Source organism: Rouxiella sp. S1S-2 (assembly GCF_009208105.1).
Lineage (GTDB): Bacteria > Pseudomonadota > Gammaproteobacteria > Enterobacterales > Enterobacteriaceae > Rouxiella.
Genome location: NZ_WFKL01000001.1, coordinates 3396934 through 3512276, shown reverse-complemented (window position 1 = coordinate 3512276; position 115343 = coordinate 3396934). Strand labels below are relative to the sequence as shown.

The 115343-nt window shown below is 50.4% G+C and carries 98 protein-coding genes, 3 tRNA genes and 3 pseudogenes (2 of these 104 only partly in view); 34 read left to right on the top strand and 70 right to left on the bottom strand.

The genetic code is table 11. From position 1 onward, the window contains the following. The 3 genes in view from GA565_RS16150 to xylB (GA565_RS16140) are tightly spaced (at most 41 nt apart) and all read right to left on the bottom strand, a layout consistent with a single transcriptional unit that may run on beyond the window. A protein-coding gene (locus tag GA565_RS16150; RefSeq protein WP_152199365.1) for a substrate-binding domain-containing protein crosses the window boundary here: on the bottom strand, window positions 1-513 show its 5' portion. Its footprint begins 468 nt before the window's first position; the window shows 513 of its 981 coding nt (coding positions 1-513); its start codon is at window positions 511-513; its stop codon lies beyond the left edge, outside the window. A 41-nt stretch (window positions 514-554) separates the two neighbouring features. Next, window positions 555-1580 (bottom strand): ABC transporter permease, encoded by a 1026-nt coding sequence (locus GA565_RS16145; RefSeq protein WP_032693575.1) that lies wholly within the window; start codon window positions 1578-1580, stop codon window positions 555-557. Continuing rightward, window positions 1577-3025 (bottom strand): xylulokinase, encoded by a 1449-nt coding sequence (xylB, locus tag GA565_RS16140; RefSeq protein ID WP_152199363.1) that lies wholly within the window; start codon window positions 3023-3025, stop codon window positions 1577-1579. The genes GA565_RS16145 and xylB (GA565_RS16140) overlap by 4 nt, the downstream gene beginning before the upstream one ends. Window positions 3026-3298: 273 nt before the next feature. Here xylB (GA565_RS16140) and GA565_RS16135 point away from each other — a divergent pair. The 3 genes and pseudogenes from GA565_RS16135 to GA565_RS16125 form a co-directional block, all read left to right on the top strand. Beyond that, window positions 3299-3627, top strand: a pseudogene (locus GA565_RS16135) (IS3 family transposase); the annotation flags it as partial. A 335-nt stretch (window positions 3628-3962) separates the two neighbouring features. Further along, window positions 3963-4520 carry a TetR/AcrR family transcriptional regulator gene (locus GA565_RS16130; protein ID WP_152199362.1) on the top strand — a complete coding sequence of 186 codons (558 nt, stop codon included), beginning with the start codon at window positions 3963-3965 and terminating at the stop codon, window positions 4518-4520. 47 nt (window positions 4521-4567) lie between these two features. Then, on the top strand, window positions 4568-5791 hold the full coding sequence (locus GA565_RS16125) for an MFS transporter (RefSeq protein WP_152199360.1): 1224 nt from the start codon (window positions 4568-4570) through the stop codon (window positions 5789-5791). A 522-nt stretch (window positions 5792-6313) separates the two neighbouring features. On the opposite strand, the gene GA565_RS16120 is transcribed toward GA565_RS16125, so the two are convergent. Together GA565_RS16120 and GA565_RS16115 are read right to left on the bottom strand one after the other, a co-directional pair. Beyond that, window positions 6314-7582: an integrase arm-type DNA-binding domain-containing protein gene (locus GA565_RS16120; RefSeq protein WP_152199359.1), complete on the bottom strand. Its 1269-nt coding sequence runs from the start codon at window positions 7580-7582 to the stop codon at window positions 6314-6316. A gap of 161 nt (window positions 7583-7743) precedes the next feature. Beyond that, window positions 7744-7819: transfer RNA gene (locus GA565_RS16115), tRNA-Asn, on the bottom strand. 493 nt (window positions 7820-8312) lie between these two features. Between GA565_RS16115 and GA565_RS16110 the strand changes: the two genes are divergently transcribed. Further along, window positions 8313-9014, top strand: coding sequence for a PAS domain-containing protein (locus GA565_RS16110; protein WP_152199357.1), 702 nt, complete (start codon window positions 8313-8315; stop codon window positions 9012-9014). Window positions 9015-9102: 88 nt separating this feature from the next. Here the strand turns inward: GA565_RS16110 and GA565_RS16105 are convergent, their stop codons facing one another. From GA565_RS16105 to GA565_RS16080, 6 genes are all read right to left on the bottom strand, one after another. Further along, window positions 9103-9456, bottom strand: a complete 354-nt coding sequence (locus tag GA565_RS16105) for a response regulator transcription factor (RefSeq protein WP_152199355.1) — start codon at window positions 9454-9456, stop codon at window positions 9103-9105. Between the two features lie 229 nt (window positions 9457-9685). Beyond that, window positions 9686-11611, bottom strand: a complete 1926-nt coding sequence (fhuB, locus tag GA565_RS16100; RefSeq protein ID WP_152199354.1) for a Fe(3+)-hydroxamate ABC transporter permease FhuB — start codon at window positions 11609-11611, stop codon at window positions 9686-9688. Continuing rightward, the gene (locus GA565_RS16095; protein WP_152199352.1) at window positions 11604-12503 is read right to left on the bottom strand and encodes an ABC transporter substrate-binding protein; all 900 of its coding nucleotides are present in this window, start codon (window positions 12501-12503) and stop codon (window positions 11604-11606) included. The genes fhuB and GA565_RS16095 overlap by 8 nt, the downstream gene beginning before the upstream one ends. Further along, window positions 12503-14857, bottom strand: a complete 2355-nt coding sequence (locus GA565_RS16090; RefSeq protein ID WP_152199350.1) for a TonB-dependent siderophore receptor — start codon at window positions 14855-14857, stop codon at window positions 12503-12505. Before GA565_RS16090 ends, GA565_RS16095 begins: the two co-directional genes overlap by 1 nt. A gap of 151 nt (window positions 14858-15008) precedes the next feature. After that, window positions 15009-16052 carry a FecR domain-containing protein gene (locus GA565_RS16085; RefSeq protein ID WP_226950982.1) on the bottom strand — a complete coding sequence of 348 codons (1044 nt, stop codon included), beginning with the start codon at window positions 16050-16052 and terminating at the stop codon, window positions 15009-15011. After that, window positions 16036-16626, bottom strand: a complete 591-nt coding sequence (locus GA565_RS16080) for an RNA polymerase sigma factor (RefSeq protein WP_226950981.1) — start codon at window positions 16624-16626, stop codon at window positions 16036-16038. The genes GA565_RS16085 and GA565_RS16080 overlap by 17 nt, the downstream gene beginning before the upstream one ends. A 162-nt stretch (window positions 16627-16788) precedes the next feature. Here GA565_RS16080 and GA565_RS16075 point away from each other — a divergent pair, with 162 nt between their 5' ends. Next, window positions 16789-17328 carry a DUF2058 domain-containing protein gene (locus GA565_RS16075; RefSeq protein ID WP_152199348.1) on the top strand — a complete coding sequence of 180 codons (540 nt, stop codon included), beginning with the start codon at window positions 16789-16791 and terminating at the stop codon, window positions 17326-17328. Window positions 17329-17343: 15 nt separating this feature from the next. On the opposite strand, the gene GA565_RS16070 is transcribed toward GA565_RS16075, so the two are convergent. The 5 genes from GA565_RS16070 to GA565_RS16050 all read right to left on the bottom strand — a co-directional run bounded on the left by GA565_RS16070 (window position 17344) and on the right by GA565_RS16050 (window position 21518). Beyond that, window positions 17344-18042 carry an RluA family pseudouridine synthase gene (locus GA565_RS16070; protein WP_152199346.1) on the bottom strand — a complete coding sequence of 233 codons (699 nt, stop codon included), beginning with the start codon at window positions 18040-18042 and terminating at the stop codon, window positions 17344-17346. A 64-nt stretch (window positions 18043-18106) separates the two neighbouring features. Beyond that, complete coding sequence (rraA, locus tag GA565_RS16065; RefSeq protein ID WP_226950980.1) at window positions 18107-18613, bottom strand: ribonuclease E activity regulator RraA; 507 nt, start codon at window positions 18611-18613, stop codon at window positions 18107-18109. A gap of 178 nt (window positions 18614-18791) precedes the next feature. After that, window positions 18792-20129 (bottom strand): MFS transporter, encoded by a 1338-nt coding sequence (locus GA565_RS16060; RefSeq protein WP_226950979.1) that lies wholly within the window; start codon window positions 20127-20129, stop codon window positions 18792-18794. 10 nt (window positions 20130-20139) lie between these two features. Next, on the bottom strand, window positions 20140-20793 hold the full coding sequence (locus GA565_RS16055; protein ID WP_152199342.1) for a 4-carboxy-4-hydroxy-2-oxoadipate aldolase/oxaloacetate decarboxylase: 654 nt from the start codon (window positions 20791-20793) through the stop codon (window positions 20140-20142). A gap of 53 nt (window positions 20794-20846) precedes the next feature. Then, window positions 20847-21518, bottom strand: coding sequence for an RraA family protein (locus tag GA565_RS16050; RefSeq protein WP_152199341.1), 672 nt, complete (start codon window positions 21516-21518; stop codon window positions 20847-20849). Window positions 21519-21604: 86 nt separating this feature from the next. Between GA565_RS16050 and GA565_RS16045 the strand changes: the two genes are divergently transcribed. Then, window positions 21605-22498, top strand: coding sequence for a LysR family transcriptional regulator (locus tag GA565_RS16045; protein ID WP_152199339.1), 894 nt, complete (start codon window positions 21605-21607; stop codon window positions 22496-22498). A 167-nt stretch (window positions 22499-22665) separates the two neighbouring features. Here GA565_RS16045 and shiA read toward each other — a convergent pair whose 3' ends face one another. Together shiA and GA565_RS16035 are read right to left on the bottom strand one after the other, a co-directional pair. Continuing rightward, on the bottom strand, window positions 22666-23982 hold the full coding sequence (shiA, locus tag GA565_RS16040) for a shikimate transporter (RefSeq protein ID WP_152199338.1): 1317 nt from the start codon (window positions 23980-23982) through the stop codon (window positions 22666-22668). A gap of 182 nt (window positions 23983-24164) precedes the next feature. Further along, window positions 24165-25322 (bottom strand): MFS transporter, encoded by a 1158-nt coding sequence (locus GA565_RS16035; RefSeq protein WP_152199336.1) that lies wholly within the window; start codon window positions 25320-25322, stop codon window positions 24165-24167. Between the two features lie 267 nt (window positions 25323-25589). Here GA565_RS16035 and GA565_RS16030 point away from each other — a divergent pair, with 267 nt between their 5' ends. Further along, the gene (locus tag GA565_RS16030) at window positions 25590-26471 is read left to right on the top strand and encodes a LysR family transcriptional regulator (protein WP_152199335.1); all 882 of its coding nucleotides are present in this window, start codon (window positions 25590-25592) and stop codon (window positions 26469-26471) included. 96 nt (window positions 26472-26567) lie between these two features. Here the strand turns inward: GA565_RS16030 and yajD are convergent, their stop codons facing one another. The 3 genes from yajD to GA565_RS16015 form a co-directional block, all read right to left on the bottom strand. Further along, window positions 26568-26915: an HNH nuclease YajD gene (gene yajD / locus GA565_RS16025; RefSeq protein WP_152199333.1), complete on the bottom strand. Its 348-nt coding sequence runs from the start codon at window positions 26913-26915 to the stop codon at window positions 26568-26570. A 243-nt stretch (window positions 26916-27158) separates the two neighbouring features. After that, a complete protein-coding gene (locus tag GA565_RS16020; RefSeq protein WP_152199331.1) occupies window positions 27159-28190 on the bottom strand; it encodes a methionine synthase in 1032 nt (343 codons plus the stop codon). A gap of 27 nt (window positions 28191-28217) precedes the next feature. Next, complete coding sequence (locus GA565_RS16015) at window positions 28218-29201, bottom strand: DUF1852 domain-containing protein (RefSeq protein WP_152199330.1); 984 nt, start codon at window positions 29199-29201, stop codon at window positions 28218-28220. A gap of 306 nt (window positions 29202-29507) precedes the next feature. On the opposite strand from GA565_RS16015, the gene GA565_RS24810 reads away from it, so the two are divergent. Beyond that, the gene (locus tag GA565_RS24810; protein ID WP_226950978.1) at window positions 29508-29798 is read left to right on the top strand and encodes a hypothetical protein; all 291 of its coding nucleotides are present in this window, start codon (window positions 29508-29510) and stop codon (window positions 29796-29798) included. Between the two features lie 167 nt (window positions 29799-29965). On the opposite strand, the gene GA565_RS16005 is transcribed toward GA565_RS24810, so the two are convergent. Together GA565_RS16005 and rihB are read right to left on the bottom strand one after the other, a co-directional pair. Further along, the gene (locus GA565_RS16005; protein WP_152201557.1) at window positions 29966-31216 is read right to left on the bottom strand and encodes a NupC/NupG family nucleoside CNT transporter; all 1251 of its coding nucleotides are present in this window, start codon (window positions 31214-31216) and stop codon (window positions 29966-29968) included. A 139-nt stretch (window positions 31217-31355) separates the two neighbouring features. Beyond that, window positions 31356-32288 carry a ribosylpyrimidine nucleosidase gene (rihB, locus tag GA565_RS16000; RefSeq protein ID WP_152199328.1) on the bottom strand — a complete coding sequence of 311 codons (933 nt, stop codon included), beginning with the start codon at window positions 32286-32288 and terminating at the stop codon, window positions 31356-31358. 135 nt (window positions 32289-32423) lie between these two features. On the opposite strand from rihB, the gene yeiL reads away from it, so the two are divergent. Then, window positions 32424-33113: a transcriptional regulator YeiL gene (gene yeiL, locus GA565_RS15995; protein WP_152199326.1), complete on the top strand. Its 690-nt coding sequence runs from the start codon at window positions 32424-32426 to the stop codon at window positions 33111-33113. A 408-nt stretch (window positions 33114-33521) separates the two neighbouring features. On the opposite strand, the gene GA565_RS15990 is transcribed toward yeiL, so the two are convergent. The 5 genes from GA565_RS15990 to GA565_RS15970 form a co-directional block, all read right to left on the bottom strand. Continuing rightward, window positions 33522-38501, bottom strand: coding sequence for a lipopolysaccharide kinase InaA family protein (locus GA565_RS15990; RefSeq protein WP_152199325.1), 4980 nt, complete (start codon window positions 38499-38501; stop codon window positions 33522-33524). A 45-nt stretch (window positions 38502-38546) separates the two neighbouring features. Then, window positions 38547-39014, bottom strand: coding sequence for a hypothetical protein (locus tag GA565_RS15985; RefSeq protein WP_152199323.1), 468 nt, complete (start codon window positions 39012-39014; stop codon window positions 38547-38549). Between the two features lie 918 nt (window positions 39015-39932). Next, window positions 39933-40008, bottom strand: a tRNA-Asn gene (locus GA565_RS15980). Between the two features lie 137 nt (window positions 40009-40145). Beyond that, complete coding sequence (locus tag GA565_RS15975; RefSeq protein ID WP_152199321.1) at window positions 40146-40706, bottom strand: thioredoxin domain-containing protein; 561 nt, start codon at window positions 40704-40706, stop codon at window positions 40146-40148. A 120-nt stretch (window positions 40707-40826) separates the two neighbouring features. Further along, the gene (locus tag GA565_RS15970) at window positions 40827-41960 is read right to left on the bottom strand and encodes an amidohydrolase (RefSeq protein ID WP_152199319.1); all 1134 of its coding nucleotides are present in this window, start codon (window positions 41958-41960) and stop codon (window positions 40827-40829) included. 254 nt (window positions 41961-42214) lie between these two features. On the opposite strand from GA565_RS15970, the gene GA565_RS15965 reads away from it, so the two are divergent. Next, window positions 42215-43372 carry an amidohydrolase gene (locus GA565_RS15965; RefSeq protein ID WP_152199318.1) on the top strand — a complete coding sequence of 386 codons (1158 nt, stop codon included), beginning with the start codon at window positions 42215-42217 and terminating at the stop codon, window positions 43370-43372. A 108-nt stretch (window positions 43373-43480) separates the two neighbouring features. Here GA565_RS15965 and GA565_RS15960 read toward each other — a convergent pair whose 3' ends face one another. The 3 genes from GA565_RS15960 to galB are packed head-to-tail and all read right to left on the bottom strand — an operon-like array spanning window position 43481 to window position 46098. After that, window positions 43481-44593: a 4-oxalomesaconate tautomerase gene (locus GA565_RS15960; protein ID WP_152199316.1), complete on the bottom strand. Its 1113-nt coding sequence runs from the start codon at window positions 44591-44593 to the stop codon at window positions 43481-43483. Window positions 44594-44602: 9 nt separating this feature from the next. Further along, entirely contained in the window at window positions 44603-45343 is a 741-nt protein-coding gene (locus GA565_RS15955; RefSeq protein ID WP_152199314.1) for a 4-carboxy-4-hydroxy-2-oxoadipate aldolase/oxaloacetate decarboxylase, read from the bottom strand. Next, entirely contained in the window at window positions 45340-46098 is a 759-nt protein-coding gene (gene galB, locus GA565_RS15950; RefSeq protein ID WP_152199312.1) for a 4-oxalmesaconate hydratase, read from the bottom strand. Before galB ends, GA565_RS15955 begins: the two co-directional genes overlap by 4 nt. 170 nt (window positions 46099-46268) lie before the next feature. Here galB and GA565_RS15945 point away from each other — a divergent pair, with 170 nt between their 5' ends. Continuing rightward, entirely contained in the window at window positions 46269-47489 is a 1221-nt protein-coding gene (locus GA565_RS15945) for a LysR family transcriptional regulator (RefSeq protein WP_152199310.1), read from the top strand. Here GA565_RS15945 and alsS read toward each other — a convergent pair. Further along, window positions 47486-49162 (bottom strand): acetolactate synthase AlsS, encoded by a 1677-nt coding sequence (alsS, locus tag GA565_RS15940; protein ID WP_152199309.1) that lies wholly within the window; start codon window positions 49160-49162, stop codon window positions 47486-47488. The genes GA565_RS15945 and alsS overlap by 4 nt on opposite strands. 25 nt (window positions 49163-49187) lie before the next feature. Next, window positions 49188-49916: an acetolactate decarboxylase gene (gene budA, locus GA565_RS15935; RefSeq protein WP_370518057.1), complete on the bottom strand. Its 729-nt coding sequence runs from the start codon at window positions 49914-49916 to the stop codon at window positions 49188-49190. A 101-nt stretch (window positions 49917-50017) separates the two neighbouring features. Between budA and GA565_RS15930 the strand changes: the two genes are divergently transcribed. Then, a complete protein-coding gene (locus tag GA565_RS15930) occupies window positions 50018-50920 on the top strand; it encodes a LysR family transcriptional regulator (RefSeq protein ID WP_152199305.1) in 903 nt (300 codons plus the stop codon). Window positions 50921-50980: 60 nt separating this feature from the next. Here the strand turns inward: GA565_RS15930 and GA565_RS15925 are convergent, their stop codons facing one another. The 8 genes from GA565_RS15925 to GA565_RS15890 form a co-directional block, all read right to left on the bottom strand. Beyond that, window positions 50981-51835, bottom strand: coding sequence for a glycosyltransferase (locus tag GA565_RS15925; protein ID WP_152199304.1), 855 nt, complete (start codon window positions 51833-51835; stop codon window positions 50981-50983). After that, entirely contained in the window at window positions 51836-53071 is a 1236-nt protein-coding gene (locus tag GA565_RS15920) for a flippase (protein WP_152199302.1), read from the bottom strand. It abuts the gene before it with no gap. A 401-nt stretch (window positions 53072-53472) separates the two neighbouring features. After that, entirely contained in the window at window positions 53473-54720 is a 1248-nt protein-coding gene (locus tag GA565_RS15915; protein ID WP_152199300.1) for an LVIVD repeat-containing protein, read from the bottom strand. A 214-nt stretch (window positions 54721-54934) separates the two neighbouring features. Beyond that, window positions 54935-55714: a (S)-acetoin forming diacetyl reductase gene (locus tag GA565_RS15910; RefSeq protein WP_152199299.1), complete on the bottom strand. Its 780-nt coding sequence runs from the start codon at window positions 55712-55714 to the stop codon at window positions 54935-54937. A gap of 167 nt (window positions 55715-55881) precedes the next feature. Next, complete coding sequence (aroQ, locus tag GA565_RS15905; protein WP_152199297.1) at window positions 55882-56316, bottom strand: type II 3-dehydroquinate dehydratase; 435 nt, start codon at window positions 56314-56316, stop codon at window positions 55882-55884. An 8-nt stretch (window positions 56317-56324) separates the two neighbouring features. Further along, on the bottom strand, window positions 56325-57155 hold the full coding sequence (locus GA565_RS15900; RefSeq protein WP_152199295.1) for an amidohydrolase: 831 nt from the start codon (window positions 57153-57155) through the stop codon (window positions 56325-56327). Continuing rightward, complete coding sequence (locus GA565_RS15895) at window positions 57152-58417, bottom strand: gallate dioxygenase (protein ID WP_152199294.1); 1266 nt, start codon at window positions 58415-58417, stop codon at window positions 57152-57154. The genes GA565_RS15900 and GA565_RS15895 overlap by 4 nt, the downstream gene beginning before the upstream one ends. Window positions 58418-58497: 80 nt before the next feature. Then, window positions 58498-59877 (bottom strand): aromatic acid/H+ symport family MFS transporter, encoded by a 1380-nt coding sequence (locus GA565_RS15890; protein ID WP_152199292.1) that lies wholly within the window; start codon window positions 59875-59877, stop codon window positions 58498-58500. Window positions 59878-60285: 408 nt separating this feature from the next. Here GA565_RS15890 and dapF point away from each other — a divergent pair, with 408 nt between their 5' ends. Then, window positions 60286-61131 (top strand): diaminopimelate epimerase, encoded by an 846-nt coding sequence (gene dapF / locus GA565_RS15885; protein ID WP_152199291.1) that lies wholly within the window; start codon window positions 60286-60288, stop codon window positions 61129-61131. Between the two features lie 48 nt (window positions 61132-61179). On the opposite strand, the gene GA565_RS15880 is transcribed toward dapF, so the two are convergent. After that, complete coding sequence (locus GA565_RS15880) at window positions 61180-61980, bottom strand: SDR family oxidoreductase (RefSeq protein ID WP_152199289.1); 801 nt, start codon at window positions 61978-61980, stop codon at window positions 61180-61182. A 110-nt stretch (window positions 61981-62090) separates the two neighbouring features. Here GA565_RS15880 and GA565_RS15875 point away from each other — a divergent pair, with 110 nt between their 5' ends. Further along, window positions 62091-62459: a MerR family transcriptional regulator gene (locus GA565_RS15875; protein ID WP_152199287.1), complete on the top strand. Its 369-nt coding sequence runs from the start codon at window positions 62091-62093 to the stop codon at window positions 62457-62459. A 29-nt stretch (window positions 62460-62488) separates the two neighbouring features. Here the strand turns inward: GA565_RS15875 and GA565_RS15870 are convergent, their stop codons facing one another. The 4 genes from GA565_RS15870 to GA565_RS15855 are packed head-to-tail and all read right to left on the bottom strand — an operon-like array spanning window position 62489 to window position 66783. Beyond that, window positions 62489-63427: an ROK family protein gene (locus tag GA565_RS15870; protein WP_152199285.1), complete on the bottom strand. Its 939-nt coding sequence runs from the start codon at window positions 63425-63427 to the stop codon at window positions 62489-62491. Then, window positions 63424-64290 (bottom strand): ABC transporter permease, encoded by an 867-nt coding sequence (locus tag GA565_RS15865; RefSeq protein WP_152199283.1) that lies wholly within the window; start codon window positions 64288-64290, stop codon window positions 63424-63426. The genes GA565_RS15870 and GA565_RS15865 overlap by 4 nt, the downstream gene beginning before the upstream one ends. Next, window positions 64290-65210: an ABC transporter permease gene (locus GA565_RS15860; protein WP_152199282.1), complete on the bottom strand. Its 921-nt coding sequence runs from the start codon at window positions 65208-65210 to the stop codon at window positions 64290-64292. The genes GA565_RS15865 and GA565_RS15860 overlap by 1 nt, the downstream gene beginning before the upstream one ends. Before the next feature lie 34 nt (window positions 65211-65244). After that, window positions 65245-66783: an ABC transporter substrate-binding protein gene (locus tag GA565_RS15855; RefSeq protein WP_152199280.1), complete on the bottom strand. Its 1539-nt coding sequence runs from the start codon at window positions 66781-66783 to the stop codon at window positions 65245-65247. Between the two features lie 198 nt (window positions 66784-66981). Between GA565_RS15855 and GA565_RS15850 the strand changes: the two genes are divergently transcribed. From GA565_RS15850 to hemB, 4 genes are all read left to right on the top strand, one after another. Further along, window positions 66982-68127, top strand: coding sequence for an ROK family transcriptional regulator (locus tag GA565_RS15850; RefSeq protein ID WP_152199279.1), 1146 nt, complete (start codon window positions 66982-66984; stop codon window positions 68125-68127). 3 nt (window positions 68128-68130) lie between these two features. Next, window positions 68131-69570 (top strand): M81 family metallopeptidase, encoded by a 1440-nt coding sequence (locus tag GA565_RS15845; protein ID WP_152199277.1) that lies wholly within the window; start codon window positions 68131-68133, stop codon window positions 69568-69570. Between the two features lie 17 nt (window positions 69571-69587). Then, the gene (locus tag GA565_RS15840) at window positions 69588-71399 is read left to right on the top strand and encodes an ABC transporter ATP-binding protein (RefSeq protein WP_152199275.1); all 1812 of its coding nucleotides are present in this window, start codon (window positions 69588-69590) and stop codon (window positions 71397-71399) included. A 126-nt stretch (window positions 71400-71525) separates the two neighbouring features. Further along, the gene (gene hemB / locus GA565_RS15835) at window positions 71526-72506 is read left to right on the top strand and encodes a porphobilinogen synthase (RefSeq protein WP_152199273.1); all 981 of its coding nucleotides are present in this window, start codon (window positions 71526-71528) and stop codon (window positions 72504-72506) included. A 53-nt stretch (window positions 72507-72559) separates the two neighbouring features. Here the strand turns inward: hemB and GA565_RS15830 are convergent, their stop codons facing one another. Next, on the bottom strand, window positions 72560-73114 hold the full coding sequence (locus GA565_RS15830; protein WP_152199272.1) for a shikimate kinase: 555 nt from the start codon (window positions 73112-73114) through the stop codon (window positions 72560-72562). Between the two features lie 125 nt (window positions 73115-73239). Here GA565_RS15830 and GA565_RS15825 point away from each other — a divergent pair, with 125 nt between their 5' ends. Next, entirely contained in the window at window positions 73240-73914 is a 675-nt protein-coding gene (locus GA565_RS15825; protein WP_152199270.1) for a hypothetical protein, read from the top strand. On the opposite strand, the gene GA565_RS15820 is transcribed toward GA565_RS15825, so the two are convergent. The 3 genes from GA565_RS15820 to dalD all read right to left on the bottom strand — a co-directional run bounded on the left by GA565_RS15820 (window position 73903) and on the right by dalD (window position 78154). Further along, window positions 73903-75183 (bottom strand): MFS transporter, encoded by a 1281-nt coding sequence (locus GA565_RS15820; RefSeq protein WP_152199269.1) that lies wholly within the window; start codon window positions 75181-75183, stop codon window positions 73903-73905. The two genes, GA565_RS15825 and GA565_RS15820, sit on opposite strands and share 12 nt — an antisense overlap. Window positions 75184-75283: 100 nt before the next feature. Then, window positions 75284-76744 (bottom strand): xylulokinase, encoded by a 1461-nt coding sequence (xylB, locus tag GA565_RS15815; protein ID WP_152199268.1) that lies wholly within the window; start codon window positions 76742-76744, stop codon window positions 75284-75286. 12 nt (window positions 76745-76756) lie between these two features. Beyond that, on the bottom strand, window positions 76757-78154 hold the full coding sequence (gene dalD / locus GA565_RS15810) for a D-arabinitol 4-dehydrogenase (RefSeq protein ID WP_152199267.1): 1398 nt from the start codon (window positions 78152-78154) through the stop codon (window positions 76757-76759). Window positions 78155-78368: 214 nt separating this feature from the next. On the opposite strand from dalD, the gene GA565_RS15805 reads away from it, so the two are divergent. Beyond that, window positions 78369-79313, top strand: coding sequence for a sugar-binding transcriptional regulator (locus tag GA565_RS15805; protein ID WP_152199266.1), 945 nt, complete (start codon window positions 78369-78371; stop codon window positions 79311-79313). A 93-nt stretch (window positions 79314-79406) separates the two neighbouring features. Here GA565_RS15805 and GA565_RS15800 read toward each other — a convergent pair whose 3' ends face one another. Next, window positions 79407-80618: a sugar transporter gene (locus GA565_RS15800; RefSeq protein WP_193311923.1), complete on the bottom strand. Its 1212-nt coding sequence runs from the start codon at window positions 80616-80618 to the stop codon at window positions 79407-79409. 377 nt (window positions 80619-80995) lie between these two features. Between GA565_RS15800 and GA565_RS15795 the strand changes: the two are divergent. Continuing rightward, window positions 80996-81261 (top strand): annotated as a pseudogene (locus GA565_RS15795) (transcriptional regulator). 36 nt (window positions 81262-81297) lie between these two features. On the opposite strand, the gene GA565_RS15790 reads toward GA565_RS15795, so the two are convergent. After that, on the bottom strand, window positions 81298-81903 hold the full coding sequence (locus tag GA565_RS15790) for a glutathione S-transferase family protein (protein WP_152199265.1): 606 nt from the start codon (window positions 81901-81903) through the stop codon (window positions 81298-81300). A gap of 111 nt (window positions 81904-82014) precedes the next feature. On the opposite strand from GA565_RS15790, the gene GA565_RS15785 reads away from it, so the two are divergent. Next, window positions 82015-82218, top strand: a complete 204-nt coding sequence (locus tag GA565_RS15785) for a DUF6434 domain-containing protein (protein ID WP_152199264.1) — start codon at window positions 82015-82017, stop codon at window positions 82216-82218. A gap of 107 nt (window positions 82219-82325) precedes the next feature. Here the strand turns inward: GA565_RS15785 and GA565_RS15780 are convergent, their stop codons facing one another. Then, entirely contained in the window at window positions 82326-83849 is a 1524-nt protein-coding gene (locus tag GA565_RS15780) for a PLP-dependent aminotransferase family protein (protein WP_193311922.1), read from the bottom strand. 109 nt (window positions 83850-83958) lie between these two features. On the opposite strand from GA565_RS15780, the gene gabT reads away from it, so the two are divergent. The 6 genes and pseudogenes from gabT to GA565_RS15745 all read left to right on the top strand — a co-directional run bounded on the left by gabT (window position 83959) and on the right by GA565_RS15745 (window position 91290). Beyond that, window positions 83959-85221, top strand: coding sequence for a 4-aminobutyrate--2-oxoglutarate transaminase (gene gabT / locus GA565_RS15775; protein WP_152199263.1), 1263 nt, complete (start codon window positions 83959-83961; stop codon window positions 85219-85221). A 95-nt stretch (window positions 85222-85316) separates the two neighbouring features. Further along, window positions 85317-86717, top strand: a complete 1401-nt coding sequence (gene gabP / locus GA565_RS15770; RefSeq protein ID WP_226951043.1) for a GABA permease — start codon at window positions 85317-85319, stop codon at window positions 86715-86717. A gap of 398 nt (window positions 86718-87115) precedes the next feature. Further along, window positions 87116-87420 (top strand): annotated as a pseudogene (locus tag GA565_RS15760) (transposase); the annotation flags it as partial. Between the two features lie 287 nt (window positions 87421-87707). Continuing rightward, a complete protein-coding gene (locus tag GA565_RS15755; protein ID WP_152199260.1) occupies window positions 87708-88877 on the top strand; it encodes an ABC-three component system protein in 1170 nt (389 codons plus the stop codon). 8 nt (window positions 88878-88885) lie between these two features. Beyond that, window positions 88886-89353, top strand: a complete 468-nt coding sequence (locus GA565_RS15750) for a hypothetical protein (protein WP_152199258.1) — start codon at window positions 88886-88888, stop codon at window positions 89351-89353. After that, complete coding sequence (locus GA565_RS15745; protein ID WP_152199256.1) at window positions 89350-91290, top strand: ATP-binding protein; 1941 nt, start codon at window positions 89350-89352, stop codon at window positions 91288-91290. Before GA565_RS15750 ends, GA565_RS15745 begins: the two co-directional genes overlap by 4 nt. Before the next feature lie 189 nt (window positions 91291-91479). Here GA565_RS15745 and GA565_RS15740 read toward each other — a convergent pair whose 3' ends face one another. The 4 genes from GA565_RS15740 to GA565_RS15725 all read right to left on the bottom strand — a co-directional run bounded on the left by GA565_RS15740 (window position 91480) and on the right by GA565_RS15725 (window position 95838). Continuing rightward, the gene (locus tag GA565_RS15740) at window positions 91480-92478 is read right to left on the bottom strand and encodes a hypothetical protein (RefSeq protein WP_152199255.1); all 999 of its coding nucleotides are present in this window, start codon (window positions 92476-92478) and stop codon (window positions 91480-91482) included. 448 nt (window positions 92479-92926) lie between these two features. Further along, the gene (locus tag GA565_RS15735; protein ID WP_152199254.1) at window positions 92927-94195 is read right to left on the bottom strand and encodes an integrase arm-type DNA-binding domain-containing protein; all 1269 of its coding nucleotides are present in this window, start codon (window positions 94193-94195) and stop codon (window positions 92927-92929) included. Between the two features lie 161 nt (window positions 94196-94356). Then, window positions 94357-94432: transfer RNA gene (locus GA565_RS15730), tRNA-Asn, on the bottom strand. A gap of 197 nt (window positions 94433-94629) precedes the next feature. Then, window positions 94630-95838, bottom strand: a complete 1209-nt coding sequence (locus GA565_RS15725) for an aminotransferase class I/II-fold pyridoxal phosphate-dependent enzyme (protein ID WP_152199253.1) — start codon at window positions 95836-95838, stop codon at window positions 94630-94632. Window positions 95839-96029: 191 nt separating this feature from the next. Here GA565_RS15725 and GA565_RS15720 point away from each other — a divergent pair, with 191 nt between their 5' ends. Further along, the gene (locus GA565_RS15720; protein WP_193311921.1) at window positions 96030-97223 is read left to right on the top strand and encodes a gamma-glutamyl-gamma-aminobutyrate hydrolase family protein; all 1194 of its coding nucleotides are present in this window, start codon (window positions 96030-96032) and stop codon (window positions 97221-97223) included. A 59-nt stretch (window positions 97224-97282) separates the two neighbouring features. Here the strand turns inward: GA565_RS15720 and GA565_RS15715 are convergent, their stop codons facing one another. From GA565_RS15715 to GA565_RS15685, 7 genes are all read right to left on the bottom strand, one after another. Further along, window positions 97283-98203 (bottom strand): dihydrodipicolinate synthase family protein, encoded by a 921-nt coding sequence (locus GA565_RS15715; RefSeq protein WP_152199252.1) that lies wholly within the window; start codon window positions 98201-98203, stop codon window positions 97283-97285. A 47-nt stretch (window positions 98204-98250) separates the two neighbouring features. Continuing rightward, the gene (locus GA565_RS15710; RefSeq protein ID WP_152199251.1) at window positions 98251-99438 is read right to left on the bottom strand and encodes a Xaa-Pro peptidase family protein; all 1188 of its coding nucleotides are present in this window, start codon (window positions 99436-99438) and stop codon (window positions 98251-98253) included. Window positions 99439-99472: 34 nt separating this feature from the next. After that, on the bottom strand, window positions 99473-100570 hold the full coding sequence (locus tag GA565_RS15705) for a mandelate racemase/muconate lactonizing enzyme family protein (protein WP_152199250.1): 1098 nt from the start codon (window positions 100568-100570) through the stop codon (window positions 99473-99475). A 4-nt stretch (window positions 100571-100574) separates the two neighbouring features. Next, window positions 100575-101741 (bottom strand): M20 family metallopeptidase, encoded by a 1167-nt coding sequence (locus GA565_RS15700; protein ID WP_152199249.1) that lies wholly within the window; start codon window positions 101739-101741, stop codon window positions 100575-100577. Window positions 101742-101788: 47 nt separating this feature from the next. Beyond that, window positions 101789-102532: an amino acid ABC transporter ATP-binding protein gene (locus tag GA565_RS15695; RefSeq protein ID WP_152199248.1), complete on the bottom strand. Its 744-nt coding sequence runs from the start codon at window positions 102530-102532 to the stop codon at window positions 101789-101791. Window positions 102533-102556: 24 nt separating this feature from the next. After that, entirely contained in the window at window positions 102557-103270 is a 714-nt protein-coding gene (locus GA565_RS15690) for an amino acid ABC transporter permease (protein WP_152199247.1), read from the bottom strand. A gap of 111 nt (window positions 103271-103381) precedes the next feature. Next, window positions 103382-104200: an ABC transporter substrate-binding protein gene (locus tag GA565_RS15685; RefSeq protein WP_152199246.1), complete on the bottom strand. Its 819-nt coding sequence runs from the start codon at window positions 104198-104200 to the stop codon at window positions 103382-103384. Window positions 104201-104388: 188 nt separating this feature from the next. Here GA565_RS15685 and GA565_RS15680 point away from each other — a divergent pair, with 188 nt between their 5' ends. The 3 genes from GA565_RS15680 to nac all read left to right on the top strand — a co-directional run bounded on the left by GA565_RS15680 (window position 104389) and on the right by nac (window position 107375). Beyond that, a complete protein-coding gene (locus GA565_RS15680) occupies window positions 104389-105300 on the top strand; it encodes a GntR family transcriptional regulator (RefSeq protein ID WP_152199245.1) in 912 nt (303 codons plus the stop codon). Continuing rightward, window positions 105300-106085 carry an SDR family oxidoreductase gene (locus tag GA565_RS15675; protein ID WP_152199244.1) on the top strand — a complete coding sequence of 262 codons (786 nt, stop codon included), beginning with the start codon at window positions 105300-105302 and terminating at the stop codon, window positions 106083-106085. The genes GA565_RS15680 and GA565_RS15675 overlap by 1 nt, the downstream gene beginning before the upstream one ends. Window positions 106086-106445: 360 nt before the next feature. Next, a complete protein-coding gene (nac, locus tag GA565_RS15670; RefSeq protein ID WP_152199243.1) occupies window positions 106446-107375 on the top strand; it encodes a nitrogen assimilation transcriptional regulator NAC in 930 nt (309 codons plus the stop codon). 1 nt (window position 107376) lies between these two features. On the opposite strand, the gene lsrK is transcribed toward nac, so the two are convergent. Further along, window positions 107377-108969: an autoinducer-2 kinase gene (lsrK, locus tag GA565_RS15665; RefSeq protein ID WP_152199242.1), complete on the bottom strand. Its 1593-nt coding sequence runs from the start codon at window positions 108967-108969 to the stop codon at window positions 107377-107379. A gap of 209 nt (window positions 108970-109178) precedes the next feature. Here lsrK and lsrG point away from each other — a divergent pair, with 209 nt between their 5' ends. Beyond that, the gene (lsrG, locus tag GA565_RS15660) at window positions 109179-109472 is read left to right on the top strand and encodes a (4S)-4-hydroxy-5-phosphonooxypentane-2,3-dione isomerase (protein WP_152199241.1); all 294 of its coding nucleotides are present in this window, start codon (window positions 109179-109181) and stop codon (window positions 109470-109472) included. A gap of 5 nt (window positions 109473-109477) precedes the next feature. On the opposite strand, the gene GA565_RS15655 is transcribed toward lsrG, so the two are convergent. The 5 genes from GA565_RS15655 to GA565_RS15635 all read right to left on the bottom strand — a co-directional run bounded on the left by GA565_RS15655 (window position 109478) and on the right by GA565_RS15635 (window position 114197). Next, on the bottom strand, window positions 109478-110710 hold the full coding sequence (locus GA565_RS15655) for an MFS transporter (protein WP_152199240.1): 1233 nt from the start codon (window positions 110708-110710) through the stop codon (window positions 109478-109480). A gap of 224 nt (window positions 110711-110934) precedes the next feature. Next, on the bottom strand, window positions 110935-111780 hold the full coding sequence (locus GA565_RS15650; RefSeq protein ID WP_226950977.1) for an amino acid ABC transporter ATP-binding protein: 846 nt from the start codon (window positions 111778-111780) through the stop codon (window positions 110935-110937). 15 nt (window positions 111781-111795) lie between these two features. After that, window positions 111796-112710: an amino acid ABC transporter permease gene (locus GA565_RS15645; protein ID WP_152199239.1), complete on the bottom strand. Its 915-nt coding sequence runs from the start codon at window positions 112708-112710 to the stop codon at window positions 111796-111798. Then, window positions 112703-113254, bottom strand: coding sequence for a GNAT family N-acetyltransferase (locus GA565_RS15640; protein ID WP_152199238.1), 552 nt, complete (start codon window positions 113252-113254; stop codon window positions 112703-112705). The genes GA565_RS15645 and GA565_RS15640 overlap by 8 nt, the downstream gene beginning before the upstream one ends. Window positions 113255-113270: 16 nt before the next feature. Beyond that, window positions 113271-114197 (bottom strand): transporter substrate-binding domain-containing protein, encoded by a 927-nt coding sequence (locus GA565_RS15635; RefSeq protein ID WP_152199237.1) that lies wholly within the window; start codon window positions 114195-114197, stop codon window positions 113271-113273. Window positions 114198-114445: 248 nt separating this feature from the next. Here GA565_RS15635 and GA565_RS15630 point away from each other — a divergent pair, with 248 nt between their 5' ends. Then, a protein-coding gene (locus tag GA565_RS15630) for an LLM class flavin-dependent oxidoreductase (protein WP_152199236.1) crosses the window boundary here: on the top strand, window positions 114446-115343 show its 5' portion. It continues 455 nt past the right edge of the window; only the first 898 of its 1353 coding nucleotides appear in the window; it begins with the start codon at window positions 114446-114448; the stop codon falls past the right edge of the window.

Sequence of the window (115343 nt, the reverse complement as noted above, 5' to 3'; positions counted from 1 at the left end):
ACCCACTGTCGCCGTGCCATTTTCACCAATGTCTTTCAACAGCTGCTGGCCAATGAGCTTGCCGCCTTCACGCTGATCGGTCTGAACACCTTGAACCAGCGTGACGTTTTGCTGCTTCATCCCCTCGGTATCCGGAAGGATGTTGATGGCCAACGCCGGAATTTTTGCCTGATTAAGCTGGTTTATGATCGACACGCACGGGCCTGAGGAGACGCAGTTCACTGCGACCGCATCCACCTTCTGTTCAATGAAGTTCTGCACCTGCGAAAGTTGCTTGGCGTCGTCATTATCAGCAATCGAAATTTTTACGTTCAAGCCCTGTGCCGCTGCATTGTCTTCAAAGCTTTTTTTCATGGCAACGTAATAAGGGTTGGTGAGGTTCGGCAGCGTAACGCCCAATGTTTTTTTGCCGGCACCCACGGTGCTTTCAGTATCCTCACGGTTACAGCCGGCGAGCATGCAGGACAGTGCGACTACCGCTGCACCTGCGGTGATTGTGGTACGGAGTTTCATGTTTATCTCCTGGATATATGTAGGTCAGGGTTTAAGAAGCATTATTGTTGTGTTTTGCGTGACTTCCTGACTTTGAGCCAGGGGATCACGATTTTTTTCGAGGTACGTAAGGTATCGAAGGTGACGCCGAACAGAATGATCAGGCCGATGACCAGCGGCTGCCAGTAAGCACTGACGTTCAGCACGTTCATCAGATTCGATATTGAGGCAATAAGCATGGCGCCAATCATCGCGCCGATAAGGCTGCCAGTGCCGCCAAACAGACTGACGCCACCGACCACCGCACCCGCGATTGAGAAGAACAGTTCGTCACCACGGCCCGCCGTCGGATAGCCTGTCATCAGACGCGATCCATAAATCAGGCCGCCGCATGCCGCACAAAGTCCGGAAATTGCATACACCAACAGGGTGATGCGTGGAATGCTGATCCCCGATAAGCGTGCAGCATCTGCGTTACCGCCTACCGCATAGATGTGAGTCCCGGTGATGGTGCGGCGCAGGAAGATGACACCAATAACAATGGCCAGCAGCAGCGCTATGACAGGGAACGGAATACCCAGCGGTTTTGACTGACCGATGAGGCTGTAACCAATTTGCGTCACGCGTATCGATTCGGCGCCGGTGATAATTTGTGGTATGGATGCCGCAACCCCCATCATCGCAAAAGTGACAATGAATGGCGGCACGCCGGTGCGTTCGATTATCAGACCATTTACCAGCCCACTCAGCGCACCCACCGCCAAAACGATGGGTACGGCAAGCTGCCACGGAATGCCAAATTTCTCCATCAGCAAAGCCGCAACCACGCAGGTCATCGCCACGATGGAGCCGCAGGAGAGGTCGATACCCCCGGTCAGCAGGACAAAGGATTGTCCCAGGCAAAGGAAGCCGATGACCGCGCCGTTCAGAAGCAACACCATCATGTTCGAAACAGTCAGGAAGTTAGGCGTGGCGATAAACCCGCCCAGCATGACCAGTAAGAAAACAACGGCGATACCCGCTTCTGCAGGGACTTTGAGCGGCTGCTTAGGCGGTTTGATTTTTGCAGGGGTAGTTATTGAACTCATTGCAGCTCTCCTGATAATGCATTGGCATAGGTAACGTAAGCGTCCAGGACATGGCGCGCATCTTGTTGTGGCTCGGCCACTTTCTCAAGCGGCACACTCCAGCGATCGGCCATTTCAATATTTGTGCATCCCAGCACGGCAGCGGCAGCCTGAATGGCTGCACCCGCGGCTGCCGTTTCACCCACCGGAGAAATCCAAACGGGCTTGCCCGTCAGGTCAGCCAGAATCTGACGATAGGCTCGTGACTTTGCGCCGCCGCCGGTGACAACAATGCGACCGTCGTCAGTGAAGCCATGTTGTTTCAGTACCAGACCGCCTGCCAGAAGGCCGCACAGTACGCCTTCCACGGTGGCGCGAGCCATATCCTGCATCGTTGTGGTGGTACGTAATCCGCGCATGTGTCCCGTGGCGTCAGGAAGGTTGGGGGTGCGCTCGCCGTCCAGCCACGGAACAAGCTGAAGACCGTTGGCGCCGGGTGGCGAACTCAGCGCGAGCTCGTCGAATTCGTCAGGGGTAACGCGCAGCATTTTGCGAAATGTATCGGTGACTTTGGCGGAGTTCAGTGTAGTAATCATGGGGATAAAGCGATCGGCCGCATCGGCATAACCGTTGATGGTGCCGGTGCTGTCGGTAATCCCCTTCTTGGTGATGCCATATAACGTACCGCTGGTCCCGATAGAGATACCGGTATCACCGGTTTTCAGGTTCATACCCAATGCTGCAGACATGTTATCGCCGGTCCCGACACCCACGATTGCACCCGCCAGTTCCTCCAGCTCAGGCATCAACTTCACCGCGCCTGCAGGTTGATGCGACGGGATGATAGTGGGCCAGCGGGAAATCCAGTCAATTTGACTGTTAACCACCGCTGCCAGCTGTGGTTCCCAGCTATTGGTGAAGGGGTTGAAGTAACCCGTACCGGATGCCCCGCCGCGCTCGCACACAAAGCTACCGCTCAGACGGTAAACCAGATAATCAAACGGCAGCATGATGCGGTGGGCTTTTTCCAGCAGCCCCGGATAATTTTGTTCTGTCCAGGCCAGTTTAGAAATGGTCATTGCTGGCCCCGGAACGGAACCCGTCAGGCGTGCCCATTCTTCCGGAGCAATCTTCTTGCACAATTCACGCGCCTGCGGTGCAGACTCCGTGTCATTCCACAGCTTCGCAGGACGCAGCGGGCGATCGTGATTATCAAGCATGACGAGGCCGTGCCCCTGGCCACCGACAGCCAGACCTGCAATACGTGGCCACCACTGTTTTAATTCAGTGAGCGCGGAGACTAATGCATCCCACCAGGCTTGCGGATCCTGCTCGCTACACGGCGGCGTGGTCGGTGGGTGCAACTTACGAGCCTGTGCGATCACCTTGCCATTTTCAAGACTACGCAGCATGACGGTACAAGACTGGGTGGAGGAATCTATACCCGCAACAAGGTCCTGTTTCATTGAACTACCTCTGAACTATCGTTAAGAAATGACAGAGCTGAAAGCGATAACTGAATGACAAGCAAACTGGGTTATGGTTTTAGATACTCAGTTTTCTGCTCATATGATCAGTTTTGTTTGCTCGTTTGTAAGATATAAACAATACCCACCGTAATAAATTCGTCAATTGTCGTGTTAAGGGAACGTTACGCAGCTCTCACTTTTAGTTTCAGAGAACAGCGTCATTAGCCTGCGACGAGCTATAAGATTTGTTAAATTCCTCATAAATCTAACTTCAATGTGGTTGATGACTTTAATTGGGAAATATTGGACATAGAGATCGATCTTAATCTGTCAGCGCAACGCATAGTCAGACTCTTGGAGAGGGTAGGAATAAGTCGTGGCTACCCAGCCATGATCCGCCTGGATAATGGGCCAGAGCTTATCTTTCAAACCTACCGCAATGAATTGCTGGATTTTTTTCTGTTCAGAACACTGAATGAAGCACGAGAAATAACGGAATGCGGGCTGAATGAATAGAAGAGTAGCAGTCTCATGAATCCCTGAATAACCAGACTCCGGCAGAATTTATCCGAAGCCTGCAAACAGGCCCGGATCTCTGATTTATCCTGGCACCGATATTGGGAAGGGATCAACAGGCCCGGATCTCTGATTTATCCTGGCACCGATATTGGGAGGAGATCACACAGACCCGGATCTCTGATTTATCCTGGCATCAATATTGGGAAGGGATCAAAAACCGGAAATCTCAAAAAGTGCGTGGAACTAAAGCTGGTATACCTACAGTATTGCAATACATAGATGATGCCTTTACTCATTCATTCGATTCATGCTATATAGGGAAATATAATTCCCTATATAGGTACCACATATGCCTTCTCCCCAGGATAAATCGTCAACTACCTCACGCAGTCGTGGCCGCCCCCGTGAATTCGATATGGATAAGGCACTGGGCAAAGCGGTAAGAGTATTTTGTGAACGTGGGTACCACGCCACTTCCATCTCAGACCTGACTTCTGCAATGGAATTGGCCTCAGGGAGTGTCTACAAGGCTTTCAAGGATAAGCGCGCGGTATTTCTGGCAGCTTTTGATCATTATAAAGCAGAGCGCGATACGCAATTGCATAACGCAATCGAACAGGGAAAAAGCGGCCGCGAGCGCCTGCATAATGCCCTTGTTTTCTTCGCCGAATCCTCGTCCGGTCCTCAAGGACAGCTGGGATGCCTGGTCATTAGTGGAGCGGCCGATTTGAGTACATTCGACGCCGAGATAAGCCAACGCGTGACTGGAGCACTGACACGCAGTGAAACGATGCTCAAAAGACTAATAATCGAAGGGCAGGCAGATAGCTCGATTTCCTCTGAACTAAACAGCCAGGACGTTGCGCGCCTGATGCTTTGCGTGCTGCAAGGTATGCGTGTGATTGGCAAAACGGGTCGCGGTAAGCAAGACATGAAAGCGGTGGCCGATGCCGCGATGAAATGCTTGAGTTGATTTTTTATGGATTTAGGACATAAACATTCCCTTATTGGAGATTCGCTATGAGTACTTCGCCTTCATTAAACACGGCAAGAACCGGCCCCAAAATTACTTCGTCCTGGCTTACCCTGCTACTCGCAAGCGCCTGTGGATTGATTGCTGCCAATATATATTATGCACAGCCATTGGCAGGGCCAATCAGTGACGCACTCGGAATGTCGCCCTCAACCACAGGACTGATCGTGACTTTGACACAGATTGGCTATGGACTGGGTTTGCTGCTCATCGTGCCATTGGGGGACTTGATTGAAAATCGTAAATTAACGCTGCTCCTCTTGGCGGTTGCTGCATTGTCACTCGCCGGGGCGGGATTGTCGGCCCATCCCTTGCCCTTTCTGCTGTCGGCGTTGGGCATCGGTGTTGGAACGGTTGCCGTTCAGGTTCTTGTTCCTTACGCTGCACATATGGCTCCAGAGGCAAGCCGCGGACGGGTCGTAGGCAACGTGATGAGTGGCTTGATGCTGGGTATCATGCTGGCTCGTCCGGTATCAAGTTTCCTCACTCAGCTTTACTCCTGGCATATGGTTTTTTTCGCCTCCGCCTCCGTCATGGTCGTGTTGGCGGCCGTACTTTCATTAAAACTACCGCCGCGCATCCCTTCTGGGAAGTTAAACTACAGTGAACTGTTGATATCCATGGTTCATTTAGCACGCCGTACGCCAGAATTGCGCCGACGCGCACTTTACCACGCTGCACTTTTCGCCGCTTTCAGCCTTTTCTGGACGACTACGCCGCTGTTGTTGGCAGGACCCCTTTTTAATTTGTCGCAGGGTGGGATCGCCTTATTTGCACTCGCGGGTGTTGCTGGTGCCGTTGCTGCCCCCATTGCAGGACGCGTTGCAGACCGGGGATTGAGCCAACCGGCTACTGCACTGGCCATGCTGGCCGTGGCGGCGGCCTTTATTTTTACCCACATAGCAACACCGGGGTCATCCTGTTCGCTTGGACTATTGGTACTGGCGGCCATTGTGCTCGACTTTGGTGTATCAGCCAATATGACGCTTGGGCAGAGAAAAATCTTCGAACTGGGCGCGGAAGTTCGCGCCCGGCTCAATGGTCTCTACATGACCACCTTTTTCATCGGTGGTGCGGTAGGCTCGGCATTAGGGGGCTGGGCTTATGCGAATGGGGGATGGATGTTGGCATCGTGGATAGGGTTTGCGCTGCCGGTTCTTGCTTTGGCGTATTTTTTAACGGAACGCATAACTGTCAAGTCAACGACGTAATCGTTCATATCTGGCCGTATCATCAAAAATGATTTTGGCGCTAGCCGCGCAACACACAAGACAGTTGTTTGCAGGCGAAGCGGCCCGCCTACAGCGCGGGCACGGGGTTAGCGCTAACTTTTAAGCGATGCAGGCTGTGAGATATGGCAATATTGGGTATTCGGGCACCGTCAGGTGCCATAGACGTGGGGCGGGGCAACGCGACATTATTGTCGAAGCTGGCGCATGGGGGGTAGAGAAAGACAGCAGCTAGATGCCAACGCAGCATAATGCATTATCTTTTGGGGCTCAGACGAGAGGGGGCCCTTTATCTTCAAGATGGCATAGGCTTTGGGCTTAGCTGTATGTCAGCAAAGTTCTGTTCAGTGCCATAGCAGACATGGCTAATACCACTATGTCTTAATCAATGGGTATCAGGGCACTCATAAAACGACTTAACAATTTCTCCAAATTGAAGCTAGAAAATAGCCGTACCAGTAAAGACTGATACAGCTATTTTTGTGGTTTATTTTGTCAGACTGGTTATCCCATTGTGCAACTGATTTCCTTACCACAACTATAAGGTGGCACATACGCTTTCCGGCACATATCTAGATAATCTGACCACCACTGCATCATTGCCTTGCGGGCTTCCAGATGCTCCGCCTTATGGATATATGCTGCCCGTACGCTATTGCGCTCCTGATGGCTCATCTGACGCTCAATCGCATCCTGTGACCAGAGGCCTGATTCTATCAGGGCACTACAGGCCATTGCTCGGAATCCGTGGCCGCAAATATCCTCTTTAGTATTATATTTCATCAGCCGCAGTGCCTTATTAACCGTATTTTCACTCATTGGTCTAGATGGATTACGAACGCTGGGGAACACCAGATCTTGGTCACCGGAGATTTCTCTTATCTGCTTCAGTATGTCGATGGCTTGTTGTGACAGCGGTACAATATGCGGCGTGCGCATTTTCGCCCCCCTGCAGGAATAGCGGACACCGGGGATCGGTTCTCGTGTGGCGGGGAGAGTCCAGATTTTGTTTCTGAAATTTATCTCCGTCCAGTGGGCAAACCGCAGTTCGCTGGAGCGAATAAAGACATACATGGTGAGAGAAACAGCCAGCCGGGTTAACTCCCGCCCTTGATGATAGCCATCAATGCGACTCAACAGTTCGGGTAATCGTTCAAGGGAAAGGGCCGGGTAGTGTCGTTTAACCGGTGCTGCAATGATACCTTCGAGATTAGACGCCGGGTTGTTCTCAATTATCCCCTTATGCACTGCATGTCGCATGATATTGCACAGGTGCTGACGAGTTCGGGACGCGACTTCCAGCAAACCTTTTGTCTCGATACCCTTCAGCAGGTCGATAAAATGGCGCGCTTTGAGTTCTGTGACAGGCAGGTGTCCGATTTTCGGAAAGATATGATTATTCATGCTGGCAAGCAGACGGGCAGAGTGGTTCTCTGACCAGGTTCGATTGTTTTTATGCCAACTCATTGCAACGTGTTTAAAGGTTTTTTCTGGTGAGCGAGCTGCTTTGTCTGCGATACGTTGCTGGGCCGGATTGATATTTTGCGCGAGGAGTTTACGGATGCCGTCACGCTGTTGTCGGGCATAAGCCAGAGAAACATCGGGATAGGCCCCTAAGCCGAGGCGGGATTCTTTACCATTTATACGATATTTGAGATACCAGAGACGTGAACCGCCTGGATTGACCAAAAGGTACAGGCCATGAGAATCGGAAACTTTGAAAGGTTTTTCAGAAGGCTTGAGACTGCGGATTTTAGTGTCGTTCAGAGACATATGGTGGTCACTCCATAATCGAACTGAAATGACCCCAAATCAGACCACCAATCTTGCCCGATGCGGAGGGGGAAATGAAAATGCATCGGGAAGACTTTTCACACTAACTTGTTGAATCTAAATCTTATAAAGATTCGTGAAGATGCATGAAAACATAAATTTGGCTCCTCTGACTGGACTCGAACCAGTGACATACGGATTAACAGTCCGCCGTTCTACCGACTGAACTACAGAGGAATCGTGTGAACGAGGCGAATAATAGAGACTGCTGGCCTGCGTGTCAAAGGGTTAAATCAAATAACGCGTTACTTGCTGTTAAAATAGTCAAATTATTGATATATAGGCTAAATGAGTTTAACAATTAACCATTTTTGCTCAGCAGTTGGAGCGGCAAGATAGGGAACGTCTTCTCTCTGCACAGCCTTCATTTGCCGTCACTGGTATCTTCAATTCCAATATCTCTATGTTTTGGGTTAAAAGAGCAGGTTGGATAACAAATGATAAAGATATGAATTTATTTATATAATGATTATTTTAAGGAAAGGTGTTTGAGCCATTAGTGTAATAGGTGATTACTTTTTTTTAAATCATCATGAATTATTATTATATTTAGTGCATCTATGTGTAATTATAATTTATAGATAAAGATCTAATTCCTGGCAAATAAACTTATAATTATCAATTTGATCATGGTAAAGTTTTGTTCCTTTCCCCTTTGAGAGAAAATATTATGAGCAATAGTGAACTGGTTCTACCTAAAATGCTAACTCGTACTTTTGATCAACTGCCCACTCCTTTTTTTATTCGCGGTAAAGATACTCGTTTTGTTTATGCTAATATGGCTTTGGCTAAGCTTGTTGGTTTAAAATCACCGGACTCAATTATTGGGCGGATTGACGATGAAATTCCTGCCGCACTTTATGATAATGTTGTGACTGCAAAACTCTGGCAGGAGCAGGTAAAACACGTCATTTCTACTCAGAAAAAAATATCGTTACTTGAGGTTCATCCCGGCGCCGTTGACTCTCCTTACATGTCAAAAAAGGTACCGTTTTATAATGAAAAAAATGAATGCGTTGGCATGGTCGGTGTAATTAAGGATTTAGAATTATTCAGCTCTAATGATTTTATTCGCGGCAGGTTACCGGGTTCACTTTTGCTGGAAAAGCCTGATGATTTCTTCACGGAGAAGCAGTGTGAAATCATTTTCCTCAAAATTCAGGGAATGACCAGTAAAACTATGGGCGCCATGCTTTGCCGATCACCGCGTACCATAGAAAATGCCCTGCAGAATATTTATTCGAAAGCAGGGGTAAGCCATGTTGATGATTTTATTGAATTCTGTCAGAAGAGAAGTTTAGATCGTTATCTTCCCAAAAGGTTTCTTGATCCGCAGAAGTTTTCATTTAAGAACGACCGTGAGGGTTGGTGATTTTTAAAGTTAGCACATACATCTTTTAAAATGCTAATCCCTGATTGATGCAATGAGTATACCCCTTAAATTTTTTTGAATTAATTAATTAATGTTCAACGAGCTTCATTTCAACGGCGTGTCTTATTGCCTGCCTGGAATTGCAGACGCCCAGTTTGATCACAATGTTACGCATGTGAAATTTTATCGTCGTTGTTCTAACGCCCAAAGTGTCTGCAATTTCTTTATACGTTTTACCGATACTTGATAAGTAGATAACCTCCCGCTCTTTAGGTGTTATTTTCATGGCTTTGGGAAAGGGGGTTGCAGTCACTAAGTCTGGATTATTTACCGCTTCATACAACTTTGAAAGTTTATCAACCTGAATCGATAACTCTCGCAGTCTATTTTTTATATCATTCAATGATGAAGTATCTGTGTTATCTGTGTTATCTGTTTTCATTATTTTCTTATATGTAATTTAAATTTAATTTATTATTTATCTTTACACATCAATGGAATATCTATATTGGAATGCCTTAATTACTTTAGGGTGTTAAAACCTACTCAAGATCATAGGTAAAACCTACCTATGAAAGGTTAATTTATTGAAGACAATTTCAGATGCACTTTACTCAACCGTTTAGGCCGCTGAAAACCAAATAATCTCTATTTTAATCAGATGAATAGGATTATTTCCCTGATTTTATCAGCAGCCATAAAAACCACGGTGCACCGATCAGAGCACAGAGCAAACCGGCGGAAACGGGCCACGGCCAGGCGATGTTGCGACCGAGCCAGTCGGCGATAACCATCAGCAGTGCGCCATACAGTGCCGCGACCAGACATTGCGGTTGAAAGCGGTATGCCCCGCTGTAGCGTGCTAGCTGTGGGGCAATCAACCCGACAAAACTGAGCGGACCAATAAGCAACGTGCCGCCCGCCGTTAGCGCGGCGGCCAGCAGCAGAATTAGCATATTGCTGCGCCGAAGTCCGGCACCCAGCGCCCGCGTGGTTTGATGTCCGAGGCTCAATAAGGTGATCCAGCGTTGTAACAGCAAGGCGAGGGGGATCAGCAGCAGCGCCTGAGCCGCCCCCCACATCGCCCGTTCAGGCGTAATACCTGCCGTGGAACCTGTACTCCAGTTGAGCAACATCATCGCCCGAGGGTCGCCGCTCATCAGCAAAAGTATACTTAGCGCCATACTCAGGTTAGTTAGACACAGCCCGACCATGACCATTGACTGCGGCTGAAAACGCGAACGCAGCCCGAACATAAATAGAGTGAATATAGCCAGCAGACTGCCCGCCAGTGCAGCGGGAAAAAGCTGCGAAAGTGGCTGATTGAACAGAACAACCATCAATACCACCATCAGCGATGCGCCGCTGCTGATCCCGAGTAATTCTGGGCTGGCCAGCGGGTTACCGCTTTGGCGCTGGATAAGCACGCCTGCAACCGCCAGCATCGCGCCCGCGCAGAGTGCGCCGAGCATGCGTGGCCAGCGCCATTCGAGCAGTTGCCATACAGCCGTGGTGTCGAGGGGGCGGTTTAAAAATAATGAAACAGCGAGACTACTCAGTAATAGCAGAGTCAGGCCGGTCATGTGTCTGCTCGTTATGGTGCGGATTGCCGGTGTACTTAATGGCGCAGCGGCAATAGTCGGATTGCGCTGACGAAACAGCAACATTAGCATCAGCGGCGCACTGAGCAGCCCCGCGAGTGCGCCAGTCGGTAAGTCTCCTCCGGCAGGAGAAAGAAATTGCGCAAGTTGATCGACCAACGTCAGCAAGCCTGCGCCTGCCAGCGGGACAAAAAACAGCTGATGTGTGAAGCGGCGAACCCCAGACAGTCTCACGAGGGCCGGGGCTGCAAGACCAATAAAACCAATAATCCCGACCTGGCTGGTGATCAGCGCACTGAGCGCCACGGCCACCGTGAGGGTTGCTATCCTAATTTTCACCACCGAAAGTCCCAGCGATCCGGCGCTCTGATCCGATAACCCAATCAGCATGAGCGGCCTTGCCAGTAAAAGACCCATCGCCATGAGCAGCAGCACCGGCAACAGCAAAAACTGTGTGACCGGCCAGCCGTTTTGGCTCAGGGACCCCGCCTGCCAACTGAAGAGATCACTGAGATAATCATGATTGAACAATACCATTAACGTATTAATACAGTTACCGTAAAGGCTGATCACCATGCCGGTAAGGATAATTTTTAGTGGATCGAGCCCCTGACGGACAATCAGCAGATAAAGCACCAGCGCTGTTAGCGTTGCCCCGGCCAGAGCCAGATTTGTCAGACCGAAAACCAGCAAGGCGGGAAACACTATGATGCTTGTCGACATCGCCAGATTCGCTCCCGCAGCAATGCCAAGCGTGGCCGGTTCTGCCAACGGATTACGCAGCACCTGTTGAAAGAGCAGGCCAGCCGTCGCCAGTGCCATTCCGCAGAGAATTCCGGTCGCCAGTCTGGGCAGGAAACTGTAATACAGCAGTAAACTGGCAGTGGAAGGGATGTTACTGGCATGTATCTGGCCCAGGTTACTGACCAGCAGCAAGGCGCAGATAAGCATCAGTGACGCGATAATTAGCCACGGAAGTACTGGTAATTTACGCATTTTTTTCAGATTCCAAGAGCACTTGCGTGATGTGTTGCGCCAGACTGATCGCTGTTGCCATGCCTCCAAAAGGGAAGAAGTGCGTCAGTTCCCGTGCATGTCCTCCCGACACCAGAGGCAATTGTTGCCACAGCCCGTCGGGCTGACGCAGGCGGGTAAACTGTGTCAGCGTCGTCGGTAATTCAGTATAAAACAGCCAATCGGCGGGCAACGACGTCAGCTTTTCGATACTCACGTTAGCCGTTCCCATCGCACCCACCGGTTTATTCCAGGCATTTTGCAGCCCAAGTCGCGTTAGCATCGCGTCTGGCAGGCTGTTCTTGCCATACACCGTGGCGTATTTTCCGTCCTGACTGCGGACCACCACCAGAATACGTTGACCTGCGGCGTGCCCGAGCCTTTGCTGGCAGTTGTTTAGTGCAGTGGTTACGTGGTCAATAAGCCGTGCTGCCTGCGCGGAAGCGGATAATTTTATGCCCAGATCGCCCGTAAAGGTCAGTAATGCCTGCCACACATCGTTTGTTGAGGGATAAACCGACACCACCTGCACCGGCGCGATGCGCTGCAGACTGTCGAGAAGAGCGGGAGCGAGCATATCGCTGAGGATAAGCGTCGGTTTCAGCGCCGCAACCCGCTCAATATTCGGCTCCCAAAAGGGGCCGATATCCTGAACGTTGGCCGGTAAAACGGGGTCTGCAACTCTGCGGCGAAAGTACCCCACGTCAGAAACGGCAAGCGGCGTAATGCCTAGCGATAATAGCGTTTCGGCTGCCAGCCAGTTAATCGCAACAATGCGTTGCGCGGGCGTTGCTGACATCGCCGGGGTATTGAGCCAAGGCAATACCAGCAACGCCCTCAGGCATTCACGACGACTCATTAGCAAACGTGGCATCAGAAGCTGTACTTCAGCGAGCCGATAAATGTACGATCCTGTCCCGGATAGCAGCTGGTGTCGTCATCACAAGTGCCAACATAATGATGATTCAGCAGATTCTGTATATTGAACCCGACGGAAACGTGTCGATTGACCTGATATTTCGCACCAGCGTCGATTAGCGCAAAGTTTTTCACCGGTATTGTATTCGCATTATCGCCGTACATGCTGCCGACGTAACGCACACCGGCACTCAGCAACAGTCCGTCCAGCGTGCCCTGATGGAACCCATAGTTCAGCCAGGTTGATGCCATATGTTTTGGCACATTTGCCTGCTGATTACCGCGGTCACCGTTATTGCTGGCGGTAATTTCCGTAGCCGTATAGGTGTATGACGCCAACAAATCCAGACTTTCGGTCAGTTTCACCGTAGTTTCCGCTTCAACACCACGCGAACGCACTTCGCCGGACGCGACCTGATAACCGGTGATCAGATTGTTCACAATTTCGTTGGTGAGCACGTTAGTTTTGGTGATATCGAAGGCCGCGAGCGTCATCAACATGTTGGTATCAGGTTGGTATTTCACACCGATTTCGTACTGATGTGCCTTGCTCGGATCGAACGTTCGGTTCTTGCTGTCAGTGCCACTGTTGGGGACAAATGATTCGGCGTAGCTGATATAAGGCGCAAGCCCGTTTTCTGCCAGATAGGTCAGGCCAGCGCGTCCGGTCCACGCGCCTTTATCCACCCAGCTGGTGTTGTCGGTCAGATTGTTTTGGGTACGCAAACTGATGTCATCGTGGCGACCGCCCAAGGTCAGCAGCCATTTTGGCGTCAGCGAAATCTGGTCCTGCATGTAAAGGCCCAGCTGCGAGGTGGTCTGATCATTGTTATTGAGCGCATAGGTCGGATCGGCAATGTTCAAGCCGTACACCGGATTATAGATATTCAGCGTTGGAGCGACGGCGCCGAAGCGCTTGGCATTCCCGTCAAGGCGGCTGTAATCAAGACCGCTCAACAGGCGGTGCGTGACCGACAGAGTTGAGAAGTCGGCCTGCAACTGGTTATCGATGTTGAACGCGTTCATGTGTTCATCAAAACGAATGGCATTGCGCGACACGGTGCCGGTGTTGAAATTCACGGAGCCTGGCAGCAAGTTGTTCAAGATGGTGTCGGTTTGCCCGTAGCGCACATTTTGGCGTACCTGGAAAACGTCGTTGAACTGATGACTCAGCTCATACCCCACGGTGAACTGCTCCTGACGAAAACGGTTATAGCTATAGTCTCCCAGCAGGGTATCGGTAACCTTGTGACCCGGCTCGGTAAGCACGGCAACGGTGCCGCCGGATGTATCGCGCAGGTAGTCCGCGCGAACTGTCAGGCTGGTATCGCTGTTGGGTAGCCAGGTGAAAGAGGGCGCGAGATAGACGCGGTTATCTTCCACATCTGGGCCATCGCGATACTGGAACTGGGTATCGCTGTCGCGCACAAGGCCAATCACGCGATAAAGATAGTGACTGTCATCGTCGATTTTGTCGCTCATATCAAACTGCGCCTGACGGCGGTTGAAGTTGCCCAGTTCGATTTGTACGTCGTGCACGCCCTGTGCGGAAGGCAGTTTGCTGATGCGGTTTACAATACCGCCCGCATCGCCGAGGCCAAACAGGGTTGACGACGGTCCGCGCACAATATCAATACGCTCCAACGCGTAAGGTTCAGTGCGGAAATAGCTGTAACTGTTGTTGAGCTGACGGAGACCGTCGCGGTAATCGTTGGTCGTCAGGGCGTTAAATCCACGAATATAAATCCAGTCATAGCCTTTCGGATCAACGCCGTAGGTTTCCGTTTTTACGCCAGGAACATAACGCAGCGCTTCGGTGACACTTTGCACGTTTTGCCTGTCCATTCGCTCACGGGTCACCACCGAGACTGACTGAGGCACTTCCAGCAGCGGTGTGTCGGTTTTGGTGGCGGAGCTGCTTTGCTGCGGAACGGTGACGCTAGCGCCGTATTGGCCAGTGACGGTCAGGGTATCTCCAGCAGACGTTTGTGGTGCAACCACCACGGTGCCGTTGTCAATGCTATAGCCCAGACCGCTGCCGCTTAACAGTCGCCCGAGCGCGGTTTCCAGCGTCATATTACCCTGCACCGCGGGGGCATTTTTATGTGCAACGGAGTCCGGTGCGGCAATCAGTTGTATTCCGGCCTGCTGTGCCAACGCATTCAGTGAGTTGATTAACGGCTGAGCAGGAAGTGAAACGGCCATCGCGGCGGCGGCGTGAGACACGGCTATCGGCGAGCAGACGGCCAGCGCGAGGGCGGTGAGGCCAGATTTAATGCGACTACCCCGATAAACAGTAAAAATAGGCATGCCATTTTCCCCAGAAATAAATTAAATAAGAATCATTATCCTTTCTGAAGACGAGACTGACGCCAAAACCCTGACGTCATCTCCTGAATATTTTTAATCTTTTTTTCGAGGCAACGCTTTTGGCGCACGGTGTCCTGGCAGGAGAGAAGGATTAGCGTTTAACGATCTGCGTTTCTCCTGCCTGAATATTGATTTTTACCGGCAATACTTTCGGCAGCGCACGGGCAAAACTGTCCGGGCGATGAGCGTTAAAACTGCCGCTGATACGGAGAGCTGCGACGTCGGCAGAGGCTGGTTTATAGGGTACGTCGCCGTAGCGCGAGAACTCGGCCAGCGCCAGATTCAGCGGGGTGTTGTTGAAATTAATTCGTGACTGCCGCCAGTCGGCGATGGCATCCGGGGCTAACGACAACTGACGCGTCAGGTTCCCGTTAGCATCGCTGGTTGCCCGCTGCGTGGCGCGCAGCACCATCAGATGTGGCTTGTCTGCGCCCAGATGCAGCGTTGCCATTGCTCGCCAGCGCATATTTGCCAGCCACGCTCGCGGACCGATACGGACAACGCCGCTGCTAACGGCAACGTCCACGCCATCACCGCTCATCGACTGCGGGATATAGCGAACGCCGAAACTGGTGCCCAGCACCGTGACGCGCGACGGCCCGCTCAGCACCACGAATGGCTTATCTTCCTGATGGTTGACCTGAAAATAGACCTGACCTTTGACGAGCGTGACTTCGCGGCGCTGCGGATAATAGGCTACCTGCACCTGTGATTCGGCATCCAGACTGAGAACAGTGCCATCCGGCAGGGTGAGCTGTTGTGTTTCACCGCGACCGGTGTGGAATGCCGTCGTCATAACGGGAGGGGCCAGCCACTGCCACAGCGGCCACACCAACACCATACAAAGCACAGCAGCGACCAGCGCAGGACGCCAGAAAGGGCGACGGGCAGTCTGAGGAGCATTCACCGGCAGTGAATCACGCAGGCGTGTCACGTTTTTCTGGGGCAAATCACCGATGCGCTGCCACAAAGATTGCATGGCCTGATAGCGCGCGGCGTTGTCATCAAGCAATATCCAGTCGGCAAACTGGCGTTGTTCACTGGCAGACATACCGGACTGTTGCTTACTCAGCCAGCGTGCCGCCTGCTCCTCGGCTGACAATTTTTTTTCAATGGCGCTATTCATCACGGCCATCCTTATTTCCGTTGCTGCGACTCGCGCCGTAGTGTTCCTGCTGCCAGAGTTCGTTACTGCTGCGAAGGGCGGTCATGGCGCGGATAATATGTTTCTCAACCATGTTGATGGATATTCCCATATGGCGCGCGACGTCCTTTTGCGACAGGCCGTCGAAACGATGAAGGATAAAGGCTTCACGACAGCGCGGCGGCAGGGCTTCTATAGTGCGAGTCATTAAATCATCATATTGATTCTTTTCAAGGTATTCATAAGGTTGAAGATGTGACGGTGCCGCGAAATGCACACTTTCGGTGTCTTCAGCCACATCATCCATAAGAAGTTCGGGGCGTCGATAGTGGTCGATCAATAAATTACGTGCGATGCGATACAGCAGACTCCGATGTGACCTGACGGGTTGCGTGACGGTCAGTGCGCGGATAAACGTTTCCTGCGCCATGTCTTCTGCATGTTCGCGGTCACGAAGCTTCCGGTTAATAAACCGATATAATTCAGTGTAATATTTCTCGAAAGCAGGCACTTGGTTCTCGAATGATGAAAGACAGGGATCTTCTGCGTTGCCTATATTACGCATAAATTATTTAATTTTTCATCATTAAATGATAATCATTCGCGCGAGAGGGCATCAAGCGCGGCGGAGATTGCTCTGCATCTACGCTGCTTTGACGCAAACTGGAACAGCGGCAAAAATTAAAGGTATAATCCCACCCATTATTCAACTGGTTTAGAAAAGAAGATGACAAAACTCACCTTACAAGAGCAGATGCTGAAAGCTGGATTAGTGACCAGTACAAAAATGGCCAAAGTCCAAAGAACGGCTAAAAAATCACGCGCTCAGGCTCGTGAGGCAAGAGAAGCTGTAGAAGAAAATAAAAAAGCCCAGCTTGAGCGTGATAAAGAGTTAAGCGAACAACAAAAGCAAGCGGCGTTAACTCGGGAATACAAAGCCCAGGTGAAACAGCTCATTGAGATGAATAAAATCAATATAGTCAAAGGCACTATTGATTTTAACTTCACAGACAATAATTTAATTAAAAAAATAGCCGTGGATAAGCTAACTCAAACGCAGCTGATCAGTGGTCGTCTCGCCATAGCTCGTTTGGTTGTTGATAACAGCGGCGAGAGTCAATACGCTATTATCCCCGCGGTTGTAGCCGACAAAATTGCACAGCGAGATGCTAACAGTATTGTATTAAACAGTGCGCTTAGTCAGGAAGAGCTGGATGAAGAAGATCCGTATGCTGACTTTAAAGTGCCCGATGATTTGATGTGGTAATTGACACGTTCATCTTCAGAACGGACTGTCAGTGCGCGCTTTGATCCCCTCTTCGCCAATGGGATGAACAAAATGCAGTTCACTGGCGTGCAGCATCAGCCGCCGAGTCCTTTCGGTTCCTGGCTGCAGGAGACCGCCATACAGGTCACAGCCTAATATAGGGTGGCCCAAAAGTTGGCAGTGGATACGAAGCTGATGGGTGCGCCCGGTTTCTGGCGTGAGCTGCACCCGCGTCAACGGCAGTATCGTCCCGTCTTCCGACTCACGATAAAAGCGTTCAACAACCTGATAGCGTGAACGAGCGGGCTTTCCACTGATGGCGCAAAGCGACATCAGTGGAAACAGTGCCGGGTCTTTGGCAATCGCAGCATCTATCACCCCTTCATCGTCTTTCAAATGTCCGCAGAGCAGTGCGCTGTACACTTTGGTGACTGTGCGCTGGCTAAACTGTTGGCAGAGGGCGGCATTTATCGCCTTATTAAGGGCAATCACCATCAGCCCGGAAGTCCCGAAGTCAAGGCGGTGGACCAGGGTGCAGCCGGGGAATAGCTTTACCAGCCGATAATGCACCGAATCGAAATTTCGCGGATTCTTCCCCGACAGGCTGAGCAGTCCGGCGGGTTTATTAATAAGCACCAGGCTATTGTCCTGATAGAGAATCTCTACCTCGTCATGACAAGGCGGGGCAATAAAGGTATCGATAATCGTAGACATCAGGCTACCCGGATGAAGAGTGGGGGCGGATGATAACGAATTTTGAGCTGTTAGGCGAATTGAGCTATTCGCTAACGCAGAGACGCAGGGCTATAGCACGCGGCAGCACCACAATGCCGCTCTCGTCACAGAAAATATAGTCGCCAGGCATGAAGGTCACGCCTTTGAAATTAACCGGGACATTGCGTTTTCCATCCCCACGTCTGAGGCGTTTACCGGGATGAGGTGCCAGCGCTTTAACACCGATTTGAAGTTGTCGAACAATCGGCCAGTCACGCACGCAGCCATTGAGAATCACACCTTGCCATCCGTTCGCCAGTCCGCGACCAATAACCTGATCGCCGGTTAATGCCATCCTCATTGAAGCACCGCCATCTACCACTAAAACCTTACCTGTGCCGTCGTCATCAAGACTGGCCGCAATCTGCGTGCTGTCTTCGAAGCAATATACGGTCTGAATTTCGCCATGAAATTTTTTATTTCCACCAAAATCTAGCAGTCCAGCGTCAACGACGAGGGCCTCATTATAAAAAGCGTCAACAAGATCGGGTGTATTGGTAAAACTGATCACGATGCTCATCCTTATATTAATAAAATCTGAAAATCAAAGTAGAAGAAGGGGAACTATGCTCCCGTTTCAATTGTGGTTTCATGACGATGTTTAAGCAAAATACTGGCTTTGTAGATGTTGAGTATCAGTGCTTCCAAGTCTACAGATGGCCCGCCTTAGAAGGCGGGCCTTGCGCCGATCACTGATTTATCTTGGTAGGCTCATCAATGGATAAAAGCATTAAAAAAGTTAAGATAGAAATACAGGCCATAAAGACAAACACAGTATTCCAGCCTAAATGGTCAAGAATGATACCGCCTATAAAAGGTGTCGCGGCGGCGCCGAGTTGTCCGCCCATGTTTACCAGTGCATTCGCCGTTGGAAATTTGTCCTTGGCGATAAACGACATCGGGTAAACCATATAGGCCGAGAATCCAATGCTTAATAACAATCCTGTAAGAAACAGCAACGCCGCATAGAGAACCGGGTTTGCTGGCGCATAGATGAGCAGAAGCATCATTACTGATGTTGATAGTGCGGATATCATCATGCCTGGCTTTCTACGTTTGGCGAGCAGCTTGTCCGATATGATACCCCCCATAATATTGCCCAGTACCGCGCCGACCCAGGGAGCGGCTGCGACAAATCCCATGCCCATCACTGACAGATGTTTTTCCGTCAGGAGATAGGTCGGCATCCATGCAAGCAGTAAGCTGGAGATGCCCAGTTGAAAGCAGTATCCCAGGCTGCAACCCCATACATTCCATGAGCGATAAACGCTTTTCGTGGTTTGCAGCGTTTTGATCTGTTTGACACGGATAAACTTGTCAAGATAGGGGATTTTTCTATAACGAGACTCGGCGTTATTACCCCCTTGGATATCATTAACTTTCTCATTGATCAGGTCGACCTCCTGCTGATTGGTAAAACGCGAGGAGGAAGGGCGATCAGTGACGAAAATATACCAAAGCAACGGTAAAATAATCCCGGGAAGCGCGAAGAAAAAGAATACTTCCTTCCAGCCCCATAGCGAAATAATCACAGCACCGACTATCGGCGTGATGACGGGGCCCAGTTTTATTGAAGATAAAAATATACCCGAAGCGATCCCTTTTTCTTTAGACGGAAACCAGTTATTGATAGTGGACGTCACACCAATCGGTAAAGGCCCCTCGGCAACGCCTAGCAGCACTCGGCATATCTTTAAGTGAAAAATAGAGTTAGCCAGCCCAGTTAATCCTGTGACAATGGAGGTCGCTAGCATGGAAATCGTAAATACCTTTCTGACCCCAAAGCGTGAAATGAGCCAGGCCGACGGTAACTGAATTAACGCATATGCAAGAAGGAATAGGCTGACTAATCCACCCGCTTCAGCATTGGTCATAACAAATTCTTTGCGAATAAAAGGTAAAACGACGCCTAAATTCGCCCTGTCTGATGCTGCAATGGTATAAATAAGGAAGAAAAGCACCGCGACCCACCATCTGTGATGGGTCGCCGGCCTATCGGCAAGCGACTCTTTGACATTCATCGTCATGATGCTTTCCTTATAATCCTAAAAAACGAAAAGTATCATGCAGCTTCATTAGATCTGCCGTCGTCGCACCTTTTTCAATCTGTTCTTTGAAGACATTTTCTTTATTTTCGCGCTCAATGGCCTGAGAAAGTGCATTGTGGATGTTATCCGCTTTCACGACGACAACTCCATCAATATCGCCAATGATAATATCCCCTGGATTAATCGTGCAGTCTCCGATTGTAACAGGGACATTGACCTTTCCTGGTTGCGATTTCCCGGTTCCTTTAATGGACAATCCTCGTGTAAATACGGGGAACGCCATCTCGATAATGTTTGCTGCATCACGTACTGCACCGTTAACAATAATGCCTGCCAGGCCAATCGTTAATGCCTGCGTGGTGAGAACATCTCCCCAGACTCCTGCTTCTAAAAAGCCTTTACAGTCGATAACTAATACATCTCCGGCTTTTGCCTGTAATAATGCATAATGGATCATCAAGTTATCGCCCGGTCTCATATCAATCGTCACGGCAGGACCCACAACTTTCATTTTGTTTGATACGGGTTTAATACCTGCATCAAGCGCACCATAAGCGCCTTGGGCTTCATAAATGGTTGCCGATCCGAGTGTCAGTATTTTATCTGCGTCGCTTTTACTGATATTATTATCAAATGTGCTCATTGTAGGGGGCCTTATTATAAATAGATGTTGTTATTCAGTGCTATTTTTCAGCGCTATTTATTTGGGTTGCGTTGCAATAAATGATAATTATGTTTTTTTCTCGCTTCTGAAATAGGCATGCCGGCAAGCGCATCCTGCAAAATAGTATTTTCTATTTCCTGCATCGCGTGGGCCCGACTGATAACCTCTTTAATATGTGATTTACTGACTACAACGACACCATCTATATCTGCAACAATTAAATCACCCTGCTTGATCAGTACGCCGCTTATTGCCACCGGTTCGCACACGGCCGCAACCTGTACGCGATCTTTACCTGTGCGCATATAATTGCCAAGTGCATAAAGGGGATATCCCACGCCGTTAGCCTCTGCGGTATCACGGCACACGCCATTAATCACTGTCCCGGCAATTCCTTTCTGATTCGCCAGTTGACTCAGTATACCGCCCCAAACGGTGCAATCTTTGCGCGCTGAGTTATCGATAACAACGACATCGGTGGGTTTCACGTCATCAATAAAATCGCCAACAGTCCCCATGTTGTCTTTATCAACTGTGACATATCTCACGGTCCATGCAGTACCCACTATCGTCTGTTTACCGGCGATATGTTTGATACCGAGTAATGAACCAGGCAAAGAGAAGTAGTCCAGCGCATCGGATATTTCCGGCGTGCTCAATCTTTTTGCTTTTTCAATATAATGCTTTATTTCTTCATCTTCCATTATTGCTCTCCTTAGGTTTTATATAAAATATTAGGTATAATGAAAGTAATGACAAGCAGTTAAAAATGAACTTAGGATAAGAAAAAATGAACTTAAAGAAAATTGTTTATTTTTGTAAGGTCGTTGAAACAGGTAATGCCAGTCAGGCAGCAAAATTATTGTTTGTGGCCTCAACAGCAATAAGTATGCAAATAACGGCGCTAGAAAAGGAATTGGGGGGGGAATTGTTTGACAGAGGCACGCGCCCCATGGAATTAACAAAATTAGGTCGTTATTTTTATCCACGAGCGCAGGAAATTCTCTATCTTTTCAACAAGCTTGAAAAAGATACGCAAGAGTTTGTCAAAGACAAGTCTTCGACATTGAATATAGGCTTTACGCGTTCTGTCATGTTTAATCTGCTGCCCACAGCCATTAAGCGCTTTAAAGAGGTTAACAGCAATGTTCAGATTAATTTGAAAGAAATGTTGTCAGAATATCAGTCTGATTTTATTTTAGACGAGAAAATTGATATAGGGATCACAAGAGAATTATCGGGCGATGAGTTTATTGCTAAAGATCTCAATCATGAACTGTTGATGGTCGATCCCTTCATGGCAGCCATTCCTCGTGGTCATTATTTAGCAACAAAAAGTTACTTAACATTAAAAGAATTTACCGGCTTACCTTTCATATCTTATCCAGATAATGAAAATAGCGAGTTTTCCAAAAAGTTAATGGGAATGTTTGCCGCTAATCAGTGTCAGCCGGTTATTGCTTATCGAGCCATAGAGATTCATACCGCATTAGCACTTGTCAGCGCCGGTCTGGGAGTCACTTTGGTGGGTAAGTCGACGATTCCAAATAATCGTCAAGATATTTTATTCCTGCCCATTCAGGATATTAATGCGTTGAGTTACATCTATTCCGTCAGTCGCATGCAGGATACGAATCCCAACATCCCGCTTTTCCTGGACCTGTTGCGGGAGATAGCCCTTTAATCATTATCAACAATTTCTTAGGGCTTTGACGGTGAGAGAGGGGCGGGCTATTCTTCCGATCACAACGGCAAATTCTTCAGCTTTGAGTGTGAGGTTTTACCTTTAAAGAAAGGAAAAACTTGATGGCTGTTAGCCGAGAAGCCATCAAGTCATTTTGAGGTTTTTACTCAACGTGTCCCTTTCATCATCAGGGCGGTGACGGCGGAAAGCAGGCAACCCGCCAGCAGGTAGGCGGCCACGCTGTGCCAGTTGCCGCCGGAAAAAGTGACCAGTGTGGCAGCAATCAGTGGCGTAAAACCACCGCCAACCACACTGGCAACTTGATAACCCACACCCGCGCCACTGTAGCGATAACGTGCGCCAAACATTTCTGTAAACATCGGCTGCTGCACGCAGACCACCATGTCGTGTGCAACATTCGCCAGCATAATTGCGAAGAATACTATCCAGAACAGTGAGTGAGCTTCCAGCGCCATAAAGAACGGGAACGCACTCAGTGTGCCAACCAAGGCGCCGGTGATGTAAATGCGCCGCCGTCCAAAGCGGTCAGCCAGCCAGGCGAAGCAGGGGATGGTCAGGCAACTCAGCCCGCCTACCAACAAACCGATATTAAGGAATAAATCACGCGGTAAGCCAAGATTCTGCGTGGAGAAGCTAAGCGCGAAGGTGGTGACAATATACATTGTCAGTAATTCACACAGTCGCAGGGCGATGATTTTTAAAAATGCGCTGGGGTGGCGTATTAACGCCTCGATCACGGGCAGGCGTCGTTTAGTTTCTGCCAACGGATTAAGCTGACTTTGCTGTTCAAATTCTTCGGACTCAACGATTCCTTTACGTACCCACAGCGCTGCCAAAACCAATAAGGTGCTGAACAGGAAAGGAATACGCCAGCCCCAGCTAAGAAACTGTGCATCAGTGGTCAAATGACTGATAAGCGAAACCAGACCGGTAGAGAGCAGCAGCCCGACGCCATAGCCAATTTGCACACCGCTGCTGTAGAAAGCCTTTTTCTTCTCGGGCGCACTTTCGACTGAAAGCACGGCCGCACCTCCCCATTCACCGCCAACGGCGAAGCCCTGTATTGCACGCAGTGTCACCAGCAGCACCGGTGCCCACCAACCAATCATGCTAAAGGTTGGCACCAGGCCTATCAGCGCGGTAGCCAAACCCATTATCCAAACGGTCATCATCAGCATGCGTTTGCGGCCAAGGCGATCGCCATAATGGCCGAAGACTATCCCACCGAGTGGCCGGAACAAAAAGCCGACGCCAAAGGTCGCTAAAGCGGCAATTGTCCCCATCGCCGGGCTTATTTGCGGGAAGAATTCGCGGTTAAATACGAGGGCAGCGGTAATGCCATAAAGCAGAAAGTCATACCAGTCTACTACGGCGCCAGCGAAACTACCCCAGGCGGCACGACGGGCACGATTACGTACAGGCGTCTGCTTGACGGGGGGAGTCGAAATGAGGGTGGAGTCCATACTTGTCCTGTTTATACTGATTTTTTATTACTAAGATGGGTCGAGGGTGACTCACATTACGGCCGACATTTTATGACGGCACATGAGACTACCCTGACAAAAGAGGGGAGGAAACATAAATTTAAAAAATAACGTCGAGGATTCTTATTGCGTACGGGGATGTAAGCGTCTGCTTCACTCCGTCATTGAGGCTCTTGGTGATTTCTCAAAACAGGCAGTAGGGTGACAATCGCCAAACAGGCAAGAAAAATACCCATCAGCGCCGGGGAGCGATAGCCAAAACCTTGGTCAATAGCATAGCCACCGCCCCAAGAACCGACCACGACGCCAAGGCAAATCACTGAGGTATGCAGGGTATTAATCAATGAGGTGTTCGGTGCCGCTTTAAATACGCGTGAGGACATGGCAGGGGTGAGAGTAATACCTGTGAGCCCGAGTACCATGACCGAAATAAGCACCAATATTTTGTTGTCGTAAAAGACGTAAAGTCCACACAGGGCCAGAACCAACACGATGCTGCCGATGAACACCACCTTGACTGGCGAGTTATCAGCCAATCGACCGACTAAGATATTGCCTATTATCGTAAAGCATCCGTAAGCGAAGAGAATCGCTGGAATAGAAGATGAATCGAAACCGACGGTATTTTCGAAATAGGGAACGAAATAGCTGAATGTCGCAAAGGTGGCTGCAATAACAAAGAAGCTGGTGATGAAGGCACTCCAAATTGACCCGTTTAGAATTGAACCCAATTCAGTCTTGATGCTGCCCCTAGCCTCTGCTTGGAATTTCGGTACGATCAGGATAATACCCATTCCCGCGAGTGCGGTGAGGGCAATAATTAATGCAAATGAAACTCTCCAGCCATAATACTGGTCGAGGATGGCTGATATTGGCAGTCCGGCAACCGTCGCAATCATCATTCCGCCTAATACGATCGAGGCTGCGACGCCAAAGCGTTCCGGCGGAACCATTTTCGCCGCCGTCATCAGCGCAAAGCCAAAGAAGGCGGCGGAGGATAAACCGGTCGCGAATCTCGCTACGGCTAACAAGTCATAGGTCGCAGAGACGGTTGCGACGGCTTGGGCGACAAGAAATATGCCGGTAATGGTCAATAACGCGGCTTTATTACTCAATTTGACTAAAAATGTGGCAAGTAATGGACCCCCAAGGACCATGCCTAATGAATAAAGGGTAATTAAATATCCAACTTTAGGAATTGAAACACCCAAGTCAGTGGACATGGATGTGATTAATCCTGCGACCATGTATTCGGATGTGGTCATGGCAAACAGAGTGAATCCTAAGACATATATTGCGGGTGGAAAGGTTTTGTTCATTTTATTTTACTCGAGGGATTAAGCGTTTTGAATAAATATCCTTAATTGTGGGTCTGTGTAAATGAAATATGAATCATAATCGTTATGACTTTTTTCATTAATAAAATAGTAAAATTTGTTGATGGCTGTAGCGACATAGCGTTATATTTTAACTAAGCACATAATAGTATTAATTTTTCCTGATAGCATATTGTATCTTTAGCGATAACGTTGCCCGAGTCATTTAGTGACCGAGGCCATTGCGCCAGGGACAGAAGGGAAAAAACGATGGATTTGAACGCGCTTAAAATCTTTATCAAGGTAGGAGAGACACAGAGTTTCACCAAAGCCGCACAGGCATTGGGTCTCACCCAATCTGGGGTTTCTCGCGCTATTACCAGACTTGAACTGGACCTTCGCGTTGCTTTGTTAAACCGCAATACCCATTGCGTAAGTTTGACCAGCGACGGCATATTTTTATATGAGTCCTCACAAGCCCTGATGCATGAAATGGATGAGGTCGGACAATCTCTTACTGCAAGAACCGTCTTTCCAGAAGGCGAATTAAGAATAACCACTCCTTCCGCTTACGGTCGATTAGTGATTATTCCCCTCCTCAAAGAGATCCTTGATAGATATCCGGCATTATCTATTGATGCCGTCATGACTGACCGATTAGTTGATCTCGTGGAAGAGGGCTTTGACGCGGCGATAAGGATTGGCAGCATACAGGACTCACGGCTTATCGCGAGAACCCTCAAGCATTTGCGTTTTGTCACCGTGGCATCGCCGGAGTATTTAGACAGTCGCGGAATTCCTCTCGCGCCTGCGCAATTGGTTCAGCATAACTGCCTGACTGTTAAAGCGCAGAATACGGGACGTGCCACCAAGTGGTTTTATACTCTCGCAGGAGAAAAACAGTCATTTGATATCAAAGGTAATTTCGTCGTTGATACAGCCGACGTGCTGTTAGAGGCGGTACTTAGCGGGATGGGCATTGTGCAAATAATGGACTTTGCAGTCGACAAATATATTGAGAGTGGTGAGTTGGTCGAGCTACTCCCCGAATACGCCGAGGCGTCAATTCCGCTGTCATTGATCTATGCAAAATCGCGCCATCGTTCGCCTAAAATAAGTGCACTGCTGACGGCATTTGGGCTCAATATCTGACGCCAAATATCTTTTTTTGCCCTATGATTTTTGCCATAGCCCTGCACCTGCAACCTGGAGTTGATCTCTCTTTGCCAGACGCCGACGTTGCGTACACTATTTCTTCTTATTGAGCATCGACTGTAAATCGGCAAACGGATTATAGGTTGCTGCAGCAATATCATTTTGCGCGTCCTCACCCGCCACAACGTTTGTGCCGTACAGGTCAGCTTCAGTGTACTTAGAGTGTTCGTGGTCATGGCAATACAGGCACAATAACTCCCAGTTACTGCCATCTGGCGGGTTATTGGTATGGTCGTGATCGATATGGTGCACCGTTAATTCGCGTAGGTTTGAATAAACAAACTCGCGCGAGCAGCGTCCACATACCCACGGATAAATTTTTAGGGCTTTCTCACGGTAGCCGCTTTCGAGCCGGGTGTAGTTTTTTGGGATCAGAGCCATTGCCGGTGTTACCTGTTACAGAGGGAGAATTTTACGAGAGTGCCCCTAATATATCCCACAATGGAACAGAAGGAGAAACGAAAGAAGGAGGGGATAGGGATTGTTTAAGGGAAAATTTTTAATAATCTACTCTGTGCACGATGACAAGGATCTCTCAGTCCGGTGGGGGAGGAATATTTGGCGATTGTTACGCTCGCCCAACCCGGACTGAGTTCCGTTCAATTGATCGACGACTTGGCGAAATTATTTAGCCGATAGCTCTTTTCGGACAATATGTGCGCCTAAACTTAACGCATTCAGTTTGCCCCTTGCGACTCGACGAGGTAATGGGATCATTCCACAGTTGGTACTAGGGTAGAGCTTGTCGGCATCTACAAACTGAAGGGCTTTTCGCAGAGTAGCGGCAACTTCCTCTGGTGTCTCAACAGTATTGGTTGCCACATCAATAGCCCCAACCATCACTTTTTTGCCACGAATGAGTTCAATCAGGTCCATTGGCACATGAGAGTTCTGGCATTCCAGCGAAATTATATCGATAGAAGATTTTTGCAGTTTAGGGAAGATTTCTTCATATTGTCGCCATTCTGTCCCCAGCGTCTTTTTCCAATCTGTATTGGCTTTAATGCCATAGCCATAGCAAATATGTACGGCAGTTTCGCATTTGAGGCCTTCAACGGCTCTTTCTAACGCGGCAATACCCCAGTCATTCACCTCATCAAAAAACACATTAAATGCAGGCTCATCAAATTGGATAATATCGACACCCGCCGCTTCTAATTCTTTGGCTTCTTCATTAAGAATTTTAGCGAATTCCCACGCCAGTTTTTCGCGACTTTTGTAGTGATTATCATAGAGGGTATCTATCATAGTCATGGGACCGGGCAGGGCCCATTTAATCGGTTGCTTGGTTTGCTGACGTAAGAACTTGGCATCTTCTACAAAAACGGGCTTTTGGCGACTCACAGCACCCACGACTGTCGGCACACTCGCATCATAGCGATTACGAATTCTCACCGTCTCACGTTTCTCAAAATCTACGCCGCTGAGGTGCTCAATAAAGGTGGTGACAAAATGTTGGCGGGTTTGCTCACCATCACTGACAATATCAATACCTGCTTGCAGTTGATCTTGCAGGCACAAACGTAGCGCATCTTGTTTGCCGTCAATTAATTCCTGATCTTGCAGTTTCCACGGTGACCAAAGTGTCTCAGGTTGTGCAAGCCAAGAGGGTTTAGGCAAACTGCCAGCAGTCGAAGTAGGTAACAAAATTTTCATAATAGATGACCTTATATTTTTGGTTAATCAAAGAACGGAATTAGCAGACCATTGTTCAAGAATAGTGTGGTAGGGTTTAATGAAGTGCTCCTCAGTAAACTTCCCTTGCTCAACAGCCAATTGGCTACGTTCTTCTCGATCATAAACAATTAGAGTTAAAGAATAATCCTGGTGATTCAAACTGGGTTGATAGCATTTTCCTGCTGCAGAATTAGCGTTGTAAATCTCAGGTCGGTAAATCCTTTGGAAAGTTTCCATTGTGCTGATGGTACTAATCAGTTCCAGATTAGTGTAATCGCTGAGCAAATCGCCAGTAAAATAAAAAGCCAAAGGCGCAACACTATTTGCAGGCATGAAATAGCGAGCCCGCAGCCCCATTTTTTCGAAATACTTATCAGTCAAGGAAAACTCATCTTGTTGATATTCTATACCCAGTACAGGATGCTCGTTACCCGTCCGGTAATAGGTGTTTTTACTCGACACACTTAGGCATATAACCGGTTTCTTATTAAAGTTATTTTGGTAAGTGTCTGAGTTGATGAAACGTTTAAATATATTACCATGTAAGCTGCCAAAATTTTCTGGGAGGCTAAATTCAGATTGGTTTTTATTATGCTCTGACAATAAGATGCTGAAATCATAATCTCGTACGTAAGAGGAAAAGTTATTCCCTAAAATGCCTTCAATACGTTCGTTAGTTTTTTTATCAACGATATTTGTTTTCAGAATTTCGATCACTGGGAAGCTATTGCCCTTGCCTTGAATATCAATATTCAACTCAACAGAGATGATTTCAAGTTCAACAGAATAACGATCGCCTTTAGGGTTATCCCAGTGCGCCAGGGAATTGAAACGATTGTCAATCATCACCAAGGCGTTGCGCAAGTTATCTTGGCGTTTCTCACCTCTGGCCAAATTAGCAAAATTGGTCGTGATACGCGTACTTTCCGAGGGGTTATAATTCTCGTCGAAACGAAGGCTTTTAATGGCAAATGTCAATTCTGTATTCATCGCAATCTGGTATCCTAATTTTTACATAAAACCTGATTTACTTGTTGCTTTTTCAGGATTTTTCAAATTTATTTTTCTGGTTTTGTTACCCAGTCGTCTTCATTTTGTCTATAGTTATGTTAATGGGTATTTTATGCCAGAGTCATTGATTGAGTAAAAGTGATTTAATTTCATTAAACATGAGTCATCTTCATGATCCGGTCTAGGATCAAGACCGGCGCTGACGCAAGAGTGCCTGCCCCACAGGAGCAACAGCTAAAATCCATGGGGTAATATCAATTTGATATTAAGTGGGAGTCAACAAAAGTGAAGGGTCAAGGACTGCTGCTTAGCTCCAGAACAATGGCTGAGCGTAATTATTTTAGCCGCGCGTTGTTTTCAGTGGTGTGGGTTACTGCTGCGTTTACCTTGGGGCAGCACTCATCGACAATTGGCGCTGTTTTATTGTTTGTTTATCCGGCTTGGGACGCCTTGGCTAACTATATTGATGCATCGCGAAGCGTAGGGTTTCGCCGTAGGGTTAACCGTCGGGCAGATACGTCGAAAAGTGGTATAAGTGAAGAGCCTCTTTATCCCGTTAATTTTTGCAATATGTGAGGGGATCTAAAACGCGAAAAATATCTATTGTTACAAAAGACTGCATATCAATTTTATTATCATATCTTGCCAAGCTTCAGACTGCTGAAATATACGCATCGACAAACAATTAGCCTGGTCGTGCGGTTATCACCTATTACGGACAGCTTAAGCTTGGCTCAATATTATTATGTAATTCCGATAAAGAACCCCGCAATGGTGGCACTCATCAGATTAGAAAGTGTGGCAGCCGCCAGTGCCCGCAGACCTAACTGAGCGATTTCTGAGGTTCGCTGAGGTGCAATGGCAGAAAATGCGCCGACCACTACACCAATAGATCCAAAGTTTGCAAAACCACACAGGGCGAATGAGATGATAGCAATTGTTTTAACATCCAATGTGCCGGCAGTTTGCAGATAGGGCGAGAAGCTCAGGTAGGCAACAAACTCATTAATCGCGAGTTTTTGACCAATCAGGCTTCCCGCTAAGGTTGCATCGTTCCAGTCAACACCCATAAGCCACGCAAGGGGTGCAAGAGCTAATCCCAATATCCCTTCTAGGCTGGCATGGGCAAACCCGAATAAACCAGCCACGCCGCCGATAATCCCGTTTATCAAGGCAATTATCGCGACAAAAGCCATTACTACGGTTCCGACACCTACGGCTATCTTTAGCCCTGTCATGGCCCCTGAGGCTACCGCTTCAATGATGCTTTTTGGCGGTGTTTCTGAAAAGGACAGGTTATCGAAAACTATTTGTGACTCTTCGGTTGCAGGGCTAAGGATACGAGCAAATAAAATTCCGCCGGGGATCGCCATCAACGACGCCGCCAGCAAGTAATCTATGGGAACACCCAGTCCGGCATAGCCAATCATCGTCGAACCGGCAATGGAAGCCATTCCACTACAAATTGCGGTAAAAAGCTCGTTGCGATTGAGGCGATTAATAAAGGGTTTAACGATGGCAGGGATCTCATTCTGCCCTAGAAAAATAGTGGTGACGGCAACAAAAGACTCAATCTTACTGATCTTCAGCGCTTTCTGGAAAATACCACCGAGAATGTTGATCAGTACCTTCATGATGCCAATATAATAAAGCAAACTCACTAAAGAGGTCATGAATATAATCGCAGGTAATACGTGGAAAGCGAATACAAACCCAGCACCGTTAAATACTCTGTTCATATCGGGTCCCGCTAATGCACCAAATATAAATGAGCTGCCAGCATCACTGTAATTCAATATATTATGGATGCCAAAAGCAACTTTCTCAGCTAACCATTTACCTGGAGGTAAGTAGAGAATCGCACCGCCAATTGTTATTTGTAGTATCAGTGCTGCCCCGACCGTCCGCAGACTGATATTTTTTTTATTTACTGATATAATAAATGCAATTGCCAGTAATACCCCCATGCCTAAAACACTTCTCATTATATCCATAATGATTATCTCGTTATTAAAAATCTCGATATATTTGATATCTATATGGGCGACGGCAAACAGCCCATTAGGTTGATCGGCATGCAATGAGGTTTGCACATTATTGCATGCCTTATGCAGGTGCTGTTATGGCATTTAATCAGTGATACATTCGTACACAATCTTCCACGAGGTCCCAAAACCATTGGGTATCAATAGTGATCCCGACTTTTGTATTTGCAGCTTTGCCGGTAACACCAAGCTCATCACACACTGTTCGTCCATAACACGGACCACTGTTAACATCGATTTCCACATACATATCACGTGTTTTAATCCTTTCGGGATTAATGAGATAGCCAATACAAGTAGCATCATGTACCGGCCCACCGGCTAAGCCGTAGTTTTCATGTTGAGTTTTAAGCGTGAAATTCATCATGTCACTGAACAACTTCCCAGCCGGCCCCCCGGCTTTCTCCATCCGGGAAATGACGTCTGGGGTACAGGCAGTCTGGTTGGTCAAATCAAGGCCCAGCATTACTAAAGGCGCGCCTGAACTAAACACGACGTGCGCCGCTTCTGGGTCTGCATAGATATTGAATTCTGCCGATGGGGTAAAGTTTCCCGTGCCGTAGGCACCGCCCATCAACACGATTTCCTTTATTTTAGGGATGATAGCGGGCTGCATACGCATGGCGACCGCAATATTGGTCAAGGGGGCAACGGGTACCAGAGTGATATCACCCTCGCTGGCCATCAGCGAATCAATGATAAATTGAACGGCATGGGTGCTCTCTGCTTTGCGTTTTAGGGGCCCAAATACAGGGCCATCAAGTCCTGTTTCTCCGTGAATATTATCGGCCACGATCTGTTGGCGCATTAGTGGCAGAGGCATTCCGGCAAAAACGGGCACGTCGATACCTAACTGCTGGCAGACATTTAATCCATTTACTAACGTTTTATCCAGAGTCTGATTACCTGCAACGATAGTTATTCCGAGGAGGTTAATGGCTGGATGTTTTGCCGCCATCAAAATTGCAATAGCATCATCATGACCCGGATCACAATCGAGTATAATTTTTCTTTGAGCCATCTCTCATTTCCTTTGTTAGGGTTTCAATAAAATGCATATGATTTAATTAAATGTTAAAAGTGTTACGTCAACGCTTTAACCCTAACAGTAAAAAACGTATGTTAAATATGAGAAATCTCATACAGAGAAATGATTATGAAAGAAATCCATAATGAAAATCTTAAGAGCCAATTAATAAAAAATTCTGACTATCAGCATAAATTTTCGCTTGATGTTATGCAGGAAACTAGACTGCTTCACATTATGGCGGGTGATTATATTGTTAAGGAGGGAGAGCGGCCTTTTCACTTGTTTTATCTCGCCCGTGGGCGAGCAAAGCTTTATGCGACTCTGGCAAATGGTCGAATTTCGCTGATTGATTTCTTTGGGCCGAATTGTTTTATTGGTGAAATTGAGCTAATAGATCAACAGCATGAATCACGCGCCGTACAGGCTATTGAGGAGTGTTGGTGTCTGGCTTTACCCGCGAAGCAATATAGAACTCAGCTTTTAAATGATACTGTTTTTTTACGCGATCTCTGTATGAGTTTAACGCAGAAAAATTATCGAAATATTGTATCTTTAACGAGGAATCAATCATTCCCGTTGGTGAATCGCCTTGCTGCATTTATATTATTAACACAACATTCTGATTTATATAACGAAAGGCACACCCAAGTTGCCGAATACATGGGGGTGTCGTACCGTCATTTATTGTTTGTGATTGCACAATTTGTTGAGGAAGGTTCATTAACTAAGCAAAACTCCGGATATGCGATTAAAAATAAAGAGGCGTTTATTACCTTAGCGCGTGAAATGGAGCCAGAAGGAGTAATACCGCTATAATGATGAAGTTTGCTCGGTAACAACATTATATCCATTCGATGTTTATGATTTAACTACCATATGGCTGGTTTTACATCCGGACCTGAATCCCTCTGCCAGAGTTCGCGCCGTGATTAACACTCTGGAGTATAAATTTTCTAAGCAATACGCCTGAATGTCGGCCTTGGTTTAATAAAAATATTCAGCTTTGAATCTGAATAGCATTGGGTTGGGATTATAGGTATTTTTAAATTCAGGAATAAAAATGTCGATCCAATATTCTATTAAGGGATTATTAGTATGAATCATGAGAGTTACCGCATTTTTTGTATAAGGGTTCGACACCCTGGGAAAAGCGATAACTCTCAAGCTTTCAATATCCGGCGAGAAATAAATTTAGTATTTTAACCGTTATTTTCTTCTAGGTAATCAACCAATGATTCTTTTAAATGCATGTAGCCATAGGTATTTAATAGTTGAGGACTTAACTTTATGAACATTTTCAACACCCACAACTTCTCTAAGAAATTTCTGAGCTGCACGTAAATGATCGTAAGTGGGTCTATAGTGCCCTGAAGTATTGAGTAGGTAAGCGTCACCTTTTTTTGTCATACCTAAGTATCCAGCAGATTGTATCTTCAATTCTGTTTTATCAATAGTTAATTCGCTTAGTAAAGAAGGATGGGAAATCGTTTTTACGTTAGTTTTCTTACCAATGCCACCGATAATTAGTTGCTGATTGCCTTGGGCATTTTGTACAAATATAAATTTGGCTTGATAGTTTGGGTCTTTTAATCTTTCGATGTCCTTGGGGGTGGTTACAGTAGTGGTGAAAATGTCTTCGTGATTTGCAACTGCTTCTTTTAGTGAATTGAATTCAGTATCGATAAGTTGTTTTCTGTTATTGACCAAGGCCGGAAGCTCGAAATCTAAAAATTCAGAGCTTGCGGCTGTACAGGGTATAATTCCCCGCGTATGTCTTGAGGCAGTTATCAGAGGGGAACAGGTACTGATCAAATTTGGGTTGTTGTCCAGATTATCGAAATCCAATTTGATGGCATTATTTTCTAGTTGCTCGAGTTTATCAATATTTCTTTTAAATTCATTTAAATCAGCTTTAAACTTTTTCTCCATCGGGGTCATCTGAGAAGCAGACAGTTCTGGGATCAGTCCATCTTTTTTAGAGCTTATTCTTGCACGGTCAAAATCTACCAGGGTGAATTTGTCAGTCTCTGGATTGAACATGATATTTGCGAGATTGATATCATCATGCATAATACCATTTTTTTTCAAATCAGCAAGTGTACGATCTATTATAGACTGTATAGTATTTTCATCACTCAGTGAATTCCTGATATTTTTCATTTGTTGTAAATTGTCTTGCTTTAGAATGGATTCTAAAGATTCACCCGGTATTTTAGGCATTTTCATCGAAACAATTTTAGAATCTCCAATATTATCAATGAAGACGAAGGATGAACCCTCTCCGTAAAGACGGTTGAATGCTACGGCATTATTATTTGCATCATGCAATGCCCCCGAAAAACTATTTGTTTTTGATTGCGTTAATAATAAATTATCTTTAGAGAAGTCACCTTCTTTCAACGGGCGCTTAAATTCTTTAATCAGGTAATCGTCTACACTATAAATTTTTGCCGCTGTTCCTTCAGCAATAGGTTTCGCTTTTCTATAATCTGCGGGTATAGATGCAATATTTGTTTTTGAATCTGGCAGCCTGAAATTATTGGGCGTATTCTTCAAACTACTTTTTATCGCTAATGACATCTGCTGTCGAAAAAATTTTATCGCCTGAGTTATCTCTAGACCCGTATCAAATACACCACTCATTACTGCTTCTAACAACGCATCCATCTTTTCATCTGGTGTTTCTGCTACAAAGTACTTCGCAACTTGCATCGCTGAAATACCCATACCCATGGCCACTGAGCAAAATACGCCCAGTGCGCTGGCCGGTGTGAATATCACCCCCACTGACAGAATCCCTAGAAAATCGATACCTGCGGAAAGAACAGTATCAACTTCTTGTTCAAAGCGAGTTTTTATTAAAACATCCGGATCGGAATTCAATTTGTCAATATGACGCTGAGTCAAGTCTGACGTGTAATCACCCGTTTCACTATATTTTACCGGATATTCATAATGCGTGATACCATGTAAAGGATCGAGTAATTTTTCCGTGAAAGACGTTTTAACCATATTTCTTTGAGAGTCATAGAAAGACAAGTGGTGCAATAACCAATCTTGTAAGCTCTGATCATTTTCCAATCCCTGTCTGTTCGGTACGATCTTAGATTCTTGTGTCAACGTAGAGACAGCAAGATAGCGTTCACCTATTCCTTTTAGTGCGATGATGTTAGACATCGGATATTCCAGCACCGCCATTAACTTAGGTTGTGTTGTTCCTGCGAGAATATCATTAATGGCAGGGCCAAACTCTCGTAAGTCTTCTACAGACGCTTTTTTCATGTAATCTATTAGCTGAGTCTTAAATGAAATCCCAATAAAATTCTTCACTACATTTTTAGCGTCAGGCCGAGATAAATTATTCCTGATGGTCTCTTCAAGTCTGGCTTCAACGTTACCCGCAAGCTTTATCACTGATTCTTTGAATTTTACATCGTGTTGATGATACGGTTTTTTTTCGTCTGCCTTACTAAAGATGGCTACAGTTCTGGAAGACGGATAATTTCTAAAGATGCCACCGAGCGCGACTTCTTTTAAACTCAAATCCATTCTTTTGTGAAGATCGTACAACGATACTCTATCTTCAAGATTCGCATTTTGTAGTGTGGGTATTTTTCTTATCTCATCCAGGCAAATGTCATCTACCAAAATATTAATATTAAAATTCTTTAAATAGTCTACTGTATTGGCTTTTGCATTATTAAAATTTTCAATAAACTCAGCATATTTATTCAACGGAATAGGGATTCCATTCCCAGTGTTATACGCTGCAGATACAATATATCCATCCAGTTCTGGATCTGTAATTGTACTCGATAAGTCTTGAACTGTGTTGGCTGCACCCTTCTCAGTATACCAATATTCATAGTCGTTCATACCAAACTTGTTTAAAGCGTGTTGATTCGATACGGCCTCATGCATTTTATCATATTCTTTTTCGTACATCTGCATTATCGAAGGTTTTGGTTTTTCATTAATAGCTTTCATCGCAGCCAGTTTCACTTCTGCACCGCCGTCTGGGAAGAAATAGCTGTCGATTTTGGCTGTTAACCTACTTGAGTACTCCGAAACCAAACCAACTTCTACATCAAATGCCATTACTGGCGTTCTGGAGAGGATGGGCTCCATTAGTTTTTCTAGATTGCAGGCCTGAAGAGAAGGGTGTTCAAATTGCCCGTCCGCTAGCATCTTAGAAATTTCCAGGATAAATTGCTTATTTTTTAACATGTCGACCAATGCAACGTCATCAGGTAGGTTAGAACGGACTCTTGCCTGTTGAATCGCCGTAATAATTTTACTGTCAACATAATTTTCGGAAATAAAAGCTATCCCCTCAATGATAATTTTTGCATAGTCCTCTTTTGCATATGAATAAAGTTCATATAACTTGTCCTCATTTAATTCATGAGGATGATCTGCAAAGGCAGTTCTTATCACATCTGCGGAAAGAGAGTCGAGTGCCTGATAAATTATTGGTTTATTCGCAGCAAAGGGATTTTCCGGCTCAGGCTGTTTATTTGCTAATTCCGACAGAGAAGTCGGTTTGCTTTCAGCCGTCTTAAACTGCTGTGCCATGAAAGCTACTGCTCCGGCTGCCTTACCCGCCACCAGAGTGACTGCCAGGGTTGTCAACATGTTGCTGACATAACTCGGATCTGTTGGGACTATATTCACACCCTGCAAATTATCCCTCGGCGAGACAAAACTGCGGCCTATCTCTTGCAACAGCATTTCCTCTTCAGGCTTCTTTGCCAAAGCCGCATTGGTTCTTTCTGCCGTGTTTTCTATTTTGCTTCCTGTCGGGGAGACAGCGGTTTCTCCGCCCGAAGATTTCTCGGGTCTGAGCTGAAACCTTGAAGGTGCGACAGTGGTAGCTACCGTGCCGGACATCTTATTTGGCACTTTGGCATTTGAAAGTTCAACGGGAGTGTCAGCGTTGGCCAGCCGTAAGCGTTGTTTCAAATTCCCCTCACCGTCCAGTACGCGTATTTTCTCCGCCATTCCCTCTTCCACGACACTCTTCACCATCTTGGTTGGCAGGGCCATAGCGGTAGTATTTGCACTGTTAGGCGAGCTTGAACACACCTCTGGGGCTGTATCTTGTTCCGGAAGCAGGAATTCATAACAGGTTTTTGCTTTCATCAGTATCTTTTCAACGACGTCCGTATTTTCCCAGTTAAGCACGCTGTTTGCTATCCAGCCTTCGGCATCAACATTCTTGGGGACCCTCTCGCCTCCACTGATTGTCGGCGCAGTCAGTAACGTAAGTTCGGGTCCCTTTCCTCCGGTATCAACCATCGTTGCGCCAGGCTGATGGGTGTTCATTCTGCCAGCAATACTCTCAGGGGTAATTCCGCTCAACCAATCTCCGAGATGGGTAAAGAGTTCCAGGTCATCCGCGGCAGAGATAACCCCTCCCGCCATTTTCGCCCCCATCCACGTATCCAGCTGGGCCTTCATCTGGGAGTTGACCGTATTCATGAGGCCTTCCTGACTGAGCTGCTTTAAAATCTGGCAGCTGTACCAGGCGATTGACAGACCGGTGCCCACTGGCCCCAGGCTTGCGAGCGCCATGCCGACGCCGGCACTGCTAATATATGACATGCCGATTTTCTGTATATCCGCTTTGGACGGCGTTCCCTTCGCCACGACTGCATAAACCTCTTTTGATAACCATTGATACAAGGCGGGTTTTGTTTGTTCCAGATTCATGCGTTCAATTTTCGCCATCGCTTTCTCATCCTTAGGATTCGCTCCTAGAATGCGCGCGAACAGATGATCCATCCCGACGTCAAGATGCAGGCCATCGAACCAATGCCCACCGGAAACCTTAATCAGATTCTCCTCTGTTAACATCTTTCGCAGTAAGGTTGCTGGGTCAGATAACGGGGTCTGCGCCTCTGTTTTGTGCTTCCTCAGAGCCATTTCGATTTTTACACTCAGCGAATGTTCTGTTCCACCGTTAAGCGGGCTTTTGGCATCTTTTTTCAGCTCTTTAAACAAATCATTCAGCTGTTCCATTGCTTTAGCCTCGTCTACCGGTGGATTGGTAAATGAAGCCACTGACTCCGAAAACACCGATGACAGCTTATCCATCCAGGAATCGGCATGTGCCAGCTGTCTGTTCTGTTCTGTTTTGGAAGCTTGAGTGGTGTGGGTATCCTGTGTGGAGACATTCGCACGGCTGAGCTTAACTTCGTTCATGTATTTCTCTTTTTCTTATGATAATGGGGGAAGGGACTGGCAAATTTACGGCCTGGAGTATTCGCCTGCGCACTGTTGCAGACGGCAACTGCGTAAATAAAAGGCATCGAGGAGTTCTCCGAACCGGGTATCAATGACGAAACACGATTCATCAACCAGCGCCCGCAGCTCCCGGCCACGAAGACCTAGCACTGGCTGGTCGGTCACTACCCACGGCAGCGGGTACTGCAGTACCTCCAGAAGGGCACCTGCAGATTTAGCAAAATGCAACTCGTCCCTCCAGATAAGCGGCGTCTGGAGCCAGATGTGTCCTTCATTCAAGGAAAGGGTGATGGGAGGAACGTTGTGAAATTCAAATACTACTTTTGAGCCAGCCTCTACGGAAAGGTTGCCGACGGCTTTTCCGGTTTCCTTGAGGATGTCTTTAACGACCTGATTAATCTGGTATATTAGCAAGGCAGTTTTGTCCGTGGTTGCCTGTTTTACCGGCCTGGAGATAAACATCCGTGTCATATTGGATAAGCCCCATCGATGGTAGGGCTGGAGGCTATAGAGGAAAAACCATCAATCGCAAGCTCATGCAATAATGTAGTTTTCAGCGGATTTGTGGATGAGGTTGCACACACTCGTGAAAGAGTCGTTGAGGCACGGGTTTTAGAGATTTCGTTCCTTGAATATTTCATGACATTTCCTAATGTAGTGTTGAAGACTAATTAGGTAGAAATATATGTAATGCGGGAGGCGGGGTTTATCTGAAACAAACTAAAATTTATAGATTTTTACATCTAGTAATGTAATGGTTTGTCAATGGTTTTTGGGAAGTGCGCCTTAAAAGCCCGATCATTACTCAGGCGGGATTGATTATATCTACGAGTAATCTAAGAATCTCAGCACGTTGCTGATGAATATGAGCATTAACAAGAGAGATGAAATACCCTAAGCCCCGATAATTAATACATCGCGATATTAGTCATGCCTTAATATGGGCTATGACCATAAACGGCTGTGATGCTGGGTTTTTAAACGAATGGGTTATAACCATTGCCAGAATGTTTATCAGTGTCTGTTGATAATAGCCCTCTATCCGATTCGCGCTGACGCGTTTTACGAGAACCGTATATCAACCGTCATTTAAAGAATGAATCGTTAGCTGTTTGTTGCTTTGGATGTGCCTAAGGGACCCGGTAAAACCACTCGGTATTTCAGTCGTTGACACGGCAAAAAAACCAGAGTTTGACCTGTGACAGCCTGTGGCAGACTTCTGGCGCCTTCGTATACCGCTCGAAATCTAATCGCCTTCTGGCTGAAAGCATTGACGCTATACCTTCAACACGGCATCGTTATGGATAAAATCTGAATCTGCCAGAGATTCCATAATCCCCAAAAAGCAAAAAGCCCGCGCAAGTTGTCTTGTGCAGGCTTTTCTAAATATGGCTCCTCTGACTGGACTCGAACCAGTGACATACGGATTAACAGTCCGCCGTTCTACCGACTGAACTACAGAGGAATCGTTGAACGGGGCGAATATTAACGGGGGGAGCCGTGCTTGTCAAAGCTCTTTCTTCATAACCGCGTCTGAGTGTTGAAGAAATCGGCAAAACCGGCTTTTATCGCCCACAACGGGGTAAAACAACCGCAGAGGTGTTAGCCCTGAATACGTTTTGCCCAGGAGGAAATCTCGTCGCCACTGCCGATATCAGCCTGTACTAATCCGTTAACGATAAAAGTAGGCGAAACGTGAATACCGTTTTGGCGCGAGTATTTGCTGTGCCACTTGATGACGTTTTGCAAGTCCGGACGCGCGAAGGCTTCACGTGCGTTGATGCCGCTGTATTGCTCAAGGCGGTTGATAATGTCGTTCGGCGTGGCGTCAAGATTCGGGCCAGTGCAGTGATCGGTAAATTCGAACTCTTCACGATGATCGCCAACGGCTTTCAATACTGCTTTTGCCGCTTCTTTTCCTTCGGGCAGGGTAGAGGCAGCAAGGATGTAGCGCACGATTAAGCCGGAATACATATGCCACGGCTGAGACTGAAGATGAATTTTCAGCGTCATATTGTCTTCACCTAGCTCATCCAGCAGTGCGTCAAATTTATTAAAAGCGCGAACGGAGTAAGGGCAGGTGGGTTCCAGAAATACTTCGAATACGTTTTTTCCGTGTCCCCACTGCAGGGGGTCAGCGTTTAATGGTTTGTTCGTCGTCATGATCTATCCCCTTAAATGATAATTATTAACTAAACCATAGTGGCAAATCCTGCCTCGCTGCTCCAGTCAAGGCGGGCTATTTGCCCGCTGTTTTCCGTTAGCAAAAGTAACCGACGGCCGCTACTGCGCTACTGCGTGCAGCGCGCGTTGGGCAAGCGCGGTAAAATAGTCTACTGCGGGCTCGATTAATGCTTCATTGGGGTCAAACTCTGGATGATGCAGGCCAAAGGCGCTGGCGCTGCCGATACTGACAAAAGCGCCGGGGACGTGGTGCAGATAAAAAGCAAAGTCTTCACCGCCCATCTGCGGCGTGGCGACCTCAACGTTATAGCCGCTCTCTTTGGCAATCGACAGGGCAAAGTCTGCCCACTGCGGGGTGTTAATCAACGCCGGAGGGCCGGGCTGCCAGTCAAGTGTTGCTCGTGCGCCAAAGCCACCGGCAATGCCGTCTATCAATGAACGTATACGCTGAGGGATCGCTTCGCGAATAGTGTCATTGTGCGTGCGCACCGTTCCCTCGAGTTCAACGGTTTGCGGCAGCACATTCCAGGTATTGCCTGCGGTAAAGCGCGTTACGCTGACCACCACCGACTCCTGCGCACTGTAAATACGGCTGGCCAAAGTTTGCAGCGTGGTCACAATCTGACTGCCAATGACCACGGAATCGATGCCTTCATGAGGACGTGCGGCATGCGCGCCTTTACCGTTGATCGTGATTGAAAATCTATCAACGTTGGCATAAAACGCACCGCCGCGTGTTTTCAAGGTCCCGAGCGGGAGATCCGGCGCATTGTGCATGCCGAAAATAGCCTGCACACCCTCAAGCGCACCGGCGTCGATAAGCTGCTGAGCGCCGTTAAACGTTTCTTCCGCCGGTTGAAACAGTATACGCACACGGCCTTTTAGCTGTTTTTCCTGCGCTTTCAGGCGATAGGCGACTCCGAGCATGATAGACGTGTGAACGTCGTGGCCGCAGGCGTGCATTACGCCGGCATTTTTTGAGGCGAAAGGCCGATGCGTTGCTTCTTCAATTGGCAATGCATCGATGTCGGCACGCAGGGCGATCAGCGGCTCACCCTGACCCATCTCAACCACCACGCCCGTTTTAATCCTGAGCGGCAGAACGCGAATGTCGGCTTCTTTTAGCCATGCAGTAATGCGCTCGGTGGTCGCAAATTCATGATTGGAGAGTTCAGGATGCTGATGCAGCTCGCGCCGCCAGGAAACCAGCTGTTCGATTAATGAGTCCGTCATAAAATCCTCAGGGTTTGAACGAGATAAAAAGACTGAGCGGAATTTCAGGGGGATGGTGCAGATTCACCGCCTCAGCGGACAGGTTCCCATCATCCAAAGTTGTGACAAGCGCGTGAACCAAGGATTTGCGATAAGCTTTTCCATAAAAGTGCTATGCCTATTGCCAGAATTTTCATTCCCTTGCGCAGAATTGTTCTTTTACTCGCACCGGTTGTGCTTGCACTATGAGGCAGACATAAAGGAGGGAGAAACGCATGAGCGAAAATTTTGCTGCACAGCTGATTAACTGGCGCAGGACCTTACACACGTGGCCCGAGCTCTCAAATCAGGAGCAGGCGACCACCTCGCGCATTCGCGACTGGCTGAAGTCGGCCGATATCCGCATCCTTGATTATCCTATTCAAACCGGCGTGATTGCTGAAATAGGGCAGGGCGAATCACTGATTGCGCTGCGGGCCGATATTGACGCATTGCCCATTCATGAGCAGACACAGTTAGCCTATGCCTCGCAGAATGACGGTGTAATGCACGCCTGCGGCCATGATATTCACACCTCGGTTATTCTCGGTGCGGCTTTGCAGTTAAAAGCGCGCGAAGCCTCTTTGCCGGGCAGAGTTCGTTTGTTGTTTCAACCGGGTGAAGAGAACTGCACCGGTGCCAAACAGTTTATTAAGGCCGGTGCGTTGCAGGACGTGCAGGCAATTTTTGGTATGCACAATGAACCCGGTCTTCCGGTGGGCACTTTTGCCACGCGCGGTGGGGCGTTTTATGCCAACGCTGACCGGTTTATCATTAAAATTCGTGGCAAAGGCGCGCACGCGGCGCACCCTGAGCAGGGCAATGACACCATTGTGCTCGCCAGTCAGGTCATTCAGGCATTGCAGGCTTTGACCAGTCGTAGCTTTAATACACTCGACAGCTTAGTGCTTAGCGTCACGCGTATTGATGCCGGTAAAACGTGGAACGTGTTGCCTGAAGAGGTAATGTTTGGCGGCACGCTGCGCACGCATGACGTTAACGTGCGTGCGCAGGTGCAGCAACGCGTTATTCACCTGGTTAAAAGTCTGGTCGAGGCCAGTGGCGCAACGGCAGACGTTAACTGGACCGCCGGACCTCCGGTGCTCATCAACGACGAAAATTGGGCGACATTCAGCGCCAGCGTCGCTAAAGAACAGGGTTACAAGGTACGTACGGCCGATTTGCATCTCGGCGGCGAAGATTTTGCCATCTATCTGCAAAACGTGCCGGGTGCTTTTGTCAGTATCGGCAGTGCCAGCGAGTTTGGGCTGCATCATGAAGGATTCAATCCCGATGAAGCGCTGATCGCCCCTGCGGCGAACTATTTCGCCAAGCTTGCCGAACGTGCTTTAACGCTGCTGCAAGAAAAAGTGCCAGAGGGGCAGGCGGTTTAATTCGACCTTAACCTGTAGCCGGTTGATAAGCCTATTTTGCCAGGACTAAATCTGCCCCTTTGCTTAATACATTATTTATGGCGTTGCCCGTGGCCTGAGCAATCTCTGTCAATGCTTGACAACAGAATGACGGCCGTCCCACAGACTGCCGGGGATCGCGACGTGGCCGGTAAATAGCAGGCGCGCTGTGCGCAATAGCCCGCATCCGAGCACGCTTTCAGCGCCAACGGCGGTGGGATGTATCTGCAGTTCGACGCTGAATTCGCCGCTCGGATGCTCAACGCTGATGCGCGGACGTAATCCTTGTGGCACCGTGGCCAGTCCCTGTGTTACCGACTCTGGCAGCAGGCAGGCGGTGGCGACACTCACCGCACCCAGGACGCCGATTGAGGCATGGCAGCGGTGGGGGATAAAAGTCCTGCTGGTCAGCGCGCCACCGTTACGCGGCTCTGCAACCAGCGTCATTTTCGGCACGGTTCGCTGTGTGACATCCCCAAGATTCATTTTAGGACCCGCCTGTAGACGAATAGACTCCAGTCTGGCTTTAAGTTCTGCATCGTCGTCAAGCTGCTGGCGGGTTTCATAGCCCGTGCGGCCGAGACTGGCAGCGCGCAACAGCACCACCGGCATACCGTTGTCGATGCAGGTCACCTCAATGCCGTCGAATCTGTCAATAACGTTTCCGGTTGGCAGCAGTGAGCCGCAGCTCGACCCGGCAATATCGGCGAATTCAATCAGGATTTCAGCGGCTGTTCTCGGAACGCCGTCGATACGCAGACTGCCCTCATATTCCACATATCCCTGTGGCGTGGGCACGTGAGCGATAGCTATTTGGCCGGTATTTTCCATAAAAATTCTCACCGGTGTGAGCTTATCCAGCGGCTCAATCAGACCTTGCTCAATGGCATAAGGGCCGACGGCGGCCAGAATATTGCCGCAGTTTTGCCCGAAGTCGACCACGGCCTTGTCCACGTTGACTTGGGCAAAGAGGTAGTCAATGTCGGCGTCATCACGCTGTGAGCGACGAATAATGGCCACCTTGCTGGTTAAAGGGTCCGCGCCGCCCACGCCGTCAATTTGCCGTGGGTCCGGCGAACCCACCACCGCCAGCAGCACGCTGTCGCGCAGTGACGGGTCAGCGGGTAAATCAGCGGCCAGAAAGAACGCGCCTTTTGAGGTGCCACCGCGCATTAACGTGCAGGGAATTCGGGTTTGCAACATCAAGCCTCCTCAGGCCAGTAGTGATTTTTTCAGCGCGTCGGCGTCATCAAAGTAGGTCAGGCCTTTTTGTTCAAGGGTTGGACGCATATTATAAATATCCAACCCCAGCTCACCCTCGGCCATCCGCGCACGTTTACTCTCTTCCAGCACTTCGCGTTGGCGACTGGCCTCTGCCACTTTTGTGACTTCCTCACGGCGAACGACCACAATGCCGTCGTCATCGGCCACGATGGCGTCACCGGGATAAATAATCTGACCGGCGCAAAGGATGGGGATGTTCACCGAACCCAGCGTCTCTTTTACCGTGCCTTGGGCATAAACGGCACGTGACCAAACCGCAAAACCCATCTCACGCAGGGTGCGGGTGTCGCGCACGCCCACGTCTGCCACCAGGCCTATCACGCCGCGCGCCTTGAGTGAGGTGGCCAGCAGGTCGCCAAAGTAACCGTCAGTGCACGGCGAGGTGGGAGCAACCACCAGAATATCGCCGGGTTGACACTGCTCGACCGCGACGTGAAACATCCAGTTGTCGCCCGGCGCGACCAATACGGTGATGGCACTGCCAGAAATCGCCACATTTTGCACAATGGGGCGCAGAGCCGAATCAAGTAGTCCCTTACGGCCCTGAGCTTCGTGCACGGTCGCCACGCCAAAGCTGGCCAGCGCGGCAACGTGTAGCGGTTCAGCGCGGGGTATATTACGCACCACGACCCCTTTTTTGCCGAGAATCACACTTTCTTTGCTGCTCATGCCAGCTCTCCTGTTACACGTGGGAAGATGCTCTGATAACCCTCGCCGTATTCGATATTTTTGCCGCTGGTGATACCGATGTTGCGTTTCGCCTGCACGCCACGCTGTTGCGCCACGCGCGTATAATATTCCCACAGGTGTTCCTGACCGGCCATGCACTGGATGGCCTGATACTTTTTGTCCCAGACGTCGGTGATGTCGAGCAGCACGTCAGGTTTCCAGTCGCACTGCTCCGGCTGGTGTGGCTCAAAGCAGTAAACCGGTGGCGCAGCCACGACAGGCTCGCCCGGTTTATAGCCTTCAGCCTGGGCAATGATGCGTGCCTCCTGCGCCAGATGCGTGGCCATCGGGTGGTCATAGTTGTAGGGATCTTTCAAGGAGTGGGTCAGTACAAAATGTGGTTGCACGCGGCGGTAAATGTCGGCCAGACGGAATAAATCGTCTTTTGTGGCGCGCAGCGGATAGTCACCCATATCAAAAAATTCGACGCTGGCACCGAGGATTTCGGCCGCCGCCATGGCTTCTTCACGTCGCGAAGCTTTGACTTTTTCTTCACTCATTTCGCCTTTACGCCACAGTTTTGCTGACTCACCGCGCTCGCCAAACGACAGGCAAACAATGTGCACGTGGTAGCCCAGCTGGGTGTGCTGGGCGATAGCGCCGCCCGCACGCCATACAAAATCGGCCGAGTGGGCGCTGACAACCAAGGCGCTTTTGGCGCTGCCGTTGGCCTGATCCTGAGTGACGTTAGTCATGTGTATAATCCTTATTTTTCACTGTTTGAGGATAACGAACGCATTGCGTGGTCTGATTTCTATGCTGTCAGTCACCGCGGGTCTGAGGTAATTCATTTGATTGCAGCAGGTATGCGTTTTATTTATATTGCGGGTTGAGCTCACGTATAAAACGCTGGCAGGAGAAGGGGATGAAGCACGAGAGGGAGTTATGTAGCCTGATGCAGATCCGCGCATTTTGTCAGGTTGTCGATCAGGGCAGTGTCTCACGGGCCGCCGACGAGCTTTTTCGCACTCAGTCGGCGATTACCCGCGCTATTCGAGATCTGGAGGAGCATTTATCCGTGCCGCTGTTCGAGCGCCACGCCAACGGCATGCGGCTGACCGATTTCGGCAAATGTGTTTTGCCGCGTGCACGTCGGGCCATTGCCGAGCTGCATGAAACCGCCTATCTGCTGGCGCGTTTGCAGGGTAAAACGGCGCAGAACCGTGCGCCGACCGAGCCGCTGTATTTGTTCAACGTACGGCGATTGCAGATTTTTGTGTCCCTGTGCAAAACGCGGCATATGCAAACCGTTGCTACGCTGCTCGGGCTGAGTCAGCCTGCCGTGTCGGCCGCGCTTAAAGTGCTGGAAAATGGCGCAAACACCTCGCTGCTGGAGCGAACGCCGCAGGGAATGATACCGAGCCTTGCTGGTCAGGAAATTGTGCCCAATATTCGTCGGGCGCTGAACGAACTGCGGCACATTCCCGCCGATATCGCCGCCCGTCAAGGGGTGCTGGTGGGGACGGTACAGATAGGCGCGCTGCCGCTGAGCCGCACGCGACTGCTGCCGCAGGCAATTCTGGCCGTGACTGCGCGCTATGGCGGCATCAAAATTATTACCAATGAAAGCGCCTTTGCCGCCTTAGCCTCGGAGCTGCGGTCGGGAGAGATCGATTTTATCGTCGGTGCACTGCGCACCAGCGACTATGCGGCAGACATGGTGACTGAAACCTTATTTACCGAAGAGATGGTGATTGTGGCACGCCGCGGGCATCCGCTGAGCCAGGCCGCACTCAGTCCTGAAGCTTTGCGCAGCGCACGCTGGGTATTGCCACGCGCCGAAACACCAGCACGCGGTCTATTAGAAAGCAGTTTTATGGCGATGAATATTCCTGCGCCGGATGCGGTCGTAGAAAGTGGCGATCTGGCGATGGTGCGGGGGTTATTGCTCAATTCAGATATGCTGGCGGCGGTATCCGCCAGACAGTTGCAGCACGAGTTGGACAACGGCGAGTTGGTCAGTCTCAACGTCGAGCTAGCCGACACGCGACGCGCGATTGGTATCACCCTGCGCGCTGGCAGCCTGCTCTCACCGGCTGCCAGCGCGATGGTTGACGCGATTCGTGCCCAGGGCGGTATTTCCTAGAAGATTTCGCCCATGTTCAATTGACTCATTAACAGCGCGTTGTCGCTGTAGTCCACGGGAATGGCCACCACGGCAGGACCCTGGACGTCCATCGCCGCATGCAGCGTTTTTTCCAGCGAATCGGCGGATGTCACGGCGAAGCCCTTGGCACCGAACGAATCGGCATAGGCTTTAAAATCAATCGGGCCGAACTGGATACCGGAGGTACGTTGATATTTTTTCTCTTCCTGAATCGCCACCATATTATAGGCCTGATCGACCCAGATGATGTGCAGCAGGTTTACACCCAGCCGTACCGCCGTTTCCAGCTCCATGCTCGACTGCATAAAGCCGCCATCGCCTGAAACCGAGACGACTTTGCGGCCCGGCTCGACCAGCGCGGCGCCGATCGCCCAGGGTAGTGCAACGCCCATTGTCTGTTGACCGTTGGAAATCAACACCTGACGGGCACGGAAGCTGTATAGATAGCGGGCAATCCAGATATGAAAACTGCCCATGTCAACGCACAATGTGACGTCGCTGTTGACGATGTCCTGCATCGCGCGCACCAGTCGCAGAGGGTGAATGGCAAACTGATTCAGGCTGCGGCCCTTTTGGTCAAGCAATTGGCGCTGCAAACGGCGTTCTTCGAGAATGTCCACCGCCAGCGGGCTGAGCGCGATCTGCTCGGGTATCTCATGCGTCAGCAAGTCAATAGTGTCGGCAATATCCCCCACCAATTCGACCTCAGGCTGATATTCACTGTCAGGCTCTGCGGGCGTTACGTCAATGTGCACCAGTCGCGCAGAGCCGTTGCTCCACTGTGCTGGCTCATATTCCACCGGACTGTAGCCGATGGTGATAACCAAGTCGGCATTGCGCAGCAGTTTGTCACCGGCCTGATTGTTGAACAGGCCGACGCGTCCAGCGAAGCGGTGGAACGCGCTTTGATCGATAACGCCTGCGGCCTGATAGGTGCTGGTTACCGGTAAATCGCTTTTATGCAGCAGGCGACGAATAGCCTCGGCGTTGCGCGGTTGGCTCGCCATCAGGCCGAGCAGCAGCACCGGATTCTTGGCCTGTTTGAGCAAACGACTTACCTCGACAATAGCGCCGTGTGGCGCACTGCCGAGGGTAGGGGAATAGGAAGTGAGCAGCTTGCCGCGCGTAGGCTTATTGATAAGGTCCATGGGCAGGCTAATAAAGGCGGCGCCCGGACGGCCAAATTCGGCGGCGCGGAAGCCGTTTGAGACCACTTCTGCCAGCGCCGATGAGGAGGTTACCTCGGCGGAATATTTAGTCACGGGACGAAACATCGAGACCGTGTCCATGGTCTGATGCACCTGTTTTGCATGGTCGGCACGTTTAACGGCACCGCCTAATGCTACCATCGGGTCACCTTCAGAGTTGGCCGTGGCCACACCGGTAATAAGGTTGGAGCAGCCGGGACCGGAAGTCACCAGCGCAACCCCTGCTTTGCCGGTCAGTCGCCCTACGGCACCGGCCATGAATGCCGCATTGGCCTCGTGACGGACCACCACGGTTTCGATTTTTGAGTCGACCAGTGAGTCAAAAACGCGGTCTATTTTGGCGCCGGGGATACCAAAAACGTGTTTGACACCCTGCGCCTCAAGCTGGGCGACCACCAAGTCTGCGCCGCATTTCCACTCTTCATTATTGTCTGTGTTACTCATCGTATAGCTCCTTTCGCTGCGGCTATTAGCTTTCTACTGAACGGATGGCTTCCTGCAAATTTTCAGGAGAGAGATTGGCGTTGAGAAAATCTTTATCGTGCGGGAAATCAATGGTGAGTTTTTCGACGGTCCCAAAGCTCAGCGTGCCGCGCTCAACCTGATAATCCAGCACGTGTCCGCCGCTGTGGCGCGCCTGGTCAATGAAGTGCTCGTGGTAACCCGCCACGTTAATCCCTTGCATATATTCAGGGGTTAAAAAGCCAATCAGCACCCCGTGGCTGTTCTTGATATGAAACGTCGGCTGTTCTTTTACTGCCTCGAGCATCGGTTTATAAGGACGATGCTGCTCCGGCACCGTGCGGGTATCGACGCGGCTAAAATCGCCATCGATACGCATGGCGCAGAACGCGTTTTGACTGGCGACGACCTCGTCAATCACCTGATGAATCTCTTCACGGCTGTGCGGGCGGGTAATGTGGTATTCATTAGTCGGGTTAAAGAATGTCATAGTGGCAAACGGGGTTTTTTGCTCGGGACTGGCGCGTCGTGCCGTGCCGTCGCCGCGCAGCTGAAAGATGTTGCCGTCAAAGGCTATTAGCTCACCGTCGAGTTTATTAAACGTTCCGAGGCCAAAATCACCGTGTTCGCGCAGCTGCGCCATGGTGACGTCACCTTCATAAACGCCGCTGAGCAGGGCACTCATCAGGGATGCCTGATAGAGGACGTTGGGACGAGAAATTGCCAAGTCTTTCATACTGATGCTCCGGGAATTCATTAACAAGATTAACTAAAGGTTGACTCCATTCGGCCCGGAGTTCCAATATGAAGAGGTGTTTACTTTGAGACGTTTTTAATATGGAACTTCGTCATCTGCGTTATTTTGTTGCCGTAGCAGAGACAACTAACTTCACCCGAGCCGCCGAACGGCTCGGTATTTCCCAGCCGCCGCTCAGTCAGCAAATTCAACGACTTGAACATGAAGTGGGCACCACGCTGCTAAAACGCCTGACGCGCGGCGTTGAGCTCACCGAAGCGGGTAAGGTGCTTTACGAAGATGCGCTGATTATCTTGAAGTTGTCGGATGCTGCTCTTGAGCGTACTCGCAGCGTGGCGCGGGGTATGAATGGTTTTCTACGCATCGGATTTGCCAGTTCTTCGGCATTTAATCCGCAGGTGTTTTCTCTGTTGCATCACTACCGCGACAAATATCCCGGCGTGAAGCTTGAGCCGCAGGAAAAAGATATGTCGGGACTGATGACCGCCCTCAGTGAGGGGGTGATTGATTTAGCGTTTATTCGATTACCCTGCGAGCGCAGTAAGGACTTCAACGTGCGGGTGATTGATAACGAGGAGATGGTGATTGCGCTGCCGAAGATGCATCCACTGAGTCGGGGGGAGAGCGTTGCGCTTTCTGAACTGCGCAATGAAACGTTGATTACTTTCCCGCGCGAGCTGTCGCCCGGTTTATATGATGCGGTGATTGCCGCCTGCGTGGAGGCGGGATTTACCCCAAAATTGGGGCAGCAGTGTCCGCAAATTGCCTCATCGCTAAGTATGGTTGCGACCGGTTTTGGTTACGCGCTGTTGCCCGCATCGTTGAGTAAAATTAATGCCGACAACGTTCGCTGTTTGCCTATTGCTGGTCAGACAATCACCACCCAGGTTGCGCTGGCCTGGCGGCGAACTTCGCAGGGTAAATCGGCCAAACATCTGCTTAATATGGTCTCACCGGGATTGGAGTCGAGGGCAGGAGAGTAAGGTATGACGATACCGATTCAGGCCGCAAAGTGCAGGCTTGAATCGATATTGACAGCCCAGTTATCTCATTCGACCAAGGCGATTCTTTTTATAATCGCAGTAGCCGCGCAGCATATAGCGCAGTTTAAGCAGTTTTTGTTTTTCAAAAAAAATCACGCCTAGCAGTAAGATAAGATTGAATTTAGCGTAATCATTCGTGAAGGAAGGGAACCTGTCACGAATTAGGAAGCGATTGCGGATGATGTAATATTTTCTTATTGCACCGTGATGCATAACGTATAGCCTGCGTGGATACAAGAAAGGATGGGATTTCCCGTCACCAATTTTGTGTTCCATATGCACGTTGCTAAAGGTGTAAATAGTGTACTTAAGCTGGGTCAGCTTGTAGCAGAGGTCGTGATCTACTTCGTCGATAAATAACGTATCGTCGAAACCGCCAATTTGTTTATAGGCAATAAGGCTTAAGAGGTTGCCAGAGGTGATAACGCGTGAGGCATAGCCTTCGGGCTGATATTCATTAGTCAGCGGGGTAAACACGGCAATCGTCGGGTCTTCGAGTTTTTTGGTTTCGAAGGCATCGATAAATTTAGTCATCTCTGCACGGTCAAAACTCGAGTCTTGATCCATGGTTAATATCCAGTTATAGCCTTGTTCCAGGGCACGCTCGCACCCCTTATTTAACGCTGTTGCGATGCCCAGGTTATCAAGATTCGGGATATATTCTACTTTGTCCGAGTCGCGGGTTAGCTCACTCAATAAAGATAAATTATTTCCGGCTGAGTTATCGACAACATAGAGGTGTTGCACAAAGTCGAGATAGCTTTTTATGTTTTCGACTTCTTTTTCTGTCGGATTGTACCAAACCACAACCCCTGCAAAAGGGGTCGATTTACCGTTATTTTGCTCAATAGACATTTAAGAACGTCTCCATATGGATTTGGTTTTGGCAACAATCAACATTGCGACAAGAGCCTCGGTAAACAGCACAGAAATAGCTGCGCCATCTGCACCGGCTAACCCTATCAATGGGAAGATGATCGCGGTATTGAGAATAGCGCCAAGCCAGAGAATTTGGCTAAATTCTTTTCTCATCCCAATAATCAGCATTCCCTGTACGCCTAAGACGGTGCTCACGCTAATAAAGAAAATAAGCGGGGCGAGGAGCGCTAAAATAGACACCGATTCCTGATAGGTTTCGCCGTAAAAAAGATGGATGATTTGCGATGAAAATATCATTAAGAACAGTGTCATAAACAACGCCACCGCATTTTGCCCGACCAGTAGCATCCTGATCATTTTTAGGCCTTTCACTTTATCGGTCGACATTAATGCGCTAATACGTGGATAAAACACGCTGGTTACCGGGCTCATCAGTCCCTGTACGGCCTGCCTGATGCGGTCGGCGGCAACGTAAAAACCCACGGTAACCGGTCCAGCCGCAAGGCCGAGAAACACCGGAATACTGTTTACATAAAGGCTGCCTGCAATATTGGATAAGAAGATGTATCTCCCGTCCTGAATCAGTTCTTTTACTTGTTCCAGATTTGGTCGGCTCCATTCAATCCACTTTTCACGATAAATCATATAGAAGCTAAACAGCGAACCGAGAATGAATCCTATACCGGTAATGAGTGCCACAATCCAGGTGTCGGCGGGCGAGCTCACCAGAATAAAAATAAACGGAATAGTGACTATTTTGGCCAGAATATTGGATATCGCCATCCAGCCCATTTTTTCTTTTCCCTGGAACAGCCATGAAGGGACGTAAGCAGCACCGATGACCGAAGTGTAGGAGACGATAATAACGGTCGAATACTCTTTAAGACTGGGAACCAGCAATATTATTGCCATCATCACCAGCGCACCCAGCACCACCAGGATTGTTTTACAAAATAGCACGCCCCAAAAAACCTGACTGACCAAGGTCTTATTGTCTTTATGAATGGCTATTTTGTTGGTGGCTGAAAGGTCAAAACCGTACTGAACGAGGAGGGTAAAATATTGCACGAATGCCAGTGAAAATCCTAATACGCCGTATTCGCTGGGGCCGAGCACTCTGACCAGATAAGGGAGCGTGATAAGGGGTAAAATATATCCAGCTCCCTGAATCATAAAGAGCGACAATATATTTTTGACCATGGTTTTATTCACTAAAGAGGTACTCCCAAAATAATTGGGTCATTATGCCGTAGTGTCCAGGTCATTGCATTTTCCTTGTTCATAACCTTACCCGCCTGTCGAATAAATGAGAACCTGCTAAAAATTTCTCTTAGGCTCAAGAGCGCTAAACGAGACTGTTTCGTCCTTTCAGTCATCGCGGGCAATAGAGGATCCCCGTCACAAAATTGTCTTTGGCAGTGTAGCCTCATTGTGCTCACTTTTTCAAGGTTCAACTTTGTTAAATCAGATACCTAGACGACTTGTCATGTTTTCTTAATGATGGGAAATGAGCGGGCAATTCGGCTGGGGAGAAGAACGATTGATACGGTAAATAGACGACGGAAAAATGCCCGTAAAATTCCCGCCGCCGTACTATCACTCCGCTAAATTAATTAACCAAGATATTCGATAATGGAAAGACCGCCATTATAGTCGGTACTGTAAATAATGCCCTGTGCATCGACGAAAACGTCGCAGGATTGAATGATCTGCGGACGGCCCGGGCGCGTGTCCATCATCACCGTTGGTGCAGCCGGCACCAGCGCACCGGTTTCTTTTGGCTGATAGGGATTGCTGATGTCATAGGCCCGCACCCCCGCATTTTGATAGGTGGCGAAAATTAGCGTTGAGCTAACAAAACTGCCCGGCCGATTTTCATGCAGATTGTGTGGGCCAAAGTGGGCCCCTTTGCTGACGTAATCTCTTTCATTTGGCTGCGGGAGGGTGGCGATGCTTACTGGGTTTGCAGGCTCACGAATATCGAACAACCAAATTAATTTTTCGCCATCTTCCTGATTATCAAGAACTGCCTCATCGAGTACCACCAGCAGGTCGCGATCCGGCAGTGGGAGTGCAGTATGCGTGCCCCCGCCAAAGGGCGGGCTCCAGTTACGATGTGAAATTAACTGCGGTGCATTTTTGTCTTTAATATCCAGAAGTGTAAGGCCGCCGTCGCGCCAGCTGGCGTAGGCCGTATCGCCGCTGATAATGGCGTGATGCAGCGCATACCGTTTACCTTCTGGCCAGCTTGGTGTTTCGCCACCGGCGGTGTGCATTCCCGGCAGCCACCAGCGGCCTGCAATCTGGGGATTACGCGGGTCAGCGAGATCCAGGGTCAAAAATATGTAGTCACTGTAACCGTCCAGCAGGGCTGAAACATAGGCCCAGCGTCCGCCTACATACCAAATCCGGTGAACGCCAATACCGTCAAGGGATAAAAAGCTGATTTCTTTCGGCCTGTCGGGTGTTGAAATGTCGAAAATGCGCACACCGGCACTCCAGCCGCGTGCGTTGCTGCCCTGTACGGTCTCGCTTACTGAACGGGTGTAATAGACTTTTTCATCGGCAAAACGGACGTCGGCGAACAAATCGCGGGCATTTATCACCAGTAAAAGATCGTCATGCGCCTGTAAATGCACGTTCCAGGTTCCCGCTGGGGCTGCAACAAAACCGGCATCGCGGGGATTTTTGGGGTCGCGAACGTCAACAATAGAAAACCCCTGCGACACCATGTGCCCTATATAGGCATAGCCGCGATGGACCATCACCTGCACGCCGTCAGGTTTACCCCCCTGATTGCTGTGACCAATCAGTCGCATATTGCGGCTGTACTCGGGTTGGGGGAGAGTGTGAGCTGTCATTGCCGCGCCTTATTGACTTGAAAGTGTAGAATTGCGGATTTAGGAATGAACGAAGTTTTTATGATGGCTCAAAAAATGGCAACGAATCAAAAAGTATATGCTTATTCTGGTTTATCAGCGGCATCAGCAGGAGATTCAAGCGAGACTCGCGGTGAAAGAGACCTGCATTCCTTTGCGGCACACAGGTCGATTGAGTCGAGGAGGGTAAACGGGATTAGTTGAACACCATGCCACCGTCAATCAGCAGCGACTGGCCGGTCATGTAGTCCGAGTCGGCGCTCGCCAGATAAGCAACGCAGCCAGCCACATCCTCCGGCTCTGAAAGGCGTTTCAGCGTGATGTTTTTAGCGAATTCCTGGGTGCCGTAACCTACAGGTTTACCCGCTGCCGCAGAAACTTGACGGTCGATCTCTTCCCACATCGGCGTTTTAACAATCCCAGGGCAGTAACCATTGACCGTGATCCCTAGTGGCGCCAGGTCGCGCGCCGCAGTTTGCGTCAAACCGCGAACGGCAAATTTACTGGAGCTATAAATGGCCAACTCAGGGTTACCCACGTGGCCCGCCTGAGAGCAGGCATTAATTATTTTGCCGCCGTGGCCGAGAGATTTGAAGGCTTTGACCGCCGCCTGAATACCCCAGATAACGCCTTTGACGTTGATGTTATAAACTTTATCAACTATTTCAGGCGTAATGTCTTCAATGAGCGTTGTAGGGGCAATACCGGCGTTGTTAACGATGACGTCGAATCCGCCGAGCTGTTTGGTCGCAGCCTCGACGGCAGAGAATACCTGTTCGCGGTTAGAAACATCCGCGACGTGGGCGATAGCTTTACCGCCCGCGTGGTTGATTTCTTCCGCCACTTTTTTTGCCGTCTCGGCGTTAAAGTCCACAACCGCAATGGCAAAACCCTCCTTTGCCAAACGCAGTGCAATTGCACGTCCGATACCCTGACCGGCACCTGTTACTAAAGCCACTTTTCCATTGTTAGACATACCACTATCCCCTTTAATGTGTTGAGTCTTTTTTCAGGTGCTACGCGCAAGGCATAGAGCTGACGTGCTCATTGCCGTTGCGTGAGCTCAGGTCAGGTTTACGCTCCTCGTTAAAATTGTTCAAATGTTGTTAACGGAGATTAACTGTTTATTGATCTAAACCAGGTTTACAGGCTAAGTGCTGCTTTTCTAATCGCATATTCATATCCCTGAATGCCAAATCCGCAAATTACCCCCACGGAAATATCAGACAGGAATGAATGATGACGGAAGGCGTCGCGTCGGTGAACATTGGTGATATGTACTTCATATAAAGGCACATTTATCGCTGTGACGGCGTCACGTATTGCCACGGAGGTGTGTGTCCAGGCGGCAGCATTGAGCACCAGTGCGTCGGCATCACCACGGCATGACTGAATTTTCTCGATCATTTCCCCTTCATGATTAGTCTGGAAAAACGCGATCTCGACGTTGCACTCTTTACCGGTTTTATGGCACAACGCCTCCACGTCGGCGAGGGTGTCGCGGCCGTACGTTTCCGGCTCACGCGTGCCCAGCAGGTTGAGATTACAGCCGTTAAGTACCACAATTTTGCGTTGCATATATTTCCTTAATCCTTAAATCCGAACAAATGTTTTGGCGTTTCCCACATGATTTTTTGCTGCGTTTTTTCATCAGGGAAAAGCTGCTCAACCAGCATCAATAATGTGCCTAAATCCATACGGTGCTCGGCGCGCAGAAACGGCCAGTCAGACCCCCACATACAGCGCTCTGCGCCAAATGCCCCAAGCAGCGCATGCTGATAGGCATGGCCATCCGGGTAGGGAAAAGGCTGTTTGCTAAATTTCGACAGGCCGGAAAGTTTGACCCAGCAGCGCTCGCTCTGTGCCAGTGACAGCAGGGCCTGAAAGGCGGGTTGATGCAGTCCGGCACTGACGTCGGGACGACCTGAATGGTCAAACAGCAGCTTCGTTTTGCAGCGCGCGAGCATGGGCATTAGCGCCAGCAGTTGCTCATTCTGCACCTGAATGGCGGCAAACATGTCCAGCTCCGCCAGTTTGCCCATCATGTCGTCAAATTCGAGAAAAGGGGCAACGCCGAGCATCGCCACGTTGAGCGCGATACCGACTACTCCGGCCTGTTTCAGTTCTGCCAGCCGCGCAAGGCTGCAGTCGAAAGGCACCACGGCTATCCCTCGAAAATGCCCGCGACCTTTTTCAAGCGCATCCAACAGACAGCGACTGTCGGTGTTGTAACCGGAGGTTGGCCCAACAATCAACGAGTGGCGAATGTTATAGGCCTGCATCACGGCCTGGTAATAGTCCACGGTGGCAATTTCATGCCCCTCCGGGCGATATGCGGTCTCCGGGATATACGGAAAGTTGAGCGGATCAAAAACGTGGTGATGCGTGTCGATCTTCGGCTGGTCGAAAATGCTCATGCCTTGGCTTTTCCTGATACTGAATAAAGAACCTGCTGATTACGCGTTTTCTGGAACTCCTCCAGCGTTTCACCGCGCATCGCCGAGTAAATGTGCAGGTTAGATACGCCCACTACGGCCCCCAGTTTTTCCAACAGGAAGAAGCTGACACCATATTGAATCATGGCGCGCCAGTCGAGACTGCGCAGCATCAATTGTTCATCGCTGGTGAGTTTGTTCTCTTCAAACATTGTCTGCTGCTCTACGAGGAAGCGTTCACGCCAGGCGGGTTGGATCATTCGATGCAGGAAGCGGTTGATACGCAACGCTTTCAGGCTGCGTGCCTGGGTGAACGGATACGTTCCCGGCAGTTTTTCAACGCCAGCCATCTGCAGGGCGATTTTATCGCGCTGGCGCTGCTGCACATCTACCGGCGCTTCGCGAGATTTATTCTCCAGCACCAGCGTGGCGATGCCGGTCATTGACGGCAGATAATAGGCTTGATGCAGTTTTTCTACATTGGCGGACAGCGCACCGCGCATCACCAGCCACATGATCTCTTCTGATCCTTCCATTCCGCTCAGCGTGGCGTATTCGGCAAGGGTCATTTCTGTTAATCGCTCAGGGTCGTTAATCAGCATATCGACGAATTGGTCGTCCCATTCCGGATTGTTAAACCCGCAGCGTTCGCCGTGAACCTGATGTGATACGCCGCCGGTTGCGACAATCGCCACGGTCAGGTCTTCGGGAAAGCTTTCAACGGCGCGGCGCAAGGCCTGGCCGAGTTTATAGCAGCGGCGCGCGGTGGGAATAGGGAACTGCAACACGCCAATTTGCAGCGGAACGATCTGCGTAGGCCAACCGCTTTCGGTATGCGGCATCAGCGCTGAAAGCGGCGAGAACAGGCCGTGGTCCAACGGTTTGTCCATAAAGAACGACATATCAAACTCGTCGGCCATCAGGCTGGCACCAATGTGTTGCGAAAGGGCCGCGTGTCCCTTAACAGGGGGCAAATCGCGCGGGCCGCCGCCTTCATCCGCTACGTCATAGTGATCGTCAATCCCTAGCGTAAAGGCCGAATAGTGGTCAAAGAAGAACGAGGTTACGTGGTCATTGAATACATACAGAAGTACGTCGGGTTTTTTCTCGTCCAGCCACTTTTGCATTGGCGCGAAGCTGTCAAAAATAGGCGACCAGGCGCTTTCCTGTTGTTTGTTATGATCGACAGCGAAACCGATAGTGGGAGTATGTGAAACCGCTAATCCGCCAATAATTCTAGCCATTTATTTACCTCTTTTGCCTCAGTTTGTAGAGTCTGAAGGTGTTCCCTTCATCACCTTTAATTTATTTTTTAATCAATGAATTAACGAACATTCATGGTGCGCGACAGCGCTGGAATATCATTTAGGTCAATGCCTTTGATCATTTCGGGCGGGTGTGCCGGTCGATGCATCAAAATACTCAGGCCTGCCAGCAGTGCCGGAAGGGCCAGAACCAGGAAAATAACGTTTTGACCGGAGAACAAGCCAAGTAAAATCCCGCCGGTGGAAGAGCTGATAATGGCCCCAGTGCGGCCAATACCGTGCATCCAGCACACGCCGGTAGCGCGCATTTCGGTGGGATAAAATGCGGGAGAGAAGGCCTGCAGTCCGGTTTGTGCACCGTTAATACAGACGCCGCTGAAGAACACCAGCACGGCCAGCGCGGTGGCACCGAAGTTGCCGATCCCTTGCGTCAGCAGACAGCCCATGCCGACCATATAAAACAGCGCAATAACGCGACGCGCCTTGAACTTGTCCATCAGTCCCCCCACCATCAGTCCGCCAAAAGTGCCGCCAAGCTGGAATAAACCGGCAACAATGGCGGCGCGCTCCAGTGAGAAACCGCTGTTACGCATAATGGTGGGCAGCCATCCGTTAAGCAGATAGATAACGAAAAGACCCATAAAATAGGTCAACCACAGCACCAGCGTTCCCTTGGTATAGCCTTTGGTGAACAACTGTAATACCTTGGCTTTTTTCTGAATCACTGGGGCTTTGAGCACAAATTTTGTTTCACGGGTAAACACACCGCCCGCGCGTCGTAGGACTTTTTCAATTTTCTCTTTGGCGACGTTGCGCACCACCATGTACATCGCCGATTCAGGCAAAATCCACATCAGCAGCGGCAGCATCAGTAAAGGGACAACCCCGCCGGCGAACAGCACGGCTTTCCAACCAAAGTGCGGCAACAGACCGGCGGCAATAAATCCCCCGGCACCGGAACCGATGTTGAAACCGCTGTACATGACAGTGATCATCAGACTGCGGCGGCGTTCGGGCATATATTCTGAAACCAGCGTCACGGTATTAGGCATCACGGCACCAAGACCTAAGCCAGTAAGAAAACGCAGAATAGCCATTTCCATCGGCGTGCGTGCGAAGGTACTTAACAGACTAAAGGTGGCGAAACACATAATTGAAATCAGCAAAATTCGTTTGCGGCCAAAGCGGTCGGCATAGGGACCCGCAACCAGTGCGCCGATGGCTACACCGAACATCGCCGCGCCTAAAATCGGCCCCATTGCGCCGCGACCCATTCCCCAGTCTTCCATCAGAGCGGGAGCAATAAAGCCCATGACGGCGGCATCGTAGCCGTCAAACATGATAATGATGAAACACAGCGACAAAATCAGCCACTGGTAGCCCGAAATAGAGCGGGAATCTATCCAGCCTTTTACATCGACAATACTGTTCTGACTCATAGGGTATGCTCTCTATTTTTTTTATTAATATGTGATCGGATTAAAACTTTCTAAAAAATTAATGTTTTTTAAGTCGTTGCATCCATGCAGAGAGTAAGAAATATTAAAAGATTTTTTATTTATTAAACAATATGTTGTATTTATTATTGCCTTTGGCTGTTTAACCACGTTAGGGGCTGTAAAGCATAATGTCAGCCATAAAATCGTTATCGAGGTATGATTTTTATTTATAACGATGTTTTCTGGTGTCGAAAAATGATCGGCTGTTTCAAACGTGAAATCAGTGAATGAAAAAGGCGGTGAAGCGTTGGAAGAGCGAGCGCTTCCGAGGATTTACGCGGTGGTGTATTCTTTTAACATTCCTATTAATATTGTTATTAACATCCTTTATTACAGGCAGAGCTGACTATGCATTCCTCTCTTTTTCATCGCTATCATGGCTTAGGTAATGACTATCTGGTTTGTCATCACAGTGTGGCGGCACAATTTTCATTGGAGCAGATAAGCCGTATTTGCGATCGCAATTATGGCATTGGATCCGACGGCCTCCTGATCGATATCGATGATGAAGAGGTTCCGCGTGTGCGAATCATTAATCCGGACGGCTCGGAAGCTGAAAAAAGCGGCAATGGCCTGCGTATTTACGCGCGCTACCTTTTCGATATTAAAAGAGTGGGGCATGCGCCATTTCTGGTTAACACGCTGGGCGGGCAGGTGAGCTGTGAGGTGACTGAGGGCGCGCATCAGGTGATTGTCGATATGGGACAGGCCAAGTTTTCACCGTCTGCGCTGCCTGCACACGTTGACGGTGAGCAGATGCTCGACCAGCCGCTGGTGGTGGCAGGACATAGCCTGAATGTTACGCTGGTTTCGATGGGCAATCCGCATTGCGTCGTGCGCGTTGAAAAGCTCGATCTGCAGTGGGTGCATCAACTGGGACCGCTGATTGAAACGCTGGCTATTTTTCCCAAGCGTACCAACGTGCAGTTTGTTGAAGTGATTGATAGAGAAAATATCAACATTGGAATTTGGGAGCGGGGCGCAGGTTACACGCTAGCATCAGGCAGCAGCAGCTGTGCTGCCGCCAGCGCAATGCGCAAACTTGGATTAGTCGATGATAACGTGACCGTTACCATGCCTGGAGGTCAGTTGGCCATCTCCTTCTCGGGAGATTTTATGGTCAATATGCGCGGGCCGGTGCAAAAAATTGCCGAGATTACTCTCGACGCCGACTGTTTCTATGATTTGAAGTAAGCTCTTTTGCCCCTTATTTCAAGGATGAGGGGCAAATAATGAATACGCTCAAACCCTCATGCTCTTTGGTCGCAGCATTTTTTCGGCGATGATTAAGATACGCCTACGGGTCACCCACCTCTGCAGTTGGCCTAACAGCCAGTTACTGCACCCGGTAATGACGTAACTGCGGTTTTTATCCAGCGCTTTCAGGCCAATATCAACCACGGTATTCGCCGACATCCTTTTCCCAACCGCAGCTTCTTCAGCATTGACCACGTCAAAAAATGCCGTTTCGGTTGCGCCGGGACAAAGCGCCAGCACGCGTACGCCGCGCTGTCTGTTTTCAGCCCATAGCGCTTCTGAAAAGGCGAGGAGAAAAGCTTTAGTGGCACCGTACGTCGCCATATAAGGGTCCGGCTGCATGGCGGCGGTTGAGGCCACGTTAATGATTGCACCGCCGCCGCGCTTAATCATTGCTGGCAGCAGCGCGTGGGTCAGCGCCAGTGGAGTCAGGCAGTTAATGCGGACTTCTTCCTCCTGCCGCTCAAGTGCGATGTCTTCAAAGACGCCATAGGTGGCGAAGCCTGCGTTATTGACCAATATATCCGGTGAGATAGCGAGTGCATTTAGCCGTTGAATAAGTTTGGGGACTGCATCAGGGGCGCCAAGATCCTGCACAATAACGACAGCGGCGACGCCGTGATTTTTTGTGAGCCTGTCGGCCAATGCCTCTAGCCTGGTCTGCGTGCGGGCCACTAAAATAAGTGCAACGCCGCGCGCCGCCAATTGCTCGGCAATAGTGAGCCCAATACCCGATGATGCGCCGGTGATGAGTGCGGTTTTTCCCGAATAATCGAAAGATTTCATGTCTGTTTATCCTGTTTGCTAATATGCTGAAAACAGGATAAACCGTTGATGTGAGTCCACGGTCAAGCGCCTAGTGTTAAATGCATGGCGACGTTTCAGAGAGGGTGAAAATGAGAATCGGTGAATTATGTGCCAAGGCCGGACTGCCGCGTGACACGGTGCGTTATTACGAACGTCAAGGACTGCTGGAGAAAATCCCGCAGCCCAATGTCAGTAACAACTATAAAGTTTATTCTGCCGTCGATTTACAGCGCTTAAAGATGATTAAGCACGCCAAAATGCTGGGCTTTACCCTTTCAGAGATTGGCGATGTTTTGGCTGTTTGGGTTGATGACGCGTTCAGCGTTGAGCAAAAACGCGCCAGCCTTGCACGCAAATTATTGCAGATTGAAGAGAAAGAGCGGGCGCTGGTGGCGTTGCGCGCGGGGGTTGTCAACGCGCTCAATAAAATCGGCCAGCCCTGTGACGATACCTTTTAAGGTTTGATTTTACATCGTGTAAACCGGACTCAGCGTTGACGACCTAAAACCGAGGCACCGACCAACCCCCCCTGATTCACATACTTACCCGGTACCAGCAGCGGCTGCGGGTATTTATGCAGGGTCTGCGTTCGCAGCCGTTGATCGAGTGCGGTAATCAAGGGCGTTACCGTTGCCAGCCCGCCGCCGACCACCATTTTGGACGGCCCAATAATGTTGACCAGCAGCGCCAGAGGTTCGCTGACCAGTTGCAACCAGACTTCCAGCGTTAAGGCACACTGAGAATTGCCCTCTTGCCAGCCGCTAATAATTTGATGGCTGCTGTGGCTTAACTGATGAAGCTCAAGGTGCAGCCTTTCCATGCCGCGTGCGCCGCCGAACATGTCGAGGCAGCCCGTTTGACCACATCCGCAGAGCAGGCGCGGCAGGGTAACACGCTGACCATCGACGAGCAGTTCAGTGCGGGTAATAGCCCCGTGTCCCCATTCGCCGGCAACGCCGCCGTGGCCGCGAACCAGTTGGCCGTTAATCACAATGCCACCACCCACGCCGGTACCGAGAATAACGCCAATCACAATTGGCAGCCCCTGACCCTCACCCACGTGCGCTTCTGCCAGTGCGAAACAGTCGGCATCGTTTGCCACGCTGACTTTGCGCTTGAGAATTTGCGTCAATTCTGCGGCAAGATTGTGTCCGGCAAAGGCTGGAATATTGGTCGCCATCACTTCGCCACTTTGTGGTGAGACCAGCCCGGCTGTGGAAATGGCCAGCGGCGTATCGGCGGGCAAACGAGTACCGTGATTCGACAACAAAGTTTGCAAGGCCAGTACAAATTCGTCCCAAGAGTCAGCAGGCGTCGGCAGTTTCGCCAGCTCGGTGACCTCGCCCTGCTGACGAGAGAGGCCAAATTTAATAAATGAACCGCCGATATCGGCACAAAATACCGCGGAGCCAGTGTTAACCATCATGAACGCTTGTCCAGTAAGTCGCGCAGCCCGTCGCCCAGCACATTAAAGCCGAGCACGGTCAGCATAATTGCCAGACCGGGGAACAGCGAGAGGTAGATATTTATGCCGAGAAAGTTTCGACCATCACTCATCATTGTACCCCATTCCGGCATCGGCGGCTGTACGCCCAAACCAAGAAATGACAGGCTGGCCGCCGCCAAAATGACAGTACCGGCGGTCAGGGTAGATTGCACAATAATCGGCCCAATAGCGTTGCGCAAAATATAGTGCACCACGATCCGATACCAGGACAGACCCAATGCCTGTGCAGCCTCAACGTATTCCATACGCTTCAGGCCTAGCGTCAGGTTGCGGCTAAGACGGGCATAAACCGGAATGGCAAACAGCGAGATAGCAATCAGCAAGTTGATCAAACCGCCGCCGAGAATGCTGACCACCAAAATCGCCAGCACGATGCCTGGAAAAGCGAACAGCATGTCCATCACCCACATAATAACCATATCAACGTAGCGCCCTGCCATGCCGGAAAGTACGCCCAGAGGAATGCCAATCAGCATCGCCAAACCCACGCTGAGCAGCACTTCCAGAATGGATATGCGCGCACCATAAATCACCCTCGCGAAAATGTCACGACCATAGTCGTCGGTGCCAAACAGGTGATCGGCGCAAGGGGGCAATAGGGTATCAAGCAAATCCTGAGCATAAGGATCGTGACCGGTTATCCACGGCGCAAGCAGCCCGGCAATAACAATAACGGCAATGATCAGCCCGCCAAAAGTAATGCTCGGATGCCGCCACAGCCAGCGGAAGAACAGAGTAGTGCGGCTTTTTTTACGCGCCGCCACGGCTGCCAGGGTACTCATTATTCAAACCTTATTTTCGGATTGAGCAGGGCGATGAGCAGCTCACCGAGCAGGTTCATCACCACGACGCCGCAGACGGCGACCAGCGCCACGCCCTGAATCACCGGATAATCGCGATAGCGCACGGAGTCCACCAGTAAACGGCCGATGCCGGGCCAGTTGAATACTGACTCCGTCACCACCGCGCCGCCGACCAGACTGCCGAAGTTGAGTGCCACAATAGTGACTATCGGGATCAGCGCATTGCGAAACGCATGACTGCAATAGATGTTCATTGCTGACAACCCCTTGGCCCGTGCGGTGCGGATGTAGTCCTCCGACAGTACGTCGAGCATGCTCGAACGGGTCATTCTGGCCATTACCGCCATCGGCAACACGGCAAGAGTGACCGAGGGCAGAATATAGCTCTTCCACGACGACGCGCCGAGCAGCGGCAGCCAGCCAAGCTGAACTGAAAACGTGTTCATCGCCATCAGGCCCAGCCAGAAGTTAGCAATCGACGCACCGGCAATTGCCAACAGCATCACGCCGTAGTCAGGCCAGCGGTTGCGATAAATCGCCCCCATCATGCCCGCCGGTACGCCAATCACAATCGCCAGAAAATAAGCCAGCACCGCCAGCGCCAGCGTATAAGGCAGGCGCTCGCCTATCTCCTGCGTCACCGGCTGCTGGGACTGAAGTGAAAGCCCAAGATTACCGTGCAGCACGTCGCGTGCAAAGTGCACGTACTGAGTGACCAACGGCAGGTCCAGCCCCAGCCGCACACGCATGTGATCGACGGCCTCCTGCGTGGCCTCGGGACCGGCCATCATGCGCGCGGGGTCACCCGGTAGCGCGCGTATCGAGACAAAAATCAGCATCGATACGCCAATCAAAATGACCGGAAAGGCCAGCAGTTTTTTGGCTAAATAGGCTTTCATGCCGTTTCCTACAGTTAAGTGCGTCGTTAACTCTTTATTTGTGCGCGTCTTTTACGATGACGTTTCCGCCGGGGATCATCCAGACGTTAGACACGCCCGCGCCGGTGGCATACAGGTCGTTCTGATAGTAGAGCAGCACCTGAGGAGCCTGAAGATTAATCTCCTGCTGGGCCTGGACATAGAGCTGATTACGGGCGTTAACGTCGAGCGTTGAGGCTGCGGTATCGAGCAGGTTATCGAGTTTTGCATCGCTAAAGAAGCCAAGGTTGGCCCCGCCCGGCGCGAAACTGCCGCTGTAGTAAAGTGGTCGAAGCTGCAGGTCTGCGCCATTTACGCCCGAAGACCACGAGGCGAGAATGGCGCCGGTGCCGTCGGCTTTTTTACCGGCCTGATCGGCAAAGGCGGCCTTGGTCCACACGCCGCTTTCCATCTGGCGCACGTCAAGCTTCACGCCAATCTTGGCCCACATACTTTGCAGCACCTGACCAATGCGGGCATCAGCACCTTGAACGGCAATAGACATTGAGAAACCGTTGGGATAGCCCGCTTCTTTCAACAGCGCCTTGGCTTTTTCAACGTTCAGCGGATAAGGATTGAGCGTTTTGTCATAACCCGGGGTTACCGGTGCCAGCGGGGAGTTAGCCGGAGTGGCGAAGCCGGACATGATTGCCCGCACTAAACCGTCGCGGTCGGTGGCGAAGTTAAGCGCCTGACGCACGCGTACGTCGTCGAGCGGTTTTAACTGAGTGTTTAAGGCGACCCAAAACACTGACGCGCCCGGACTTTCGTGCAGCTTAAATTTAGGGTTGTTTTGCAGCTGTTTGGCAAACTGTGGCGGCACCGGGTTAATCACGTCGGCTTCACCGGCCTGCAGCGCCATATTCATCACGGATGATTCCGCACTCCAGGTCCACTTAATATCCTCCGGTCCAGCCGACTTGCCCCAGTACCCCGGGTATTTTTCTTCCAACACGTATTCGCCGGTTTTGTACTGCACCATTTTGTACGGGCCGGTTCCTACTGCTTTACTGTCCAGCGTGCCAGATTTATCGGCGGTTGGGCTGACCATTAAGCATGCGCCGGTGGTCAGTAGATTGAGAAAAGCCGGATAAGGTTTTTTCAGCTTGAACACCACGGTTGCGTCATCAACCTTGGTCACGCTGTCGATAAAGGTGCGTAAACGTCCGCTGGCGGCCAAACCGCGCTTCACATCAAGATGACGGGCAAAGTTGGCGACGACCGCGTCGGCTTTAAAAGGTGTGCCGTCGTGGAAAGTCACGCCGCTGCGCAGTTTGAAGGTCCAAATCAGTCCACTGGCGTCGCTGCTCCATGAGGTTGCCAATGCAGGCTCGAGCTTCAACTCGGGAGACATCTTCAGCAGGCCTTCATACATCGGATCAAGTACGGTAGCGGTAAAGGTGGCGGTTTGGTTGCCGGGATCCATGCTGCGCGGCGCTTCGTTTTGCATCACCGTCAGCGTGGCAGCGTGAAGAGGGGCGGCGATGGCGCTGAGCAATGCACAGCCCAGCAGCGTTAAACGTCGCGAAGAACTCATGGTTTTGAAACCTTTCATAGATTTTCCTCTGCCAATGTTGCGGTGAATTCGAAAACGGCCTAAAGCGCATTCTCTACAATCTGCGCTTATTTATTTCATATGAAATGCTTATGTTTCATTATTTAGTTAATTTTGTGAACTAATTGGCATTGATATATTCATCTTATAAGTTTAATGTCAAGACAGATTAGCCAAAAATGAGAGCGCTGAAACGGAATGTTAAGTTCATTACAACGGCAAATATTAGGGGCGATTAATTCTGCTGAAGGCCTGAGCCGTACTGAATTGGCGCAGTTGTGTGGCCTGAGCAAAGCGGCCATTGGCGGTGTGGTGCGGGAAATGCTCGACGCCGGATATTTACAGGAATCGGAAACCGTTAATGGACCGGGTCAGGGAAGGCCGTCGGTTCGGTTGATGCTGCGTCCCGAAGGGGCCTATTTTGTCGGCGTGTCGCTGCTGCAAGACCCCGCACAGATGGCGCTAATTAATTTACAAGGTGAAATAATTGCCCGCGCCGAATTTGTACTCAGCCGCGAACCTGAACTGCTGGCTGAAAATATCGCCCACGCCTTGCCAGACCTGCTTGAAGGACAGAGCGATGCAGCGGCGCGATTAATCGGCATGGGCGTGACGTTATCGGGATTTATTGATGAGAATCAGTCGATTTGCGTCCAGTCGGCGCTGCTTGGCTGGCGAGATGTGCCGCTGGCGAAGCTGATTGCGGCGGCGAGCGGACTGGATGTGTTCATTGAAAATGACGCCAAAGCGCTGGCGGTCAGCGAGAAACGCTTTGGTCAGGCGCGAGACCTCGACACCTTCACTCTGGTAAGCCACGGCGCAGGCATTGGCAGCGCTCATTTTATTGCCGGGAAGTTGCATCGCGGACTGCACGGCGGCGCGGGTGAAATTGCCCACTGTACTCTGGAGCTCAACGGCACCCCCTGCCGCTGCGGCAAACGTGGCTGCCTCGACACTATTGCCTCACTGAACGCCATTATGGAAATGGCCCGTGAGGAGGGGCTGATTTTGACCAGCCTCGCCGAACTGGAACAGTTGGCCACGAGCGGATCAGCAGCGGCAATCCGAATTTTGCACCGCGCAGGCTCGGCGCTGGGGCTGGCGATTGCCCACCTTATTCAAATTATCGACCCGAGCCTGATTCTCATTGCCCATCAGCAGGGAGCATTTGGCGGCCTTTTAGGCACAGTGGTTCAGCAGTCGATTGAAACAAACGTGTTGCCCGGATTCGCCGGACTCACGCCGGTTAACACTTTTCCTATCAATGACGATACCTGGGTTCGCGCCGCGGCAAGCATTGCAGCCCATCGTTTTCTTGACGGACCTGAAAATCAACTGAGGTAAACAATGCGTATAGCTGTCAGTGGCATTCACATTGAATGCAGCACTTATAATCCTGTTCTTAATGAAGAAAAAGATTTCCGCATCGTGCGCAATGAAGCGCTGCTGGCCGCTCCGTATTTTGCTTTTTTACAGGACTATCCAGCGACCTTTTTGCCGACCGTTCACGCGCGTGCGATTGCCGGAGGACCGGTTTCTCGCGCCACCTATGAGATGTTTAAAGCAGAAATGCTGGCCGGACTCGAAGCCCATAAACCTTATGACGGCCTGTATTTGGCGATGCACGGCGCGATGTACGTTGAAGGCATGGAAGACGCCGAAGGTGACTGGATAACGGCGGCGCGTGAGGTGGTGGGGCCAGATTGCCCGATAAGTGTCAGTTACGATTTGCACGGCAACGTTTCGCAGAAAATCATTGATGCCATTGATATGTTTTCGACCTACCGCACCGCGCCGCACATTGACGTTGAAGAGACAATGCGTCGCTCGGTGTCGATGTTGGTGAAGAGTCTGCAAACCGGCGTTAAACCTACGCTGCTGTGGGTGCCGATACCGGTGGTGCTGCCGGGCGAGCGCACCAGTACCGAAGACGAACCGGCAAAAAGCCTTTATGCACGTTTGCCCGCGCTGGATGACATTGATGGCATATGGGACAGTTCGCTGATGGTGGGCTATGTTTGGGCCGATGAGCCACGCGCCACGGCGGCGGCCATTTTTACCGGCACCCGCCGCGATGTGTTGGAACAGCAGGCGCTAAAACTGGCGCAGGCTTACTGGGACGTGCGGGAAGACTTTGTTTTTGGGTGTAAAACCGACATGCCGCAGGACTGCGTGCGTGACGCGATAGCCAGCGAAACGCATCCCGTGGTGTTGGCCGATTCGGGTGATAACCCAACCGGTGGTGGCGTGGGCGATCGCGCCGACCTGCTGAGCGAACTTATCGCGCAGCGCGCAACCGGCGTCATCGTGGCCGGAATTACTGACCTTCCAGCAACCGATGCGGCTTTTGAGGCCGGTGTGGGGGCGTCGTTAAGCCTGACTGTCGGCGCATCGCTGGACCCTTCTAGCCCGCAGGTTAGCGCCGAATTTACCGTGCTGCGCCTGGCCGACTCCGCTCATGTAGCCGACAGGCAGGCGGTGCTGCGCATTGACGGCATTGACGTCGTGGTTTCGGCGCGCCGCAGGCCTTATCACAACATTGCCGATTTCACGCTGCTGGGGCTCGACCCGCAACAGGCAAAAATCGTGGTCGTGAAATCAGGTTATTTATCACCAGAATTGGCCCCTATTGCCCATCCAAATCTGATGGCGCTGTCCAACGGCGTGGTCGATCAATTTGTTGAACGCCTGCCGCGTCACCGAAAAACCGTGCCGACTTTCCCGTTCGACAGGGATTTTACCTTCACCGCTGAAATTCACCTGTCGGCCCGTTCGACTGCTAACTGATATAAAGGATCAATACCATGGCCTCTGTGCAGCCCGTGTTAAAAGTAGAGAATCTGACCACTTCTTTTCAGGGAGACGACGACTGGCTGCCGGTGGTGCGTAATTTATCGTTTGAGGTCTATCCGGGAGAAACGCTGGCCATTGTCGGTGAGTCTGGCTCGGGTAAAAGCGTGACGTCGCTTTCAATAATGCGGCTGCTCAAGGCGCGCACCAGCAAAATCGAGGGCGTTATTACCCTGAATCAGCGCGCGCTGACCGGGCTGTCCGAGAAGCAGATGCGTGAGGTCCGTGGCAATGAGGTCGCGATGATTTTTCAGGAGCCGATGACCTCGCTTAATCCAACCTTTACCATTGGTCGCCAGATTGCCGAAACGCTGAAAACACATCGTGGCATGGGCAAAAAGGCGGCGCGTGAAGAGACCATCAGGCTGCTGGAAAAAGTGCGAATACCGAATGCCAGCGCGCGATTTGACGAGTATCCGCATCAGTTTTCCGGCGGCATGCGCCAGCGCGTAATGATTGCCATGGCGCTAGCGCTAAAGCCAAAACTGCTGATTGCTGATGAACCCACCACTGCGCTTGATGTGACCATTCAGGGGCAGATCCTCGACCTTATCAAAACTCTGCAGGAAGAAGAGGGCATGGCGGTGCTGTTTATTACCCATGATATGGGGGTGGTGGCCGAAATTGCCGACCGCACGCTGGTGATGTACCGGGGGGAAGTGGTTGAAAGTGGGGAAACGGCGAGCCTTTTTCTGCACCCGCAGCATCCCTATACTCGGGCACTGCTGGCCGCGGTGCCGCGTTTGGGTTCGATGCGCGGCCGTGAACATCCGCTGCGTTTTCCTAATATCGATATGCAAACTGGATTGGCCAGCGAACCCCGCGAGAGCCTGATCAACGTTGATGCCGATAAAACCCCGCTGCTGTCGGTGAAAAACCTCAGCGCCCGTTTTCCGGTGCTCGGCGGCATTTTTGGTCGTCCGGTTGGGGCGGTTCACGCGGTGGAAAATATCAGTTTTGATTTGTTCGCAGGTGAAACCCTGTCGCTGGTGGGTGAGTCGGGCTGTGGAAAATCAACCACTGGTCGCGCCGTTACCCGCTTACTCAAGCCCCACGGCGGGCAGATAAATTTTGACGGGTTTGACGTCATGAATCTGAGCAAGCCGGAGCTGCGCAAGATGCGCCAACGGATACAGATGATCTTCCAGGATCCGTTTGCCAGCCTTAATCCGCGAATGAAAATTGGCGATGCGCTGATTGAGCCGATATTACAGCATGGCCTGGCCGGAAAAGCGGACGCGCTGGAAAAAGCCGCCGCATTAATGAATAAAGTTGGGCTTTCGCCAGATATGATGCGCCGCTATCCGCATGAGTTTTCCGGTGGTCAACGTCAGCGCATCTGTATTGCTCGCGCCTTGACGCTGGACCCTAAAGTGATTGTGGCCGACGAATCTGTTTCGGCGCTCGACGTGTCGGTGAAGGCGCAGGTGATCAATCTGCTGCTGGATTTACAAGAAAGCATGAACCTTTCTTATCTGTTTATCTCTCATGATATGGCGGTTGTCGAGCGGGTGAGTCATCGGGTGGCGGTGATGTATCTGGGTGAAATTGTTGAAATTGGCCCGCGTGCCGCCATCTTTGACCACCCGCAGCATGATTACACCCGCAAGCTGATTGCCTCGGTGCCGGTGCCTGATCCGGCTCGGCGCGGTATTAAACGACATCTGCACGTCGATGAGTTGAAAAGTCCGGTGCGTCCGCTGGGCTTTGAACCCCTGCCGCGTAATTATCAGCAGGTCAGCGAGGGCCATTGGGTATTGGCATAACCTCTGTGGGGGATTAAGCGGAAAGTTGCTACGTAAAGATAAATAATTCATCTTTGATTGGGTTAAAATAAGCGCCAATAATCGTGTGTATCTATTGTTAGAAATATCGCTTTTGCTGGAGTTGTCATGTCAAATCAGTTCCCAAGTTTACGCCCTCGTCGCCTGAGACAGTCTGATTCTATGCGTGCCCTGTTTCAGGAGACTGAATTCAGCGTTAACGACCTCGTTCTGCCTATCTTTGTCGAAGAAGAGACGTCCGAATATACCGTGATTGAAACCATGCCGGGTGTTCTGCGTATTCCTGAGTCGAAACTGGCTTATGAAATTGAGCGCTATGCTAAGGCCGGTATCCGTTCGGTAATGACTTTCGGTATTTCTCATCATATGGATGAGACCGGCAGTGACACCTGGAACGAAAACGGTCTGGTGGCGCGTATGGCGCGCATCTGTAAAGACACTGTGCCTGAAATGATTGTCATGTCTGACACCTGTTTCTGTGAATATACCTCGCACGGTCACTGCGGCGTGTTGCATGACCATGGCGTCGACAACGATGCTACTCTTAAAAATCTGGGCAGACAGGCGGTCGTTGCCGCCGCAGCGGGCGCGGATTTTATAGCACCGTCTGCGGCTGCCGATGGTCAGGTACAGGCCATCCGCCGTGCGCTGGACGAAGCCGGATTTATCGATACTTCCATCATGGCGTATTCAACCAAGTTTGCCTCTTCACTCTACGGACCGTTCCGTGAAGCGGGCGGCAGCGTGTTGCAGGGCAATCGTAAAAACTATCAAATGAACCCAATGAACCGCCGCGAAGCCGTTCGTGAGTCATTGATGGACGAATACGAAGGTGCCGATGCGCTGATGGTTAAACCTGCAGGTGCTTATCTGGATGTGATCAGCGACATTCGCGCCGCTTCTCGCCTGCCTTTGGCGGCTTATCAGGTCAGTGGCGAATACGCGATGATCAAATTTGCCGCGCAGGCTGGCGCAATTGATGAGCGGAAAGTGGTTCGTGAAACGCTGGGCGCCATTAAACGTGCCGGTGCCGATATTATTCTGTCATATTTCGCGATGGATATTGCCGAGAACGGCGTCGATTACTAGTTTGCGTCACGCATTGCCGCGACATTTTCTTGAAATAGGGCCTGACTTTTACGTCAGGCTTTTTTTGCTTCTTCGTGCTTGAGAGCAAAGCGGGAAATATAGTCATCGGCCTGACTGTGGGACCGTAAACGAATAAACGTTACGCCATCATTGGGCAGTGATCCCATCAGTTTTTGATACTGCCGGCGATTCTTAAAAAATGTTTTCAGGGTCCAGAGAATAATAGAGTCACGACTTAGAAAGCTCTTGCGAAAAGTTTCACGATTGCCGGTTCCTGCCCAAATTTCTTTGCCGCTCCACAAGCGCTGTACGGCACGTTTTACCGCCTGAAACAGGGTTCGTCCAAAGCTGTAATCCACCCATATAATCGTCTCGACGTTGCGCCACTTAATCGGCTGTGTACGCTTGTAGTTGCCGTCTAATACCCAGGCAGGCTGCGCCAATGCTTGCTCTAGCTTGGCAAAAAGTTCAGCGTCACTGCTTTCACCCCAGTTTGCTTTCCAGTAAAGCGCGTCCATTTCTATATAAGGCACGGCTAACTTGTGCGCTAACGCTTTGGCAAATGTTGATTTACCGCTGCCGCTGGTGCCAATCACGTTGATTCTCACGAAAGACTCCTGAAGGGTTTACCCTTTAAAAATAGAGTAATGATTGAAATTTAATAGAATCAAAATTAATCGGGGAAGTATCGTACAGGTATTGTGACTCTAAAAGAATAAGCTCAGGAGTAAAAATGGATAACTGCTTAAATAACGTGAGTTCTACACGGCCAGTAAGTCTCTCTATTGAGAACATTACCGCACCTGCGGTACCTATTAGGCTGGCCGTTATCAATCGAGTTGCCAATAGTGACAAATTACCTGCTATTGCTTCAGCATCTTCTGACATTCCTCAACCCATAATTTCACCTTTTTTACCGCCTTCAGCCCATAATAGAAACCGACATCACCCTTATACTGTGCCAAAAGAGCCAATATTAAAGCGACCTTTACCCACTGGCACACTGGCGTCCGATAATACCCCACATGAAAATTTAGCGGCTTTAGAGTCAACCTCCAAAAAGAGGCCGTGCTGGGCTTCTGTTTATTCACACCCTTTTAATGTAAACAACGCGTCGAATTTTTTAAGAAAACCGCTGGCAGAACGTTTTGGCATTTATGACGCGATGGACCTGATGGTCAGTGAAATTGAGCGTCAACAAGCCCATCCAATTGTTAATATTCGCCATGAAGTCAGGACAATATGCGTAGCATTTGCTATGGAGATACCGATTTATGATGAACGTGTCGTGCGCGATATAGCCCGCAATAACCCGACGTATTTTGAGCCATTGAATCACGCCGCACGACATTTTATTTATGCTTTTATCCGACAGCAAGAATTGCTGACACCAAAATCATGGCGTTGATTCAACATTTTTAATCGCAACTGCGGGGACTTTATGGTGCCCAGGCTGCTCGACTTTCACCAGCAGCGTTAGTACTGCCGCCACCAGATAAAGACCGGTGTAAACCCATACTACGCCGACAATGTCGAAGAACGGCAGCACTATTGAGGCAATGGCGGGCGCGACAAAGTTGCTCAGACCGGCTGAAAGATTATAAATCGAAATGGCTGCGCCTTTGTGCTTTGGCTCGAGAACCGGAAAAACGGCAGTCATCGGCACAAACGCTGCCACGGTGATGCCGAGCATGACGGCGGGAACCAATGCCATCCAAAAGTTGTGACCAAAATGCATCGGCAGATAGTAAAAAGCCAGGCTGGAGATAGCGCAGCCGATACAACCAAACCAGCGCACCTGACGCAGCCAGCCAATTTTCTCGCCAAGAATGCCCCACATTATGTTGGTAAAAATAGTCACGAAGAAGAACACGGCCCAAATTTGCAGCCACTCTGACATGCTAAATCCAAGGCGGCCAACAAACAGCATCGGCATGATTACCGCGAATCCAAACAGTGAAAGGGTGTTGATGATGCGGATCATGCATGACATAAAGATATGCTTGTTGGTGAATAGAATCGTCACCGCACGCGTTAATTCGGTGAGCTTTTCCCTCGGCGTCAGGTTCGCTTTTTCACTGACAGTACCCACGTTGCGCAGCAGCGTCAGGGCCATGATCCCACCCATGGCGACCCAGGCAATCGCGAACCACAGCGTGCCGGTTTCGCCAAACATCGGGATAGTAAAGCTAGGCAAATAGCTGCCGATACAGCCGATACCAATCGAGTACATGGCCCAGAACCAGCCCATCGCTGAAGAGAGCTGCTGCTTGGGAACCGTTTGCACCACCAGCATCACGAACGAGTAGATAAACAGGGGATACGCCAGCCCGCGAATACCATAAAACAGCAGCATCAGCGGGTAATTCTTCATCCCTAATCCAAACAGCATAAACAGGGTGTGCATGACTATCCACAATATAAAGCCAATGCGCATGGCCTTCTGTGGGGTAATAATTTCAGCTACTACGCCGGAGCTCCATGCCGCCACTGCCGCGGCCAGACCATAGACGGTGAACACCATCGCCGACTCGGCGGGGGTGAATCCCATGTCAGTGATGTGTTTTGACAGAAATGCCATTTCAAAGCCGTCACCGCTCATAAACACGGCGATAGCGATGTATCCCCACAGTAAATTAAGCGGCAAGCCAAACCAGTGGGCCTGTTTATTTTGCATAGCATGCTCCTCTGAGAGAGCGCTGCTCTCTCAGTTGTAGGTTAAGTTCGAGGTAAACGGGGTGTGATATCGTCCCTGGCGTTATCGAGACGTTAGGTGACTATCGCCGCAGCTCCCGCTGTTGTTGATAGAGCTGTCGCCAGGTTGCCAGACGTACCTGCAATACCTGGTGACGCGCAGAATCTGCCAGAAAGGTTTGTTTTATTTCAGGCTTGCGGCACACTTCTTTAACTTCACCTCCGACGGCAAGCCAGCCCAGCCGTGCCGCGCCCAATGCACCACCGGCTTCTCCTCCCTGATGGGTGGTGATGGTCAGATTAAGCACATCGGCAATCAGCTGCGCCCATTCGTGACTGCGTGCACCGCCGCCAACTAACGAACATTTCGACAGTTCAGTGCCAGATTCTTTAAGTACGCTGAGACCGTCGGCCATGCCAAAAGCCACGCCCTCGAGCACCGCATAACCCAGCGAAGCACGCTGTGTGCTATGGGTCATGCCGTGAAATGCACCGACGGCATCAGGGTCGTTGTGGGGTGTACGTTCACCTGATAGATAAGGTAAAAACAGCGGAGCCTGCCGTTTTTCGGCCTGGGTGAGCAGGGCGATTTCCGCCAGCAGCGTGGTTTCGTTGCTGCCAATTAACTGGCAGTACCAGCGTAGCGCACTGGCCGCGGTCAGCATCACGCTCATCTGGTGCCAGCGCTGGGGTAGCGCATGACAGAAGGCGTGCACCGCGGATTGCGGATTGGGGCTGAATTTTTCGTTTACTGCAAACAGTACGCCCGAGGTGCCGAGTGAAATAAATGCATCGCCGGGTTCAACGGCGCCGATGCCGACGGCGCTGGCGGCATTGTCACCGCCGCCGCCTGCGATAACGACCTGGTTTTTTAATCCCCATGCGCGGGCGATATCGCGGTTGAGATAGCCTGAAACCTCGCTGCCTTCTACCAAGCGCGGCATTTGGTCGCGGGTCAGGCCGCAGGCGTCGAGCAGCGTATCTGACCAGTCGCGTTTGGCGACATCGAGCCACAGCGTACCGGCAGCGTCCGACATGTCTGACACTTTATCGCCGCTCATTTTCCAGCGAAGATAATCTTTCGGCAGCAGTACCGTGGCTATTTGGCTAAAAATTTCTGGCTCATAGCGCGCTACCCACAGCAGTTTGGGGGCGGTGAAACCCGGCATCGCCAGATTACCCGTAATTCGATGCAGCTCCGGCGCGCTATGTGTCAACTGCTGGCACGCTTTGGCGCTGCGTGTGTCATTCCACAAAATTGCAGGGCGCAACACGTCGCCTTCCCGGCCTAAAAGCACCGCGCCGTGCATCTGCCCTGACAGGCCAATGGCGCTAATTTCCGGCCATTCATGCGGCAGCTTTTCCCGCAGGGTAGTGACCACGTTTTGCGTGGCCTGCCACCATTGCGCAGGATGTTGCTCAGACCAGTGCGGATGCGGGCGTTGAACCTCAAGCGCTTCACCGGCGGTGGCCAGCACTTTGCCCTGATTATCAATCACCAGCGCTTTGATTTCGGACGTGCCTAAATCCAGTCCTAAATACATGTCTTGCTCCTGTTAGCCTGCATTTACAGACTCAAGCCACGCGTAAACGCCTGCAATAGAACGGCGCAGCAGGGCCTCGAATTCGGATTTTTCAGCCAGTTCTGCGAAGAGTTTGCCGTCGCGGGCATAAACGGCGACAGGGTCTTTAGCCGCAAACATCTGTTTTACGGCCTGCGGGTCTAAAATGCCATCCTGATATTCATACGGTAGCTGCTCTAGCGCCCACTTGTGCATAAATACAAAGAACAGTGCGGGCAGCAGGCTGGTGGCCTCGGGTGTTTCACCGCGCTGATAACACTCAATCAGCGTGGGGGTGATGAATCCGGGAATTTTTGAGAAACCGTCGGCGGCAACGCGCTGATTAGTGTCCTGAATATAGGGGTTACTGAAGCGCTCAAGCACCACATCACGATAGTCCTGGAGATTTAGCGGGCTTGGCGAAAGGCTGGGTATCACATCCTCGGTGACATAGCGGTAGGCAATCTTTTTAATCGCCTCGGTCTGCGTGCTTTCATGAATGTATTGCTGACCTATCAACGTGCCTGCCCAGGCAATGCAACTGTGGCTGGCGTTGAGAATGCGAATTTTTGCCTCTTCATAAGGCAGTACCGACTCAACCATCTCGACGCCAACATTTTCAAGGCGAGGACGCCCGGCGATAAAATTATCTTCAATCACCCACTGAATAAAGGCTTCGGCCATCACCGGCGCCCGAGAAGCTTTTCCCATGTGCTGCTCAACGCGCACGGCCACTTCAGGTGAAGGACGCGGGGTGATGCGGTCGACCATAGTATTAGGGCAAGACGTATTGTCGGCTATCCACTGAAGCAGCTCGGGCTTTTGACGCAGCGCAAGAAACTGCAGTAAACCTTGATGGAAACGGCTGCCGTTGTGGCGCAGATTATCGCAGTTGAGCAGCGTCACCGGGCCGCCGTTACTGCGTTGGCGCTGTTGCAGGATATGGCTGATTGCGCCATAAATAGTGCGGCATTCCCCCTGCAGGTCGGCACGAATATCGTCATGTGTTTGGTCAAGATTAAACTGATTATCGAGGTAGTAGCCGCTTTCAGTTACGGTAAAAGAGATGACCCGCGTCTCGGGCTTCTCACCTTGGGCAATCAGCTGCGACAGCTCAGCGTCCCACGGAATGATTTTTTTGATAGAGGTAATGGTTTCATAATGACGCTCACCGGCCGGGGTTACCGTTTCAAGCACGTATTCACCCTGTTGGGCCGCAAGCGTATTCAGCAGCGGGGCAGCATCGTCACGAATATTTCCAAGCGCAATCGACCATTGCTCATCACCCGTCTTTATCAGGCGGTGCAGATACCAGGCCTGGTGCGCGCGGTGAAAGGATCCTGCGCCAATATGCAGCCATACTGCGGACTGTTTGGGCTGAGAGTGATTCATAGTCTGCTCCGTGAGAGTAATAATGCTAAGGTTACCGTTAAGGGCTTAAGCTCTTGCTGTGGGCTTTTGCTCAATGACATTCAGCATAAATAAACTTTTGCTCGTTAAATGGGCTTTAACTCACAAAATTGTTATCTTTTAGTAAAATCTCATCACCGGAAATGATGAATACCGATAAAATGTGCCATCAATTCGGGGAAGGCGGAGGTCAGCGATGAGTAAAAATGATAAAAAACTGGACCAGGCCGCGCGGGCAGCATGGATGTATTACGTTGGTGGTCAGACGCAACATGAGATAGCCGAAGCGTTAGGCGTTTCGCGGCAGGTGGCACAAAGACTGGTCGCCAGTGCTATCGAAAGTGGGCTGGTCAGCGTACATATTTCACACTCGGTCGGTCACTGCATGGCGCTCGAGGCAAAGCTCCGCGATATTTATGGCCTGAGCCTGTGTCAGGTGGTTCCGACGCAGGGAATGAGTAAAGCAGGATTGTTGCACGCAATTGCCGTAGCCGGCGCAGAAGTGATGGCACAGTTTATTCGCCGTGAGCAGCCAACCATTATCGGCGTGGGCTCGGGTCGAACCTTGAAAGCCGCGATTGATGAATTGGACGATGTTAACTGCCCGCAGCACAGCAGTGTTTCTCTTATAGGCGCGATTGCCGCCGACGGCTCCTGTACTCGCTACGACGTTCCTTTACTGATGGCCGAAAAAACGCAGGGGCGCTATTTCATTTTGCCCGCGCCGCTATTTGCCGACAGCGAACAGGACCGCGAAGGCTGGTGTAATCACCGTATTTATCGCACCGTGAGTGAAAAAGCCAGCCAGGCAGACGTTACTTTTACCGGCATTGGCACTATTGCAGCCGACTGTCCGCTTCATCTGGACGGGTTTATCACCTTGGATCAGGTTGAAAAACTCACCGCTTCTGGCGCAGTGGGAGAAATGGTCGGGCACTTTATGGGGGCGGACGGGCAGCGAATCGACAGTGAGCTTAACGCGCGTTTGACCAGCGTAAGCTTGGTGTCAAAGCCGGATAAACCGGTTATTGCTCTGGCGGGCGGGGAGGAGAAGCATCGTGCGATACGCGCGGCGCTTAAAGGCGGCTGGATTAGCGGATTGGTCACCGACGAACTGAGCGCGATGGCAATTTTGGAATAACGGCACGGTTGAAATACGAGCAACTAAAACGCCGCGTACCTAGGCAGTGTGGCGTATTGTTACCGCCACACTGCCCGAGTAAAGCTGAATGAATCAGTGCAGGACGCTGCCTTCGGTCATTGCCGAATCGGCAAACTGCTTGCCGTAGCGGCGCAGGGTGTAAATAGCAACGCCAAGACCTACAAGGGCGAAGGCGCCACCGATGAAGCCCACGTCCGACATATTCAGGTAGATACTCACCTGACTCCCCAGCAGCGCACCGCCGCCAATCGCGATATTAATGATACCCGACAGCAGCGACATGGCAACGTCAGTGGCGTCCGATGCCATCGACAGTACTTTAACCTGCAGACTCAGGCCAATCATGGTCATGGCCATGCCCCAGAATAGCGACAATATCACCAGGCTGTTGGTGTTAAACGACAGCGGCAGCAGCAGTACCAGACTCAGGAACAGCACCGCAACGGCGCTTATAAGCACGCCAGACGGAAATTTGTGGTTCAACCGGGTAAAGAGGTAGCTGCCCACGATGCCCGCCAATCCAAATAGCAGCAGCAACAGCGTGGTGAAGTTTGCACCAATCCCCGACACCTTCTGCAGGAAGGGTTCGATGTAGCTATACGCCGTGTAGTGCGCGGCAAAAACGATCACCGTCAGCAGATACATCAGCATCAATGCCGGGCGTTTAAACAGTTCTGGCACGCTTTTTAACGAGCCTGAGTTGTTGCTCGGCAGCGGCGGCAGCAGTTTTGCCAGCAAGATCAGCGTGACGAGGGCAACGGCTCCGATAATAAGGAACGTACTGCGCCAGCCAAGAAGCTGCCCGATGACGCGGCCCAGCGGCAATCCCAGTACCATTGCCAGCGCAGTACCGGTGGTCAACAGACCCAGCGCCTGCGCTTTTTTGCCCGGAGGGGCAACGCGCAGCGCCAACGACGCGGTGATCGACCAAAAAATGGCGTGTGACAGCGCAATGCCCACACGCGAAATCATCAGCGTCATAAAACTCCAGGCAAAGCCGGAGAGAATATGGCTGGCAATAAACACCACAAAGAGGCCGATGAGCAGCTTGCGACGTTCCAGTTTACCGGTTAACAGCATCAACGGCAGCGAGAACAGACCCACGACCCACGCATACACGGTAAGCATTATGCCAGCCTGTGCCGCGGTCATTGAGAAGCTTTGTGCAATATCCGTCAACAGACCCACGGGCACAAATTCAGTGGTATTAAAGATAAATGCTGCCAGTGTCAGACTCAGTACTCTGAACCAACCCTGTGAGCGAGAAGACATCGTTGTTTGCATAAATTAAAAACCAGGAAAAATGGATTAGCAGTAATTTGAACCCAGGCCACGAGGCTGAACTCTGCGAAGATTTTGCAACCAGATTAGCGTGCTTTCCTTATCGGCAAAAGCGCGATAAGGCATAGAGCGTAGCAGATAAAAACGTGATCTAACGCACATTTTCATTTTATTTTACGCTTCGGACCTCGCCCTTGTCGTTCATTTTTTACCTCGTTGCATCAACAACCTTGATGAGTTTGCCTCTACGATACGCGTGAGTGCGCTTTTCTGGAATACCCATTCCAGACCCTATGCCGATAAATTGCAGACATTGGGTCCATGACACGCCTAAAAAAACCTTCATCAGGAGCGGTTGTTATGGGTAAACACTTGAAGAGATGTTGGCGAAAGAGAAATCGGACGTTGTCGCAAAAGCGCAGGCTGGCGCAGAAGAAATTATAATCAGCATTAAGCATGGTGAGCTGCGTGAGCGGGTGCAGAAAACGCAGGTTGAAATGGCACTGGCTGTAGGCATTAAGCAGCCCACCGAAGCGGGCATGGCAAAGCCTGGCAGGGACCTCGAATTTCTTCCCTGAAACGCCACATTGAGGCAGCAGGGGGAAAGCTTCGGCTTGAGGTCGACCTTCCAGACGGCACTCACTAGGGTTTTACGGTGTAAATTGCACATCCGCTGTACGCATTAACGATAAGGGTATTTCTGCAACGCCGGCAGTGCTTCCATTTGCTCTGTGAGCTTTACGATATGCGGGAAGTCATAGTCGGCAAACACTTGCGGGATTTTCGACTGGATAAAGCTCCAGACCACGGCGGTGGTCACTGAAACTTGGTCGATGCGCTCGGATGCCTTTCTTGCCGCCAGGGCAGAATCCCAACCTTTACAGGCGGCCAGTAGCTGCTGGGTAACGCGATCAACCCAAGGCTGATGCTGTTTTTCATCGGGCCGCAGCTTGTGTTCATAAACGAACTGCACCGCTTTTTCGCAGGCCGCCAGCGCCAGTCCTAAAAGCTGTAAATCTTCGGCCAACCTCTCTGCACCTTGTGGCAGAAGCTTATGCTCGGGCGCCGCCAGCGTTTCGAAGAAGTCAATAATCAGCGTTGATTCCATTAAACGTTGACCATTTTCCAGCTCTAAGGTCGGTGCTTTTACGACCGGGTTGATTTTGATGAATTCGTCAAAATGAGTAAACACCGACAACGGACGATGTTCAAACTTCACACCATAAAGTTCAAGCGAAACGGCCACGCGACGAACGTAGGGTGAATCCAGCATACCGTACAATTTCATTGGCTCTCCTGCCTGCTGTAAAAGTTAAGTTGATAGTATTGCGAACAAATCTAAAAGTACAAGGGAACACGTTATACTCAAATTTAACTTTATTAGTGAGGAGCCGGAACGATGGAGCTAGACTGGCACAGTGCAGTTCTTACTCGTGCGACGATCGTGGATAAAAATTATAAAAACACACAGAACGTGCGTCGCTTCCTGGTTGAGCAATGCGGGGAGAGCTTTCGGTTCGATCGTGATTTTATGGCCTGGATAAAAAATGATACTCAAAAAACCTTGGGTGATGTGGTAGAGGAATGGAGGCGCAGGCAGTGAGGGGCTATCTAAACTGTCGTCTCAACGCCTGCAAGGCGCATCCTTAGGCAAATAGCGATTGTTGTCGTGCTGTTAGACGTCGAAAATTTTCTATCGCAGTATTTGCTTCATTCACCGCAGGCACGCGAGTTCAGACTTTCCGAGCGGCCGACGATCTCCAATTGAATCAAACACGCCCTAAGCACGCCGAACGCATCCTGGCACTGGCGTTCATCTACGCAGGCGTAACCTAACAGCAGTCCGCGTCGCTCTTGCTGATGCATATAATATTGCGACAAAGGCCGTACTTTAACGCCACGCTGAAGTGCCAGAGCGGCAACAGCCACATCGTCGCAGCTCGCAGGGAGGTTTATCACCAAATGCAAACCCGCTTCATGATTCACCTGCGGCATAAAATCTGCGCCGAGGTAGCGTTCAATCAGACTGGCCAAAAAGCGGCGTCGCTGGCTGTAGAGTTTGCGCATACGGCGTATATGCGCCACGTAATGCCCTTTTTGAATAAATTCTGCCAGCGCACGCTGCACCAGCAGATGCCCACCTCGATATAGCTCCGCCGCTGCCACACGCAGAGGTTGCGCTAATGCTTTTGGCACCACCAGATAACCGAGGCGCAGTGCCGGATAGAGTGTTTTACTGAAGGTGCCCATGTAAATGACCGGCGCATCCGGCTCAAAACCTTGCAGTGAAGGAAAGGGCTGACCGGCAAAGCGAAATTCACTGTCATAATCATCTTCCACTAGCCAGGTTTTATGCTTGCGCGCCAAATCCAGTAGCTGTTTTCTCCGTTCAAGGCTCAGATGTACGCCAAGTGGATATTGATGTGACGGTGTAACAAAAACCATTTTCGGGACACTCGCTCGCGACGGTAAATGAGGGATAATGCCTTGTTCATCCACGGACATTGCCTGAATTTTCAGCCCGTTGATGCGCAATAGATTGCGAGTTCCCCAATAGCCTGGTTCTTCAATCCATGCCAGATCGCCGGGATCGCACAGCACGCGGGTCACCAAATCCACAGCCTGATGAATGCCTTCGGTGATGATAATTTGGTCGGCATCGGCCCGCACCGAACGCGCAACGTTGAGATATTCCGCCAAGGCCTGACGCAGATGCGGACAACCGCCATTGCTGCTGTAGATCAGCCTGTCTATGTCGGGTTCTCGGTTAAGCCGCGCCTGAATTTGACTAAAAAGTTTATGTGGAAACTGGGTGACATCGGGTGCACCTGGCACAAAGGCACCCCATTGATACGGCGAGGCATTGGCGTGGCCCAGCAACGATGCGCCGCGCTTGGAGATGGCAGCCCTTTTAGCCACCAGCGGTAGGCTGAGACAGTCACTGCGTGGGCTATTTAAACACCTTTCCGGCAGCGTCTCGGCTACCCAGGTGCCGCTACCGGTTCGTGCTGTGACGTAACCCTGTGACATCAAATTTTCATACACGTTGAGAACGGTATTACGAGAAACCGACAGTTCGCGCGCCAAATCGCGCGTAGCCGGTAATCGCGTGGCGCGTGGAAATATCCCCTCAACAATTGCAGCCTGCATACATGTCAACAGACGCTGTTGCAACGTTCCTTCCGGCAAACACCTCAAACGCTCTAATACATGATCAGCGTACAAACTCCGCAATTGGATCCCTCCTTTTCTAGGGAAGTGGCTCTGGCAACAAACCTTAGCACAGGCATAAATAAGCGTGTTTGTCGTGATTTGTAAAGACACTTATTGTTAAGGAAAAGTGATGGAAGATAAAAACAGCCAGTTGCAACAACGCAAAGATGACGCACTCCCACGCGGCACCGGAAATCTTTGCCAATGGTATATCGACCAGGCAGAGAACGCCACGCTGCATGACGTTGAGGGCAACAGCTGGATTGATTTTGCTGGCGGTATCGCGGTGCTGAACACCGGCCATCGCCACCCGCGCATCGTTAAGGCGATTGTCGAACAGTTAGACAAATTTACCCATACTGCGTTTCAGGTCACGCCTTATGAGAGCTATGTTGCGTTGGCAGAACGCATCAACAGTGTGGTGCCCATTGCCGGGAAAGCTAAAACCGCTTTCTTTTCGACCGGTGCCGAAGCGGTAGAGAATGCCGTTAAAGTGGCACGCGCGGCAACACGTCGTCACGGCATTATTACTTTTGGCAACGCCTTTCACGGCCGCACCTTCATGACCATGGCAATGACCGGCAAAGTGGCGCCTTATAAACGCGACTTTGGTCCGATGCCGGCATCAGTGTGGCATGCGCGTTATCCGAATGGGGTAACCGGCATCAGCGTTGAAGATGCTCTTGCCAGCCTGCAGGATATCTTCACGCAGGATATTGCACCGCAAGACGTGGCGGCGATTGTGCTGGAGCCGGTGCAGGGGGAGGGGGGCTTTCACATTGCTCCGCCAGAGTTCTTTATCCGCCTACGTAATCTGGCCGATGAACACGGAATTTTGCTGATTGCCGACGAGGTGCAAACCGGCTTTGCCCGTACCGGGAAACTCTTCGCGATGGACCATTACGATGTCAAACCTGACTTAATCACCCTGGCGAAAAGTTTGGCAGGCGGTATGCCGCTGTCGGCGGTAAGTGGTCGCGCAGAAATAATGGACGCACCGGGTCCCGGTGGCCTGGGCGGCACCTACGCCGGAAACCCGCTGGCAATCGCGGCGGCGCATGCGGTGCTTGATGTTATTGCCGAAGAGCAGCTTTGTGAACGCTCCATACGACTCGGTGCTCAGTTGGTCGATTTCCTGAGCAGTGCGCGTGCTAACTGTTCCGCCATCACCGATATCCGCGCGCTGGGCTCGATGGTCGCCGTGGAGTTTTCACAGGCGAAAACGGCTCAGGCAATTCAACAACAGGCAATGGCACGAGGTTTACTGCTGTTGACCTGCGGTCCACAGGGCAACGTGATTCGCTTCCTCTATCCGCTCACCATTCCTGATGCGCAGTTCAGCAAGGCGCTGGACATCCTCAGCGGCATATTGAACGCCTATCAAGATTCATAGGCCTCCCCCAGGTTACCCAGCCCGCACTGCGGTCTGGGCGACTCACCTGCCGCCGGCGGGCGGTAAAGTGCCTAACCCGAGAGACAATCTGGAGAATAACAATGAGTTCACAGAATGCCGATGTGCTGGCGCAAGGCCTAAAGCCGCGTCATGTACGGATGTTATCTATTGCCGGTGTTATTGGTGCCGGACTGTTTGTCGGCTCCGGCCATGCGATCGCCGAAGCGGGCCCCGCCGTGTTACTGGCTTACATCGCGGCTGGCGCACTGGTGGTATTGATTATGCGCATGTTGGCTGAAATGGCTATTGCCTCACCCGATTCTGGATCCTTCTCCTCCTACGCCGACAAATCATTGGGGCGCTGGGCAGGTTTCACTATTGGCTGGCTTTACTGGTGGTTCTGGGTGTTGGTTATCCCGCTAGAAGCTAACGCCGCAGGGACGATTTTGTACGGCTGGTTCCCGCAGGTTGAAATCTGGGAATACACACTGGCGATTACTACCTTCCTGACAGTGACCAACCTGTTTAGCGTGAAGAATTACGGCGAATTTGAGTTTTGGTTTGCACTACTGAAAGTGGTTGCCATTGTTGCCTTCCTGATTGCGGGCAGTCTGGCGATATTGGGTCTCATGCCGGGAAGCAGTACACAGGGTATTTCAAACCTTTATGCTACGCAGGGCTTTATGCCAAACGGCATTAGTGCGGTACTGGCGGCCATTCTGACGACGATGTTCTCATTTATGGGCACCGAAATTGTCACTATCGCCGCCGCCGAATCGCGTGAGCCGAAAAAACAGATCACACAAGCGACCAACTCGGTTATCTGGCGTATCACGCTGTTCTATCTGCTGTCTATTTTCATCGTGGTTGCACTGGTGCCGTGGAATACGCCTTCGCTGATGAAATCGGGTTCATATCAAACAGCAATGGAAATGATGAATGTTCCCTATGCGCGTCAAATTGTCGATGTGGTGGTGCTGGTAGCTGTTTGTAGCTGCCTCAACTCTGCACTCTACACAGCATCACGCATGCTATATTCGCTGTCACGCCGTCAGGATGCGCCCGCCGCCGCTTCACGCACCACGCGAAGTGGTACGCCGTGGATTGCCGTCATCGCCTCGACTGCAGCGGCATTCATTGCGGTGATTTGCAACTATCTGGCACCCGCAGCAGTCTTTGAGTTCCTGCTGGCAAGTTCTGGCGCCATTGCTTTGTTGGTATATCTGGTGATTGCTGCCTCACATCTGGTGTTGCGTAAAAAACGTGAGGCACGCGGTGAAACACTGAGTTACCGCATGTGGTTATTCCCCGGATTGACCTGGGCAACCATGGCGTTCATCATCGGAATACTCATCGCTATGCTGTTCAACCCGCAACACCGTCCTGAAATCATTGCTACGGGCCTGTTAACGCTAGCCGTACTGTTCACCAGCCGTATCGTGCATCACAAACGCTCGGCGTGTAAAAACGAGGAAGCTGTGGCACTGCGTTCGTAACGCTATATATTTCGGGCAAGGATGCCGAAGGTGAACGTAAAATGCAAAAAGCCCGCTTAAGTTTCCTTAAGCGGGCTTCTCTAAATTTGGCTCCTCTGACTGGGATCGCCTTTGCCAGTAAGTGGCTAATAAACAAGCTAAACCTGAATTCCCTTTCTGTCAAGACCACCAGAATGACCACCAATAGTTGTGGGTTACGTAAATATGGTATGAGCGTTCTGTGGCATGGGTGATCGTTCCTTTCTTACTCACTAAAAATGAAGCGTAGCTAGAGGGAACGTCGAAGATGTCTATCCTATGTGAAAATGTGTCCAAAGAGATTTAACTGTCGGCTCAGTGCCATATATAGTCATTCGAACCCTGAGAGTTACACTTTAAGTGATTCAGGGTATGCGCTTAACGGTCCGGAGCTGGTCTCGCTGACACTGGCACACTGTGCAGAAGAGTATGTTGCGATAGTGGAATTTATCATGCCTGGCAAGCCAACGCAGAATACCTTTATCGAACGGTTCAACCGTACGTACAGGACAGAAATACTGAATTTTATCTGTTCAGAAAGCTGAATAAAGCGCGGGAAATCACCGAGCGCTGGCTGGCTGAATATAACAGCGAACAGCCTCATGAATCCCGGAATAACCTGACACCGGAAGAGTACCGGCTGATGGCTGAGAAACCGGAAATCTCAAAAAGTGCGTGGAACTAAAACTGGTCTACTAACAACAGGACCACTCTTGGGCGATGATTCATTTGCCTCGCATTTTTCTTCAAAATGGACCAAAAAAACTGTTTTACTTAGTTACGCACAAAGGGAAACCTTTGTGAAACTGAAATTGTTGTTTTGACAATTGAAGTGTGCAGGAATTGATTGTAACTTACTTTAGATAAAGAGGAAAAAGGGGCTTAATACTTCCAATACACAATAAATCTACCCATTTTTTCTTAATCGTTAGATTCACCCCTAGAGAAATTCCCTAGCGACACGGAGTAAACATGAAGAAAAGTTGCGTAGTTTTTGTACACGGGTTTACAGGAGGCGAAGGGACTTGGAAGAATAACAACGGAGTTAGTTTTTCGGACTTTCTAAGCGCTGATTATGAAATCGATCAAGCTTATGATTTTTATGAATTTGATTACTATACGAAGATTGCCAGTTTGTTTGATTCTGCTACGGTGGTTAGGCTGCTCGGTTTAGTCGGTTTCGGCTCAGGGAAAGTTAAGAAGAACCAACCCATCAGACGAATTAGTGAACTGCTAAGTACCTATGTCAGGACCAATCTAAATAGCTATGACAGTGTCATATTTATTGCTCACAGCCTGGGAGGACTGATCGTTAAAGACTATATTTTAAACCATGAAAAAGGAGATACACCTGAGCCAATTGGTTATCTATCTCTCGCAGTACCTCACAAAGGATCCATTGCTGGATATTTGCTGGGTCCATTCAATCTTAATGCCAAAGAGCTTCAGCCATTAAATGCGTATAGCGATGCACTAAACAATGCTTGGATAGATACAAAAGAGAGCCTCCCCAAAGCGCAGTACTATATTGCACTGCATGATGAATGCGTCGACGAGGTTAGTGCTTTGCCGTTTACTGTAAAAAAATCAGATAAATTTGTGGTTGATCATGACCATATATCCATTTGCAAACCATCTGACCCTAATGATTTTGTTTGTGCTCAGGTAGCTAAATTCCTAAAAAGCCGAATTTATGATTTTACAATGTCCGAGTTAGCGACAACAGTATTCAAACCGGAATCAAACTCATACGAGAAAGAGATATTTGTTATTAAAATGATCTTATCGGACGTAGGTGAAAAAGGGATTGATGACGCTAAAGGATCATTCTTTCACGCAGAGATAATAACTAAAGCTGCAGATAAAAAGGACCGGATAACTCTACAAGACCTGCAGACGAAGGTTCTTTCTCTATACCAACAATCCTACAACGCACATTCTAGCAAGCTCGAGGCAAACGAGGTCTTTGCTAAAGTACATGACTTACTATTGGAGCAAGACTCTAAAGTTCTTGTTAGTGGCGTGAACTACATTAACTTTATGCACAAGAAGGGACTACTTCATCAATTGGCAAACAAACTAACCAACCAAGTTACTTGGTCTGACAAAATTGGAGTCCAAGATATCTTGGCAAAAATGTAGAGGTCATCATGTTTTCGATAATAGATTATCGCGAAGAGTTTTTTGTGCGTCTTTATCGGTGCTGGCTGATCGTTAGCATTTTAGGATTTAACAGAAAAGGTGAGAAAATTTTATCCATCAAAAAAGCGGCTTTCTTCGATTTTTTGGTAAGAAATCCAAAGTCATTTCATGAGTTTCTCGTGAAATTTGAGCGAGTTTCGAAGGAAGCACCTTATAAAGAAGTTCTGTACTCAAGCAATATTGGCTACGGCGCATTCCAAGATTATCAGGATTTTTTGAAAAGTGTTTTAGTGTTAGAAAGCGAAGGCTACTTAGAAATCACACGCGAGGGAGATGATTTTCTCGTCGCATCGACTAATAAAAAGTTTGCCGAAGCAATGATAGCCCCACCCATTTGGCAAATTAATATAGGCTTACTCAAGCCGCTGGTGAGCAAGTCTCTCAGCGTGCTTTATAAAGGAGTTCTTAGCAAATGAATGCGGAAAACAGCCCTTATATCTTTGTGAAGAAAATTGTTATCCACGGAATGGATACCTCGTATGAGGCAACATTTGAAGATGGTATAAATTTGATTTGGGGGGACATGGACTGTGGTAAATCTAGTATTCTGAATCTGATTGATTACTGCCTAGGAGGAAGTAATGACACCCTCACATATGGTGAGATTTTGGCTAAAGGTAGAACCGCATACTTAGAGGTAGACCTTAACGGTAATGTAATCACCTTCGAACGGCCTATTTTAGACTCATCGGCTCCAGTGAAGGCATATCGAGTTCCCTATTCATTAATCCTGACGACATACCCAATGCTTTTATCTGCCGACTCGCAAAAATCACTTCCCGACGGCTGGATTTCTGATTTTATTTTGGATGCTCTAGGGATTCCTAAAGTAAGCATCAAAGAGTCTCGGTACCGTGATGAGGCGAACTCTGATCGACTCAGCTTCCGTGACTTGATGAAATTAATGTACCTAAAACAAACAAAAGTTGGCGCTGATAGCTTATTGAATTACGGCAATCCCACAGTGTTCAATAAAAACATTGAAGTTCAGAAGTTTGTTTACAACATTCACGACGACAAGTTAGCCCTGCTGAACAAAGAGCTTCAGATGGAGACACAAGCTCTACACCACCTGCAAGCTTCTGAAACTACCATCTCAAAATTTTTATGTGACGTAAATATCACCCCCAAAGGACAGAGCGATAGTGATAATCTTATCACTTCAAAAGAACTTGCCCTTAGCGAACTGGAACAAAGTGCGGAAAAGTTAAAGGCAGACTATGAGTTCTCTAGCGCTGTTTCCCTTGAAATGGCGCGCGAAATCGTGCAGATGAGATCAAGCCTTTCTCATTTGAAGTCAGAGCGTCTAGAATTAGAGAAACAACATAAGAATTTTTCCAACCTAAAGAATACATACCAGAGCGATCTGGAGTCTCTAAATATATCCAAACTTACAAGAACCTCTATATCTAATCGCAACATTATAGATACTACCCTTCCTTGCCCACTTTGCTCTAGTGAGATCAGCTTAGCGTCTCCTCAACTTAGTGATAGCGATATAGAAGCAGAAATAAAGTCGATTAAGAATAGACTTTCTGGAGTGCACGTAGCACTAGAAAGTATTTGGTCTAAAAAGATAGAGCTTATGGACAAAGAAACTGAGATATCAAAGAGACTAGGCACGTTAACTGTTGACTTCGACAAATTTAACATAGAGAACATATCTGCTCTTTTATCCTCTATCGAAGCGCTTGAACGTGCAAAGGTCGAGGTAAAGGTTAGCATCGCTTCAGCCAAAAGAGACTTGGCGATCAACAACAAATATTCTGATATATCAAAAGGAATTCACGATAAAAACTCAGTCATTTTTGCACTAAAGCGCAATATAAAATCGGTGGAAGACGGGCTCACGGGACTTGATGAAGTAGTGTCTAGCTTGAGCGGCATATTTAAAAAATACATTTCCGATAGCGGACTTCAAAACGTACATGACGTATATGTAAATGATAAATTCATTCCTCACTTTCGCGATATAAGTTATTACAACACAACTTCCGGCGGCGTAAGAACCATCACATCTATCGGAGGATTTGTATCTAGGATGGAGTATTTACTCTCTACTGCCGGAAATCTCCCTACTTTCCTGATGGTAGACACACCTGGTCAAAATATAGGACGAAGAGGAAGAAAGGATGATGACTCAGCCCTCTCAGACCCAGTCCTCTACAACAATATATTTAAGCAATTCCTTGGTTTGGTGAGTAAGGCTCGAGTAGAAAATAGGCGCTTCCAAATCATTGTTGTTGACAATGACTTGCCGCCAGTTCTAGAAGAAGGAGGAGATTATCACTTGGTGAAAAGATTCAGCAAGAACGGTGGGGAGTTTGAGAAGGGGTTGATTAATGATTACTAGTAGGGGCGCAAAGTGATTTATTTTTAATCATTTCCGGGGTCTCTTTCGCGAAATAATTGGGGCAAACATTAGCCTTACGGAGTCAACAGCGCAACCAAACTTGCGCGCAGCCGCTGTGCTCCAGATATCTCGATGTTCGTGTAAGTATCCCAGCTTTAGTTCCACTTTTCACTGTGAGTTGACCTGACGTTAGCCGCATCTAACCGTTGCGGCCAAAGCATGAATATCGCTTTGTAGAAATAAATATTGTTTATGATTCCATAATATCTCAGATTGACTCATTATTGGGCATTGAAGTTCATCTACTGAAAAAATAGGGTGTTGAACTGTTTTGAAAATACTATAAAAATTAGACTGCGTGGGGCTGTTGAATATTTCTTGTCCATATTGTGCCTCGAGTAAAATATGAATTGCAGCAACAGCATCGATTACGGTTTTAAGTGATGCTTTCTGTCTGTTAACACCACGGTTATGTTTAACAGCATTATATGCATCATACCAAACTAAACTTACAGTCGGGTGTGTAACATCCCAATCGCTAAAAGGAGACCATTCTTGCAATTGTGGATAGAAAACGAGCTTTGTTGAATAGTTATTTAATTTTAGAAGGCTTAGAGACTTAATATAATCATTGGTGCTAAATCGGGTAGTGGAAGGGTACTTGTTATCTACAAGGAAGTTTTGAAGCAAATATTCAACTTCAGTACATGCAATAATTAAAATCTCTCTTATTTTACTTCCAAAACAATTTAAGTTAAGGGTGTCAGGATCTATATGATTAAATAATTCATTTAATGAGTTACAGATATTACTAAAGGCTCGAATTTCGTCAAGCATTTGAGTGTTGGCATAATGATGACTGAATAGATTGGGTTCTCCTCGGTTTATTCGAGGGGAGAATGTACCACTTTCAGTTTTTTGGGAAAGATTAATGACTATTGGATAATATGGGCAGTAGTCATAAGCTTGGTTCCAAGAAAAATAACCAATCGCTTTTGATACTTGGTCATTATCGATTGCATCCGGATATGTCTCATTATAGTTATTTTCCCCTCGCAGCCAGTGACTCCATTGATGATAATTAACCTTAGAATAAGGTCCGGCGTCAATATATATAAAGCAATCATTACCTTCCTTTTGAAAGTATCCAAATACATTATTTTTTAATTCAAATGTATAGCTCTCCATATTCCCTCCTTCACATATACTATATTATAAATATCACACCTTCACAGGCAGTGTCCAAAGGAATTCTGAGTAATCTTTTGAACTATCGACAAGAATGCACATCCTCATTACGGTCTGCCATGAAGCTTTTTTGGGGAATATGCAAACCATACTGTAATTATGTTCCATTCCCCATTCTCGGGTCTTCATTCATGTAATTTGAAAGGTTCTATACGTACCTATATGTCTAAATGTTGAACATCAACTTCAGCTCCTCGTTCAGAGCCGACCTCCAGTGCCCTGCATTTGTCCGCTCCGTGCTGTGAGTTCAACGGGTCGATGCAACGTTATCCTTAAAGAAGGGGGACGTTGCCATGAAACGAAGAACTCGCATTCATTACACGCCAGAAATATGCCGTACCAGTACAGACTGATACGGCTTTTTTTGAGGTTTATTTTGTCAGAAGGGCTATCTCATTGTGTAACTGATTTCCTTCCCACAAATATAAGGCGGCACATACGCTTTCCGGCACATATCCAGGTAATCCGACCACCACTGCATCATCGCTTTACGGGCATCGAGATATTCTGCTTTATGGATGTATGCCGCTCGAACGCTGTTACGTTCTTGGTGACTCATCTGCCTTTCAACAGCATCCTGTGCCCATAGGCCAGACTCCATAAGGGCACTACAGGCCATTGCCCGAAACCCGTGACCGCAGATTTCATCTTTTGTGTCATAGCCCATCAGGCGCAGTGCCTTGTTGACCGTGTTTTCACACATAGGTTTATACGGATTGTGATCTCCGGGGAATAACAGCACCTGGTGACCGGAGATGTCCCGTATTTGTTTCAGGATGGTGATGGCCTGACGGGAGAGTGGAACAATATGTGGAGTGCGCATTTTTGCACCACGACCAGAGTAGCGGACACCAGGGATGGCCTCTCGAGTGGCAGGAATGGTCCAAATTCTGTTTTTGAAATCGATCTCAGACCAACGGGCGAAACGCAGTTCGCTGGAACGGATGAACAGGTGCAGAGTAAGCGATACTGCCAGGCGGGTTAATTTTCGTCCTTGCTGGTAGTCCACAACTCGAGTTAAAAGTTCTGGCAGTCGCTCCAGTGGAAGGGCTGGGTGGTGGCGTTTAACGGGAGCGGCGATTAAACCGTCCAGATTCGCCGCCGGATTGCTCTCAATAATCCCCTGATGAACTGCATGTCGCATAATGTTGCACATATGCTGCCGGGTACGTGCTGCGACTTCCAGCAGACCTTTTTGCTCAATGCCTTTTAGCAGGTCGATAAAGTGACGAGGTTTCAGTTCAGCTACCGGCAAGTGTCCAATCACAGGGAAGATGTGATTGTTCATGCTGGCAAGTAGACGGATAGCGTGGTTCTCTGACCATGTTCGGTTGCTTTTATGCCAGCTCATTGCAACGTGTTTAAAGGATTTTTCCGGTGAGCGGGCAGCTTTCTCTGCGATACGTTGCTGGGCTGGATTGATATTCTGCGCAAGCAGCTTACGTATGCCATCACGTTGCTGCCGAGCATTAGCTAGAGAAACTTCGGGATAAGCCCCTAAGCTAAGCCGGGATTCTTTACCATTGATACGATATTTGAGATACCAGAGACGTGAACCGCCGGGATTGACCAAAAGGTACAGGCCATGAGAATCGGAAACTTTGAAAGGTTTTTCAGAAGGCTTGAGACTGCGGATTTTAGTGTCGTTCAGAGACATATGGTGGTCACTCCATAATCGAACTGAAATGACCCCAAATCAGACCACCAATCTTGCCCGATGCGGAGGGGGAAATGAAAATGCATCGGGAAGACTTTTCACACTAACTCGTTGAATCTAAAACGTATAAGGATTCGTGAAGATGCATGAAAACATAAATATGGCTCCTCTGACTGGACTCGAACCAGTGACATACGGATTAACAGTCCGCCGTTCTACCGACTGAACTACAGAGGAATCGTTTGAACGGGGCGAATAATAACGACTGCCGTGGTGCATGTCAAAGGGCATCTGCAAATTTGTGCGCGACTGCTGGTACTTTGTTCAAGTTGTTGAGATTTGAGCCAAAAAGTACGTTTAATAATGTTTAATAACACCTATCATCACAAAATGCGGCTTCCACCGTTTCTATACGCACTAAGCTGCTGTAGCGGTCACGAGAGTGCCGCGCAGGCGTGAATAATCCGCGCGCAGGCCTCGTCAAGCCGCTCGTCGTCAATGGCATAGGCGATGCGCAGATAGGGCGATGCCCCAAACGCTGAACCCTGCAGCGTAGCGACGTGCGCCGCGTCCAGAAGATATTCAACGAAATCTACGTCGCTGCCGATAGTTAACCCTTTCGGCGTGGTTTTACCCAACATCCCCGTACAGTTGGCGAAGACATAGAACGCACCGGGCGGCAGGTCGGCGCTCAGGCCGTCTATTTGTGCGATGCAGGCCATCATCTTTTGACGTCGAGTATCCAGAATTGCGCGCCATTCGGCCAGGAAGCCATTGTCTTGCTCAAGCGCAACCACTGTCGCGGCCTGAGAGATGGAGCTCGCGTTGGAGGTGCTCTGAGACTGCAAGACTTGCATTGATGAAATCAGCCAGGCCGGACCTCCGGCATAGCCAATCCGCCAGCCGGTCATTGAATAGCCCTTCGACACACCGTTTACCGTCAGAATGCGGTCGTTCAGGCGTGGCTCAACCTGAGCCAGCGTCACAAACTGTGCTGGCGGGTGGCAAATGTGTTCATAAATATCATCGGCCATGATTAACACGTGCGGCTCTGCAAGGAGTACGTCGGCCAACGCACGCAGCTCTTCAGCACTGTAAACGGCACCGGTCGGGTTATTGGGTGAATTCAGAATCAGCCAGCGGGTCGCGGGGATAATGGCGGCAGCGAGGTCGGCAGCCTGCAGTTTCCAACCGTTTTCTTCGGTACAGGGCACGATACGCGGCTCGCCGTCGGCCAGGGACACCATATCGGGATAGGAAACCCAGTAGGGCGCGGGAATAATAACTTCTTTTCCTGTTGAAACGGTTGCCAGAAGTGCGTTAAAAATTAGCTGTTTTGCACCACTCCCGGCGATAACTTCATTAGGCTGGTAGCCAAGTTGGTTTTCACGGGAGAATTTACTGATAATGGCCTGCTTCAGTGCTGCTGTACCGGCGACTGCGGTGTATTTTGTGTCACCTTGTACAATGGCGGCGATGCCTGCCTGTTTGATGTGTTCCGGCGTGTCGAAATCAAGTTCTCCTTCTCCAAGATTGATGACATCCACGCCGGCATCAGACAGTGCGCGCACTCGATCAGAAATAACCGCCGTCGGTGATGGTCGAACACGTCGCATTCTTGGCGCAGTAAATTCAGCTGACATCTTTCACCCTTTTGTAAGATTGAAGCAATATTGTATTTTTTGTATCAAATAAACCAATTTAAATTATCATGGCTTTTAGAAGATTGCTCATGCTTTCTTCAGCTTTCGCTGAGAATTTTGTCGGCGTCGTGGCAGAGATTTCGCAGAAAATCACTGTTAATACTATTTTTTTTCATCAGGTTAAGTAAAAAATGACATTAACGTTCGTTGCACATAACACCCCGGAGCCCGCGCTATATGGCGCAATGGCGTCGGTACTTGCCTGTCAGCGAGGCGTGGGTTTAGCTCATCTACCGGTTGACTGGAACAAGCAGCGCTATGCCGACGCCTGCCAGCATGTGACCGCGGAGGGTGAATTAGTCTCCAGCGGACTGCTGTGGTATGAACGCCTTAGTGGAAAATCAGCGGGGAAGGTGTGGCAGCTTGACGACCTCCTCAGCCTGCACGGTGGAAAAGACTGGGTTATTCCTCTTGGGCCATCCCAGCTTGAATCTTTTACCAAACTGGCACGCGCAGTCAGAGACTATTCGGTTGAATATCAGTTAGTAGAAGTTGAACGGGTAGCGCAGGGCTATCAATTAGGGCGCGGCAGCAGCGGTCAGGGGCTTTGGTGGCGCGACAGTTTCGGGCGCTTTACCGCAGGCCATCGCACGCCGCCAATGCCGGGCGCTCGCCGATTGCGGATTGCGCTGATCGGCACTTACTCTGACCAGTTGGGCAGTTATCCCGCGACGCTAGCGGCATTGGGTGACGCAGCCGAGGCGCTGGGCATGGCCGTTGAAACGGTGTTTATTCCGCCGCGTGCGCCTGAAAACGTATTATTAGGCACGCTGCAGGATGTCGATGGCGTACTGATGCCGGGCGGTTCTGACATGCTAAACGTTGCCGGGCAAATTCGCGTTGCACACTACTGCCTACAGCATGAGCTTCCCGTGCTTGGGCTGTGTCTGGGGATGCAAACCATGGCGACGGCGGTTATTCAGCAAATGTTGGGCAACACGCAGGCCAATCTGGCGGAGGCTGACCCGCTGGCACCGCTCAAGACGTTTGTGCCGCTTGCTCAAACGTCAGGACATCCGCAGCACCGACTGGGCGACGACGTAATGAAAATGTGCAGTGATTCCCAGCTTGCCTCCTTGTTGGGTGAAGAGGCAACGGTGCGCTATAACCACCGCTTTCAGCTAAACCCACAGTTTAAAACCAATTTGCAAAGCTACGGATTAACCGTGTCTGGCACTGACCGCAGTGGCACGATTGCGGATGGAATAGAATATGCTGCGCATCCGTTTTATGTCGGCGTGCAGGGGCACCCGGAGCTAACCTCGGCCGCTGAACGGCCACATCCGTTAATCAGTGCGTTCCTGAAAGCCGCAGCCAATAAGTAACTAAAAATGCCCTCTTTACAACAAGAGGGCCTCAGAGGAGTGATTCTACAGCGAGCAGCTTATTTCAGCGTAACGCCACAACGGCTATCGGCTGCTAGTCTCAGCAGCTCGCTCTTCACTTCTTCGATAACGTCGCCCTGAAGGTCGTTAAGCGGCGAACGCACGTGATGACCGTCGAAACCGCGCAGGTTCATGGCGGCTTTCACCACCTGCGGCTGGCCGTGGCGGCGTGCCAGTGCGCGATACGGATACCACAGTTGGTGCAGTTCGCGTGCGGTATTGGCGTCGCCGTTTTCCAAAGCTCGATAAGTTGCCAGAATCAGTTCGGGCAGGGCGCCGCTGTTGGTGGTGCTGATGCCGTCAAAACCGCACATCATGGGGCCAAGAAAGGCCAGATCTGAGGCACAAAACAGACGCAGACGACCACCAAGGCGATTGGCAATTTGATCGATAGCCGTCGGATTCAGGTCGCCCTGCTTAATACCAACCACACCTTCAATATCGGCCAGCTCCTCCAGCACTACCGGCGGCAGAGTAATGCCAATGCCGGGCGCGTTATAAACCAGAATGCCGGTGCGAGACAGCGGAGCCATCTTCTTGAAAAAACTGACGATCTGCGCATTAGTCACTTCTGAAACGAAGGGTGGCGTGACCATTGGCAGGCCGCCGAGTTCGCCCGCCAGCGTGGTTAACTCGCCGACGACGCGGGTGTCTGAGCCTGCGCTGCACAGCATCACCGGAACGCGGTCGCCAACGACGTCCATCACGTTGCGAAACAGCACGGCGCGCTCTTCGGTGGTCATGGTGGGAAACTCGCCGTAGGTGCCGCCAATCAAAATGCCGTCGTAGCCTAGCTCAATCACGCGCTCGACGTTGCGGGCCAAACCGGCAAAGTCGAACTCGCCGTTGGCGGTAAAAGGGGTCACGGTAATATTAAAAATTCCGCGCAGCCGCGCCTGACTTTCACTGATATCTTTCATTGAATATTTCCTTTCTAAACGAAGACTGTTCTTAGCTAACGCATTCTTTACTCGAGTAAAGAGAGCGGACGTTCGACAGAGCCTAAAATTCGATAGCCAGTGTCGGTCACCACGATGGTTTCACTCACGCCCACGGTGAACTCGCCATAAATTCGCAGTGCGGGAGGAATATGGAAGGTCATGCCCGGCTGCAGTTCGGTAGTAATACCGCTGTAAAGACTGAGAATGGCTCCCTCGCCCCAGTCGGGAGCGAAAGAGATCCCAATCGAGTAACCGGTGCGTTTTTTAAAATTGTCGGTATAACCCGCTTTGTCGATCACTTTCTGGCAGGCGAGGTGCGGGGCTTCACAGGTTGCGCCGGGACGAATCGCATCAAGTGCCGCCTGCAACGCCTCCTGACAGGTTTTTTCCATTTCCAGCGCCACGGCGGGGGGGTTACCCAGCCAGGCAGAGCGCATTAGCGCGGCGTGGTAGCGGTCGTGGGTCGCTGCCATTTCAAGGAAAATAGGGTCACCGTCGAGAATGCGACGACGTCGCCAAGTGCCGTGCGGTATACCGGTGCGCGGACCGCTCGACACCAGCGGTTCCATCCCCATATATTCTGAGCCAGCGGCAATCGCCGCACCCATCATGGCGGAAACCAGATCATTTTCGCTGGCACCTGCGGCGATGGCGTTGCGACCGGCGAGCATGCCGGCGTCAACGTAGCGGGCGGCGAAGGCCATTTTCTCCAGCTCGGCGACTGACTTCACGGCGCGCAGTCGTTCAATTACGCCGGCAGCGTCGTGGATCGTGCCCAGCTCGGCCTGCAGCGCCTCGTATACTGCAATCGGCAAGAACCAGCCACGCTTGTCGATACCGATGCGCTTTTTCGTCCAGCCGCGGGTTTTTAATACTTCGAGCAGGAAGTTGACCGGATTATCACCATCGGTATAGATAGCCGCATCGCGGATAAAGGTGTTGGAAATAAAGTTAAAGTATTCGAGTTGGCGAATAACAAACACCGGTTCGCCTTCAACCGGCAGCACCAACGTTTGAAAGGTGTAATAACCCGGCGTTTGTTGTCCGGTCAGGTAAAAAATGTTTTCGGGACCCGTGATAACCATCAGGTCCAGACCCGCCTCGGTCAGCAATTGGCGTGCACGCGCAATACGCAGCGAATATTCGGCCTCCGCAAACGCGGACTCTGCACCCGGTACCACCCGTCCAAGGTCTGGCAATTCTGTTTTATGCATGATTCACTCTCGCTCTCAGATTTAAATCAGGTTTTTAAGAAGAAAAGGTTTGAATAAGTTCGGCCTGTAATGGATCAAAGGTGATGCCTAACCCTCCGGTGTCAACGCAGTTCACCAGACCCTGGGAATAGGTCAGCCCCAGCACTGGATCGTTGGCGAGGCCATCGGCGCCATAAAGTTCGGCATGGGCAGGTTGGCAGGCGTGGGCTACGTGCAGCGCCGCCGCCGTGGCTGCTGCACCTTCGTTCATTTGCCCAATCATAAAAGGAATACCGGCGGCGCTGAGCCGACGTGCTGCGCGAACCGATGGGGCAATCCCGCCCATCTTCACCAGCTTGATGTGCGCCCAGACTTTCCCCTCCATCGCCAAAATACGCGCCAGATCGGCCTCGGAGCTCATGCTTTCATCAAGCATCAGCGGTATCGGACTGGCGGCGGCAAGCGTGGGATAGAGATGCGCATTGGCGTCCGAAATGGGCTGCTCGAGATAGCTCAATTCAAACTTTTGCAGCGCCAGCAAATTGCTGCGTGCCTGCTCCGGCTGCCACTGGCCGTTAGCATCGGCCGAGAGGTGAACCTCATGGCCAAAGCGGCGACGAAGGGCAGTCATACGATCAATATCCTCCGCCAGCGAGCCTATCCCCACCCTAAGTTTAAGATGGGTAAAGCCGCGTTCCATGTAGGCGCTGGCCTGACTTAGCATGTGATCTTGTGAGCTCCAAAACAGCGTCTGGTTAGTGGCGTAAGAAACCGGCTCTGGGAAATCAGAGCCGACCAGTCTCGCCACGCTGCAGCCGTTTTGACGGGCAATCAGGTCATGCAGTGCCATGTCTAAGAGCATGCGCGTGGGGGCAAGGCTTGAGACAAGCTGCGTCTCAAGCGTAAGCAGTAAATGGCTCGCAGACTGATCTAAATCGAGTGTACGAAGAGTTCGCATCACGTCGCAGAGCACTATTTCGGCGCTGTAACCGTTGAGGTAGGCAATGTTAATGCGCACCTCACCCAGCCCGCTGACGGATTTCTCCTCAAGCAGCAGATACAGCTCGTCCAATCCGGCAATGCTGCCGGACGAGGCGGTATAAAGTTGCAGATGCGGGTAGCGCAGGTCGGCGCGATAGAGCGTGGCTTTCACCGGATTATCCTCGCGTCATCATTTTCAGAGCGACATCGCGGTAGATATCACCGGCGGCAATGAACTCGTCCAGCGGAACAAATTCATCGGGCTTGTGCGCGACCGAAAGCGATCCCGGCCCGATAACAATGCCCTTGGTGCCAAGGCTGCGAAAATGCACCAGGTCACAGCCACCCTGGAATCCGAACGGACCGGGTTCTTCCATGCCCTGAGCGCGGCAGGCTTCAAGACCGGCCTGTACAATGGCTTCATCAACGGCAGTTTCGGTTGCGCCACCCGTAGTGGGTTTGAAGGTGATAATTTCACTGCGCACGCCGAATTTTTCATGCGCCAGCGTCAGCAGGTCACGCAGCTCTTGTTTGACCTGCTCTTCGTCTTCTCCCGGTACCATGCGGCGGTCGAGCAGCAGCTCGCAGCTGTCGGGCAGCACGTTGTCGGCGTGACCGCCCGAGATGCGTGTGACGGTCAGGCTGGCCGAACCCACCAGTGGATGGCAACGACAGCGCACAGTGTGTTCGTGCTGTTGTTCCACCAGACCTAAAAGCTGTGCCGCGCGGAAAATGGCATTTTCACCCAGTTCAGGCGTGCCGGAGTGAGCGGTAACGCCGTGAACGCGAACCAATGGCCGAAGACTGCCTTTATGCGCCGAATAGGTGGTGTTTGACGTGGGTTCGCCGATAACCGCATAGTCAATTTTGGCTGGTGCTTCGCGCACATAAAATTTGGCGCCTTCGCTGGCGACCTCTTCATCGGCAACGAAAATACCCATCAGCGTGCCAGACCAGCTTTCAGGGGCGGCGGCGAGCATACGCATGGCTTCAATCATTGCCACCAACGGCCCTTTAGCATCGCAAGAACCGCGGCCAAATAGTTTGCCGTCGCGCTCGGTGAGGGTGAACGGATCCTGACTCCAGCCGGTACCTGCTGGCACGACGTCAATGTGCGTGTTGAAGGCAAAGCACGGACCCACGCCATTTTCCAGGCGGGCAATGACGTTGGTGCGTCCCGGTTCATATTCGCTGAGCGTTAAATCAAAACCAGCCTCTTTTAGCCAAACGCTGATAAGTTCTGCGGCTTCGCGCTCGCGGCCTGGTGGGTTCTCGGTATTGATAGCCACGAGTGCCGCGAGGTCATGCTTCATTCTGTCGATATCGGGTGATAGGTTTTTCATCAATTTCTCCTGAAAATGCCCCTGGTGAGGCGCATAGAAAAAATAACTCAGTGCAAAATCTGGTCGAGGAAGCGTTGTGCTCTTTGGCTCACTTCTCCCCCGAAGAATTTATCGCTGGTTGCATATTCAATAATTTCGCCGTTTTCCATAAATACGATGTGGTTGGCGGCGCGACGGGCAAAGCCCATTTCATGGGTGACCACAATGCTGGTCATGCCTTCGGCGCTGAGGTCGGCCATGACGTCAACCACTTCGCGGATCATTTCGGGGTCAAGCGCTGAAGTCGGTTCGTCGAATAGCATCAGTTTTGGCTTCATTGCCAGCGCACGTGCGATGGCCACACGCTGCTGCTGGCCGCCAGACAGTTCGTCAGGGAAGCTGTCCGCCTTGTCAGGAATACGCACTTTGTCGAGCAACTCAAGAGCCTGTGTCTGTGCCTCGGCGCGACTCACGCCGAGCACCGTCATTGGCGCGAGCATGATGTTTTCCGCCGCCGTGAGGTGTGAGAAAAGCTCATAACTCTGGAACACCATGCCAATATCCTGGCGTAAACGGTGTGGCTCGACACCGGCCTTGGTGATGTCGCTCTGGCGGAAAAAGATGCTGCCGCCTTCAATGGTTTCGAGCAGGTTAACGCAGCGCAACAGGGTGGATTTTCCCGAACCGGATGGCCCGATCAGCACCACCGTTTCACCCTGCGCCACGCTCAGCGTGCAGTTCTTCAACACGTGCTGGCTGCCGAAGTGTTTATCGACGCCGATGATTTCCAGCAGGGGCTTTTCAGTTTTCATCTGTTTTCCCTAGGGGTTGGCGAGTTAGTGAGACGAGCTGCTGCGCAGCAGCCGTTCAGTCAATGACAGTGCGGGCTTCTTGCGCTTTTTCGGGTCCAGTGCACGCTCGAGCCAGGCTTGTCCAATCATGAACAGGGTGGTCAGCGCGAGGTAATAGATGCCGGCGGCACACAGCGCTTCAAAATAACGAAAGCTGGCGCTGGCCGTCTGGTTGGCTATCAACAGCAGTTCCTGTACGGCTATCACCGACACCAGAGCACTGGATTTCAGCATGCTTATCATCTGGTTACCCATTGGAGGCAGAATAATGCGCGCCGCCTGGGGCAACACAATTTTGCGCATGATCTGACCTTGGGTCATGCCCAGCGCCATGCCTGCCGTGCGCTGTCCGCTTCTCACCGCCTGCAGCCCGGAGCGCAGGATTTCGGCCATGTAAGCACCTTCGTTGAGTGAGAGCGCCATCACCGCACAGGTAAAGGCTGAAAAGCGCAGGCCAAAGCTTGGCAGCACGTTATAAACAAAGATGATTTGAAACAGCACCGGCGTGCCGCGAAATAACCATAAATAGAAGAAGGCTAAAATAGGGCCCGCCTTAAAGCGGGACTCCTGAAGTAAAGCCAGTATCAAGCCAGTGACGATGCCTAAAAACAGCGAACAGACTGTGATTAGCAGGGTCATTACTGCGCCCTGAAAGAACGCCGGTGACAATAGGTATTGCCAAACCAGATCAACAGACATGATTTTTCCTCAATGTCAGGGAGCGAAACGTGCAAAAACGGCTATCGGTCAGCGGACAAACTGTTTGCCACGCTGCCTCTGGTGCAACAATAAAACGGACAAAATAAAACATTAGAAAATCGATACCGAAGCCGGAAACTGCCATTTTTGAATCAGTTTCTGGTAGCTGCCGTCGGCGACGAGGTCTTTAAGCCCGCTTTCCAACAGTGATTTCATCTCGGTATCGCCTTTACGTACGGCAAAGCCGATATGAGTCTCGGCTTCAAACTCGGGGCCGGTAGTTTCGAAGGTGTCGCCTTTTTCACTCAGCAGCGCAACGGCACCGGGGGTGGAAAGGTATTCTGCGTCGGCACGTTTCTGTGCAACGGCAACGGCAGAGTCAGTCGCGGATGGGAAGGTCAGTACAGTGAGGGTCGGTTTTTTGGCGTCGAGACATTTCTGATTGTCGGTGCGGGCCTGACTCTCTTCAATGCCGCCGAGGGTGACGGCGATATTTTTGCCACATAGAGACAGGTCGCGGCCGGTTATTTTTTCAGGATTTCCCTTGGAAACAATCACGCGGCTGCCGATTTTGAGGTAAGGCACAAAATCCACCTGCTCGGCGCGGGCAGGATTGATGTACATCGCAGAGTTAATAATATCGAGGCGCTTGCCCTGCAGCGCAGGGATCAATCCCTTAAACTCCATAGACATCGGCGCAGGTTTAAGCGACAGCTTTTTTGACAGGGCGGTAATTAAATCGATATCAAATCCACTCAGCTTGCCGTCTTTGATAAATTCAAACGGCATGAAGGTCGCAGCGGTCCCGTAAGTCAGCTCACCCGGAGTGACTAACGACGGCAAGGCCGCTTGACTGACCAACGGAAAACTCAGGCAAAGGGCAGCCAGAGACAGGGTGGTATATCGACGCAAAAAAGTTTTTTTCAGCATGACAGACTCCATCTTCTCATGAGCAGGATTGCTCTTTGTGTATCATTAAATACAATTAAGTTCGTGAGTCAAGGCTCTTTTATGGTGCGTTATTGCACGATTTAGGGGATTATCGCTCAGGCTTCACCCAGCAAGAATGCTGTGATATTGTATATTCATTGCAATAAATACTTTAGGTGCCTGCTTTCATGACACAAACAGCAACCGCCAGCGGAAGGCGTCTGGCTAACCAAATCCTCGACCTGATCCGAGAAGCAAAATTTGAGCCAGGCCATCATTTGCGTGAGCAACAATTAGCCGACATGGCCGGGGTTTCTCGCACGCCGGTGCGCGCTGCGCTCAAGTTACTGTGTGAATTAGAGATTATCGAAGCACGCCGTAATCAGGGATTTTTCCTGCTAAAGGCCTACGACGAACTGCAGCGTATCAGCATCGATATCCCGACCAGCAGTGATCAGGAGTTATATGAGCAGTTGGTCAAAGACCGCATCGCTGGAAAGCTCCCCGATTCCCTGACCCAAATCGAAATTTCCCAGCGCTATGACGCCGATCGAGGCGTGATGTCGCGAACACTGCTGCGCCTGTCCGAAGACGGGCTGATCGCCCGCAATAAAGGGCATGGCTGGTCTTTTTTACCCACGCTAAACAGCGATGTGGCACTCAGTAACGGCTACGGATTCCGGCTGATGATAGAGCCTGGCGGCCTTATCTCCCCCAACTTTCGCGCCGATAAAAGTGCGCTTAAGCGACTGCGTCTGCAGCATATTTATCTGATTGATCATCCAGATATTCTCAACGTGGACGGTCGGCAAATTTTTGAAACTGACGCAAACTTTCACGAGTTGCTGGCCGAATTCAGCGGAAATATTTTTGTTTTACAGGCGATTCAGCAGCAGAACCGCCTGCGCCGCCTGCTGGAATTTGGCAGCTATACCAACAAACAGCGCGTGCGTGAGTGGTGTCAGGAACACGTTGCCATCATTGATGCGGTGCTTGAAGAAAGGCAGGCCGACGCGGCCGAAATGATGCGTCTACACCTGCAGTCCGCTTATCAGATGGTTTTGAATAAAGTCAGTAAATCTAACGAAAGAGGGTTGTGATGGATTTTGGAATTAGAGGCCGCGTTGCGCTGGTCAGCGGGGCAGGCGGCGGGCTAGGACGCGCAATGGCGCTGTCATTGGCCGCGGAAGGCGCGGTGGTGGCAGTGTGTGGCCGCACAGAAGCGGCTTTGAACGAAACCGTAGAGACAATCAAAGCGGAGGGCGGTCGTGCCATGGCTTTTGTGTTGGATTTAACGCAGCCCGAAAAATTTGACCAAGTGCTGGCGGGGATTCATCAGTATCTTGGCCCGGTGGGGATTCTGGTAAATAATTCCGGTGGGCCGCCACCGTCGAAGGCCAGCGGCGTTGCGCCAGAAACCTGGGCCATGCAGTTTGCTACCATGGTAAGTTCGCTGATTCTATTAACCGACAAAGTATTGCCTGATATGCGCAGTCTGGGGTGGGGGCGGATTATTACCAGCACCTCTTCCGGCGTTGTGACCCCCATCGCTAATCTCGGCATGTCGAATACCCTGCGTATGGCACTGGTTGGCTGGTCGAAAACCTTGGCTGGCGAAGTAGCCAGTGAGGGCATCACCGTTAACATTATTCTGCCGGGGCGCATTTCAACCAAGCGTTTAGGCCAGCTTGATGAAGCGCGAGCAGGGCGTGAAGGTATTTCGGTTGAAGATGTGGCGCGCAAAAGTGCAGCAACCATCCCGTTAGGCCGCTATGGTGAACCCGAAGAGTACGGCGCGGTCGCGGCGTTTCTCGCTAGCCGACAGGCTTCCTACATGACCGGCTCGGTTGTTCGCGTTGATGGCGGCATGATCCCTTCCGTTTGATCTTTAGCATTGACTCAGCGGCCGGAAGCTTTTCAGCTGCGGCCGCTTTCTTTTTTCCTAAAGTCATAAGTTTGCATTATGTTGGTGCAAAGATACTGGATGTTTTATCAATAATGCTTTCCTCGCTATTCCATTTCTTACTTATTACTCATCGTTTTTTCTTATTTTATAGGTGATTAGCCTGATTTTTTTGCTGAGTTTATTTCCTAACAGCCTGATTGGCCTTGATCTTGCTTTGTTAAATCTCAGGTTTCGACGAATAACTCATTCGCGGAAATTATGATAAAGAAATTTTGCTTTAGTTAGGGGTGACCCTATTTCATTCGGTTAATACCACCACCAGGTTCGATGGAGACAGAGATGAATCTCAGACGCTTAAAGTACTTCGTGAAAATCGTCGATATCGGCAGTCTCACGCAGGCTGCAGATGTGTTGCATATCGCTCAACCGGCCCTGAGTCAGCAGTTGGCTACGCTAGAGGGAGAATTGAAGCAGCAGCTTTTGATTCGGACTAAGCGTGGGGTGACGCCGACTGAAGCGGGAAATATTCTTTATGCCCATGCGCAGACGATTTTACGCCAGTGCGAACAGGCCCACAGCGCGGTTAACTGCGCAGGTATGGCGCTAAACGGTCAGGTGTCGGTCGGCATGGCACCAGGAACAGCGGCCTCACTGCTGGCGTTGCCGTTGCTACAGGCTGTGCGTGAACAGCATCCCGGTATTTTGTTGTATCTCAACGAGAATTTTGGCAGTGAACTGACCGACCAGACGGTCAACGGTCGCATGGATATGGCTGTGCTTTACGGCAATAAGGCGATTCAGGGCCTGTCGTTTGTGCCGTTGATGAAAGAGGACCTTTATCTGGTGGCGACCAACAGCGTGCCCAACCCGGGTAAGTACATCGAGCTTTCAGACGTTGCCAAGCTTAATCTCTTCCTGCCGCGCACCCATGACGTGCTGCGCAAGTTGGTGGACGATGCCATGACCTTAAGAAGGCTTTCAGCGAAAGTGATTGGTGAAATTGAGTCTGCCGGGACCTTAACGGCGGCGATTGCCAGCGGTCTCGGTGCTACGATTTTACCTGAATCCGCCGCTCGTGCGATCATCGGGCCGGCCAATGCCTGGATGTCATGCATCAGCAGCCCGTCTATTCAGGCGCCACTTTCACTGTGCATTTCAGACCATCTGCCACTGTCGCAGCCTGCGCAGGCGGTACAAAAAATTCTGCTGTCACTGGTGGCTGATAGCCGCGAGCGAGAAGACGTGCGTCCGCTGCTGGCCGTAGGGTGATTCACAGACCCGGCGCTTTCCACATTGAAGTGGTCAAGCCGCTGTCTACCAGCGTTAACTGGTCGGCGTAAACCGCCTGCCAGTTGGCCTTTTGACTGATATATTGCTGATGATTTTCTGAGTTTGGCTGATATTCCCGCTCCCAACGCACCAGCGCCTCGCCCGTTTCGGCCAGTGATTGATACAACCCTGCGGCAACCCCCGCCGCAATGGCACATCCTAGCGCTGTGGCCTCTTTAACCTGAGGCACCTTAACCGGCTTGCCGGTGACGTCGCTCAGTATCTGACTCCACAGCGTTCCCTTGGAACCCCCGCCTGCAAACACCAGCGATGGCGCATTCACCCCTGAAAATCCGGCGATAAGTTCCAGATTACAGGCCGACACGATGGCTGCATTCTCCTCCAGTGCCCTAAACAAGGTCTGTTTATTGCACTTAAGTGGATCGATTGACAGATTAATAAACGACGGCGCGGCGTGGTACCAGCTTTTAAAATGCATCGCGTCGGAAAAAATCGGCATCACGCCCCATGAGCCAACCGGCACGCGTGCGGCCATATCTTCAAGCAGGCTATAGGTGTCAACGCCCAGCCGTTCGGCCAGTAATTTCTCCTCAGAGCAAAAGGCGTCGCGGAACCAGCGCATGGTCAGTCCGGTGAAGAAGCTAATGCATTCTGCCTGTGCCATGCCGGGGATTACGTGCGGGTTAATGCGAATATTCATCTCGGGGTCGGTGATCGGACGAGGCAAATTTACCACCTGCTGCCAGAAAGTACCGCCTAATACTGCCGTTTGCCCAGGGTGAACCAGTCCTAACCCGAGTGACCCAAGCTGCACGTCGCCACCCCCCATACCCACCGGTGTTCCGGCCTGCAGTCCACACTCTTCGGCACTGCCGGCGCTGATGCTGCCAAGCCGAGTACCGGTTTCAAGTACCGGAGACAAAATATCGGCACGCAGGCCCGCCAGTTCGAGCAATTCGGGGTGCCAGCGGCGAGTTTCGAGGCTCAGCATGCCGGTAGTGCCCGCATTGGAGGGGTCAACCGCCAGCTCGCCGGTCAGCCTGTAGGCCAGCCAATCGCTTATCATGGTCAAGGTAGCCGCCTGGCGATAAATATCCGGACGATGATGCGCTAACCACAGCAGGCGCGGCATGGCACCCAGCGCCAGCGTTTGGCCAGAATGCAGATACGCTTCGCGTTCGAACTCGCCCTGATGGATCTCTTTAAGTTCACTCACTTCGCGGCTGGCGCGGGAGTCAACGTTGGCGCAAGCCCAAATCGGCTCACCGCTTTTATCATAAAGCACAATGCCTTCACGCATTGAGCAGGCCGCTACGGCGGCAATGGCCGAGGCGGGAAGATGAGCCAGAGCCAGCGCCTGACGAATACATTGGCAGGTGAGTTGCCAGTTTTTATGCAGATCGAATTCCATTGAACCCGGCACGTCTGAAACAGGGTTGTGCTGCCATTCGGCCTGGCCGACGGCGATTTGCTGCCCCTCCAAAGAGAAAATGACCGCACGAATGCTGCCGGTTCCGGCATCCAGAGCCATAAGATAAGACGCCGTGGTGGATGAAGCTGTCAGTGAACTCATAGTCATCTTCTCTTTATTTTAATATTCGGCGGGCGAGGTGATGGATCAATAGTGGGCGCTATTTCGCTGTGATAACAAATATCTAAGCGGTTAAGTTTGGTAATTGTGATGTGTCTTGCATTTCCTTTAACAACCCCTCTGCGCAGGAAGTGCATTGGCTAAACTCGTTGTATGCCGATACAGCGGGTAAACGAATAAGGAATAAAAAGATGGAAGTCACGATGGTTGAAATTAACGTTAAGGCCGACAGCGTGGATGAGTTTTTGCGGGTGTTTAAGTTGAACCATCTTGGTGCATTGGGGGAGCCGGGAAATTTGCGTTTCGACGTTTTACAAGACAATGATGTCGCCACGCGCTTTTATATTTATGAAGCCTATCGTGACCTCGAAGCGGTCAATGCCCACAAGCAAACGCCGCATTATCTGGCCTGCGTTGAAGCGCTTGAGGCGTTAATGACCGAGCCGAGGAAAAAAACCAGCTTCAAGGGTGTGTTTCCCGAATAGGCTGTTTAGATAATCTGCCGTGGATTTTTTTTCTGCTGCATCAGTGCATAAATGCCTACTATCGCCGCCAGAAACCCTGAGGCAGCACCCACGCCCATCGACCAGCGAGGGCCAAAGTTGTCGGCAATCCATCCCACAATCGGCGCACCAATGGGGGTTCCACCCAATGCCACGCCGACTCGCAGCGCCATCACGCGTCCGCGCATCGCCGGTTCGGTTGAAAGCTGCATCAGGCTGCTGCTGGTATTCATAAACGTCAGCGCAGCGACGCCAATAATGATCAGCGAGGCGGCAAACAGCCAATAGTTGGGCGCAAGGGCCGCCAGGACGCCGCCGATGCCAAAAACGGCGGAGCCGACGATCATGAGATTAAACCTTGGGCGTTCTCGTCCGGCTGCCATCAGCGCGCCTGAAATGGTGCCCATCGCCATAAAGGTGGAAAGCATGCCGTAACCGCGCGCATCGGTATGAAAGACTCCAACCGCCATGGTTGAAAGAAAGATCGGGTAATTCAGCCCAAAGGTGCCAATTAAAAACAGCATGATCATCGAGGCTTTTAAATCGGGCCTGTTCCAGACATAGCGAAACCCTTCGGTAAAACTTCCGCGTTTGCGGTGAGCGCGGGCATTGGGGTGCAGCTCATGAGTACGAAACAGCGAGAGCGAAATCAATACGGCAATAAAACTGACGCCGTTCACCATAAACGCCCAGCCGGTGCCTATCGAGGCAATGGTCAGTCCGGCAATCGCGGGTCCAACCATTCTGGCGGCATTAAATGAGGTGGAGTTAAGCGCGACGGCATTGGAGAGGTCTGCATCGCCCACCAGTTCAGCCACAAAGGTCTGCCGCACGGGCGCATCGAAAGCCGACACACAGCCAAACAGGAAGGCAAATATATAGACGTGCCACAGTTGAACGACACTGGTGACGGTTAATATCCCTAACAAAATGGCCAGCGTTCCCATGGTCGCCTGGGTTGCCATTAACAGTTTGCGCTGATTAAAGTGGTCAGCGGCGAACCCGGTCCAAGGCAGGAGCAGCAACTGCGGGCCAAACTGCAGTGCCATCACTATCCCCACCGCGGAGGCATTATGATGGGTGAGCTGAGTGAGCACCAGCCAGTCCTGCGCGGTGCGCTGCATCCAGGTTCCAATATTAGACACCAGCGAGCCTGCTGCCCAAACGCGATAGTTGAAAAGTCGAAGAGAGCGGAAAACGCCCTTTGCTGCCATTGTCATGAGTTAAGAGCCTTTCTCCAGCCGTCTGTTTTTATCCCTGCAGACAAACAGTATACCGTTGTCTGCGCCAGGAAGGCCGTTTAGCTCGAGGACTTTATTCAGGACGTTGATTTGATGTCAGCGTTTTTTGAAATTCTCGGCTTGAAAGACCGACGGGCCTTTCAAGCCGAGAAATAGAGCGTCTGGACTGTATTTATGCAGCGGTATTAACCCTGTTTTTGGGGCTATAACACTTTTTCCAAAAAGCGACGTGTGCGGTGGTGGCGAGGATTATCAAGCACCTGAGCCGCGCTGCCGGTTTCAACGATAGCACCGTCAACCATAAACACCACACGGTCGGCAACCTGTCGCGCAAAACCAATTTCATGGGTGACTACCACCAGTGTGACGCCGGATTCTGCCAGCTTTTTAATCACGTCCAACACTTCACCCACCAGTTCGGGGTCGAGTGCGGAGGTCGGTTCGTCAAATAGCATCACTTTTGGATTAAGCGCCAGTGCGCGGGCGATGGCAATGCGCTGCTGCTGTCCGCCTGAAAGGTGGCGCGGCCAGGCATTGGCCTTCTCGCGCAGACCCACGGTATCGAGGAGCTCATAGGCACGTTCAATGGCCTGTTTGCGATTAAGCAAACCGTGAACGATAGGTGCCTCAATAATGTTGTCCAGCACGGTCATGTGTGGAAACAGGTTAAAGTTTTGGAAAACATAGCCGCAGTTAATACGCTGTTTCAGAATGGCCTTTTCTTTAAGTTCGTAAAGTTTATGGCCCTTGCGACGATAGCCTACGTATTCGCCGTCGATTTGAATAAAGCCTTCGTCAACCCGTTCAAGATGATTGATGGTGCGTAAAAGGGTGGATTTACCGGATCCTGACGGCCCTAAAATTACCGTCACGGTGCCGGGTTCGATGGTCAGGCTGACATCATTTAGCGCCTTGAAGATGCCGTAAGATTTACTGAGATTGCTGATTTCAATGCGTCCGGCATTTTGCGCCCGGCGGCCGAGAGGATTAATAGGTTGCGGCGCGATGGGCGCCGGACGATTAACAAAGAGATCAAAGGCTTCTGACATAATTCTTGCTCCTGTTTAAGGTCGTGATGCGCGCCATTGCAGCAGGCGTTGCAGGGGAGTCAGGGCAACCTGACGTGTAGTACCGCGAGCGAAATAACGTTCAACGTAATATTGAAAAACGGAGAGTACGGTGGTGATAACCAGATACCAAACGGTGGCCACCATCAGCAGTGGAATCACCTGTTGAGTGCGGTTGTAGAGGATCTGCACGGTATAAAACAGTTCTGGCATCGAGATGACGTAAACAATCGCTGTCCCTTTGGCGAGACCGATCACCTCATTAAATCCGGTGGGAATAATCGCCCGCAGTGCCTGCGGCAAAATAATGCGGAAGGTGCGGCGATAAGAGGGTAATCCCAGCGCGGCTGCCGCTTCATGTTGCCCCTGTTCTACGCCGACGATGCCACCGCGAATAATTTCGGCGGTGTAGGCTGACTGCACCAGTGAAAGGCCCAGCACGGCGACGGTAAACTGGTCGAGAAGGTCAACTGTCGGGTGTTTGAAGAACTCGATATGAGTAAATGGAATGCCAATTGACAGGTTGTCATAGAGGTAAGAGAAGTTATAAAGAACGATCAGCACCAGCAGCAGAGGAAGCGAGCGGAATAGCCAGATGTAGCCCCACGCCAGTGAGTTTAATAAATAGGATTTTGATAAACGGGCCAGCGCCAACAAGGTGCCGAAAATAATACCAAATACGGTCCCCAACAGGGTAAGCAGCAAGGTTCTGGCTAATCCAGAAAGGATCACCGGTTCAAAGAAGTATTGGCGAAATACGCCCCAGTCCCAACGCGGGTTAGTGGCGATGGATTCCACCAGTCCCAACAGGATAAAAATGGCGAAAACTGCGCCCAGCAGGCGCAGTGGATAACGGGCGGGTACGACCTTCAAAGGGGCAGAAGGGGTCGGTCGACGACTTAGGTCAGTCATAGGCTTTCTCCGTCAGATTTTCACTGCTGACGTTTGCAACAACGGCGGCAACCGCCGGGATCAAAGGTTTAATAAACGGCAAACTGCCGTTGTAAGGAGGTTGGAGCAGGGTTTCTCTGTCGACGGTGGTATCAAACTGCGGTTCATACCCCAGCGACAGATAAAGATTAACCGCCTCCGGTTGACGGAATCCGGTGGTCAGAAACACCCGAGTATAGCCCTGCGCCTGTGCCAATCGCTCAAGTTCCAGCACCACTTTTTGCGCCAATCCCTGACGACGTAGCGCAGAGTCGGTCCAGATGCGTTTGAACTCGGCGGTGCTGTCGTCGTAGCGTTTATAAGCGCCCATGGCAATTGGGCGCCCCTCGCGAAGCAGGACAATAAACACGCCGTCCGGTGGACCGTAGGCACCTATCGCATCCGCCTCTTTGCGATTACCAAAAATGTTGCCGTAGCGGGCGCGGTATTCACCAAACAGACCTTCGATGACCGGCACGATAAGCGGATCCTCAGGCTGCGTGTGTATGAATTTATCCTGGCTCATAGGTTCTTTCCTGCAATCAGTCGCCGAGGCCCGGCGGGTTAATCTCTGAATGGTCAATCTTCTCGACGCTCTCGCCCCAGCGGTCTAACACTTTCAGATAGCTGCCGTTGGCGATTGCGCTGTTAAGTGAAGCCTGAACCGCATCGACCAGTCCATTGCCTTTTTTCAATGTCACGGCGATGTTGGCGGTTTTTGGCCAGCCGCCAGGAACGATACCGACCAATTTGGTGGTGCCGGTCAATTTGGCTTTATAGGCCGCCGAGACGTTAGGTCCGAAGGTGGCGTCAGCGCGTCCTGACTGCAATGCCAGCGTTGAAGCCGCGTCGTCAGTCACATAAATTGGCGTAAAGGCTTTCAGACCTTTGGCCTGATTCTCTTTGTCCCAGGCTAACAGTACGGACTCCTGATTGGTGCCGGAGCCTACGATGATGCGTTTACCGGCAATATCGGGTGCCGATTTTATGGAGGTAATGCTGCTGGTGGATTTCACATAGAAGCCCAGCGTGTCCTGGCGATAGGTGGCGAAGTCGAATTTGGTTTTACGATCCTTGGTCACTGTAATGTTGTAGGTCGCGGCGTCGTATTTGCCAGAGGTCACACCCAGCGGCCAGTCTTCCCACGAGGCCGGAACCAGTTTAAGTTTCAAACCGAGACCATCGGCCACCAGGCGGGCAATATCAGACTCACTGCCGATGACGGTTTTGTTGTCGCGGGCAAACAGGCCAAACGGCGGCGCGCTGCCCAATACCGCTACGGCGACGGTTAAATAACCAGGATTAACGAATTTGAAATTTGTCGGTATTTTGGCCACCGCTTCTGGACTTGCAGGGGTGTTGATTGGGGTTTCATTTGCCACTAAATCGATACCGGAACTCGCGGCGTTTGCCAGCGATGAAATACCCAGTAACGCGGCGACGGCAGTTAATTTTGCGCTATGCATCATTGTTATTATTTATCCTGTAATTTTAATTCGTTGGGCTGTTGAATTCACTATTCCCGAGCACCGAGTCGAAGTAAAACAACAAAATTATCTATCCAAATTGATTAATTGAAAATGGGTTAAAACTGTTCTATGGCCCTGAGTGGGGGGTTATCTAATTACCGGCATAGGATGGAAGGTTTTTGTATTTAGTGTGCTGTGGGTTTTATGGAAATATCAAATAAAACCTATCTGTAATAAGGATGCTTACAATGAGTCATTCCAAGAAAAGTATTAAATTAGGCCTGATGCTGCACGGTGCTGGCGGACATATGAACTCCTGGCGTCATGAAAAAGCCCCGGCTGATGCCAGTGTTAATTTCCCCTATTTCCGCGATTTGGCCCTGCGCGCCGAAGCGGCAAACTTCGACTTCCTGTTCGTCGCTGACGGTCTGCACATTAATGAAAAATCCCTGCCGCACTTCCTGAATCGCTTTGAGCCGATCGCGCTGCTTTCCGCGCTGGCCTCGGCGACTCAGCGCATTGGCCTGGCGGGCACAATTTCTACCTCTTATAGCGATCCGTTCACCGTTGCGCGCCAGTTGGCGTCGGTTGATAACATCAGTCAGGGCCGAGCGGGCTGGAACGTGGTGACCTCTCCTCTGGCAGGATCGGCCAAAAACTTTGGCAAGGACCATCCAGAGCATTCGCTGCGTTATCAGATTGCTGAGGAGTATATCAACGTCGTGCAGGGGCTTTGGGACTCGTGGGAAGACGATGCCTTTACGCGTGACCGTGAAAGCGGCGTATTTTTTGATGCGTCAAAACTGCACAAGCTTAATCATGAAGGACGTTTTTTCTCAGTTGAAGGCCCGTTGAATATTCAACGTTCTCCACAGGGACAACCGGTTATCTTCCAGGCGGGCGCGTCTGATACCGGTATTGGTTTGGCAGGCAAGTCGGCCGACGCGGTATTTACCAATGCGCGCACGCTGGAAGAGGCGCAGGCATACGCCGCCAAGCTGCAGAAAGAAGTGGCGAAAAACAACCGTCATCCGGTGGGCATTTTCCCAGGGATAAGCCCCATCGTTGGCCGAACCGAAGAAGAGGCCGAAGCCAAATATCAGCACTTGCTTTCGCTGCTGTCGGTGGAGGACGCGCTGGCCTATC

What these genes read in the sequence shown, in the direction of transcription:
- GA565_RS16145 (WP_032693575.1), bottom strand. Translation starts at nt 1,580, where the DNA reads ATGAGTTCAATAACTACCCCTGCAAAAATCAAACCGCCTAAGCAGCCG.
- xylB (WP_152199363.1), bottom strand. Translation starts at nt 3,025, where the DNA reads ATGAAACAGGACCTTGTTGCGGGTATAGATTCCTCCACCCAGTCTTGT.
- GA565_RS16130 (WP_152199362.1), top strand. Translation starts at nt 3,963, where the DNA reads ATGGATAAGGCACTGGGCAAAGCGGTAAGAGTATTTTGTGAACGTGGG.
- GA565_RS16125 (WP_152199360.1), top strand. Translation starts at nt 4,568, where the DNA reads ATGAGTACTTCGCCTTCATTAAACACGGCAAGAACCGGCCCCAAAATT.
- GA565_RS16120 (WP_152199359.1), bottom strand. Translation starts at nt 7,582, where the DNA reads ATGTCTCTGAACGACACTAAAATCCGCAGTCTCAAGCCTTCTGAAAAA.
- GA565_RS16110 (WP_152199357.1), top strand. Translation starts at nt 8,313, where the DNA reads ATGAGCAATAGTGAACTGGTTCTACCTAAAATGCTAACTCGTACTTTT.
- GA565_RS16105 (WP_152199355.1), bottom strand. Translation starts at nt 9,456, where the DNA reads ATGAAAACAGATAACACAGATAACACAGATACTTCATCATTGAATGAT.
- fhuB (WP_152199354.1), bottom strand. Translation starts at nt 11,611, where the DNA reads ATGCGTAAATTACCAGTACTTCCGTGGCTAATTATCGCGTCACTGATG.
- GA565_RS16095 (WP_152199352.1), bottom strand. Translation starts at nt 12,503, where the DNA reads ATGCCACGTTTGCTAATGAGTCGTCGTGAATGCCTGAGGGCGTTGCTG.
- GA565_RS16090 (WP_152199350.1), bottom strand. Translation starts at nt 14,857, where the DNA reads ATGCCTATTTTTACTGTTTATCGGGGTAGTCGCATTAAATCTGGCCTC.
- GA565_RS16085 (WP_226950982.1), bottom strand. Translation starts at nt 16,052, where the DNA reads ATGGCCGTGATGAATAGCGCCATTGAAAAAAAATTGTCAGCCGAGGAG.
- GA565_RS16080 (WP_226950981.1), bottom strand. Translation starts at nt 16,626, where the DNA reads ATGCGTAATATAGGCAACGCAGAAGATCCCTGTCTTTCATCATTCGAG.
- GA565_RS16075 (WP_152199348.1), top strand. Translation starts at nt 16,789, where the DNA reads ATGACAAAACTCACCTTACAAGAGCAGATGCTGAAAGCTGGATTAGTG.
- GA565_RS16070 (WP_152199346.1), bottom strand. Translation starts at nt 18,042, where the DNA reads ATGTCTACGATTATCGATACCTTTATTGCCCCGCCTTGTCATGACGAG.
- GA565_RS16060 (WP_226950979.1), bottom strand. Translation starts at nt 20,129, where the DNA reads ATGACGATGAATGTCAAAGAGTCGCTTGCCGATAGGCCGGCGACCCAT.
- GA565_RS16055 (WP_152199342.1), bottom strand. Translation starts at nt 20,793, where the DNA reads ATGAGCACATTTGATAATAATATCAGTAAAAGCGACGCAGATAAAATA.
- GA565_RS16050 (WP_152199341.1), bottom strand. Translation starts at nt 21,518, where the DNA reads ATGGAAGATGAAGAAATAAAGCATTATATTGAAAAAGCAAAAAGATTG.
- GA565_RS16045 (WP_152199339.1), top strand. Translation starts at nt 21,605, where the DNA reads ATGAACTTAAAGAAAATTGTTTATTTTTGTAAGGTCGTTGAAACAGGT.
- shiA (WP_152199338.1), bottom strand. Translation starts at nt 23,982, where the DNA reads ATGGACTCCACCCTCATTTCGACTCCCCCCGTCAAGCAGACGCCTGTA.
- GA565_RS16035 (WP_152199336.1), bottom strand. Translation starts at nt 25,322, where the DNA reads ATGAACAAAACCTTTCCACCCGCAATATATGTCTTAGGATTCACTCTG.
- GA565_RS16030 (WP_152199335.1), top strand. Translation starts at nt 25,590, where the DNA reads ATGGATTTGAACGCGCTTAAAATCTTTATCAAGGTAGGAGAGACACAG.
- yajD (WP_152199333.1), bottom strand. Translation starts at nt 26,915, where the DNA reads ATGGCTCTGATCCCAAAAAACTACACCCGGCTCGAAAGCGGCTACCGT.
- GA565_RS16020 (WP_152199331.1), bottom strand. Translation starts at nt 28,190, where the DNA reads ATGAAAATTTTGTTACCTACTTCGACTGCTGGCAGTTTGCCTAAACCC.
- GA565_RS16015 (WP_152199330.1), bottom strand. Translation starts at nt 29,201, where the DNA reads ATGAATACAGAATTGACATTTGCCATTAAAAGCCTTCGTTTCGACGAG.
- GA565_RS16005 (WP_152201557.1), bottom strand. Translation starts at nt 31,216, where the DNA reads ATGGATATAATGAGAAGTGTTTTAGGCATGGGGGTATTACTGGCAATT.
- rihB (WP_152199328.1), bottom strand. Translation starts at nt 32,288, where the DNA reads ATGGCTCAAAGAAAAATTATACTCGATTGTGATCCGGGTCATGATGAT.
- yeiL (WP_152199326.1), top strand. Translation starts at nt 32,424, where the DNA reads ATGAAAGAAATCCATAATGAAAATCTTAAGAGCCAATTAATAAAAAAT.
- GA565_RS15990 (WP_152199325.1), bottom strand. Translation starts at nt 38,501, where the DNA reads ATGAACGAAGTTAAGCTCAGCCGTGCGAATGTCTCCACACAGGATACC.
- GA565_RS15985 (WP_152199323.1), bottom strand. Translation starts at nt 39,014, where the DNA reads ATGACACGGATGTTTATCTCCAGGCCGGTAAAACAGGCAACCACGGAC.
- GA565_RS15975 (WP_152199321.1), bottom strand. Translation starts at nt 40,706, where the DNA reads ATGACGACGAACAAACCATTAAACGCTGACCCCCTGCAGTGGGGACAC.
- GA565_RS15970 (WP_152199319.1), bottom strand. Translation starts at nt 41,960, where the DNA reads ATGACGGACTCATTAATCGAACAGCTGGTTTCCTGGCGGCGCGAGCTG.
- GA565_RS15965 (WP_152199318.1), top strand. Translation starts at nt 42,215, where the DNA reads ATGAGCGAAAATTTTGCTGCACAGCTGATTAACTGGCGCAGGACCTTA.
- GA565_RS15960 (WP_152199316.1), bottom strand. Translation starts at nt 44,593, where the DNA reads ATGTTGCAAACCCGAATTCCCTGCACGTTAATGCGCGGTGGCACCTCA.
- GA565_RS15955 (WP_152199314.1), bottom strand. Translation starts at nt 45,343, where the DNA reads ATGAGCAGCAAAGAAAGTGTGATTCTCGGCAAAAAAGGGGTCGTGGTG.
- galB (WP_152199312.1), bottom strand. Translation starts at nt 46,098, where the DNA reads ATGACTAACGTCACTCAGGATCAGGCCAACGGCAGCGCCAAAAGCGCC.
- GA565_RS15945 (WP_152199310.1), top strand. Translation starts at nt 46,269, where the DNA reads ATGAAGCACGAGAGGGAGTTATGTAGCCTGATGCAGATCCGCGCATTT.
- alsS (WP_152199309.1), bottom strand. Translation starts at nt 49,162, where the DNA reads ATGAGTAACACAGACAATAATGAAGAGTGGAAATGCGGCGCAGACTTG.
- budA (WP_370518057.1), bottom strand. Translation starts at nt 49,916, where the DNA reads ATGAAAGACTTGGCAATTTCTCGTCCCAACGTCCTCTATCAGGCATCC.
- GA565_RS15930 (WP_152199305.1), top strand. Translation starts at nt 50,018, where the DNA reads ATGGAACTTCGTCATCTGCGTTATTTTGTTGCCGTAGCAGAGACAACT.
- GA565_RS15925 (WP_152199304.1), bottom strand. Translation starts at nt 51,835, where the DNA reads ATGTCTATTGAGCAAAATAACGGTAAATCGACCCCTTTTGCAGGGGTT.
- GA565_RS15915 (WP_152199300.1), bottom strand. Translation starts at nt 54,720, where the DNA reads ATGACAGCTCACACTCTCCCCCAACCCGAGTACAGCCGCAATATGCGA.
- GA565_RS15910 (WP_152199299.1), bottom strand. Translation starts at nt 55,714, where the DNA reads ATGTCTAACAATGGAAAAGTGGCTTTAGTAACAGGTGCCGGTCAGGGT.
- aroQ (WP_152199297.1), bottom strand. Translation starts at nt 56,316, where the DNA reads ATGCAACGCAAAATTGTGGTACTTAACGGCTGTAATCTCAACCTGCTG.
- GA565_RS15900 (WP_152199295.1), bottom strand. Translation starts at nt 57,155, where the DNA reads ATGAGCATTTTCGACCAGCCGAAGATCGACACGCATCACCACGTTTTT.
- GA565_RS15895 (WP_152199294.1), bottom strand. Translation starts at nt 58,417, where the DNA reads ATGGCTAGAATTATTGGCGGATTAGCGGTTTCACATACTCCCACTATC.
- GA565_RS15890 (WP_152199292.1), bottom strand. Translation starts at nt 59,877, where the DNA reads ATGAGTCAGAACAGTATTGTCGATGTAAAAGGCTGGATAGATTCCCGC.
- dapF (WP_152199291.1), top strand. Translation starts at nt 60,286, where the DNA reads ATGCATTCCTCTCTTTTTCATCGCTATCATGGCTTAGGTAATGACTAT.
- GA565_RS15880 (WP_152199289.1), bottom strand. Translation starts at nt 61,980, where the DNA reads ATGAAATCTTTCGATTATTCGGGAAAAACCGCACTCATCACCGGCGCA.
- GA565_RS15875 (WP_152199287.1), top strand. Translation starts at nt 62,091, where the DNA reads ATGAGAATCGGTGAATTATGTGCCAAGGCCGGACTGCCGCGTGACACG.
- GA565_RS15870 (WP_152199285.1), bottom strand. Translation starts at nt 63,427, where the DNA reads ATGATGGTTAACACTGGCTCCGCGGTATTTTGTGCCGATATCGGCGGT.
- GA565_RS15865 (WP_152199283.1), bottom strand. Translation starts at nt 64,290, where the DNA reads ATGAGTACCCTGGCAGCCGTGGCGGCGCGTAAAAAAAGCCGCACTACT.
- GA565_RS15860 (WP_152199282.1), bottom strand. Translation starts at nt 65,210, where the DNA reads ATGAAAGCCTATTTAGCCAAAAAACTGCTGGCCTTTCCGGTCATTTTG.
- GA565_RS15855 (WP_152199280.1), bottom strand. Translation starts at nt 66,783, where the DNA reads ATGAAAGGTTTCAAAACCATGAGTTCTTCGCGACGTTTAACGCTGCTG.
- GA565_RS15850 (WP_152199279.1), top strand. Translation starts at nt 66,982, where the DNA reads ATGTTAAGTTCATTACAACGGCAAATATTAGGGGCGATTAATTCTGCT.
- GA565_RS15845 (WP_152199277.1), top strand. Translation starts at nt 68,131, where the DNA reads ATGCGTATAGCTGTCAGTGGCATTCACATTGAATGCAGCACTTATAAT.
- GA565_RS15840 (WP_152199275.1), top strand. Translation starts at nt 69,588, where the DNA reads ATGGCCTCTGTGCAGCCCGTGTTAAAAGTAGAGAATCTGACCACTTCT.
- hemB (WP_152199273.1), top strand. Translation starts at nt 71,526, where the DNA reads ATGTCAAATCAGTTCCCAAGTTTACGCCCTCGTCGCCTGAGACAGTCT.
- GA565_RS15825 (WP_152199270.1), top strand. Translation starts at nt 73,240, where the DNA reads ATGGATAACTGCTTAAATAACGTGAGTTCTACACGGCCAGTAAGTCTC.
- GA565_RS15820 (WP_152199269.1), bottom strand. Translation starts at nt 75,183, where the DNA reads ATGCAAAATAAACAGGCCCACTGGTTTGGCTTGCCGCTTAATTTACTG.
- xylB (WP_152199268.1), bottom strand. Translation starts at nt 76,744, where the DNA reads ATGTATTTAGGACTGGATTTAGGCACGTCCGAAATCAAAGCGCTGGTG.
- dalD (WP_152199267.1), bottom strand. Translation starts at nt 78,154, where the DNA reads ATGAATCACTCTCAGCCCAAACAGTCCGCAGTATGGCTGCATATTGGC.
- GA565_RS15805 (WP_152199266.1), top strand. Translation starts at nt 78,369, where the DNA reads ATGAGTAAAAATGATAAAAAACTGGACCAGGCCGCGCGGGCAGCATGG.
- GA565_RS15800 (WP_193311923.1), bottom strand. Translation starts at nt 80,618, where the DNA reads ATGCAAACAACGATGTCTTCTCGCTCACAGGGTTGGTTCAGAGTACTG.
- GA565_RS15790 (WP_152199265.1), bottom strand. Translation starts at nt 81,903, where the DNA reads ATGAAATTGTACGGTATGCTGGATTCACCCTACGTTCGTCGCGTGGCC.
- GA565_RS15785 (WP_152199264.1), top strand. Translation starts at nt 82,015, where the DNA reads ATGGAGCTAGACTGGCACAGTGCAGTTCTTACTCGTGCGACGATCGTG.
- gabT (WP_152199263.1), top strand. Translation starts at nt 83,959, where the DNA reads ATGGAAGATAAAAACAGCCAGTTGCAACAACGCAAAGATGACGCACTC.
- GA565_RS15755 (WP_152199260.1), top strand. Translation starts at nt 87,708, where the DNA reads ATGAAGAAAAGTTGCGTAGTTTTTGTACACGGGTTTACAGGAGGCGAA.
- GA565_RS15750 (WP_152199258.1), top strand. Translation starts at nt 88,886, where the DNA reads ATGTTTTCGATAATAGATTATCGCGAAGAGTTTTTTGTGCGTCTTTAT.
- GA565_RS15745 (WP_152199256.1), top strand. Translation starts at nt 89,350, where the DNA reads ATGAATGCGGAAAACAGCCCTTATATCTTTGTGAAGAAAATTGTTATC.
- GA565_RS15740 (WP_152199255.1), bottom strand. Translation starts at nt 92,478, where the DNA reads ATGGAGAGCTATACATTTGAATTAAAAAATAATGTATTTGGATACTTT.
- GA565_RS15735 (WP_152199254.1), bottom strand. Translation starts at nt 94,195, where the DNA reads ATGTCTCTGAACGACACTAAAATCCGCAGTCTCAAGCCTTCTGAAAAA.
- GA565_RS15725 (WP_152199253.1), bottom strand. Translation starts at nt 95,838, where the DNA reads ATGTCAGCTGAATTTACTGCGCCAAGAATGCGACGTGTTCGACCATCA.
- GA565_RS15720 (WP_193311921.1), top strand. Translation starts at nt 96,030, where the DNA reads ATGACATTAACGTTCGTTGCACATAACACCCCGGAGCCCGCGCTATAT.
- GA565_RS15715 (WP_152199252.1), bottom strand. Translation starts at nt 98,203, where the DNA reads ATGAAAGATATCAGTGAAAGTCAGGCGCGGCTGCGCGGAATTTTTAAT.
- GA565_RS15710 (WP_152199251.1), bottom strand. Translation starts at nt 99,438, where the DNA reads ATGCATAAAACAGAATTGCCAGACCTTGGACGGGTGGTACCGGGTGCA.
- GA565_RS15700 (WP_152199249.1), bottom strand. Translation starts at nt 101,741, where the DNA reads ATGAAAAACCTATCACCCGATATCGACAGAATGAAGCATGACCTCGCG.
- GA565_RS15695 (WP_152199248.1), bottom strand. Translation starts at nt 102,532, where the DNA reads ATGAAAACTGAAAAGCCCCTGCTGGAAATCATCGGCGTCGATAAACAC.
- GA565_RS15690 (WP_152199247.1), bottom strand. Translation starts at nt 103,270, where the DNA reads ATGTCTGTTGATCTGGTTTGGCAATACCTATTGTCACCGGCGTTCTTT.
- GA565_RS15685 (WP_152199246.1), bottom strand. Translation starts at nt 104,200, where the DNA reads ATGCTGAAAAAAACTTTTTTGCGTCGATATACCACCCTGTCTCTGGCT.
- GA565_RS15680 (WP_152199245.1), top strand. Translation starts at nt 104,389, where the DNA reads ATGACACAAACAGCAACCGCCAGCGGAAGGCGTCTGGCTAACCAAATC.
- GA565_RS15675 (WP_152199244.1), top strand. Translation starts at nt 105,300, where the DNA reads ATGGATTTTGGAATTAGAGGCCGCGTTGCGCTGGTCAGCGGGGCAGGC.
- nac (WP_152199243.1), top strand. Translation starts at nt 106,446, where the DNA reads ATGAATCTCAGACGCTTAAAGTACTTCGTGAAAATCGTCGATATCGGC.
- lsrK (WP_152199242.1), bottom strand. Translation starts at nt 108,969, where the DNA reads ATGAGTTCACTGACAGCTTCATCCACCACGGCGTCTTATCTTATGGCT.
- lsrG (WP_152199241.1), top strand. Translation starts at nt 109,179, where the DNA reads ATGGAAGTCACGATGGTTGAAATTAACGTTAAGGCCGACAGCGTGGAT.
- GA565_RS15655 (WP_152199240.1), bottom strand. Translation starts at nt 110,710, where the DNA reads ATGACAATGGCAGCAAAGGGCGTTTTCCGCTCTCTTCGACTTTTCAAC.
- GA565_RS15650 (WP_226950977.1), bottom strand. Translation starts at nt 111,780, where the DNA reads ATGTCAGAAGCCTTTGATCTCTTTGTTAATCGTCCGGCGCCCATCGCG.
- GA565_RS15645 (WP_152199239.1), bottom strand. Translation starts at nt 112,710, where the DNA reads ATGACTGACCTAAGTCGTCGACCGACCCCTTCTGCCCCTTTGAAGGTC.
- GA565_RS15640 (WP_152199238.1), bottom strand. Translation starts at nt 113,254, where the DNA reads ATGAGCCAGGATAAATTCATACACACGCAGCCTGAGGATCCGCTTATC.
- GA565_RS15635 (WP_152199237.1), bottom strand. Translation starts at nt 114,197, where the DNA reads ATGATGCATAGCGCAAAATTAACTGCCGTCGCCGCGTTACTGGGTATT.